At 60.7% G+C, this 115,343-nt stretch carries 98 protein-coding genes (1 of these 98 running past the window's edge); 54 read left to right on the forward strand and 44 right to left on the reverse strand.

Annotation, left to right across the window (positions count from 1 at the left end; all coding sequences use genetic code 11):
• Positions 1-142: 142 nt before the first annotated feature.
• Genes cysG through QF045_RS18245 form a run of 6 tightly spaced genes read right to left on the reverse strand, consistent with a single transcriptional unit; the run spans position 143 to position 7,645 of the window.
• A complete protein-coding gene (cysG, locus tag QF045_RS18220; protein WP_306493448.1) occupies positions 143-1,537 on the reverse strand; it encodes a siroheme synthase CysG in 1,395 nt (464 codons plus the stop codon).
• Complete coding sequence (serS, locus tag QF045_RS18225) at positions 1,538-2,818, reverse strand: serine--tRNA ligase (protein ID WP_306493449.1); 1,281 nt, start codon at positions 2,816-2,818, stop codon at positions 1,538-1,540.
• 16 nt (positions 2,819-2,834) lie between these two features.
• Positions 2,835-3,209, reverse strand: a complete 375-nt coding sequence (crcB, locus tag QF045_RS18230; protein WP_306493450.1) for a fluoride efflux transporter CrcB — start codon at positions 3,207-3,209, stop codon at positions 2,835-2,837.
• Entirely contained in the window at positions 3,209-4,531 is a 1,323-nt protein-coding gene (locus tag QF045_RS18235) for a replication-associated recombination protein A (RefSeq protein ID WP_306493451.1), read from the reverse strand. The genes crcB and QF045_RS18235 overlap by 1 nt, the downstream gene beginning before the upstream one ends.
• A gap of 27 nt (positions 4,532-4,558) precedes the next feature.
• On the reverse strand, positions 4,559-5,182 hold the full coding sequence (lolA, locus tag QF045_RS18240; RefSeq protein WP_124387119.1) for an outer membrane lipoprotein chaperone LolA: 624 nt from the start codon (positions 5,180-5,182) through the stop codon (positions 4,559-4,561).
• Positions 5,183-5,236: 54 nt separating this feature from the next.
• On the reverse strand, positions 5,237-7,645 hold the full coding sequence (locus QF045_RS18245; protein ID WP_306493452.1) for a DNA translocase FtsK: 2,409 nt from the start codon (positions 7,643-7,645) through the stop codon (positions 5,237-5,239).
• A gap of 498 nt (positions 7,646-8,143) precedes the next feature.
• On the opposite strand from QF045_RS18245, the gene aat reads away from it, so the two are divergent.
• The 3 genes from aat (at position 8,144) to infA (ending at position 9,907) form a co-directional block, all read left to right on the forward strand.
• The gene (aat, locus tag QF045_RS18250) at positions 8,144-8,824 is read left to right on the forward strand and encodes a leucyl/phenylalanyl-tRNA--protein transferase (protein WP_306493453.1); all 681 of its coding nucleotides are present in this window, start codon (positions 8,144-8,146) and stop codon (positions 8,822-8,824) included.
• Between the two features lie 56 nt (positions 8,825-8,880).
• A complete protein-coding gene (locus QF045_RS18255; RefSeq protein WP_306493454.1) occupies positions 8,881-9,588 on the forward strand; it encodes an arginyltransferase in 708 nt (235 codons plus the stop codon).
• A gap of 100 nt (positions 9,589-9,688) precedes the next feature.
• Positions 9,689-9,907, forward strand: coding sequence for a translation initiation factor IF-1 (gene infA / locus QF045_RS18260; RefSeq protein ID WP_002553999.1), 219 nt, complete (start codon positions 9,689-9,691; stop codon positions 9,905-9,907).
• A gap of 244 nt (positions 9,908-10,151) precedes the next feature.
• Here the strand turns inward: infA and clpA are convergent, their stop codons facing one another.
• Positions 10,152-12,422 carry an ATP-dependent Clp protease ATP-binding subunit ClpA gene (gene clpA, locus QF045_RS18265; RefSeq protein WP_306493455.1) on the reverse strand — a complete coding sequence of 757 codons (2,271 nt, stop codon included), beginning with the start codon at positions 12,420-12,422 and terminating at the stop codon, positions 10,152-10,154.
• Positions 12,423-12,451: 29 nt separating this feature from the next.
• The gene (clpS, locus tag QF045_RS18270; protein WP_005789091.1) at positions 12,452-12,820 is read right to left on the reverse strand and encodes an ATP-dependent Clp protease adapter ClpS; all 369 of its coding nucleotides are present in this window, start codon (positions 12,818-12,820) and stop codon (positions 12,452-12,454) included.
• 218 nt (positions 12,821-13,038) lie between these two features.
• Here clpS and cspD point away from each other — a divergent pair, with 218 nt between their 5' ends.
• Positions 13,039-13,329 (forward strand): cold shock domain-containing protein CspD, encoded by a 291-nt coding sequence (cspD, locus tag QF045_RS18275; protein ID WP_306493456.1) that lies wholly within the window; start codon positions 13,039-13,041, stop codon positions 13,327-13,329.
• 78 nt (positions 13,330-13,407) lie between these two features.
• Here cspD and icd read toward each other — a convergent pair whose 3' ends face one another.
• Complete coding sequence (gene icd, locus QF045_RS18280; RefSeq protein WP_306493457.1) at positions 13,408-14,664, reverse strand: NADP-dependent isocitrate dehydrogenase; 1,257 nt, start codon at positions 14,662-14,664, stop codon at positions 13,408-13,410.
• A gap of 494 nt (positions 14,665-15,158) precedes the next feature.
• Between icd and QF045_RS18285 the strand changes: the two genes are divergently transcribed.
• On the forward strand, positions 15,159-17,384 hold the full coding sequence (locus QF045_RS18285) for an NADP-dependent isocitrate dehydrogenase (protein ID WP_306493458.1): 2,226 nt from the start codon (positions 15,159-15,161) through the stop codon (positions 17,382-17,384).
• A gap of 57 nt (positions 17,385-17,441) precedes the next feature.
• Here QF045_RS18285 and QF045_RS18290 read toward each other — a convergent pair whose 3' ends face one another.
• Entirely contained in the window at positions 17,442-18,314 is an 873-nt protein-coding gene (locus QF045_RS18290) for a LysR family transcriptional regulator (protein ID WP_306493459.1), read from the reverse strand.
• A 72-nt stretch (positions 18,315-18,386) separates the two neighbouring features.
• Positions 18,387-19,283 (reverse strand): DMT family transporter, encoded by an 897-nt coding sequence (locus QF045_RS18295; RefSeq protein ID WP_306493460.1) that lies wholly within the window; start codon positions 19,281-19,283, stop codon positions 18,387-18,389.
• Positions 19,284-19,539: 256 nt separating this feature from the next.
• On the opposite strand from QF045_RS18295, the gene QF045_RS18300 reads away from it, so the two are divergent.
• The 23 genes from QF045_RS18300 (at position 19,540) to QF045_RS18410 (ending at position 44,218) form a co-directional block, all read left to right on the forward strand.
• Positions 19,540-19,986, forward strand: coding sequence for an NUDIX hydrolase (locus QF045_RS18300; protein ID WP_306493461.1), 447 nt, complete (start codon positions 19,540-19,542; stop codon positions 19,984-19,986).
• A gap of 59 nt (positions 19,987-20,045) precedes the next feature.
• Positions 20,046-21,170 carry a tRNA 2-thiouridine(34) synthase MnmA gene (gene mnmA / locus QF045_RS18305; protein ID WP_306493462.1) on the forward strand — a complete coding sequence of 375 codons (1,125 nt, stop codon included), beginning with the start codon at positions 20,046-20,048 and terminating at the stop codon, positions 21,168-21,170.
• Positions 21,167-21,790 (forward strand): high frequency lysogenization protein HflD, encoded by a 624-nt coding sequence (gene hflD, locus QF045_RS18310; protein WP_016969254.1) that lies wholly within the window; start codon positions 21,167-21,169, stop codon positions 21,788-21,790. Before mnmA ends, hflD begins: the two co-directional genes overlap by 4 nt.
• Before the next feature lie 124 nt (positions 21,791-21,914).
• The gene (purB, locus tag QF045_RS18315; RefSeq protein ID WP_306493463.1) at positions 21,915-23,285 is read left to right on the forward strand and encodes an adenylosuccinate lyase; all 1,371 of its coding nucleotides are present in this window, start codon (positions 21,915-21,917) and stop codon (positions 23,283-23,285) included.
• A gap of 84 nt (positions 23,286-23,369) precedes the next feature.
• Positions 23,370-24,536: a cupin domain-containing protein gene (locus QF045_RS18320; protein ID WP_306493464.1), complete on the forward strand. Its 1,167-nt coding sequence runs from the start codon at positions 23,370-23,372 to the stop codon at positions 24,534-24,536.
• Positions 24,529-24,951, forward strand: a complete 423-nt coding sequence (locus tag QF045_RS18325) for a GNAT family N-acetyltransferase (protein WP_306493465.1) — start codon at positions 24,529-24,531, stop codon at positions 24,949-24,951. Before QF045_RS18320 ends, QF045_RS18325 begins: the two co-directional genes overlap by 8 nt.
• Before the next feature lie 230 nt (positions 24,952-25,181).
• Complete coding sequence (locus tag QF045_RS18330; RefSeq protein ID WP_306493466.1) at positions 25,182-25,919, forward strand: secretin N-terminal domain-containing protein; 738 nt, start codon at positions 25,182-25,184, stop codon at positions 25,917-25,919.
• Positions 25,920-26,415: 496 nt separating this feature from the next.
• On the forward strand, positions 26,416-27,741 hold the full coding sequence (gene aceA, locus QF045_RS18335) for an isocitrate lyase (RefSeq protein WP_003174717.1): 1,326 nt from the start codon (positions 26,416-26,418) through the stop codon (positions 27,739-27,741).
• Positions 27,742-28,383: 642 nt separating this feature from the next.
• Entirely contained in the window at positions 28,384-28,797 is a 414-nt protein-coding gene (locus QF045_RS18340; protein WP_003192109.1) for an NADH-quinone oxidoreductase subunit A, read from the forward strand.
• Positions 28,798-28,807: 10 nt separating this feature from the next.
• Positions 28,808-29,482 carry an NADH-quinone oxidoreductase subunit B family protein gene (locus QF045_RS18345; protein WP_003219572.1) on the forward strand — a complete coding sequence of 225 codons (675 nt, stop codon included), beginning with the start codon at positions 28,808-28,810 and terminating at the stop codon, positions 29,480-29,482.
• Between the two features lie 72 nt (positions 29,483-29,554).
• Positions 29,555-31,339: an NADH-quinone oxidoreductase subunit C/D gene (gene nuoC, locus QF045_RS18350; RefSeq protein ID WP_306493467.1), complete on the forward strand. Its 1,785-nt coding sequence runs from the start codon at positions 29,555-29,557 to the stop codon at positions 31,337-31,339.
• Between the two features lie 2 nt (positions 31,340-31,341).
• The gene (gene nuoE / locus QF045_RS18355) at positions 31,342-31,839 is read left to right on the forward strand and encodes an NADH-quinone oxidoreductase subunit NuoE (RefSeq protein ID WP_003232080.1); all 498 of its coding nucleotides are present in this window, start codon (positions 31,342-31,344) and stop codon (positions 31,837-31,839) included.
• A complete protein-coding gene (nuoF, locus tag QF045_RS18360) occupies positions 31,836-33,194 on the forward strand; it encodes an NADH-quinone oxidoreductase subunit NuoF (RefSeq protein WP_306493468.1) in 1,359 nt (452 codons plus the stop codon). Before nuoE ends, nuoF begins: the two co-directional genes overlap by 4 nt.
• 136 nt (positions 33,195-33,330) lie before the next feature.
• Positions 33,331-36,045 (forward strand): NADH-quinone oxidoreductase subunit NuoG, encoded by a 2,715-nt coding sequence (gene nuoG / locus QF045_RS18365; RefSeq protein ID WP_306493469.1) that lies wholly within the window; start codon positions 33,331-33,333, stop codon positions 36,043-36,045.
• Positions 36,042-37,049, forward strand: a complete 1,008-nt coding sequence (nuoH, locus tag QF045_RS18370; RefSeq protein WP_003174724.1) for an NADH-quinone oxidoreductase subunit NuoH — start codon at positions 36,042-36,044, stop codon at positions 37,047-37,049. Before nuoG ends, nuoH begins: the two co-directional genes overlap by 4 nt.
• A gap of 11 nt (positions 37,050-37,060) precedes the next feature.
• Positions 37,061-37,609 carry an NADH-quinone oxidoreductase subunit NuoI gene (gene nuoI, locus QF045_RS18375; protein WP_003174725.1) on the forward strand — a complete coding sequence of 183 codons (549 nt, stop codon included), beginning with the start codon at positions 37,061-37,063 and terminating at the stop codon, positions 37,607-37,609.
• Between the two features lie 9 nt (positions 37,610-37,618).
• On the forward strand, positions 37,619-38,122 hold the full coding sequence (gene nuoJ, locus QF045_RS18380) for an NADH-quinone oxidoreductase subunit J (protein ID WP_124387136.1): 504 nt from the start codon (positions 37,619-37,621) through the stop codon (positions 38,120-38,122).
• 2 nt (positions 38,123-38,124) lie between these two features.
• Positions 38,125-38,433: an NADH-quinone oxidoreductase subunit NuoK gene (gene nuoK / locus QF045_RS18385; protein ID WP_003219560.1), complete on the forward strand. Its 309-nt coding sequence runs from the start codon at positions 38,125-38,127 to the stop codon at positions 38,431-38,433.
• Positions 38,430-40,283: an NADH-quinone oxidoreductase subunit L gene (gene nuoL, locus QF045_RS18390; protein ID WP_306493470.1), complete on the forward strand. Its 1,854-nt coding sequence runs from the start codon at positions 38,430-38,432 to the stop codon at positions 40,281-40,283. The genes nuoK and nuoL overlap by 4 nt, the downstream gene beginning before the upstream one ends.
• Positions 40,284-40,322: 39 nt before the next feature.
• Positions 40,323-41,855: an NADH-quinone oxidoreductase subunit M gene (gene nuoM, locus QF045_RS18395; RefSeq protein WP_306493471.1), complete on the forward strand. Its 1,533-nt coding sequence runs from the start codon at positions 40,323-40,325 to the stop codon at positions 41,853-41,855.
• 7 nt (positions 41,856-41,862) lie between these two features.
• The gene (gene nuoN / locus QF045_RS18400) at positions 41,863-43,326 is read left to right on the forward strand and encodes an NADH-quinone oxidoreductase subunit NuoN (protein WP_124367423.1); all 1,464 of its coding nucleotides are present in this window, start codon (positions 41,863-41,865) and stop codon (positions 43,324-43,326) included.
• A 237-nt stretch (positions 43,327-43,563) separates the two neighbouring features.
• A complete protein-coding gene (locus QF045_RS18405; RefSeq protein ID WP_306493472.1) occupies positions 43,564-43,914 on the forward strand; it encodes a toxin in 351 nt (116 codons plus the stop codon).
• A complete protein-coding gene (locus QF045_RS18410; RefSeq protein ID WP_306493473.1) occupies positions 43,904-44,218 on the forward strand; it encodes a DNA-binding transcriptional regulator in 315 nt (104 codons plus the stop codon). The genes QF045_RS18405 and QF045_RS18410 overlap by 11 nt, the downstream gene beginning before the upstream one ends.
• 53 nt (positions 44,219-44,271) lie before the next feature.
• Here QF045_RS18410 and QF045_RS18415 read toward each other — a convergent pair whose 3' ends face one another.
• Both QF045_RS18415 and QF045_RS18420 read right to left on the reverse strand, forming a co-directional pair.
• Positions 44,272-45,024, reverse strand: coding sequence for an outer membrane beta-barrel protein (locus QF045_RS18415; RefSeq protein WP_306493474.1), 753 nt, complete (start codon positions 45,022-45,024; stop codon positions 44,272-44,274).
• A gap of 126 nt (positions 45,025-45,150) precedes the next feature.
• A complete protein-coding gene (locus QF045_RS18420) occupies positions 45,151-45,984 on the reverse strand; it encodes an arylamine N-acetyltransferase (protein ID WP_306493475.1) in 834 nt (277 codons plus the stop codon).
• 120 nt (positions 45,985-46,104) lie between these two features.
• Here QF045_RS18420 and QF045_RS18425 point away from each other — a divergent pair, with 120 nt between their 5' ends.
• A complete protein-coding gene (locus tag QF045_RS18425; protein WP_306493476.1) occupies positions 46,105-46,341 on the forward strand; it encodes a DUF6555 family protein in 237 nt (78 codons plus the stop codon).
• A gap of 30 nt (positions 46,342-46,371) precedes the next feature.
• Here QF045_RS18425 and QF045_RS18430 read toward each other — a convergent pair whose 3' ends face one another.
• A complete protein-coding gene (locus QF045_RS18430; RefSeq protein ID WP_306493477.1) occupies positions 46,372-46,566 on the reverse strand; it encodes a DUF6021 family protein in 195 nt (64 codons plus the stop codon).
• Positions 46,567-46,580: 14 nt separating this feature from the next.
• Positions 46,581-46,760, reverse strand: coding sequence for a hypothetical protein (locus QF045_RS18435; protein ID WP_124388995.1), 180 nt, complete (start codon positions 46,758-46,760; stop codon positions 46,581-46,583).
• Between the two features lie 113 nt (positions 46,761-46,873).
• On the opposite strand from QF045_RS18435, the gene QF045_RS18440 reads away from it, so the two are divergent.
• Both QF045_RS18440 and QF045_RS18445 read left to right on the forward strand, forming a co-directional pair.
• Positions 46,874-47,395 (forward strand): DUF3087 family protein, encoded by a 522-nt coding sequence (locus tag QF045_RS18440; RefSeq protein WP_306494919.1) that lies wholly within the window; start codon positions 46,874-46,876, stop codon positions 47,393-47,395.
• Between the two features lie 145 nt (positions 47,396-47,540).
• Positions 47,541-48,254 carry a carbonic anhydrase gene (locus tag QF045_RS18445; RefSeq protein WP_306493478.1) on the forward strand — a complete coding sequence of 238 codons (714 nt, stop codon included), beginning with the start codon at positions 47,541-47,543 and terminating at the stop codon, positions 48,252-48,254.
• Between the two features lie 53 nt (positions 48,255-48,307).
• On the opposite strand, the gene QF045_RS18450 is transcribed toward QF045_RS18445, so the two are convergent.
• On the reverse strand, positions 48,308-49,183 hold the full coding sequence (locus QF045_RS18450; RefSeq protein WP_306493479.1) for a Dyp-type peroxidase: 876 nt from the start codon (positions 49,181-49,183) through the stop codon (positions 48,308-48,310).
• Between the two features lie 138 nt (positions 49,184-49,321).
• Between QF045_RS18450 and QF045_RS18455 the strand changes: the two genes are divergently transcribed.
• From QF045_RS18455 to QF045_RS27790, 3 genes are all read left to right on the forward strand, one after another.
• Positions 49,322-50,938: an NADP-dependent glyceraldehyde-3-phosphate dehydrogenase gene (locus QF045_RS18455; protein WP_306493480.1), complete on the forward strand. Its 1,617-nt coding sequence runs from the start codon at positions 49,322-49,324 to the stop codon at positions 50,936-50,938.
• Positions 50,939-50,961: 23 nt separating this feature from the next.
• Positions 50,962-52,023: an FUSC family protein gene (locus QF045_RS18460; protein WP_306494920.1), complete on the forward strand. Its 1,062-nt coding sequence runs from the start codon at positions 50,962-50,964 to the stop codon at positions 52,021-52,023.
• A 170-nt stretch (positions 52,024-52,193) separates the two neighbouring features.
• Positions 52,194-52,466 (forward strand): chitin binding peritrophin-A domain-containing protein, encoded by a 273-nt coding sequence (locus QF045_RS27790; RefSeq protein ID WP_373424489.1) that lies wholly within the window; start codon positions 52,194-52,196, stop codon positions 52,464-52,466.
• A gap of 136 nt (positions 52,467-52,602) precedes the next feature.
• On the opposite strand, the gene QF045_RS18465 is transcribed toward QF045_RS27790, so the two are convergent.
• From QF045_RS18465 to QF045_RS18480, 4 genes are all read right to left on the reverse strand, one after another.
• The gene (locus QF045_RS18465; protein WP_306493481.1) at positions 52,603-56,988 is read right to left on the reverse strand and encodes a hypothetical protein; all 4,386 of its coding nucleotides are present in this window, start codon (positions 56,986-56,988) and stop codon (positions 52,603-52,605) included.
• 374 nt (positions 56,989-57,362) lie between these two features.
• The gene (locus QF045_RS18470; RefSeq protein WP_306493482.1) at positions 57,363-60,872 is read right to left on the reverse strand and encodes a hypothetical protein; all 3,510 of its coding nucleotides are present in this window, start codon (positions 60,870-60,872) and stop codon (positions 57,363-57,365) included.
• Positions 60,873-61,071: 199 nt separating this feature from the next.
• Complete coding sequence (locus QF045_RS18475) at positions 61,072-61,245, reverse strand: hypothetical protein (RefSeq protein ID WP_306493483.1); 174 nt, start codon at positions 61,243-61,245, stop codon at positions 61,072-61,074.
• Between the two features lie 31 nt (positions 61,246-61,276).
• Positions 61,277-62,008: a TetR/AcrR family transcriptional regulator gene (locus tag QF045_RS18480; RefSeq protein ID WP_306493484.1), complete on the reverse strand. Its 732-nt coding sequence runs from the start codon at positions 62,006-62,008 to the stop codon at positions 61,277-61,279.
• Between the two features lie 356 nt (positions 62,009-62,364).
• Between QF045_RS18480 and QF045_RS18485 the strand changes: the two genes are divergently transcribed.
• The 4 genes from QF045_RS18485 to QF045_RS18500 are packed head-to-tail and all read left to right on the forward strand — an operon-like array spanning position 62,365 to position 66,976.
• Entirely contained in the window at positions 62,365-63,072 is a 708-nt protein-coding gene (locus tag QF045_RS18485) for an ABC transporter ATP-binding protein (protein WP_306493485.1), read from the forward strand.
• On the forward strand, positions 63,069-64,268 hold the full coding sequence (locus QF045_RS18490; RefSeq protein WP_306493486.1) for an ABC transporter permease: 1,200 nt from the start codon (positions 63,069-63,071) through the stop codon (positions 64,266-64,268). Before QF045_RS18485 ends, QF045_RS18490 begins: the two co-directional genes overlap by 4 nt.
• Positions 64,261-65,739: a TolC family protein gene (locus QF045_RS18495; protein WP_306493487.1), complete on the forward strand. Its 1,479-nt coding sequence runs from the start codon at positions 64,261-64,263 to the stop codon at positions 65,737-65,739. Before QF045_RS18490 ends, QF045_RS18495 begins: the two co-directional genes overlap by 8 nt.
• A complete protein-coding gene (locus QF045_RS18500) occupies positions 65,729-66,976 on the forward strand; it encodes an efflux RND transporter periplasmic adaptor subunit (protein ID WP_306493488.1) in 1,248 nt (415 codons plus the stop codon). The genes QF045_RS18495 and QF045_RS18500 overlap by 11 nt, the downstream gene beginning before the upstream one ends.
• Before the next feature lie 103 nt (positions 66,977-67,079).
• Here QF045_RS18500 and QF045_RS18505 read toward each other — a convergent pair whose 3' ends face one another.
• The 11 genes from QF045_RS18505 to QF045_RS18555 all read right to left on the reverse strand — a co-directional run bounded on the left by QF045_RS18505 (position 67,080) and on the right by QF045_RS18555 (position 77,985).
• The gene (locus QF045_RS18505; protein WP_306493489.1) at positions 67,080-68,474 is read right to left on the reverse strand and encodes an FAD/NAD(P)-binding protein; all 1,395 of its coding nucleotides are present in this window, start codon (positions 68,472-68,474) and stop codon (positions 67,080-67,082) included.
• Between the two features lie 12 nt (positions 68,475-68,486).
• Positions 68,487-69,254: an ABC transporter ATP-binding protein gene (locus tag QF045_RS18510; protein WP_306493490.1), complete on the reverse strand. Its 768-nt coding sequence runs from the start codon at positions 69,252-69,254 to the stop codon at positions 68,487-68,489.
• 3 nt (positions 69,255-69,257) lie between these two features.
• Positions 69,258-70,598, reverse strand: a complete 1,341-nt coding sequence (locus tag QF045_RS18515) for an ABC transporter substrate-binding protein (protein WP_306493491.1) — start codon at positions 70,596-70,598, stop codon at positions 69,258-69,260.
• A 25-nt stretch (positions 70,599-70,623) separates the two neighbouring features.
• On the reverse strand, positions 70,624-71,673 hold the full coding sequence (locus QF045_RS18520) for a branched-chain amino acid ABC transporter permease (RefSeq protein ID WP_306493492.1): 1,050 nt from the start codon (positions 71,671-71,673) through the stop codon (positions 70,624-70,626).
• 4 nt (positions 71,674-71,677) lie between these two features.
• Positions 71,678-72,559, reverse strand: a complete 882-nt coding sequence (locus QF045_RS18525) for a branched-chain amino acid ABC transporter permease (protein WP_306493493.1) — start codon at positions 72,557-72,559, stop codon at positions 71,678-71,680.
• A 10-nt stretch (positions 72,560-72,569) separates the two neighbouring features.
• Complete coding sequence (locus QF045_RS18530; RefSeq protein WP_306493494.1) at positions 72,570-73,343, reverse strand: ABC transporter ATP-binding protein; 774 nt, start codon at positions 73,341-73,343, stop codon at positions 72,570-72,572.
• On the reverse strand, positions 73,340-74,188 hold the full coding sequence (locus QF045_RS18535) for an acyl-CoA synthetase (protein WP_306493495.1): 849 nt from the start codon (positions 74,186-74,188) through the stop codon (positions 73,340-73,342). The genes QF045_RS18530 and QF045_RS18535 overlap by 4 nt, the downstream gene beginning before the upstream one ends.
• 107 nt (positions 74,189-74,295) lie before the next feature.
• The gene (locus QF045_RS18540) at positions 74,296-75,732 is read right to left on the reverse strand and encodes an LLM class flavin-dependent oxidoreductase (RefSeq protein ID WP_306493496.1); all 1,437 of its coding nucleotides are present in this window, start codon (positions 75,730-75,732) and stop codon (positions 74,296-74,298) included.
• On the reverse strand, positions 75,732-76,058 hold the full coding sequence (locus QF045_RS18545) for an acyl-CoA dehydrogenase (protein ID WP_306493497.1): 327 nt from the start codon (positions 76,056-76,058) through the stop codon (positions 75,732-75,734). The genes QF045_RS18540 and QF045_RS18545 overlap by 1 nt, the downstream gene beginning before the upstream one ends.
• 11 nt (positions 76,059-76,069) lie before the next feature.
• Positions 76,070-77,266 carry an SfnB family sulfur acquisition oxidoreductase gene (locus QF045_RS18550; RefSeq protein ID WP_306493498.1) on the reverse strand — a complete coding sequence of 399 codons (1,197 nt, stop codon included), beginning with the start codon at positions 77,264-77,266 and terminating at the stop codon, positions 76,070-76,072.
• 155 nt (positions 77,267-77,421) lie between these two features.
• Entirely contained in the window at positions 77,422-77,985 is a 564-nt protein-coding gene (locus QF045_RS18555; protein ID WP_306493499.1) for a helix-turn-helix domain-containing protein, read from the reverse strand.
• Between the two features lie 92 nt (positions 77,986-78,077).
• On the opposite strand from QF045_RS18555, the gene QF045_RS18560 reads away from it, so the two are divergent.
• The 7 genes from QF045_RS18560 to QF045_RS18590 all read left to right on the forward strand — a co-directional run bounded on the left by QF045_RS18560 (position 78,078) and on the right by QF045_RS18590 (position 85,694).
• On the forward strand, positions 78,078-79,007 hold the full coding sequence (locus tag QF045_RS18560) for a DMT family transporter (protein ID WP_306493501.1): 930 nt from the start codon (positions 78,078-78,080) through the stop codon (positions 79,005-79,007).
• Between the two features lie 167 nt (positions 79,008-79,174).
• The gene (locus QF045_RS18565; RefSeq protein ID WP_306493502.1) at positions 79,175-82,099 is read left to right on the forward strand and encodes a monovalent cation/H+ antiporter subunit A; all 2,925 of its coding nucleotides are present in this window, start codon (positions 79,175-79,177) and stop codon (positions 82,097-82,099) included.
• Entirely contained in the window at positions 82,099-84,123 is a 2,025-nt protein-coding gene (locus QF045_RS18570; RefSeq protein WP_306493503.1) for a monovalent cation/H+ antiporter subunit D, read from the forward strand. The genes QF045_RS18565 and QF045_RS18570 overlap by 1 nt, the downstream gene beginning before the upstream one ends.
• The gene (locus QF045_RS18575; RefSeq protein WP_306493504.1) at positions 84,120-84,608 is read left to right on the forward strand and encodes a Na+/H+ antiporter subunit E; all 489 of its coding nucleotides are present in this window, start codon (positions 84,120-84,122) and stop codon (positions 84,606-84,608) included. The genes QF045_RS18570 and QF045_RS18575 overlap by 4 nt, the downstream gene beginning before the upstream one ends.
• The gene (locus tag QF045_RS18580; RefSeq protein ID WP_306493505.1) at positions 84,605-84,883 is read left to right on the forward strand and encodes a K+/H+ antiporter subunit F; all 279 of its coding nucleotides are present in this window, start codon (positions 84,605-84,607) and stop codon (positions 84,881-84,883) included. Before QF045_RS18575 ends, QF045_RS18580 begins: the two co-directional genes overlap by 4 nt.
• Positions 84,880-85,218: a Na+/H+ antiporter subunit G gene (locus tag QF045_RS18585; RefSeq protein WP_306493506.1), complete on the forward strand. Its 339-nt coding sequence runs from the start codon at positions 84,880-84,882 to the stop codon at positions 85,216-85,218. The genes QF045_RS18580 and QF045_RS18585 overlap by 4 nt, the downstream gene beginning before the upstream one ends.
• A 146-nt stretch (positions 85,219-85,364) precedes the next feature.
• On the forward strand, positions 85,365-85,694 hold the full coding sequence (locus QF045_RS18590) for a helix-turn-helix domain-containing protein (RefSeq protein WP_306493507.1): 330 nt from the start codon (positions 85,365-85,367) through the stop codon (positions 85,692-85,694).
• Here QF045_RS18590 and QF045_RS18595 read toward each other — a convergent pair.
• From QF045_RS18595 to QF045_RS18605, 3 genes are all read right to left on the reverse strand, one after another.
• Positions 85,691-86,473, reverse strand: a complete 783-nt coding sequence (locus QF045_RS18595; RefSeq protein ID WP_306493508.1) for an SDR family oxidoreductase — start codon at positions 86,471-86,473, stop codon at positions 85,691-85,693. The genes QF045_RS18590 and QF045_RS18595 overlap by 4 nt on opposite strands.
• Before the next feature lie 191 nt (positions 86,474-86,664).
• Positions 86,665-88,053: a cysteine--tRNA ligase gene (cysS, locus tag QF045_RS18600; protein ID WP_306493509.1), complete on the reverse strand. Its 1,389-nt coding sequence runs from the start codon at positions 88,051-88,053 to the stop codon at positions 86,665-86,667.
• 18 nt (positions 88,054-88,071) lie between these two features.
• Complete coding sequence (locus QF045_RS18605) at positions 88,072-89,772, reverse strand: glutamine--tRNA ligase/YqeY domain fusion protein (protein WP_306493510.1); 1,701 nt, start codon at positions 89,770-89,772, stop codon at positions 88,072-88,074.
• A gap of 239 nt (positions 89,773-90,011) precedes the next feature.
• Between QF045_RS18605 and QF045_RS18610 the strand changes: the two genes are divergently transcribed.
• Positions 90,012-90,518, forward strand: coding sequence for a peptidylprolyl isomerase (locus tag QF045_RS18610; protein WP_065877469.1), 507 nt, complete (start codon positions 90,012-90,014; stop codon positions 90,516-90,518).
• Positions 90,515-91,264, forward strand: a complete 750-nt coding sequence (gene lpxH, locus QF045_RS18615) for a UDP-2,3-diacylglucosamine diphosphatase (RefSeq protein ID WP_306493511.1) — start codon at positions 90,515-90,517, stop codon at positions 91,262-91,264. The genes QF045_RS18610 and lpxH overlap by 4 nt, the downstream gene beginning before the upstream one ends.
• A 154-nt stretch (positions 91,265-91,418) precedes the next feature.
• On the opposite strand, the gene QF045_RS18620 is transcribed toward lpxH, so the two are convergent.
• The 7 genes from QF045_RS18620 to QF045_RS18650 form a co-directional block, all read right to left on the reverse strand.
• On the reverse strand, positions 91,419-92,948 hold the full coding sequence (locus QF045_RS18620) for a DHA2 family efflux MFS transporter permease subunit (RefSeq protein ID WP_306493512.1): 1,530 nt from the start codon (positions 92,946-92,948) through the stop codon (positions 91,419-91,421).
• Positions 92,948-94,147 carry an efflux RND transporter periplasmic adaptor subunit gene (locus tag QF045_RS18625; protein WP_306493513.1) on the reverse strand — a complete coding sequence of 400 codons (1,200 nt, stop codon included), beginning with the start codon at positions 94,145-94,147 and terminating at the stop codon, positions 92,948-92,950. The genes QF045_RS18620 and QF045_RS18625 overlap by 1 nt, the downstream gene beginning before the upstream one ends.
• Before the next feature lie 15 nt (positions 94,148-94,162).
• Positions 94,163-95,614, reverse strand: a complete 1,452-nt coding sequence (locus QF045_RS18630) for an efflux transporter outer membrane subunit (RefSeq protein WP_306493514.1) — start codon at positions 95,612-95,614, stop codon at positions 94,163-94,165.
• Complete coding sequence (locus QF045_RS18635; protein ID WP_306493515.1) at positions 95,614-96,084, reverse strand: MarR family winged helix-turn-helix transcriptional regulator; 471 nt, start codon at positions 96,082-96,084, stop codon at positions 95,614-95,616. Before QF045_RS18635 ends, QF045_RS18630 begins: the two co-directional genes overlap by 1 nt.
• 235 nt (positions 96,085-96,319) lie before the next feature.
• On the reverse strand, positions 96,320-100,003 hold the full coding sequence (locus QF045_RS18640; protein ID WP_306493516.1) for a translocation/assembly module TamB domain-containing protein: 3,684 nt from the start codon (positions 100,001-100,003) through the stop codon (positions 96,320-96,322).
• A complete protein-coding gene (locus QF045_RS18645; protein ID WP_306493517.1) occupies positions 100,003-101,730 on the reverse strand; it encodes an autotransporter assembly complex family protein in 1,728 nt (575 codons plus the stop codon). The genes QF045_RS18640 and QF045_RS18645 overlap by 1 nt, the downstream gene beginning before the upstream one ends.
• A 64-nt stretch (positions 101,731-101,794) precedes the next feature.
• Positions 101,795-102,445 carry an N-acetyltransferase gene (locus QF045_RS18650; RefSeq protein ID WP_306493518.1) on the reverse strand — a complete coding sequence of 217 codons (651 nt, stop codon included), beginning with the start codon at positions 102,443-102,445 and terminating at the stop codon, positions 101,795-101,797.
• A 169-nt stretch (positions 102,446-102,614) separates the two neighbouring features.
• Between QF045_RS18650 and xthA the strand changes: the two genes are divergently transcribed.
• Positions 102,615-103,427 (forward strand): exodeoxyribonuclease III, encoded by an 813-nt coding sequence (gene xthA, locus QF045_RS18655; RefSeq protein WP_306493519.1) that lies wholly within the window; start codon positions 102,615-102,617, stop codon positions 103,425-103,427.
• Between the two features lie 126 nt (positions 103,428-103,553).
• The gene (locus tag QF045_RS18660) at positions 103,554-104,885 is read left to right on the forward strand and encodes a substrate-binding domain-containing protein (protein ID WP_373424490.1); all 1,332 of its coding nucleotides are present in this window, start codon (positions 103,554-103,556) and stop codon (positions 104,883-104,885) included.
• A gap of 84 nt (positions 104,886-104,969) precedes the next feature.
• Here QF045_RS18660 and QF045_RS18665 read toward each other — a convergent pair whose 3' ends face one another.
• Positions 104,970-106,118, reverse strand: a complete 1,149-nt coding sequence (locus QF045_RS18665; RefSeq protein WP_373424452.1) for an integrase core domain-containing protein — start codon at positions 106,116-106,118, stop codon at positions 104,970-104,972.
• Between the two features lie 167 nt (positions 106,119-106,285).
• Positions 106,286-107,515, reverse strand: coding sequence for an acyl-CoA dehydrogenase (locus QF045_RS18670; protein ID WP_306493522.1), 1,230 nt, complete (start codon positions 107,513-107,515; stop codon positions 106,286-106,288).
• 151 nt (positions 107,516-107,666) lie between these two features.
• Between QF045_RS18670 and QF045_RS18675 the strand changes: the two genes are divergently transcribed.
• From QF045_RS18675 to QF045_RS18685, 3 genes are all read left to right on the forward strand, one after another.
• On the forward strand, positions 107,667-108,602 hold the full coding sequence (locus QF045_RS18675; protein WP_306493523.1) for a LysR family transcriptional regulator: 936 nt from the start codon (positions 107,667-107,669) through the stop codon (positions 108,600-108,602).
• A gap of 114 nt (positions 108,603-108,716) precedes the next feature.
• Positions 108,717-109,109 carry a MerR family DNA-binding transcriptional regulator gene (locus QF045_RS18680; RefSeq protein ID WP_003174785.1) on the forward strand — a complete coding sequence of 131 codons (393 nt, stop codon included), beginning with the start codon at positions 108,717-108,719 and terminating at the stop codon, positions 109,107-109,109.
• A gap of 15 nt (positions 109,110-109,124) precedes the next feature.
• A complete protein-coding gene (locus QF045_RS18685) occupies positions 109,125-110,024 on the forward strand; it encodes a hydroxymethylglutaryl-CoA lyase (protein WP_306493524.1) in 900 nt (299 codons plus the stop codon).
• A 746-nt stretch (positions 110,025-110,770) separates the two neighbouring features.
• Here the strand turns inward: QF045_RS18685 and QF045_RS18690 are convergent.
• A complete protein-coding gene (locus tag QF045_RS18690) occupies positions 110,771-112,402 on the reverse strand; it encodes an AMP-binding protein (protein WP_306493525.1) in 1,632 nt (543 codons plus the stop codon).
• A gap of 150 nt (positions 112,403-112,552) precedes the next feature.
• Between QF045_RS18690 and QF045_RS18695 the strand changes: the two genes are divergently transcribed.
• Both QF045_RS18695 and QF045_RS18700 read left to right on the forward strand, forming a co-directional pair.
• Positions 112,553-113,716 (forward strand): isovaleryl-CoA dehydrogenase, encoded by a 1,164-nt coding sequence (locus QF045_RS18695; RefSeq protein ID WP_306493526.1) that lies wholly within the window; start codon positions 112,553-112,555, stop codon positions 113,714-113,716.
• Positions 113,717-113,821: 105 nt separating this feature from the next.
• Positions 113,822-115,343: the 5' portion of a carboxyl transferase domain-containing protein gene (locus tag QF045_RS18700; protein WP_306493527.1), read on the forward strand. It continues 83 nt past the right edge of the window; only the first 1,522 of its 1,605 coding nucleotides appear in the window; its start codon is at positions 113,822-113,824; the stop codon falls past the right edge of the window.

The raw sequence follows: 115,343 nt of genomic DNA on the forward strand, positions 1-115,343 counted from the left end.
TCGGGAGCAAGCCCCCTCCCACATTGGAATGCGTTCCAAATGTGGGAGGGGGCTTGAGCTAATGCCAGTCAGTCAAGGCAACCGCGTGCCTGTGCTGCTTTTTGACTGCCTGGCATTAGGGCTTGCCCCGATGCTTGTGTTCTCAGACTTGGGACTGAGCCCCTTCGAACCACTTGAGCTTTTCGCGCAACACCACCACTTCACCCACGATCACCAGCGTCGGCGCGTGCACTTCATGCTCCGCCACCATGCGCGGCAAGTCCGCCAGGGTGCCGGTGAACACACGCTGGTTGGAGGTGGTGCCCTGCTGAATCAAGGCCGCCGGCGTGTCCGCCGAGCGCCCGTGCTTGATCAGCTGTTCGCAGATGATCGGCAAGCCAATCAAGCCCATGTAGAACACCAGGGTCTGCGACGGTCCCACCAGGTCCTGCCAGGGCAAGTCTGATGTGCCGTTCTTCAGGTGCCCCGTGATGAAGCGCACCGACTGCGCATAGTCGCGGTGCGTCAGCGGAATGCCCGCGTACGCCGCGCAACCACTGGCTGCCGTGATGCCCGGTACCACCTGGAACGGAATGCCGTGGGCCGCCAATTCTTCGATTTCTTCGCCGCCACGCCCGAAAATGAACGGGTCGCCGCCCTTGAGGCGCAGCACGCGCTTGCCCTGCTTGGCCAGGTCCACCAATTGCTGGTTGATCTGGTCCTGGGGCACGGCGTGCTCGGCGCGTCGTTTGCCGACATACACCCGCTCGGCATCGCGACGGCACAGGTCCAGAATCGCCGGGGCGACCAGACGGTCATACAGCACCACGTCGGCTTGCTGCATCAGGCGCAAGGCGCGGAAGGTCAGCAGGTCAGGATCGCCCGGGCCTGCGCCCACCAGGTACACCTCTCCCGGTGCGTAAGGCGGAGCGCCATTGACCTTTTCGATCAACAGGCGCTCAGCCTCATCGCCCTGCCCGGCCAATTGGCGGTCGGCAATCGGGCCCTGGAACACCTCTTCCCAGAATGCCCGACGCTGCTGGACGTCCGGGTACAAGCCTTTGACCTGGGCACGAAAACGCGCCGCCAACCCGGCCAACTGGCCATAGGTGGACGGGATCCAGGTTTCCAGCTTGGCCCGGATCAAGCGCGCCAACACCGGCGCATCGCCGCCACTGGACACCGCGATCACCAACGGCGAACGGTCGACGATCGCCGGGAAGATCACGCTGCATAAGGCCGGCGCATCCACCACGTTGACCGGCACGCAGCGACGCTTGGCATCACTGGACACTTGCGCGTTCAGTGGCTCGTCGTCGGTTGCCGCGATGATCAGCACGCAACCGTCGAGGTCCGCCTCCTGATAACCGCGCAACGTCAGCTCCCCGCCACTGCCCAGCACCAATTCACGCAACTGGTCTTCGATCTGGGGAGCAACCACCCGCAGCAACGCACCGGCATCGGCCAGCAGCCGGGATTTGCGCAAGGCAATCTCCCCACCGCCGACGACCAACACACGACTGCCGCGCAGGTTATGAAACAGCGGCAGAAATTCCATTTAGCGAATGACCTCAACGCCCGCCATGTACGGCTTGAGCACCTCAGGTACGCGGATAGAACCGTCAGCCTGCTGGTAGTTTTCCAGCACTGCCACCAGCGTACGGCCTACCGCCAGGCCCGAACCGTTGAGGGTGTGCACCAGTTCCGGCTTGCCGGTTTCCGGGTTGCGGAAACGCGCTTGCATGCGGCGGGCCTGGAAATCGCCGCAGTTGGAGCACGACGAAATCTCGCGGTACTTGTCCTGGCTCGGCACCCACACTTCGAGGTCGTAGGTTTTCACGGCGCTGAAACCCATGTCGCCGGTGCACAGCGCCAATACGCGATACGGCAGCTCGAGCAGTTGCAGGACGCGTTCGGCGTTGGCGGTCAGACCTTCCAGCGCTTCCATCGACTGGGAAGGCTCGACCACCTGGACCATCTCCACCTTGTCGAACTGGTGCTGGCGGATCATGCCGCGGGTGTCGCGACCCGATGCGCCGGCTTCACTGCGGAAGCACGGGCTGTGGGCGACAAACTTGAGCGGCAGTTGCTTGGCATCGAGGATTTCGCCAGCGACGATGTTGGTCAGCGACACTTCAGCGGTCGGGATCAGGTACAGGTCGGCTTCGCCGTCGCGGCTGATCTTGAACAGGTCTTCTTCGAATTTCGGCAGCTGGCTGGTGCCCATCAGCGCCGGCGCTTGCACCAGGTACGGGGTGTAGGCCTCTTCGTAACCGTGCTCGGCGGTGTGCAGGTTGATCATGAACTGCGCCAGGGCGCGATGCATGCGGGCGATCGGGCCACGCAGCAAGGCAAAACGCGCGCCGGACATTTTCGCCGCGGTTTCGAAATCCAGGCCGCCGGTCAGTTCGCCCAGGGCGACGTGGTCCTTGATCTCGAAGTCGAAGGCTTTTGGCGTACCCCAGCGGCGCACTTCAACGTTGCCGTCTTCGTCCTCGCCCACCGGCACGGATTCGTGCGGCAGGTTGGGGATGCCCAGCAGGATCGAGTCCAGCTCCGACTGGATCTTGTCCAGCTCGGCTTTACCGTCGGACAACTCGGTGCCCATGCGCTCGACGTCCGCCATCAACGGCGCGATGTCTTCGCCGCGCTGCTTGGCCTGACCGATGGACTTGGAACGCGCATTACGCTCAGCCTGCAGTGCTTCGGTGCGGGTCTGGACAGTCTTGCGCTGTTCTTCCAGCGCTTCGATGCGTGCAACATCCAAGGCAAAGCCACGGGATGCCAGGCGGTCCGCTACGTCCTGAAGGTTGCTACGTAACAGTTTGGAATCGAGCATGTCGGTCTCTCGTTTATCAAAGTTTGGTCAAGGATAGGCCGGCCCAAGTCGCGAGCAGCCCGCCGAATACGCTGATGCCCAGGTACCCGAAGGCCGTCAGGGCCTGCCCGCTTTCCAGCAGGCGCAGCGTATCCAGTGAAAAGGATGAAAAGGTCGTCAGACCGCCTACAAAGCCGACAATCAAGCCGGCACGAATTTCAATCGGCACTTCCGGGCGCAACAGGAACCAGCCGTACAAGAGACCGATAATCAAACAGCCCACCAGGTTGACCGCCAAGGTCGCCGCATAGAAATGCTTCGGCCAATGGGCGCTGACCCAGGTACTGGTGGCGAAACGCAATAATGTACCAGCGATGCCGGCGATGGACACGGCAAGAATCGTCTTGAGCACTACTTTCTCCGCTGCCTTGGGCTGAGACGGTCCAACTGGGCCAGATGGTTGAGCTTTTCGCCGATCTTAAGCTCCAGGCCGCGAGGCACTGGCTGATAGAGCGGCAACGGCTCCAGATCATCGGGGAAGTAATCTTCGCCGGCCGCGTAAGCGTCCGGCTCATCATGGGCATAACGGTATTCATCACCGTAACCCAGCTGTTTCATCAACTTGGTCGGCGCGTTGCGCAAGTGCATCGGCACTTCGAGGGAACCGTGCTCGGCTGCAGCGCGCAGTGCCGACTTGAAGCCCATGTACACCGCGTTGCTTTTGGGCGCGCAGGCCAGGTAGGTAATGGCCTGGGCCACCGCCAACTCGCCTTCCGGGCTGCCGAGGCGCTCCTGCACGTCCCAGGCGGCCAGGCACAGGCTCAAGGCGCGCGGGTCGGCATTGCCAATGTCTTCGCTGGCCATGCGCACGACCCGACGCGCCAGGTACAACGGGTCGCAACCGCCGTCGATCATGCGCGCAAACCAGTACAGCGCGCCGTCCGGGTTGGAACCGCGTACGGATTTGTGCAGCGCCGAAATCTGGTCATAGAACGCCTCGCCGCCTTTATCGAAACGCCGGCGCGTATCACCCAGCAGGCTTTGCAGCAGATCGACGCCGATTTCGCCGCCATCTTCGGCAAGGTCCGAGGCGTTCTCCAACAGGTTCAGAAACCGCCGGCCATCGCCGTCAGCGGCGGTGAGCAGGATCTTGAAGCCCTCCTCGCTCACGCTCAGCTGGCGCTTGCCCAGCCCCTTGTCTTCGCTCAAGGCGCGCTGCAACAGCTTCTGCATCGCCGCTTCGTCGAGGCTCTTGAGCACGTACACGCGAGCCCGCGAAAGCAGCGCGTTATTCAATTCGAACGAAGGGTTTTCGGTGGTGGCGCCGATAAAGATCAAGGTGCCGTCTTCGACGTACGGCAGGAACGCGTCCTGCTGCGACTTGTTGAAGCGATGCACTTCGTCGACGAACAGGATGGTGCGCTTGCCGTACTGCCCGGCTTGCTGCTTGGCGATTTCCACCGCCTGGCGGATCTCCTTGACCCCGGCCAGTACCGCGGACACCGTTTCGAAGTGTGCATCCGAGACCTTTGCCAGCAGCCGCGCCAGCGTGGTTTTACCCACTCCCGGCGGCCCCCAGAAAATCATCGAGTGCAGCGCACCCTGCTCCAAGGCTTCACGCAAGGGCTTGCCGCGAGCGAGCAGGTGTTCCTGACCGACGTACTCATCCAGGTTGGTCGAGCGCAGGCGCGCGGCCAGTGGCTGGGCAATCGGGTCACTTCGAAACAGGTCCATGGGCAGCGTTTGAAACCTCTGGGGAGTTTATTCCTGGATCACGTCGGCACCCTTGGGGATGTCGAACTTGAACTTGGAGGCGGGCACCGGCTGGTTGGCCTTGACCCCGGAGAACAGGATATCGGTGCGCTGGCCGACGCTGTCGATCAGGCGCATGTTGTTGATCACGCCGTTGCCAAATGACAGTTGCAGGCTGTCAAACAGCGTGTCCTTGGACTTGGGCTTCAGGGTGAATTCGATCACGTTGCTGGTTTGCTTGGAGGTGATGTCGAAGCTGTCGTTGATCTTCGATACATCGCCCGACAGCAGCAGCGCCGGTGTCTGGTTCAGACGTGGGTCGAGCTTCTTGATGGTCGCCTGTTCCAGGTCCGGGTCCCACAAGGTGACTTTCTGGCCGTCGGAAACGATGGTCTGCTCAGCCTTGCCTTCGGTGTGCCAGTAGAACAGGCCAGGACGCTGCACGGCCATTTCGCCTGCGGTTTCCTGCAACTGGGTGCCACCGGCGTCCAGGGTCAGCTGGGAAAAGCGCGCCGTCAGGGTCTGGGACTTGTCCAGCAGGTTCTTCAGGCTGGCCACGGAAGCCGGGTCAGCGTGGGCCGAAACGGCGGTCAGGGCCAGTGCCGGCAACAACAGCATGCGGATAATGCGCATGGGAGTCCTCATTGAATGGTCAGGGCGCGCCGCGTGCTGCCACGCGGCGCGGGATCAGTCGCGCATCTGCCCGGGGGCGATGATTTCACGCGAGCCGTTGGTGTTCATTGCGGTGACGACGCCAGCGTTTTCCATGGCTTCGATCATGCGGGCGGCGCGGTTGTAGCCGATCTTCAGCTTGCGTTGCACGGCAGAAATCGAGGCACGGCGGCTTTCCAGCACGAACGCCACGGCTTCGTCGTACAGCGCGTCGGTTTCGGCGTCATCGTCACCGCCCCCGCTGCCGCCATCAAAGCCGCTGCCGGCCTCTTCGACGCCGGCGAGAATGTCGTCGTTATATTCCGGCGCGCCACGCAGTTTCCAGGCTTCCACCACGCGGTGCACTTCATCGTCGGAAACGAAAGCACCGTGGACACGGATCGGCAGGCTGGTGCCGGGAGGCATGTAGAGCATGTCACCGTGGCCCAGCAGTTGCTCGGCGCCGCCCTGGTCGATGATGGTCCGCGAGTCGATCTTGCTCGATACCTGGAACGCCATACGCGTCGGGATGTTGGCCTTGATCAGGCCGGTGATCACGTCCACCGAAGGCCGCTGTGTCGCGAGGATCAGGTGGATCCCGGCCGCACGTGCCTTCTGGGCGATTCGCGCGATCAGCTCTTCGACCTTCTTGCCGACGATCATCATCATGTCGGCGAATTCGTCGACCACCACCACGATGGTCGGCAACTTGGTCAGCAGCGGCGCTTCGTCGTGAATGCTTTCGCGCTTGTACAGCGGGTCGGTCAGCGGGGTGCCGGCGTCCTGGGCTTCCTTGACCTTGGCATTGAAGCCGGACAGGTTACGCACGCCCATCTTCGCCATCAGCTTGTAGCGACGTTCCATCTCGGCGACGCTCCAGCGCAGGGCGTTGGCGGCGTCCTTCATGTCGGTCACCACCGGGCACAGCAGGTGCGGAATGCCTTCGTAGATCGACAGCTCAAGCATTTTCGGGTCGATCATGATCAGCTTGGCGTCATCCGGACCCGACTTGAACAGGATCGACAGGATCATCGCGTTCACACCCACCGACTTACCGGAACCGGTGGTACCGGCCACCAGCAAGTGCGGCATCTTCGCCAGGTCAGTGATCACCGGCTTGCCGCCGATGTCATGGCCGAGGGCCAGGGTGACCGGCGATTTGAAGTTGTCGTATTCCGGGGTCGACAGCACCTCGGAGAACCGCACGATCTGGCGGTCTTCGTTGGGAATCTCGATACCCACGGTGGTCTTGCCGGGGATCACTTCCACTACGCGCACGCTGGTCACAGCCAGGGAACGGGCCAGGTCCTTGGCCAGGTTGGAAATACGGCTGACCTTGACGCCGGCGGCCGGCTGGATCTCGTAACGGGTAATCACCGGGCCTGGGTGAATCGAGTCCACCGACACTTCGACGCCGAACTCCTTGAGCTTGATTTCCAGCAGGTGGCCAACGGCCGCCAGGGATTCCGGCGAGTAGTTGAGCTGTTTCTTTTCCGCCGGGTCGAGAATCGAGATCGGCGGCAAGGTGCCTTCTACGGCGCTGTCGATGAACAGCGGGGCCTGTTTCTCTTTCTGCACGCGATGGCTTGGCTCCGGCGCCTTGGGCGGCGCGGGGGCGATCACTGGCGGCACCTGCTTCTCGCGGTCCGACATGTGCTTGCTCAGAGCCTGTTCGCGCTCAATGAGGCGTTCCTTGACCTTGGCCTGCTCGCGTCGGTCCGGCGTGCTTGGGGCCACAACCTCGTTGACGCGGGTGTCCACTTCGCGCAATTGCGCAACCATCTGCTTGCGCTCGACACGCGCAGACCACCAGCGGTTAGCGGCACCCTGGAACAATTCGAGCAGGTCGAGGGTGATCTTGCCCGTCACGTCCATCACCTTGAACCATGACAGGTCGGTGAATACCGTGAGACCGAACAGAAACAGCGCGATGAACATCAGCGTGCTGCCTTGGATATTCAGGGTGCGACGCGCCAGATCGCCCAGGCTTTCGCCCAGCGCCCCGCCCGCACCCGCCGGCAGGCCGGTGGGTGCATGGAAATGGATATGCGCCAGGGCCGCGCCGGACAACACCAGAAATACCAGCCCGATCAGGCGCCAGGAGAACAGCCAGCCGCTCCACTGCCACGGCTCATGACGCTGGCGGAAGATCTGCCAGGTCTTGATCGCCAGCAACAGCGGAAAGATGTAAGCGAAATAACCGAGAATCATGAACAGGATATCGGCGCTGTACGAACCCACAGGGCCACCGAAATTCTGCACATCGTCGATTTTGCTGTTATGGCTCCAGCCGGGATCGTCCTTGCCATAGGTGAGCAAGGCCATCATCAGGAACAGGCACAGCGCGCCGATAGCGATCAGCGCGCCTTCCTTGAGTCGATAATGCAGGTGCTGACGCCAGGCCGGCACGACTGCTGCTTTGGGTGTTGCGGCGGATTTCTTCAAAACGGGTCTTTTCCTGCGCCTTTTAGCGCGTCCATCTGTTGAATGACTGCACACGACTGCTCTATCCCGAGCAGGTGAAAAATGACGAATGTTACTGAATCTACTTTTAACACCGTGCAACCCATAGGCGAAACGGCGATAACGCCACAATCGCCGCATTGTACGGGTTTGCGTGCGCGATGCCACGCACTTGCCCATCACGCGGCAAGCTCAACCTTCCAAGGCGTTGCAGCACGGTCAATTTGAGCATGCATTGTCTTTGCTGACAAAGGCTTATGCGCTGTATTTGCCAATCCAGACAAGCTTGGCAATTGGCCTGCATTCGCCAGCCCCGTTTACGACCGCGCCTTATGCACAGAGTTGCAGAAACACCCTTACACGTTAATCCAGGCCGAGAACCTGTTCGGGCTGGCCCCGTGGCGCTGTGTCGACAATAATCATACCTTGGGGCAGGCGCCCGACCTGCCACTCCCCTCCCCTTCCGTAAGCCTGGATGCCATGCTGACCTGGTTGCAACGCGACACCCTGACTTTTCCGCCACTGGCCAAGGCCATGCGCGAACCCAACGGCCTGCTTGCCGCCGGCGGCGACCTCTCGGCCGAACGGCTGATCCAGGCCTATCGCCACGGCTGCTTTCCCTGGTTTTCCGAAGGCCAACCGATCCTCTGGTGGTCGCCGGATCCACGTACGGTGATATTTCCCGACGAGCTGCACGTCTCACGCAGCCTTGGCAAACTATTGCGCCAACAGCGTTACAGCGTGACCTTCGATCAGGATTTCGCCGCGGTTATTCGAGCCTGCGCCGCGCCTCGCGCCTATGCCGATGGCACCTGGATCACCGAAGGCATTCAGAGCGCCTACCTGGAGCTGCACCAGCGCGGTTACGCCCACTCCGTTGAGGTGTGGGACCAGGGCGAACTGGTCGGGGGCCTGTACGGTCTGGCAATGGGCCAATTGTTTTTTGGCGAGTCCATGTTCAGCCGCGCCGACAACGCCTCCAAATTCGGCTTTGCCACGCTGACCCGGCAATTGCAGGCCTGGGGCTTCGTGCTGATCGACTGCCAGATGCCCAACGACCACTTGCATAGCCTGGGCGCACGCGCCATACCGCGCAGTGAGTTCGCGCAGTTCCTGCACAATCATCTGGACCAGCCCAGCTCTGGGCCGTGGGTTTCTTAGGCGACATCCGCGTACCTGGCTTACACTTATTTCAAAGCTTATCCCGAGGGTTGATCATGACCGAGCTGGCACGCTTGAAGTTCTATGCCACTCAAGCCCACTCTTGCAGCTATCTGCCCGACGAGCAGGCGACCACGCTGTTCCTCGACCCCAGCCAGCCGATGGACGTGCACGTGTACGCCGACCTATCCGAGATGGGCTTCCGGCGCAGCGGCGATCATCTGTACCGCCCCCACTGCCAGAACTGCAACGCGTGCGTGCCAGCGCGCATTCCCGTGGCGCAGTTTTTACCGGACCGCAACCAGAAGCGCATTCTCAAGCGCAACGCCGACCTGACGGTGAATGCGGTCAAGCCGCAATACAGCGAAGAATATTTCGATCTTTATCAACGCTACATCGAACAACGCCACGCCGACGGCGATATGTTCCCACCCAGCCGCGATCAGTTTTCGACGTTCCTGGTGCGTGACCTGCCTTTTTCGCGCTTTTACGAATTCCGCCTCGACGGACGGCTGGTGGCGGTGGCGGTGACCGACCTGCTGCCCAATGGCCTGTCGGCGGTGTACACCTTCTACGAACCTGCTGAAGAACGCCGCAGCCTGGGGCGCTTTGCGATTCTCTGGCAAATAGGCGAAGCGCTGCGCCTGGAACTGGAGGCGGTGTACCTCGGATACTGGATCAAGAACTGCAAAAAGATGAACTACAAGACCCAATATCGGCCCATTGAGCTGCTGATTAATCAAAGATGGGTCACGCTTAACTAGAACCCCTTGGCTTGAACACCCTTTTTCGGGCACAATGCACGCCGCTTTTGCCTGGCGCAGTTGCACCGGGCCATTCACTGGATACCGAGGGCTTTACTGCATGTCGAAAGAAGACAGCTTCGAAATGGAAGGCACTGTCGTCGACACCCTGCCCAACACCATGTTTCGTGTGGAGTTGGAAAATGGGCACGTCGTAACCGCGCATATCTCCGGCAAGATGCGCAAGAACTACATTCGTATTCTTACCGGTGACAAAGTGCGCGTCGAGCTGACGCCCTATGACTTGAGCAAAGGGCGCATCACTTACCGCGCTCGCTAAGCAAGTCAATACAAAACGCCCGGTTATGCCGGGCGTTTTTGTGTGTGCAGTATTTGTCATCCACACACAACCAAATGTGGGAGGGGGCTTGCTCCCGATTGCGATGGGTCAGCCCGTACATGGGTGACTGATACACCGCTATCGGGGGCAAGCCCCCTCCCACATTGGACTTTCATTAATTTGGCAACGGCGTTTCAGGCAGCAAAAAGGCGCCTTTCGGCGCCTTTTTGTCATTGCAGAACGATCAGGCCATTTCAGCCGTGGTTTCGAACTCGAAGGTCAGCTCGCCGTCCTTCAGATCGATGTGCACCACGCCACCATGGTCGGAGAGCTCGCCAAACAGGATCTCTTCGGCCAACGGCCGCTTGATCTTGTCCTGGATCAGGCGCGCCATCGGGCGGGCGCCCATTGCCGCGTCGTAGCCACCTTCGGCAATCCAGCTGCGTGCCGCTTCCGTCACATCCAGCTGCACGCGCTTGTCTTCCAACTGCGCTTGAAGCTCGGTGAGGAACTTGTCCACCACACTTTTGATGACCTCATGGCTGAGGCGACCAAACTGGATAATGGTGTCCAGACGGTTGCGGAACTCCGGCGTGAAGCTCTTCTTGATCACTTCCATCGCATCGGAAGAGTGATCCTGATGGGTAAAGCCGATCGACGCCCGCGCAGCGGTTTCAGCGCCGGCGTTGGTGGTCATGATCACGATCACGTTGCGGAAGTCCGCCTTGCGCCCGTTGTTGTCGGTCAGGGTGCCGTGGTCCATCACCTGCAGCAGCAGGTTGAAGACTTCCGGGTGCGCCTTTTCGATTTCATCGAGCAGCAACACGCAATGCGGCTGCTTGGTGATCGCCTCGGTCAACAGACCGCCCTGGTCGAAGCCGACATAGCCTGGAGGTGCACCGATCAGGCGCGACACGGTGTGGCGCTCCATGTATTCGGACATGTCGAAGCGAACCAGCTCGATCCCCATGGCCTTGGCCAGCTGCCGCGCCGCTTCGGTTTTGCCGACACCGGTCGGGCCGGCAAACAGGAACGAACCCACCGGCTTATCTGGCGACTTGAGGCCCGCACGCGACAACTTGATCGCGGTGGACAACGAGTCGATGGCCGCATCCTGACCAAACACAGTCAGCTTGAGATCACGCTCCAGGTTACGCAGCAGCTCCTTGTCGGAACTGGTGACGTGTTTCGGCGGAATCCGCGCAATTTTCGCCACGATGTCCTCGACCTGCGGCACGTCGATGCGCTTCACACGTTTCTCGACCGGCTGCAGGCGCTGGTAGGCACCCGCCTCGTCGATCACATCAATCGCCTTGTCCGGCATATGCCGGTCATTGATGTAGCGCGATGCCAGTTCAGCAGCCGAACGCAGCGCCTCATCGGTGTACTCGATGCCGTGGTGCGCCTCGAAACGCCCCTTGAGCCCGCGCAGGATGCCAATGGTGTCTTCAACCGAAGGTTCGGACACGTCGACTTTCTGGAAGCGACGCGCCAGGGCACGGTCTTTTTCGAAAATCCCACGGAATTCCTGGAACGTGGTCGAGCCAATGCAGCGGATATCACCCGACGACAGCAGCGGCTTGAGCAAGTTGGACGCATCCATTACCCCACCGGATGCGGCACCGGCACCAATGATGGTGTGGATCTCGTCGATGAACAGGATCGCCTGCGGGCGTTTTTTCAGCTCGCCGAGCAACGCCTTGAAGCGCTTCTCGAAGTCGCCACGGTACTTGGTCCCGGCGAGCAACGCGCCCAGGTCCAGGGAGTAGACGACGCTGTTGGCCAGCAGGTCGGGCACCTGATTGTCGACGATACGCTTGGCCAGGCCCTCGGCGATCGCGGTTTTGCCCACGCCCGCCTCACCCACCAGCAACGGGTTGTTCTTGCGACGACGCGCGAGGATCTGCGCTACGCGCTCAACCTCAAGCTCACGCCCCACCAGCGGATCGATCCGCCCCTGGCGCGCCAGCTCGTTGAGGTTGCTGGCATAGGCATCCAGCGGGTTGCTTGAAGAAGAAGACTCACCGCCCTCGTCGTCCTGCATATCCTGCTCACCCTCGGAATGATCGCCGTGCCCAGGCACCTTGGAGATACCGTGGGCGATGTAGTTAACGACATCGATACGGGCAACGCTCTGCTGCTTGAGCAGAAACACGGCCTGGCTTTCCTGTTCGCTGAATATTGCCACCAGCACGTTGGCGCCCGTGACTTCACGCTTACCGGAGCTCTGTACGTGGAATACAGCACGCTGCAATACCCGCTGGAAGCCCAGGGTTGGCTGGGTCTCGCGGTCCTCGTCATGCACGGGGATCAGTGGCGTGGTGGAGTCGATAAACTCCTGCAGGTCATGCTTGAGTTTGTCGAGGTTGGCGCCGCACGCACGTAGAACGGTGGCGGCAGCTTCGTTATCCAAAAGTGCCAGCAGCAGGTGCTCGACGGTCATGAATTCATGACGCTTCGAACGAGCCTCCTTGAAGGCAAGATTGAGGGTGACTTCGAGCTCGCGGTTTAACATAGCTTCACCTCATACCCAAGTGGTCGGCGTTAACCGTCCTTCTCGATTTCACAGAGTAGCGGATGCTGGCTTTCCCTGGCGTACTGGTTGACCTGCATGGCCTTTGTCTCGGCGATGTCGCGGGTAAACACTCCACATACTGCCCGTCCTTCTGTGTGAACGGCCAGCATTACCTTGGTCGCCAACTCGCGGTTCAGGTTAAAAAACACCTCGAGCACTTCGACGACGAAATCCATCGGTGTGTAGTCATCATTGAACAAAACCACCTTGTACATCGGCGGCGCCTGTAAAGCAGGCTTGGCCTCCTGAACAGCAATGCCTGCAGAACCGTCGTCGTCATGTTCCTGATCCGGGCGATCCTGATTGAATGTTAGTCGAATCTGGCTATTTGCATGCATGGAAAGAAAGGTTCGTCAGTGGTTCAAATACAGTGGTGGGGGCGAGCTGTCAGAATTTCAACTCTGACCCTATGGTCGCCTTGACTATCGGCGAATCGGTGTTACAACCAATAGAGCCCACAGTGGGTAAAAAAGGTCCGCGCAGTCAACCTTATTTATTCGGGTTAGGACGGATAGACAGGATGATACTCCAGTGATGGAGTCTGGTGCAGAGGGATATGGGAATGGCTAGTGGTAAGGTCAAGTGGTTCAACAATGCCAAGGGTTACGGCTTCATTATCGAAGACGGCAAGGATGAAGACCTTTTTGCGCATTACTCAGCAATTGCGATGGAAGGCTACAAAACGCTGAAGGCGGGTCAGCAGGTGTCCTTTAATGTTATTCAAGGGCCCAAGGGCATGCTTGTGACGGATATCAAGCCCGTCACGGCTTCCAAGACCACCGAGGACACAAGAATCAGCGAAGACAATCCAATCAAGGCGCAAAGAACGCCCACGCAGACTGCGTAACAGTCTACTGCGCCAGCTCCGAGCGGTAAAAAAGCCGGCCATACTGTTGAATCAGGATGGCCGGCTTTTTATGGCTGATTACATATGCTTGATCAGCGCATCACCAAAGCCCGACGATGACACCAGTGTCGCCCCATCCATCAGGCGTTCGAAGTCATAGGTCACGGTCTTCGCCGAAATGGCGCCGTTGGTGCCCTTGATGATCAGGTCAGCCGCCTCGACCCAGCCCATGTGCCGCAGCATCATTTCCGCCGACAGGATCAACGAGCCCGGGTTGACCTGGTCCTTGCCCGCATACTTGGGCGCCGTACCGTGGGTGGCTTCGAACATGGCCACGGTGTCGGACAGGTTGGCGCCTGGGGCGATACCGATGCCACCCACTTCCGCCGCCAGGGCATCAGACAAATAGTCACCGTTGAGGTTAAGCGTCGCAATCACGTCATATTCAGCCGGACGCAGCAGGATCTGCTGGAGCATGGCATCGGCAATCGCATCCTTGACCACCACGTTCTTGCCGGTCTTCGGGTTCTTGAACTGCATCCACGGCCCGCCATCGAGCAGGGTCGCACCGAACTCCTCGGCCGCCACTTCGTAGGCCCATTCCTTGAACGCGCCCTCGGTGAACTTCATGATGTTGCCTTTGTGCACGATCGTCAGCGAGTCGCGGTCGTTATCCACCACATACTGCAGCGCCTTGCGCGCCAGACGCTGGGTGCCTTCCTTGGAAACCGGCTTCACGCCGATCCCGCAGTCCTGGTCGAAACGGATCTTGGTAACGCCCATTTCCTCCTTGAGAAACTTGATCACTTTGATCGCCTCAGGCGAACCGGCCTTCCATTCGATGCCGGCGTAAATGTCCTCGGAGTTCTCGCGGAAAATGGTCATGTCCACATCGCCCGGTTTCTTGACCGGGCTGGGCACGCCTTCGAACCAGCGCACCGGACGCAGACACACATACAGGTCCAGTTGCTGACGCAGGGCCACGTTCAGCGAACGGATGCCGCCGCCGACCGGGGTGGTCAGCGGGCCCTTGATGGACACTACATAATCTTTGACCGCATCCAGGGTTTCCTGGGGCAGCCAGGTGTCCTGGTCGTAGACTTGAGTCGCCTTCTCGCCGGCGTAAACCTCCATCCACGAGATCTTGCGCTTGCCGCCGTAGGCCTTTTCAACAGCGGCGTCGACCACCTTGATCATCACCGGGCTGATGTCGACACCAATACCGTCACCTTCGATATAAGGGATGATCGGTTGGTCAGGAACATTGAGAGAATGGTCTGCATTGACGGTGATTTTGTCGCCGACTGCCGGAACCTGAATCTTCTTGTATCCCATGCTGAACTCCATCTATGGATTGAACATCTGGCTGCGTTCGAGCCTACTCCAGATAAATGGCGACTGAAACCTTGCGCCATGCTCATTTGCATCGAAAACAGCATAATTTGTCGCCTACAAGCCTGAAACCAAAGGGAAAACCGCCAATCTTGAGCACAACGTGCGACATAGCGCGCACCCGAGCCACCTGCGACCTTTAGACCAATGGACGACACACCTTTTGTATGAAGGCTCAGCGTAAGCATAGCGACCTATGTATAATGCCGCCGCTGACCCAAGAGTCACGACGGTTGACCGCTCTAGACAGTAGCCTTCAGCCAGAAAGCAGGACTATTACAATAGTCCAAACGCTTGACGCTCGACTGATGCAACCCAACATCACCGCGAAGAAACCTCGACATTTCGCTCATGGATGACTTTGAACGAACGCGCTCCACCCGGCGCATCTCGAGTTTCTGCGCACGCTTTCAGCAAAGAAGAGAGTTAATCCGAATATGCCCACCCGCTCGAAGATCATCTATACCTTCACCGACGAAGCCCCAGCCCTCGCCACCTATTCACTGCTGCCTATCGTAGAGGCCTTCACCGCTTCCGCTGATATTGCCGTGGAAACCCGCGATATTTCTCTCGCCGGGCGCATCCTCGCAAGCTTCCCCGAGCAACTGGGCGCCAAGGCCATCCCGGACCACCTCGCCGAACTGGGCGACCTGGCCGTTACGCCTGAAGCCAACATCATCAAGCTGCCGAACATCAGCGCCTCGACCCCGCAGCTGCAAGCCGCGATCAAGGAGCTGCAGGCCCAGGGCTACGCCCTGCCGGATTACCCGGAAACCGTAACCACCGACGCGGAAAAAGAAACCCGTGCCCGTTACGACAAGGTCAAGGGCAGCGCCGTGAACCCGGTACTGCGCGAAGGCAACTCCGACCGTCGCGCGCCGCTGTCGGTCAAGAACTACGCACGCAAGCACCCGCACAAGATGGGCGCCTGGGCCGCCGACTCCAAGTCGCACATTGCCCACATGAGCAACGGCGACTTCTACGGCAGCGAAAAAGCCGTACAGATCGAAGCCGCTGACGCTGTCAAAATCGAGCTGATCGCCCAAGACGGCAGCGCCACCGTCCTGAAAGAAAAGACCTCCGTACAGGCCGGCGAGATCATCGACACCGCCGTACTGAGCAAGAAGGCCCTGCGCGCATTCATCGCCGCCGAAATCGAAGACGCCAAGAAACAAGGCGTGCTGCTGTCGGTTCACTTGAAAGCCACCATGATGAAGGTCTCCGACCCGATCATGTTCGGCCAGATCGTTGCCGAGTTCTATAAAGACGCCCTGGCCAAGCACGCTACCGTGCTGGAACAGATCGGCTTCAACCTGAACAACGGCATCGGCGACCTGTACGCCCGCATCAAGGCGCTGCCAGCTGACCAGCAGGCGCAGATCGAAGCAGACATCCAGGCCGTTTACGCCGCTCGCCCTGCCCTGGCGATGGTCAACTCCGACAAAGGCATCACCAACCTGCACGTGCCGAGCGACGTCATCGTCGACGCCTCGATGCCGGCCATGATCCGTGACTCCGGCAAGATGTGGGGCACCGACGGCCAACTGCACGACACCAAGGCGGTGATCCCGGATCGCTGCTACGCCACCATTTATCAGGCGGTCATCGAAGACTGCAAGGCCAATGGCGCCTTCGACCCGACCACCATGGGCAGCGTGCCAAACGTTGGCCTGATGGCGAAGAAAGCCGAAGAGTACGGCTCGCACGACAAGACTTTCCAGATCAAGGCTGACGGCGTGGTCCGCGTCACCGACAGCAAGGGCAACCTGCTGATGGAACAGAAAGTCGAAGCCGGCGACATCTTCCGCATGTGCCAGACCAAAGACGCGCCGATCCAGGATTGGGTCAAGCTCGCCGTCAATCGCGCCCGCGCCAGCGACACCCCGGCCATCTTCTGGCTGGACCCTAAGCGCGCACACGATGGCGTCGTGGTCGAGAAAGTTCAGGCCTACCTGAAAGACCACAACACCGAAGGCCTGGACATCCGCATCATGGCCCCGGTCGACGCGATGAAGTTCACCCTGGAACGCACCCGCAAGGGCCTGGACACCATCTCGGTGACCGGCAACGTACTGCGCGACTACCTGACCGACCTGTTCCCGATCATGGAACTGGGCACCAGCGCCAAGATGCTGTCGATCGTACCGCTGATGAACGGCGGCGGCCTGTTCGAAACCGGCGCCGGCGGTTCGGCACCGAAACACGTGCAGCAGCTGCTGGAAGAAAACTTCCTGCGCTGGGACTCCCTGGGCGAGTTCCTGGCCCTGGCCGCGTCCCTCGAGCACCTGGGCGTGACGTACAACAACCCGAAAGCCCTGGTACTGTCCAAGACCCTGGACCAGGCCACCGGCCAGTTCCTGGACAACAACAAGTCGCCATCGCGCAAAGTCGGCAACATCGACAACCGCGGCAGCCACTTCTACCTGGCGCTGTACTGGGCCCAAGCCCTGGCCGCCCAGAGCGAAGACACCGCACTGCAAGCGCAGTTCGGCGAACTGGCCAAGACCCTGGCCGAGAACGAAGCAACCATCGTTGCCGAGCTCAACGCCGTACAGGGCCAGCCAGTGGACATCGGCGGCTACTACGCGCCGAACCCAGAGCTGACCAGCAAGGCCATGCGCCCTAGCAATACGCTCAATGCGGCGATTGCCAAGTTGAAGTAAGGTTGTAAGGATGCATCACAAACCCCGGCCACGTGCCGGGGTTTGTGCTTTCAGGGTTTATACAACGCCGTATTCCTGGCGCCACGCGGCCTCGATAATCGCCAACAACTGCGGCTTGTACCAAGGCTCCCACCCCGCCCTCTGCTTGAGCTCGACCCCAAACCCCGGCAGCGCCGGCAAATGCGCGAGCGCTTCGACGTTTTTCAAGCCCGGCACCTGGGCAAACCATGGCAAAAGTGCCACACCGACTCCCGCCTGGACCGCTGAACGCAGCGACATCAAGTCTTCAGACTCATACACACAGCGCCACTTGATGCCGCTCTCCTCCAAACGCCGAATCGCCAGGCTTCGGAACACGCAGGGCGCCTTGAACAGGGCCAGCGAAACTTCCTGCCCCTCCACGGGGGCTGCTGCACACTCGCCACCCAGCCACATCAACGAAAGTGCATGCAAAGGCACGCCAGCGACTTTTGGCAATTCATCGATCATCAGGCCAATATCGATTCGTCCTTCACTGAACGCCTCCGCGAGCAACATGGAACGCGCCACCTTGACCACAATTCGCACTGAAGGTAGCTCGAGTGCCACAGCAGGAATCACGCGCTGCAGGATTTCCTCGCTGAAATATTCCGGAATACCCAGCGTCACGGACTCTTGAGCGCGGCTGACATCAAACAGGCTCCCCACCTTGTCGTTAACGCTGACCATTTGCTGGGCATAGCCGGTCAGGCGCTCTCCTTCCAGGGTGAGCAGCACCTGCCGATTGTCGCGGGCAAACAGCTCGACACCCAGCAAATCCTCAAGCCGTCGAATTTGCTGGCTGATTGCCGGCTGGGTCAGGCTCAACGCTTGCGAGGCGCGGGTGAAACTGCCCAGTTCTGCGACCTTGAGAAAACTGCGCAGCGACTGGATATCAAGATTGACTCTCATGACACACCCATATGAGTGAGTAAATATTTCCAGCCATTAGTGCAAGGCACCCGCTCTATCTGTCAAGGCCGCCTACTTGGCACGCCCATGATTCATCCAACAAACGCCTACCCCCGAAACAACAAACCCGACAATCGCAACCACGCTCGGCACCTCACCCAACAGCAACGACGCCATGACCTGCGTGACCGCCGGAATCACATGAAACAAGTTCGTCGCCTTACTCGCCTCCCCTCGCCGAATCATCAAATACAGCAGCGTCAGCGCACCCACGGAGTTCATCAGCGTGACCCAGGCCAGCGACACTGCGAAGGGTGCCCACTCGGTCACCTGCATCGTTTCGGTGGTGTAGGCCAAGAGCAACATGACCAGTGACGCGGTGACCATCTGTATGAAACAACCCACCCATAGGTTCACCCCGCCAAGAAAGCGCTTCTGATAGAGCGTGCCAAGCGTGATACCCAATAGCCCCAAGCCCACCGCGCCGTAACCGCCAACTGACGCCTCAGAGCCAAAAAAGCTGCTGGCCACAACGATGGCCACACCGCCCACGCCCAGGATCGAGCCCGGCAAGTCGCGCCAGCTCAATTGCTCGCCCAAAAAGAAGTAGGCGCCAATCACGACGAATACAGGCATCAGCCCGACAATCAGCGCAGCTTGCCCAGCCGGGACGCCCTGACTTATTCCGGTGTAGAGGCCACCAAATTGCAGCGCCTGCAACAGCAAACCCACGGCTACCGCGTGAAGGTAGGGTGTAAGCCGCCTGGGCCATTGGGCCTTGATGGCGAGCGCCACTCCCAGGAACACCAGGGCAGCCAAGGCAAACCGATAGAACGTCATGGTAAAGGGCTCGCCATAACGCATACCGAACGCACCGCCGATGTAGCCGGAACTCCATAGCAGGATGAACGCAATGGGCAGTGGCGAGGTAAGGCGTACTTCGTAAGTTTTATCGGCCATTGGGGTCATGGATCTCTCCAAGTTGAGGGTCTGGAGAGATAAGCTGCGCCCTGCGCTCAAATCGGTACAATCATGAAATGTCAGATCTACCATGCAGAATGCTTATGCATCATCGCTGACAAAACCGAATCCAAATGTGGGAGGGGGCTTGCTCCCGATGGCGCAGTGTCAGACTTCAATGTACTGGCTGACACCCTGCTATCGGGCCACACTGGCGGTAATCCTGCTCGAAGAACGCGCTATATCCTGAATCAAGAGGCTTTCCATGACCTGGCTCCCCCACATCACCGTCGCTACCATCGTCGAAGACAATGGCCGTTTCCTGATGGTCGAGGAACTCAAGGGCGGCCGCGCCGTGCTCAACCAACCGGCCGGCCACCTTGATCCGGACGAAACCCTCACCGAAGCCGCCGTGCGCGAAACCCTTGAAGAAACCGGCTGGGACGTCGAAGCCACCGGCATCGTCGGCATCTACCTGTACACCGCCCCGAGCAACGGCGTGACCTATCAAAGAGTCTGCTTTATCGCCAAAGCCCTGAAACACCACCCAGACTACCCACTCGACGAAGGCATCCTGCGCGCCCGTTGGCTGACCCGCGACGAATTGATGGCCTTGCGCGACGACTGGCGCAGCGAACTGATCATCCGCTGCATCGATGATTATCTGGCCGGTCAGCGCCACAGTCTGGAATTGATCCGCCCTTCTCTTTAGCCTTGCGGGCCCAGGCCTGCTAGAATCGCGTCCTTTTTCAAGACACCCGTTGAAACCCTATGCGTGATCCAGCCCCTTCTGACACACAAAAGAAGCGCGTCATCGTCGGCATGTCCGGCGGCGTGGATTCTTCCGTTTCCGCCGTTCTGCTCATGGAGCAGGGTTATGAGGTGGAAGGCCTGTTCATGAAGAACTGGGAAGAAGACGATGGAACGGAATATTGCACCGCCATGGACGACCTCGCGGACGCCCAGGCGGTCTGCGACAAGATCGGCATCAAGCTGCACACCGCCAACTTCGCCGCCGAATACTGGGACAACGTGTTCGAGCACTTCCTGGCCGAATACAAGGCCGGCCGCACGCCGAACCCGGACATCCTGTGTAACCGCGAGATCAAGTTCAAGGCGTTCCTCGACTACGCGATGATGCTCGGCGCCGACCTGATTGCCACCGGCCACTATGTGCGCCGCCGCGATATCGATGGTCGCACCGAACTGCTCAAGGGCCTGGACCCGAACAAGGACCAGAGCTACTTCCTGCACGCCGTAGGCGGCGAACAGATCGCCAAGACCCTGTTCCCAGTGGGCGAACTGGAAAAGCCCGAAGTGCGCAGGATCGCCGAGCAACACGGCCTGGCCACCGCCAAGAAGAAGGATTCCACCGGGATCTGCTTTATCGGCGAGCGCCGCTTCAGCGACTTCCTCAAGCAATACCTGCCGGCACAACCGGGCGAGATCAAGACCACCGAAGGTGAAGTGATCGGCCGTCACCACGGCCTGATGTACCACACCATCGGCCAGCGCCAGGGCCTCGGGATCGGTGGCTTGAAAGACGCCGGCGAAGAGCCGTGGTACGTGCTGGTCAAGGATCTGGAAAACAACGTGCTGGTCGTCGGCCAGGGCAACGAGCACCCGCTGCTGTTCTCCGGCGCCCTGCTCGCTTCGGAAATCTATTGGGTCAACCCGATCGACCTGAGCACCCCGCGCCGCCTGACCGCCAAAGTGCGCTATCGCCAGAGCGACCAGGCCTGCACCCTGGAAAAAACCGCTACCGGCTACCGTGCCACCTTCGATGACCCGCAGCGCGCAGTCACCCCTGGCCAATCCGTGGTGTTCTATGACGGCGAAGTCTGCCTGGGTGGCGGCGTGATTGAAGTGGCGCAAGCCTGGAGCAACGCGGCATGAGCCCGACCCAGGAGCAGTTGACCGCGCTGGGCGGGGTTTTCCTTGCCGCAGTGCTGGTGGACAAGATCGCCAAGACCGGCCAGGTCACCGAGGCGGGCTTGACCTGCATGCTCGGCAGCCTGTTGATCCGCGACCCCAAGGACACCCTTGAAGTCTACGGTGGCGACGACCTGGCGCTGCGTGAAGGTTACCGTGCGCTGATCGGCGCCCTGGAACGCGACCCGAGTACGTTGCAGCGCGAACCCTTGCGCTACGCCCTATCCATGCTCGGCCTTGAGCGCCAACTGGCCAAGCGCGAGGACATGCTCGAGACCATCGGCAAACGCCTGCCGCAGATCCAGTCCCAGGTGGAACACTTCGGCCCGGCCCACGAGAACGTGATCGCCGCCTGCGGCGCGCTGTACCAGGACACCTTGAGCACCTTGCGCCAGCGTATCCAAGTGCATGGCGACATGCGCAACCTGCAGCAACCGAACAACGCGTCGAAAATCCGCGCGCTGCTCTTGGCGGGGATTCGTTCGGCGCGGTTGTGGCGCCAACTGGGTGGCCACCGCTGGCAGTTGGTGATCAGCCGACGCAAATTGCTCAAAGAGCTTTACCCGTTGATGCGCAACGAATAAGTCGTATCAGCAGACCATTTCAAGCCGTTACGCGTAATACGCCGGTCAGTTGGCGACGGACCGGCGGATATTTTCATGTATGATACGCGCCCCATTTCGTTGCCCGACTGTCCGAGAACACCCCATGCAGCTTTCTTCGCTCACTGCGGTTTCCCCTGTTGACGGCCGCTACGCCGGCAAAACCCAGGCCCTGCGCCCAATTTTCAGCGAGTACGGCCTGATCCGTGCCCGTGTCCTGGTTGAAGTGCGCTGGCTCCAGCGCCTGGCCGCTCACCCTGCCATCAGCGAAGTGCCGGCGTTTTCCGCCCAAGCCAACGCTGTGCTCAACACCCTGGCGGAAAACTTCTCCCTGGAGCACGCCGAGCGTGTGAAAGAGATCGAGCGCACCACCAACCACGACGTCAAAGCCATCGAATACCTGCTCAAGGAACAAGCGGCCAAGCTGCCGGAACTGGCCCAGGTCAGCGAGTTCATCCACTTTGCCTGCACCAGCGAGGACATCAACAACCTGTCCCACGCCCTGATGCTGCGCGAAGGCCGTGATGACGTGATGCTGCCACTGATGCGCCAGACCGCCGACGCCATTCGTGAGCTGGCCATCCGTTTCGCCGCCGTGCCGATGCTGTCGCGCACCCATGGCCAGCCGGCATCGCCGACCACCCTGGGTAAAGAACTGGCCAACGTGGTGTACCGCCTGGAGCGCCAGATCGCTCAAGTCGCCGCCGTGCCATTGCTGGGCAAGATCAACGGCGCGGTAGGCAACTACAACGCTCACCTGTCGGCCTACCCCGAGGTCGACTGGGAAGCCAACGCGCGCGCCTTCATCGAAGACGAGCTGGGCCTGGGCTTCAACCCCTACACCACGCAGATCGAACCTCACGACTACATCGCCGAGCTGTTCGACGCGATCGCGCGCTTCAACACCATCCTGATCGACTTCGATCGCGATATCTGGGGCTACATCTCCCTGGGCTACTTCAAGCAGCGCACCATTGCCGGTGAAATCGGTTCGTCGACCATGCCGCACAAGGTCAACCCGATCGACTTCGAAAACTCCGAAGGCAACCTCGGCATCGCCAATGCGCTGTTCCAGCACCTGGCCAGCAAACTGCCGATCTCGCGCTGGCAGCGCGACCTGACCGACTCCACCGTACTGCGCAACCTCGGCGTGGGCTTTGCCCACAGCGTGATCGCGTACGAAGCCAGCCTCAAAGGCATCAGCAAGCTGGAGCTCAACGAGCAGAAAATTGCCGCTGACCTGGACGCCTGCTGGGAAGTTCTGGCCGAGCCGATCCAGACCGTAATGCGCCGCTACAACATCGAAAACCCGTACGAGAAGCTGAAAGAATTGACGCGCGGCAAGGGGATTACCTCCGACGCACTGCAAACTTTCATCGACGGCCTGGACATGCCAGCCGCTGCCAAGGCCGAGCTGAAACTGCTCACCCCGGCCAACTACATCGGCAACGCCGTCCAGCAAGCCAAACGCATCTGATCAGCGCACGACCCTTTAAGACGCCCGGCCGCGCCGGGCGTTTTTATTCCTGTCTTAAAAGTGCTTTTTTTCAATAGGTTACACATGAATCCTGATATTCCTCTTCAACTTCTGGGCGGCATCACGGCACGCGAATTTTTGCGCGATTATTGGCAGAAAAAGCCACTGCTGATCCGCCAGGCCATCCCTGATTTCGAAAGCCCGATCGACGCCGACGAACTGGCCGGCCTGGCCCTGGAAGAAGAAGTCGAGTCGCGCCTGGTGATCGAACACGGCGAACGTCCGTGGGAGCTGCGTCGCGGCCCGTTCGCCGAAGACGCCTTCAGCACCCTGCCCGAGCGTGAGTGGACCCTGCTGGTGCAGGCGGTCGACCAGTTCGTGCCGGAAGTTGCCGAATTGCTCGAGCACTTCCGCTTCCTGCCGAGCTGGCGCATCGACGACGTGATGATCAGCTTCGCCGCGCCGGGTGGCAGCGTCGGTCCGCACTTCGACAACTACGACGTATTTCTGCTGCAGGCCCAGGGCAAGCGCAACTGGAAGATCGGCCAGATGTGCAGTTCTGAAAGTGCGCTGCTGCAGCACGCCGACCTGCGCATCCTCGCCGAATTCGAAGAAAGCGCGGAGTGGGTGCTCGAGCCGGGCGACATGCTGTACCTGCCGCCGCGCCTGGCGCATTTCGGCATTGCCGAAGACGACTGCATGACCTACTCGGTAGGCTTCCGCGCCCCGAGCGCGGCCGAAGTGCTGACCCACTTCACCGACTTCCTCAGCCAGTACCTGACCGACGAAGAGCGCTACACCGACGCCGACGCCCAGCCGGTCAGCGACCCGCACCAGATCCAGAGCGATGCACTGGACCGCCTCAAGAGCCTGTTGGCCGAGCACATGAGCGACGAGCGCATGCTGCTGACCTGGTTCGGCCAGTTCATGACCGAACCGCGCTACCCGGAGCTGGTGGCGGGCGAAGAGGTGGGCGAGGAGGATTTCATCAGCAGCCTGCAAGACGGCGCGATCCTGGTGCGCAACCCAAGCGCGCGCCTGGCCTGGTCGGAAGTGGACGACGACGTACTGCTGTTCGCCAGCGGCCAGAGCCGTTACCTGCCGGGCAAACTGCGCGAACTGCTGAAGCTGGTGTGCTCGGCAGACGCCCTGCACAGCGAAAACCTCGGCGTTTGGCTGGCCGACGAAGACGGTCGCGACCTGCTGTGCGAATTGGTCAAGCAAGGCAGCCTGGGGTTTGCGGATGAATAAGATTCACGTAAGTGTCGCGGACTGGCGAAAGGATATCGACGAGATTCGGCGCATTCGTGAAGCGGTATTTATCGCTGAACAATCGGTTCCACCGGAGCTGGAGTGGGATGCGGACGACGCCGGCGCCATGCATTTCCTGGCATTCGAAGGCGACTTTCCGATTGGCACGGCTCGTTTGTTGCCCAGTGGCGAGATCGGGCGCGTATCGGTGCTCAAGGACTGGCGCGGGCTGAAGGTCGGCGACAAGCTGATGGAAGCAGTGATTGGCCAGGCTGAGCAACGCGGCCAGACCAAGCAGTTTCTCAGTGCGCAGGTGTACGCGGCGCCATTTTATGAGCGACTTGGCTTCAAGATCGTCAGCGAGGAATTCCTGGAAGTCGGGATTCCCCATGTCGATATGGTGCGTGAGGGCTGATTCCAGACCGCGTCGCCACCATCGGGGGCAAGCCCCCTCCCACACTTGACCGCATTCCAAAGGATGTATTCGGTCAAAATGTGGGAGGGGGCTTGCCCCCGATGACTATTTCAGCAACACCCAAAATGCCCTGCCATGCCAGGGCATTTTGCCGTCTACGATTCAACTTGCGCGCTGCCAAGCCGACAAACTGGCACTATCACGCCAAATGAATTGCAGAGATCACGGACATGTCCCTACGCACCCTGCTCACCGCTCTCATCCTGACCGCGAGCGTCTCGGCCATGGCCGACACCCAGGTCGTCAACCTGAGCAACCGCACCAGCGCCGACCTGCTGCCGGTCGCACAGAATTTCATCGGCAAGGACGGCACCGTCAGCGCCTATGGCAACCAATTGATCGTCAACGCCGAACCGGGCAAGATCGAGGCGTTGCGCGCGCTGCTTGGCCAATTGGACACGCCCGCCAAGCGTTTGCTGATCACCGTCGACACCAATGAAAACAATCAGCAGAACAGCGGCGACAGCCAGACCCGCATCATCAGCTACGGCACCACCAGCCGCGACGGCGGTATCCAGCAGATCCAGGCCAGTGAAGGCGTACCCGCGCTGATTCAGGTCGGCCAAAGCGTACCGCTGACCACCACCCAGCAGGACAGTTACGGGCGCCTGCAGAACCAGACCCAGTATCGCAACGTCACCCAGGGCTTTTACGTGACCGCCAGCGTCACCGGCGAGACCGTTCACCTCGCCATCAGTACCAACCGTGACCGCATGAGCCAGGAACGTCCCGATGTAGTGAACGTACAAAGTACCGACACAAGCGTCAGCGGTCGCCTGGGCGAGTGGATCACGCTGGCTGGCATCAACCGTGAAACCCAAGCCGACAAATCCTCTACAACCCGCAGCTACTCTACTCAGGGCCGTGACGACCTGACGGTGCGGGTCAAAGTCGACACGCTGAACTGAAGCACCGAAAACTGACTGGCGAGTCGTATTAGACCAAAGATGTAGTGCTTTAAAAAAAGCACTACAAAACGTTTGACGAGCCAAAAAAGCATGGGCATGATGGCCTCGCTCCCGCTAATCAGGGGCCCTGGCAAGGGCCTTCGGATCGCCGCTCTAAACTACCCACCTGAGCCGATTCGTGTCTGTACCGCCCACAAGGTGTGTTTGACGTTGGTTGCGACTGGAACGAAGTTGTCCCGAGGGACGGAAGCTAACCAGGTAACCCGGCTACACACTGATGGATCGTACGAAGGCCCACGATGCCCGAAGACCGTTCGCAGTTTGCCCTTACCTGCTCAATTCCGCCTTTGAGCCAATCGTTCATCCCGTCGCCCTCCCCGCCAAACCCGGCTTGACCGCCTGAGCTTCTGGTCAGCGAGCAGCCATAACCACGTACTGACTACGCGGCTGGCAAATGGAATTTTCCACCTAGACCTATGCGACGAGGTTTTTCCCCATGGCACTGACACGCGAACAGCAAATTGCAGCCCTTGAAAAAGACTGGGCTGAAAACCCACGCTGGAAAGGCGTGACCCGCGCTTATTCCGCTGCTGACGTCGTCCGCCTGCGTGGCTCGGTCCAGCCTGAGCACACCTTTGCAAAACTCGGCGCCGAGAAGCTGTGGAACCTGGTCACCCAAGGTGCCAAGCCGTCCTTTCGCCCCGACAAAGATTTCGTCAACTGCATGGGCGCCCTTACTGGCGGCCAGGCAGTGCAACAGGTAAAAGCCGGTATCCAGGCGATCTACCTGTCCGGCTGGCAAGTGGCAGCGGACAACAACTCCGCTGAATCCATGTACCCCGACCAATCGCTGTACCCGGTGGACTCCGTACCGACCGTGGTCAAGCGCATCAACAACTCGTTCCGCCGTGCCGACCAGATCCAGTGGAAAGCCGGCAAGAACCCGGGCGATGAAGGCTACATCGATTACTTCGCGCCTATCGTGGCGGACGCTGAAGCTGGTTTCGGTGGCGTACTCAACGCCTATGAGCTGATGAAAAGCATGATCGAGGCTGGCGCTGCGGGCGTGCACTTCGAAGACCAACTGGCTTCGGTGAAAAAATGTGGCCACATGGGCGGCAAGGTTCTGGTGCCCACTCAGGAAGCCGTACAGAAGCTGACCGCTGCCCGTCTGGCCGCTGACGTTGCCGGCACGCCGACCATCATCCTGGCGCGCACCGATGCCAACGCCGCCGACCTGCTGACCTCGGACTGCGACCCTTACGACCAGCCGTTCGTGACCGGCGAGCGTACACAGGAAGGTTTCTACAAAGTGCGCGCCGGTCTTGACCAGGCGATCGCCCGCGGCTTGGCCTATGCGCCGTACGCCGATCTGATCTGGTGCGAAACCGCCAAGCCGGACCTGGACGAAGCCCGCCGCTTCGCCGAAGCGATCAAAAAGGAATACCCGGACCAACTGCTGTCCTACAACTGCTCGCCTTCCTTCAACTGGAAGAAGAACCTGGACGACGCGACCATCGCCAAGTTTCAGCGCGAATTGTCTGCCATGGGCTACAAGCACCAGTTCATTACCCTGGCTGGCATTCACAACATGTGGCACAGCATGTTCAACCTGGCGCACGACTACGCCCGCAACGACATGACCGCCTACGTGAAGCTGCAGGAGCAGGAGTTCGCTGACGCCGCCAAAGGCTACACCTTCGTGGCTCACCAGCAGGAAGTGGGCACTGGTTACTTCGACGACATGACCACCGTAATCCAGGGTGGCACCTCGTCCGTCACCGCGCTGACCGGCTCGACCGAAGAAGAGCAGTTCCACTAAGCACCGCGTACACGGCCATTGCGGCCCCAGGGAAGACCTAACCGCAGTGCCGCATCACAATCACGCCCCGACTGGTTCGGGGCGTTTTTTATTTCAGCAATACAAAAAAGCAAATGTGGGAGGGGGCTCGCCCCCGATTGCGGTATATCAGTCAGCTTATTTGGAGCTGACCCACCGCTATCGGGAGCAAGCCCCCTCCCACACCAGAATGCATGCAGCCCTGGGATTTTTTGCGCAAAAGATTGATCCAGAGCGGTATCCGCACAGGTCCGATCGGTTAAAAGAACCGCTGCAGCAACTAAACAGCATTCAACCAAGTAACGGTAACTTCCCCGCCACATGAGAAACATTCGCTTAAAACCTGCGCAAACAATATTCATTATCATTTGGCGCGCAGAAACTTCGTTACAGCTAAAACAAAACACATTTGATGAAAAGCCCCCTAATGCCCACTACGCAAGGGCTTGAGCCCCACAAAGGTGCACTATGTGCTTATTCCACCGAATAATTTCGCCACAGGAATTTTACTTGCCCGGTGTTTAGCCATAAAATCACCGCGATTGATTGCAGTGCGACATATCGTCACTGCATCGTTACTTTTTCGAGCTCAGAGACCTTTGCTCTCTGTTAAGGATTTCCAGCATGACCGACGCGACAGGACTCATGGCCCACAACTGGGGCTTTGCCATTTTCCTTCTCGGTGTTGTAGGCCTTTGCGCCTTCATGCTTGGCGTCTCCAGCCTTCTCGGGTCAAAAGCCTGGGGCCGCAGCAAAAACGAACCGTTCGAGTCCGGCATGCTACCTACAGGTGGCGCCCGCTTGCGGCTCTCAGCCAAATTCTATCTGGTCGCGATGCTCTTCGTGATCTTCGATATCGAAGCCCTCTTTCTCTTTGCCTGGTCTGTGTCCGTTCGCGAAAGCGGCTGGACCGGATTCGTCGAAGCCCTCGTTTTCATAGCAATTCTGTTGGCAGGCCTTGTCTACCTATTTCGAGTGGGCGCCCTTGACTGGGCTCCGGAAGCTCGTCGTAAGCGGCAAGCGAAGCTGAAACAATGAGGCTTTGGCGATGCAATACAATCTCACCAGGATCGACCCGGATGCTCCTAACGAGCAGTACCCCATCGGCGAACGAGAAACCGTTTCCGACCCGTTAGAAGACCAAGTCCACAAAAACATCTACATGGGCAAGCTCGAAGACGTGCTGAGTGGCGCGGTCAACTGGGGGCGTAAAAACTCCCTGTGGCCGTACAACTTCGGTCTGTCGTGCTGCTACGTGGAAATGACCACCGCCTTCACGGCGCCCCACGACATCGCGCGCTTTGGCGCCGAAGTTATCCGGGCATCACCGCGCCAGGCGGATTTCATGGTTATCGCCGGTACGTGCTTCATCAAGATGGCGCCGATCATTCAGCGTCTCTATGAGCAAATGCTCGAACCGAAATGGGTTATCTCCATGGGTTCGTGCGCCAACTCCGGTGGCATGTACGACATCTACTCGGTCGTTCAAGGGGTGGACAAGTTCCTGCCCGTGGACGTCTACGTGCCTGGCTGCCCGCCCCGCCCCGAAGCATTCCTGCAAGGCTTGATGCTGCTGCAGGAATCGATTGGCAAGGAGCGTCGCCCACTTTCCTGGGTGGTCGGTGATCAAGGCGTGTATCGCGCCGAGATGCCGTCCCAAAAGGAACAGCGCCGCGAACAGCGTATTCAGGTCACCAACCTGCGCAGCCCCGACGAAGTCTGATCCAGCCCGCTTCTTTAAATAGAACGAAAACCTGGCTTCATTCTTTACGTTGACCGAAAGCGATAAAAAACCATGACTACAGGCAGTGCTCTACGCATCCCGCCTTATAAGGCAGACGACCAGGATGTGGTCGTCGAACTCAATAACCGTTTTGGCCCTGACGCCTTCACCGCCCAGGCCACACGCACCGGCATGCCGGTGCTGTGGGTGGCGCGTGCCAGGCTTGTCGAAGTCCTGACCTTCCTGCGCAACCTGCCCAAGCCGTACGTCATGCTCTATGACCTGCATGGCGTGGACGAGCGTCTGCGCACCAAGCGTCAAGGCCTGCCGAGCGGCGCCGATTTCACCGTGTTCTATCACCTGATGTCGCTTGAACGTAACAGCGACGTGATGCTCAAGGTCGCGCTGTCCGAGGGCGACCTGAGCGTGCCGAGCGTGACCGGTATCTGGCCGAACGCCAACTGGTACGAACGCGAAGTCTGGGACATGTTCGGTATCGACTTCCCCGGCCACCCGCACCTGTCGCGCATCATGATGCCGCCGACCTGGGAAGGTCACCCGCTGCGCAAGGACTTCCCTGCCCGCGCCACCGAATTCGACCCGTTCACCCTCAACCTGGCCAAGCAGCAGCTCGAAGAAGAGTCTGCGCGCTTCCGCCCGGAAGACTGGGGCATGAAGCGTTCCGGCACCAACGAGGACTACATGTTCCTCAACCTGGGCCCGAACCACCCTTCGGCTCACGGTGCGTTCCGTATCATCCTGCAACTGGACGGCGAAGAAATCGTCGACTGCGTTCCGGACATCGGCTACCACCACCGTGGTGCCGAGAAGATGGGCGAGCGCCAGTCCTGGCACAGCTATATCCCGTACACCGACCGTATCGACTACCTCGGCGGCGTGATGAACAACCTGCCGTACGTGCTCTCGGTCGAGATGCTGGCCGGCATCACGGTACCCGACCGCGTCGACACCATCCGCATCATGATGGCCGAGTTCTTCCGGATCACCAGCCACCTGCTGTTCCTGGGTACGTACATCCAGGACGTCGGCGCCATGACCCCGGTGTTCTTCACCTTCACCGACCGTCAACGCGCCTACAAGGTCATCGAAGCCATCACCGGCTTCCGTCTGCACCCAGCCTGGTACCGCATTGGCGGCGTGGCCCACGACCTGCCCAATGGCTGGGAGCGCCTGGTCAAGGAATTCATCGACTGGATGCCCAAGCGTCTGGACGAATACCAAAAGGCCGCGCTGGATAACAGCATCCTCAAGGGCCGTACCATCGGCGTGGCCCAGTACAACACCAAAGAGGCCCTGGAATGGGGCGTCACCGGTGCCGGCCTGCGTTCCACCGGGCTCGATTTCGACCTGCGCAAAGCGCGCCCATACTCCGGCTACCAGAACTTCGAGTTCGAAATTCCGACAGCCGTGAATGGCGATGCCTACGACCGTTGCATCGTGCGCGTCGAAGAAATGCGCCAGAGCCTGAAGATCATCGAGCAGTGCATGCGCAACATGCCGGCAGGTCCGTACAAGGCGGATCACCCGCTGACCACGCCGCCGCCCAAAGAGCGCACGCTGCAGCACATCGAAACCCTGATCACGCACTTCCTGCAGGTTTCGTGGGGCCCGGTCATGCCGGCCAACGAGTCCTTCCAGATGATTGAAGCGACCAAGGGCATCAACAGTTATTACCTGACGAGCGATGGCGGCACCATGAGCTACCGCACCCGGATTCGCACCCCAAGCTTCCCGCACTTGCAGCAGATCCCTTCGGTGATCAAAGGCGAGATGGTCGCGGACTTGATTGCGTACCTGGGTAGTATCGATTTCGTTATGGCCGACGTGGACCGCTAAGCATGAACAGCACGCTTATCCAGACAGACCGTTTCACCTTGAGTGAAACCGAGCGCTCGGCCATCGAGCACGAGCTGCACCACTACGAAGACCCGCGCGCGGCGTCGATCGAAGCCTTGAAGATCGTGCAGAAGGAACGCGGCTGGGTGCCGGACGGCGCCCTCTACGCCATCGGCGAGATCCTTGGCATCCCGGCCAGCGACGTTGAAGGCGTGGCGACGTTCTACAGCCAGATCTTCCGTCAACCGGTCGGCCGCCACATCATTCGCGTGTGCGACAGCATGGTCTGCTACATCGGTGGCCACGAATCCGTGGTCAGCGAGATCCAGGCCAAGCTGGGCATCGGCCTGGGCCAGACCACCGCAGACGGCCGCTTCACGCTGCTGCCAGTGTGCTGCCTGGGCAACTGCGACAAGGCGCCGGCGTTGATGATCGACGACGACACATTCGGTGACGTACAGCCTGCTGGCGTGACCCAATTGCTCGAGGGCTACCCATGACCCTGACTTCCTTCGGCCCGGCCAACCTGATCAAGCGTTCGGCCGAGACCCACCCGCTGACCTGGCGCCTGCGTGACGACGGCGAGCCTGTGTGGCTCGACGAGTACCAGGCCAAGAACGGCTACGCCGCCGCGCGCAAGGCCTTCGCCGACATGGCCCAGGACGACATCGTCCAGACCGTGAAAGACGCCGGCCTCAAGGGCCGCGGCGGCGCAGGCTTCCCCACGGGCGTGAAGTGGGGCCTGATGCCCAAAGACGAATCCATCAATATCCGCTACCTGCTGTGCAACGCGGATGAAATGGAGCCCAACACCTGGAAAGACCGCATGCTGATGGAGCAACTGCCCCATCTGCTGATCGAAGGCATGCTGATCAGCGCCCGCGCGCTGAAAACCTACCGTGGCTACATCTTCCTGCGTGGCGAATACACCACCGCCGCCAAGCACCTCAACCGTGCCGTGGCTGAAGCCAAGGCGGCAGGCTTGTTGGGCAAGAACATCCTGGGTTCGGGTTTCGACTTCGAACTGTTCGTGCACACCGGCGCCGGGCGTTACATCTGCGGTGAAGAAACCGCACTGATCAACTCTCTCGAAGGCCGCCGCGCCAACCCGCGCTCCAAGCCGCCCTTCCCCGCCGCCGTGGGCGTGTGGGGCAAGCCGACGTGCGTGAACAACGTCGAGACCCTGTGCAACGTGCCGGCGATCATCGCCGACGGCGTGGACTGGTACAAATCCCTGGCCCGCGAAGGCAGTGAAGACATGGGCACCAAGCTCATGGGCTTCTCCGGCAAGGTCAAGAACCCTGGCCTGTGGGAGCTGCCGTTCGGCGTGACCGCGCGCGAGCTGTTCGAGGACTACGCCGGCGGCATGCGCGACGGCTACACCCTCAAGGCCTGGCAGCCAGGCGGCGCCGGCACCGGCTTCCTGCTGCCCGAGCACCTGGACGCGCAGATGTATGCCGGCGGTATCGGCAAGGTGGGCACCCGGATGGGTACTGGCCTGGCGATGGCGGTGGACAACACGGTGAACATGGTCTCGCTGCTGCGCAACATGGAGCAGTTCTTCGCCCGCGAATCCTGCGGCTTCTGCACCCCTTGCCGTGACGGTCTGCCATGGAGCGTCAAGCTGCTGATGGCCCTGGAAAATGGCGAAGGCCGCGAGGGCGACATCGAAACCCTGCTGGGCCTGGTCGGCTTCCTCGGCCCAGGCAAGACCTTCTGTGCGCACGCACCGGGCGCCGTGGAACCATTGGGCAGCGCAATCAAATACTTCCGCCCTGAATTCGAGGCCGGCATCGCGCCAAACCGCGCGGGCGAACTGACTCAGGTGGTATCACCGACCATGGTCGGTGCGTAGAGCTTAAAGAAGCGAAGGGTTCGTGCCTTTCGCTTTTCTCATGTGCGGACGCCTTGATGGCTGTGTAGATGCACATGAATAACAAGATTCCATTAGCCACGCCCGCTGACAACGGGCCAACGAAGAACTTTGAACCATGGCCACTATCCACGTAGACGGCAAAGCGCTCGAAGTCGATGGGGCGGACAACCTGTTACAGGCATGTCTGTCACTCGGCCTCGACATCCCGTATTTCTGCTGGCACCCCGCGCTCGGTAGCGTCGGTGCCTGTCGCCAGTGTGCGGTCAAGCAGTACACCGACGAGAACGACACCCGTGGTCGTATCGTCATGTCCTGCATGACCCCAGCCACCGACAACACCTGGATCTCCATCGACGATGATGAATCCAAGGCGTTCCGCGCCAGTGTCGTCGAATGGCTGATGACCAACCACCCCCACGACTGCCCGGTCTGTGAGGAAGGCGGTCACTGCCACCTGCAAGACATGACGGTGATGACCGGCCACAACGAGCGCCGCTATCGCTTCACCAAGCGTACCCACCAGAACCAGGACCTCGGCCCGTTCATCTCCCACGAAATGAACCGCTGCATCGCCTGCTACCGTTGCGTGCGTTTCTATAAGGACTACGCCGGCGGCACCGACCTGGGCGTATTCGGCGCCCACGACAACGTGTACTTCGGTCGCGTTGAAGACGGCGTGCTCGAAAGCGAATTCTCCGGCAACCTCACCGAGGTCTGCCCGACCGGTGTGTTCACCGACAAGACCCACTCCGAGCGCTACAACCGTAAGTGGGACATGCAATTCGCGCCGAGCATCTGCCATGGCTGCTCCAGCGGTTGTAACATCTCGCCGGGCGAGCGCTACGGTGAACTGCGTCGTATCGAAAACCGCTTCAACGGTTCGGTCAACCAGTACTTCCTGTGCGACCGTGGCCGTTTCGGCTATGGCTACGTCAACCGCGAAGACCGTCCACGCCAGCCGCTGCTGGCCGATGGCGCCAAGCTGAGCCTGGACGCCGCGCTGGACAAGGCCGCCGACCTGCTGCGTGGCCGTAACATCGTCGGTATCGGTTCGCCGCGCGCCAGCCTCGAAAGCAACTTCGCGTTGCGTGAGCTGGTCGGCGCCGAGCACTTCTACTGCGGTATCGAAGCCGGCGAGCTGGAACGTATCCGCCTGGTCCTGCAAGTGCTGAACGACAGCCCGCTGCCAGTGCCGAACATGCGCGACATCGAAGACCACGATGCGATCTTCGTGCTCGGTGAAGACCTGACCCAGACCGCCGCGCGTATCGCGCTGTCGCTGCGTCAGTCGGTCAAAGGCAAGGCCGAGGAAATGGCCGATGCCATGCGCGTCCAGCCCTGGCTCGACGCCGCGGTGAAAAACATCGGCCAGCACGCGCTGAACCCGCTGTTTATCGCTTCCCTGGCTGAAACTAAGCTCGACGACATCGCCGAAGAATGCGTCCACGCCGCACCGGACGACCTGGCGCGCATCGGCTTCGCCGTGGCCCACGCCCTCGACGCCAGCGCGCCTGCCGTTGACGGCCTGGACACTGAAGCCGTGGCACTGGCCCAGCGCATCGCCGACGCCCTGCTGGCCGCCAAGCGCCCGCTGATCATCGCCGGTACCTCGCTGGGTTCCAAGGCGCTGATCGAAGCCGCCGCCAACATCGCCAAGGCCCTGAAGCTGCGCGACAAGAACGGCTCCATCAGCCTGGTCGTACCGGAAGCCAACAGCCTTGGCCTGGCCATGCTCGGTGGCGAGTCCGTGGACGCGGCCTTGCAAGCGGTGACCGACGGCCACGCCGACGCCATCGTGGTCCTGGAAAACGACCTGTACACCCGCACCGCTGCGGCCAAGGTTGACGCTGCACTCAACGCCGCCAAGGTGCTGATCGTGGCCGATCACCAGAAGACCGCCACCAGCGAGCGTGCGCACCTGGTACTGCCAGCCGCTACCTTCGCCGAAGGCGACGGTACCCTGGTCAGCCAGGAAGGCCGCGCCCAGCGCTTCTTCCAGGTGTTCGATCCGAAATACATGGACGCCAGCATCCTGGTTCACGAAGGCTGGCGCTGGCTGCATGCCCTGCGCGCGACCCTGCTGAACCAGCCGATCGACTGGACCCAGCTGGACCACGTCACCGCCGCGACCGCCGCCAGCGCACCGCAGTTGGCGCGCATCGTCGATGCCGCGCCGTCCGCCGCGTTCCGCATCAAGGGGCTGAAACTGGCCCGTGAGCCGCTGCGTTACTCCGGTCGTACCGCCATGCGCGCCAACATCAGCGTGCACGAACCGCGTACCCCGCAAGACGCCGACACCGCGTTCGCCTTCTCCATGGAAGGTTACTCGGGTTCGGTCGAGCCACGTCAGCAGGTGCCATTCGCCTGGTCGCCGGGCTGGAACTCGCCGCAGGCCTGGAACAAGTTCCAGGACGAAGTCGGTGGTCACATCCGCGCTGGCGACCCAGGCACCCGCCTGATCGAAAGCACCGGTGATTCGCTGAACTGGTTCGCCGCCGTACCGCGTCCGTTCAACCCGGCGCCGGGTACCTGGCAGGTCGTGCCGTTTTTCCACCTGTTCGGCAGCGAAGAGAACTCTTCCAAGGCCGCGCCGGTTCAAGAACGCATTCCAGCCGCCTACGTGGCCCTGGCCAAGTCCGAAGCCGACCGCCTGGGCGTCAACGACGGTGCCCTGCTCAGCCTGAACGTGGCCGGCCAGACCTTGCGTCTGCCGCTGCGCATCAACGAAGAGCTGGGTGCCGGCCTGGTTGCACTGCCTAAAGGCATCGCCGGTATTCCTCCAGCGATCTTTGGCCAAACCGTTGACGGTCTGCAGGAGGCAGCGCAATGACCTGGTTCACCCCTGAAGTGATCGACGTGATCATCTCGGTCGTCAAGGCCATCGTGATCCTGTTGGCCGTGGTCGTTGCGGGCGCTTTGCTCAGCTTCGTCGAACGTCGCCTGCTGGGCTGGTGGCAGGACCGTTACGGTCCGAACCGCGTTGGCCCGTTCGGCATGTTCCAGATCGCCGCCGACATGCTCAAGATGTTCTTCAAGGAAGACTGGACCCCGCCGTTTGCCGACAAGGTGATCTTCACCCTGGCACCGGTGGTGGCCATGAGCGCCTTGCTGATCGCCTTCGCGATCATCCCGATCACCCCGACCTGGGGCGTGGCGGACCTGAACATCGGCCTGCTGTTCTTCTTCGCCATGGCGGGTCTGTCGGTGTATGCGGTGCTGTTCGCCGGTTGGTCGAGCAACAACAAGTTCGCCCTGCTGGGCAGCTTGCGGGCCTCGGCGCAAACCGTATCCTATGAAGTATTCATGGGGTTGGCACTGATGGGCATCGTGGTGCAGGTTGGCTCGTTCAACATGCGCGATATCGTCGAGTACCAGGCACAGAACCTGTGGTTCATCATTCCGCAGTTCTTTGGCTTCTGCACCTTCTTCATCGCTGGCGTAGCCGTGACTCACCGTCACCCCTTCGACCAGCCGGAAGCGGAGCAGGAACTGGCCGACGGTTACCACATTGAATATGCCGGCATGAAGTGGGGCATGTTCTTTGTCGGTGAGTACATCGGCATCATCTTGATCTCGGCCCTGCTGGTGACGCTGTTCTTTGGCGGCTGGCACGGTCCGTTTGGCATCCTGCCGCAGTTGGCCTTCTTCTGGTTCTTCCTGAAGACCGCGTTCTTCATCATGCTGTTCATCCTGCTGCGCGCCTCGATTCCGCGCCCGCGCTATGACCAGGTGATGGATTTCAGCTGGAGATTCTGCCTGCCGCTGACCCTGATCAATTTGCTGGTGACGGCCGCCGTCGTGTTGTTGAACACGCCAGCAGCCGCGGTTCAGTGAGGATTTGACCCATGTTCAAATATATTGGCGACATCGTTAAGGGTACCGGTACCCAGTTGCGAAGCCTGGTGATGGTGTTCGGTCACGGCTTTCGCAAACGCGACACCCTGCAATACCCGGAAGAAGCGGTGTACCTGCCGCCGCGCTATCGTGGCCGCATCGTACTCACCCGTGACCCCGATGGTGAAGAGCGTTGCGTAGCCTGCAACCTGTGCGCCGTGGCGTGCCCGGTGGGTTGCATCTCCCTGCAGAAAGCTGAAACCGAAGACGGTCGCTGGTACCCGGACTTCTTCCGTATCAACTTCTCGCGCTGCATTTTCTGCGGCCTCTGCGAGGAAGCTTGCCCGACCACCGCGATCCAGCTCACGCCGGATTTCGAGATGGCCGAGTTCAAACGTCAGGACCTGGTGTACGAGAAAGAAGATCTGCTGATCTCTGGTCCCGGTAAAAACCCTGATTACAACTTCTATCGTGTTGCAGGTATGGCCGTTGCCGGTAAGCCCAAGGGCGCCGCACAAAACGAAGCCGAGCCGATCAACGTGAAGAGCTTGCTGCCTTAAGGAAGAAAGATGGAATTCGCTTTCTATTTCGCATCGGGTATCGCGGTTGTGTCCACGCTTCGCGTGATCACCAACACCAACCCTGTGCACGCCCTGCTCTACCTGATCATTTCGCTGATCGCCGTGGCCATGACCTTTTTCGCACTCGGCGCACCGTTCGCCGGTGTGCTGGAAGTGATCGCCTACGCCGGCGCCATCATGGTGCTGTTCGTGTTTGTGGTGATGATGCTCAACCTGGGGCCGGCCTCGGTCGCCCAGGAACGCGTCTGGCTCAAGCCCGGCATCTGGCTTGGCCCGGTTGTGCTGGCAGCGTTGCTGCTGGCTGAACTGCTGTATGTGCTGTTCGCTCACCAGAGCGGCCAGGCCATCGGCCACACCACCGTCGATGCGAAAGCCGTGGGCGTCAGCCTGTTCGGCCCGTACCTGCTGGTGGTCGAACTGGCTTCGATGCTGCTGCTCGCCGCAGCCATCACCGCCTTCCACTTGGGCCGCAACGAAGCCAAGGAGCAATGACGATGCCTGCTATCCCTTTGGAGCATGGTCTGGCGGTCGCCGGCATCCTGTTCTGCCTTGGCCTGGTCGGCCTGATGGTTCGCCGTAACATTCTGTTCGTGTTGATGAGCCTGGAAATCATGATGAACGCAGCGGCATTGGCGTTCATCGTGGCGGGTAGCCGTTGGGGCCAGCCGGATGGACAAGTCATGTTCATCCTGGTGATCAGCCTGGCAGCCGCCGAGGCCAGTATCGGCCTGGCGATCCTGCTGCAACTGTATCGTCGCTTCCACACGCTTGATATCGACGCTGCCAGTGAGATGCGCGGATGAACATGATCTTTCTGACTTTCGTATTTCCCCTGATCGGTTTCCTGCTGCTGTCGTTCTCTCGTGGACGCTGGTCGGAAAACCTCTCGGCCCTGATCGGCGTGGGCTCCATTGGCCTGTCGGCCATCGTCGCCGCCTACGTCATCTGGCAATTCAACGTGGCGCCGCCGGAAGGCGGTCACTACACCCTGGTGCTGTGGCAGTGGATGTCGGTGGAAGGCTTCAAGCCCAACTTCGCCCTCTACGTCGATGGCCTGTCGATCACCATGCTCGGCGTGGTGGTGGGTGTAGGCTTTCTGATCCACCTGTTCGCCTCCTGGTACATGCGCGGTGAAGCCGGTTACTCGCGCTTTTTCTCGTACACCAACCTGTTTATCGCCAGCATGCTGTTCCTGGTGCTCGGCGATAACCTGTTGTTCCTGTACTTCGGCTGGGAAGGCGTGGGCCTGTGCTCGTACCTGTTGATCGGTTTCTACTACAGCAACCGCAACAACGGTAACGCGGCACTCAAGGCGTTCATCGTTACCCGTATCGGCGACGTGTTCATGGCCATCGGCCTGTTCATCCTGTTCCAACAGGTGGGCACGCTGAACATCCAGGAACTGTTGGTGCTGGCACCGCAGAAATTCCAGGTCGGCGACTTCTGGATCACCCTGGCGACCCTGATGCTGCTGGGCGGCGCCGTGGGTAAATCCGCGCAACTGCCGCTGCAAACCTGGCTGGCGGATGCAATGGCCGGCCCTACTCCGGTGTCGGCACTGATCCACGCCGCGACCATGGTGACCGCCGGCGTCTACCTGATCGCGCGTACCCACGGCCTGTTCACCCTGGCGCCGGACATCCTGCACCTGGTAGGCATCGTCGGTGGCGTGACCCTGGTACTGGCCGGCTTCGCCGCGCTGGTGCAGACCGACATCAAGCGTATCCTCGCCTACTCGACCATGAGCCAGATCGGCTACATGTTCCTGGCCCTGGGCGTTGGCGCCTGGGACGCGGCGATCTTCCACCTGATGACCCACGCCTTCTTCAAGGCCCTGCTGTTCCTCGCCTCCGGTGCAGTGATCGTTGCCTGCCACCACGAGCAGAACATCTTCAAGATGGGTGGCCTGTGGAAGAAACTGCCGTTGGCCTACGCCAGCTTCATCGTCGGTGGTGCCGCGCTCGCCGCGCTGCCGCTGGTGACCGCCGGTTTCTACTCCAAGGACGAAATCCTCTGGGAAGCCTTTGCCAGCGGTAACCAGAACCTGCTGTACGCAGGCCTGGTGGGTGCGTTCATGACCTCGCTGTACACCTTCCGCCTGATCTTCATCACCTTCCACGGTGAAGCCAAGACCGAAGCGCACGCCGGCCACGGTATCTCGCACTGGTTGCCACTGTCGGTGCTGATCATCCTGTCGACCTTCATCGGCGCCCTGATCACTCCGCCACTGGCCGGTGTACTGCCGGAGAGCGTCGGCCATGCCGGCGGCGACGCCAAACACAGCCTGGAAATCGCCTCGGGTGCCATCGCCATTGCCGGTATTCTGCTGGCGGCCCTGTTGTTCCTCGGCAAGCGTCGCTTCGTGACCGCCGTGGCCAACAGCGGTATTGGCCGCTTCCTGTCGGCCTGGTGGTTCGCCGCCTGGGGCTTCGACTGGATCTACGACAAACTGTTCGTCAAGCCTTACCTTGCGATCAGCCATGTACTGCGCAAAGACCCGCTGGACCAGACCATCGGTTTGATCCCACGTGCAGCCAAGGGCGGTCACACCGCACTGAGCCGTAGCGAGACAGGGCAATTGCGTTGGTATGCAGCTTCCATGGCGGCCGGTGCCGTGCTGGTGATCGGCGCCATCGTAGTGGTAGCGGTCTGATATGAACTTTGCGAACTTGCGAAAGGAAACGAGCCTGTCATGATTCTGCCCTGGCTAATCCTGATCCCCTTTATCGGCGGCCTGCTCTGCTGGATGGGTGAACGCTTCGGCGCCACCCTCCCCCGCTGGATTGCGTTGCTGACCATGTCCCTGGAACTCGCGCTCGGCCTCTGGCTGTGGGCCCATGGCGACTATTCATTCGCGCCGGCTCCGGGTGTCGATCCAACCTTCGCGCTTGAATTCAAGCACGTGTGGATCCAGCGCTTCGGCATTAACGTGCACCTGGCCCTCGACGGCCTGTCGCTGTTGATGATCCTGCTGACCGGCCTGCTGGGTATCCTCTCGGTACTCTGCTCCTGGAAAGAGATCCAGCGTCACGTGGGCTTCTTCCACCTGAACCTGATGTGGATCCTGGGCGGTGTGGTCGGCGTGTTCCTTGCGCTGGACCTGTTCATGTTCTTCTTCTTCTGGGAAATGATGCTGGTGCCGATGTACTTCCTCATCGCGCTCTGGGGTCACAGTTCTTCGGACGGCAAGAAAACCCGGATCTACGCGGCGACCAAGTTCTTCATCTTCACCCAGGCTTCCGGCCTGATCATGTTGGTGGCGATCCTGGGCCTGGTACTGGTCAACTTCAACTACACCGGCGTGATTACCTTCAACTACGCCGACCTGTTGAAAACCAAGATGTCCCTGACCACCGAGTACATCCTGATGCTGGGCTTCTTCATCGCCTTCGCGGTGAAGCTGCCGGTGGTGCCGTTCCACTCCTGGTTGCCGGATGCCCACGCCCAGGCGCCAACCGCCGGTTCCGTGGACCTGGCCGGTATCCTGCTGAAAACCGCTGCCTACGGCCTGCTGCGTTTCGCCCTGCCGCTGTTCCCGAATGCCTCGGCCGAGTTCGCGCCGATTGCGATGACCCTGGGTCTGATCGGGATCTTCTACGGTGCGTTCCTGGCGTTCGCACAAACCGACATCAAGCGTCTGATCGCCTTCTCGTCCGTTTCCCACATGGGTTTCGTACTGATCGGCATCTACTCCGGCAGCCAGTTGGCGCTGCAGGGCGCGGTGATCCAGATGTTGGCCCACGGTGTCTCGGCCGCTGCCCTGTTTATCCTGAGTGGCCAGCTGTATGAGCGCCTGCACACCCGTGACATGCGTGAAATGGGTGGCGTGTGGTCGCGCATCGCTTACCTGCCGGCAATCAGCCTGTTCTTCGCCGCTGCCTCCCTGGGCTTGCCGGGTACCGGTAACTTCATCGGCGAGTTCCTGATCCTGATGGGTGCCTTCGTGCAGACGCCATGGATCAGCGCCATTGCCACCTCCGGCCTGGTGTTCGGTTCGGTCTACTCGTTGATCATGATCCACCGCGCCTACTTCGGCCCGGCCAAGTCCGACACCGTCCTGCAAGGGATGGATGCGCGCGAACTGATCATGGTGCTCGGCCTGGCGGTACTGCTGATCTACATCGGCGTGTACCCGCAGCCGTTCCTGGACACTTCCGCCGCCACGATGCATGGCGTGCAGCAGTGGTTCGGCACCGCCTTCTCTCAACTCGCTTCGGCCCGGTAAGAGCGCTATGGAATTCACGATCCAACACTTTATCGCGCTTGCGCCGCTGCTGATCACCAGCCTCACCATCGTGGTGGTGATGCTGGCGATCGCCTGGCGCCGCAATCACTCGCAAACGTTCCTGCTGTCCTGTGCCGGCTTGAACCTGGCCCTGCTGTCGATCATCCCGGCCCTCAAGGTCGCGCCACTGGCGGTTACGCCGTTGATGATGGTCGATGACTTCGCGCTGCTGTACATCGCGCTGATCCTGGTCGCGACCCTGGCTTGCGTCACCCTCGCCCACGCCTACCTCGGCGAAGGCGGCACCGGCTATCCGGGCAACAAGGAAGAGCTGTACCTGCTGATTCTGCTGGCTGCGGCTGGTGGTATCGTGCTGGTCAGCGCACAGCACCTGGCGGGCCTGTTCATCGGCCTGGAACTGTTGTCGATCCCGACCTACGGCCTGGTGGCCTATGCCTTCTTCAACAAGCGGTCCCTGGAAGCCGGCATCAAGTACATGGTGCTGTCGGCCGCCGGTTCCGCGTTCCTGCTGTTCGGTATGGCCCTGCTCTACGCCGAAGCCGGCAGCCTGAGCTTCACCGGTATCGGCCACGCCCTGGCCGCCACCAATAGCCCTGCGCCAATCGCCCAATTGGGCCTGGCAATGATGCTGATCGGCCTGGCGTTCAAGCTTTCCCTGGTGCCTTTCCACCTGTGGACCCCGGACGTGTACGAAGGCGCCCCGGCGCCGGTGGCCGCGTTCCTGGCCACGGCATCGAAAGTGGCGGTGTTCGCGGTGATGGTGCGGTTGTTCCAGATCTCGCCTGCCGCCAATACCGGTGTGCTGAGCAACGTGCTGACTGTGATCGCCATTGCGTCGATCCTGTTCGGCAACCTGCTGGCCCTGACCCAGAACAACCTCAAGCGTCTGCTGGGTTACTCGTCCATCGCTCACTTCGGCTACCTGCTGATCGCCCTGGTGGCGAGCAAAGGCCTGGCCGTTGAAGCCATCGGCGTGTACCTGGTCACCTACGTGATCACCAGCCTCGGCGCGTTCGGGGTGATCACCCTGATGTCCTCGCCGTACAAAGGCCGTGACGCCGACGCCCTGTACGAATACCGCGGCCTGTTCTGGCGCCGTCCGTACCTGACCGCCGTACTCACCGTGATGATGCTGTCCCTGGCCGGTATCCCGCTGACGGCCGGCTTTATCGGCAAGTTCTACATCGTCGCCACCGGCGTCGAAGCTCACCAATGGTGGCTGGTCGCGTCGCTGGTACTGGGCAGCGCCATCGGCGTGTTCTACTACCTGCGCGTGATGGTCACCCTGTACCTGATCGAGCCAAACCTGCGCCGTGTGGATGCCGAGTTGCATTGGGAACAGAAGGCAGGCGGCGTAATGCTGCTGGCCATCGCCCTGCTCGCGTTCTTCCTGGGCGTGTACCCACAACCGTTGCTGACGCTGGTGCAGCACGCGGTGCTGGGGGTTTGATCGCTTAAGTTGATGCAGTAAACAAAACGGCGCCTTCGGGCGCCGTTTTGCGTTTCCAAGGCTTGGTTCTTGCCCTTCCCTGCTCGCTGACTTTTCCTCCTTGGCCTGCCGCTTCGTCTGGCATCTACCCGCCGGAAGCGGCCTTAAGGTGGTTGCGTTTTAAGAAAGTTCCCACAGCAAGGTCACTTGACCCGTTGCGGGTGGGCCACCAAACTATACGCAGGCTACGTACAGAACATGGATGCTCTATTTATCGAACTGCCGGCATTCGAACGGCATCGCAGGGACTATCTGAGTGACGAGCTTTTCCAGGGTTTTCAACAAGAACTGATGAAAAACCCGGAAGCGGGAGATGTGATCGAAGGAACGGGAGGGTTACGCAAGGTTCGCTTCGTCGATGAGCGACGAAACAAAGGCAAGCGCGGTGGCCTGCGGGTCATTTACTACTGGTGGTCAGGCGACACGCAATTCTGGTTATTCACCTTGTATGGCAAACACGAACAGAGCGACCTGACACCCCAACACAAGAAAGCCCTTAAACACATGCTGGACAGGGAAATCAAAGCGAGAGCACATAATGAAACGTGAAATCTTTTCCGAACTGGTCGAGGGCTTCGACGCCCTGGCGGACGAACGTCAGGGCAAGATCACCCTGCGCACCCACAAGGTCCACCTCAACAAACTGGCGCCACTGACTGCCGACGAAGTGATTGCAGTACGTCAGCAACTCAATCTTTCGAGGTCGGTATTTGCCATGTATCTGCGTACCAACACCCGCACCCTGGAGAATTGGGAGCAAGGACGAGCAAAACCCAACGCCCAGGCCGTCACCCTGATCCGCTTGGTGGCGCGCTTTCCGGAAACCGTGGCGCAACTCGCTGCATTAAGCTGAGAGATGCCCGATAGGAAATGTGGGGGTTGGCCCCCCACATCCTGGGCAGTGCCTTAGAACGCGATACCGACCTTGAAGCCGTATTCATCACGCTTGAGCTTGGTGTTTTCAGCGACATAAGAGTCGTCATCAAGCTTGTATTCGGTGCGAGTGTAGTAAAGGCCCGCCATCACCGGCATGTTGCCCTTCTGGTTCATCAGCAGGCTCACTTCGGCGTACGGGTTGGTGCGGTCCTTGAGATCCACGCTGTCGCTGCCGATGCCGTCTACCTTGAGCTTGGCGCGGCCATCGATGGTGTGACGGGCACCGGCTTCAACGCGCAGGGTCATGTCATCGAACTGGTGGTTATAACCCAGGGCCGCCTTGGCGAACGGCGACTTGTTGGTGAGCTTCATGTCATAGCCATTGGTGTCCGGCTCGTAACGGGTCCAGGTGTAGCCACCGCCGACGATCACGTCGACGAAGTTGCGCGCATCCAGCGCGGCGCGCCAGCCGAGGTCGAGATCGGCCTGGCCTTCCTTGAGCTTGTTATCGCTTTTCTCGCCGTACTTGGCTTCGATACCGGCCTGGTAGATGAAGCCCGATTCGGCGGTGAGCTTGTTGCCGAAGTTGTAGAACAGCCCCGCCTCGGGCATGTGGTCCTTGTCGCTTTCGCTACCGCCTTCGAGTTTGAAGTCGTTATAGCTGCCCAGGATACCGAAGGTGGAAATAGGGTCGGTGGACGGTGCAGCGAACACCACGGTTGGCGCCGCTACCAGGGCCAACAACGAAGTGCTCTTGAGGAATTTTCCGAATAGTTTGGACATCGTTTTACATCTCCATTTTTTGAGTGGGCAAAGTATTCAGGAACCGGTTCGAACCTTGGCGTTTGCAAAAAGTTCGAACGGATTTGCACCAAAACAGAGAAAAAACGGTTCAGCGAAGGCTCTAGGTCAATACTCTTGGCTTTGGGCCAGGACCAAGCCTTCAAGTGCCGCATGTAACTGCGGATGATCCGGTAGGCGAATGGCAAAGGTGTCGCGCAGCAACGCCAACATTTGGTCGGCGCTTTCGATCGCGCGCTTTTCGCTGGGCCGATCCAGATAATGAGTCGCATAGTGGGCGTTGGCCAGGGTATGGCGCTTACCCGGGGCCAATAGCGCCGCTTTCAGTTGCCCCACGAACGGTGAGTGGGGGTTCGTAGAGACGTACCAGTTGCCGACTTCATAATCGATGTCGGTTTGCAGCTGCAGATCGAACACGTACAAGCCGCGCCACGCCTGGGCGACCTGGGCCCAGAGCGTGTAGTGACCCTCCTTCAATGTCAGCCGGTAGGGTTCATGGGCGGTGGCTTGGGGCGCGTCGCTGTCCAGCCGCAATGGGCTGCTGGGCACCATGCCGCCAAAGCCGACATCGCTGATGTAACGCACGCTATCCAGGGTCACCAGGCTCAGGCGGTGGGTGCGCGCGGTGCGTGCATCCGGCGGGCCGCCCATGACCACCCATCCGGTGATACCACGCGCGTCAAACCCCAGCTCCAGCAACAGCGCGAGGAACAGCTGGTTCAATTCGTAGCAATAACCTCCGCGCCCATCGAGCAATACTTTTTGCTCGACACTGGGCAGGTCGATCGGCACCGGCATCCGCAGCAGGGTCGACAGGCTTTCAAAGGCAAAGGTGCACACATGGCGCAGTTGCAGGTCGCGCAAGGTTTGCAGCGTGGGCGGCGGCGGCGCGTCGTAGCCAAGGCGTTGCAGGTACACGCGGCTATGGGTGAGCGAGGTCATGGCGCGCTCCTTCGGCGCAGTACGAAGGCAACACTATGCCGTGGACCGGCGCGAATTGTCATTTTGAATGAACCTTTGGCCGCGCCTGCCTATCCATCTATAACAAGACAGGGAGGCAACATGAGTACCGCTAAAATCTACACCATCCACTATCAGCTGCACGGTAAACCCAAGTCTTTTGTGGTGCGCGCCGATGTGATGAACAGTACCGAGGCCTGGCACTGGGCAGCCGTCGATGCCGACATTGCGCACGTCAGCCGCATTGGTCGCGTGGGGCACGAGCAGGTGAAAAAGACCACCCGGCCCTGGGCGGAAAAGTTCGGCATTACTGACGTCAGCTGGAACCCACCAAAATAAACACAGCCCCGCATCCGTGCGGGGCCTAGTTCATTTCTTCAAGTCGCCCAGCGGATCGTAAGGCGGCTTTTTTTCCGACTGCTTTTGCTTGTCCAGCGGTGCGATGGCCGGGCCGATGGGGTCGACCTGCGGGTCGGCCACGTCGGGCGAGTCGGGATCGAACCCCAACTCTTCCTTGCCGCTGGCATGTTCATCGGAACGCGGGCCATTCGGGGAACTACTCATAAACACCTCCTTGCTTACAGCGGACGGGCTTTGTCGTGGAGATTTTCCAGGTCTTGTTCGACCCGCTCCACGTCGTCGTTGTCCTGACGCTCCGCCGGATCGTTAGGGCGCAGTGCATCGTTATCGCGCTCCTCTTCACCGGGGGTGCGATTGGGATCGGGCGTGCCAGGCGGCGGTTGCTTGTGTTCGGACATGATCGTGACCTCATGGAGACTTCACGGATTTAGAGGAACCACCGGTGGCCATCGTTCAACTTGATTGCTTCAAGCATGAGAAGATGCCTCCCCGCTCCGGAGACCTGACCCGCATGTTCGAGCTCAAACCCTGTGATCCCGCCGTCTACCGGCAGCAGACCCGCCGCAGCACGTTGATCATCGCCGTGGTGTTCCTGGCCCTGGCCATGTTGTTGTCGAGCCTGGCGGTGATGCTGTTCGGTGAACCGGGCGGCGACAACTTTCGCTTCAATGTCGGCGGTGTGTTTGCCGGGGTGTTGATCACCGTCGCCCTGGTGCGTGGCCCCTTCTGGACTCAGCCGTGGATGGCAGCGGCGGTATACGGCTGGCAGCTCAAGCGCAGCCTGATGAGCGTGACCAATGTGATGCACAAGGTCAGCGAGCGGGTGCAGGCCAACGACCCGGCAGCCATCAAGCTGTTGCGCTTCTACCACCTGGGGCTGACGCAGATGCACGCTCTGGACGCCAATTCCAGCGCGCAGGCGCAATTGGCCGGTGAGATAGACGCCCATAGGGCGAAAATGCAGGCACTGGGCATCGATATCGCACAAACCCGGTTGGATCCGGCCTGGCTGGACAGTCTGAAAAGTGCATAAGGCCGGACGACGTCTGGGCTAAAAAAAATAACTTACTGAAAAAAAGAAAATTCTTACATCCTTTCAAGGCGATCATTCCCACGCTAGGCACCTTCTTTTCTAAACGCGCCTGAGAACCTTGCCTATGTGCGATCGCCACCCCTCTATGAAAGACCGACGAAACTTCCTGCAGCTGGCTGCCGTCAGTGCAGGCGCAACCCTGCTTGCCGGCGCAATGCCCTCCCTGGCGCACGCAGCCCCGACGCCCGCGGGTCTGCCCAAGCCCGCCAACGACCTCAGCCCACAGCTTGCCTTTCAGCGACTGATGGACGGCAACCAGCGTTACGCCGACGGCGTGACCAAGCGTCATGACTTTATGAGCGAACGCGAAGTGTTGGTGGGCGGGCAAAATCCGTTTGTCGCGGTGTTAAGTTGCGCCGATTCGCGGATCGCTCCCGAGTACGCTTTCGACACCGCCCGCGGTGACCTCTTCGCGGTTCGGGTCGCGGGCAATTTCGTCACCGATAGCGGGCTTGCAAGCCTCGAATATGCCGTGGCCGTATTGGGCACTCCCTTGATCATGGTATTGGGGCACGACCAGTGCGGCGCCGTCGCGGCGGGGGTCAAGGCCGTCAAGGATAACGCCCGGTTTCCCGGCAAGATTCAGGGCTTGGCCGACACCTTCAAACCCTCGGTGAACAAGGTATTGAAAGCGCCCGGCGATCTGCTGGAAAATGCCATCGCACAAAATGTCACCGACACCATGGCGCGACTGATGGCTGAATCAAGCCTGCTGGCCGATGCGGTCGCGGCGGGAACACTGTTGATCGTCGGCGGCGTGTACAAGCTGCACAGCGGCAAGGTGAAAGTGCTCGGTTAGGCTCTCTGCAAAAGCGAGCAAGGCAATGACCGTTCAAGGCAAACCCCGCCTTTTCAGCGCTGCGGCGCTTCAAAAACCAAGCCCAGGTCCAGGCGCCCGTCCTTAAGCGGCGGGCACCAGTAATAGCCTCCCGTCAACGGTGTGCTGATGCGATACAAGCCATCGACAATCCCATCTTCCAACCCGCTCATGCGCCGCAACTGCGCCTCGAACGCGTCGAAGGAGTGCCCGAATGCCAGAAACATCAGCCCCGCCTGACCGTTTTCGGCCCAGGGCATTGAACGACGCACCACGAAGGCTTCGGGGGTGAAGCTTTCCTGGGCGGTGCGCTTGGTGTGGGCAAATTCGGGGGCGTCATCGATTTCTTCGTTGTCGCCATGCCGACGACCGATGATGTGGTCACGCTCCTGGGCAGGTAACGCGGCGAAACCGTCAAGATCGTGCTGCCATTGCTGGATAGCAGCGAAGCTGGCGCCGCTGTCGGTCAGCGCGGCTTCCACGGCGGCATCGTCGTGGGGGTTTTCGGTGCCGTCTTCGTAGTCGGTCAGGTCGAATCCGGTCTTGTAGCGAAAACCTTCGGTCATCTGTACCAGGCGCAACGCCGGCGCCAGCGCTTTTTCAAACGAGCGGCTACGCAGCAGCAATTCACCACGGTCCACACCATGCAGCCATACCCACAACGCCTGCTGGGTCGACGGGTTGTGTGCGCCCGTGCCGCTGACCGCAGGGAAGGCCCGCAACCCAGCGATGTCGGCACCCAGCGCCTTTACCAGCGGCTCACCGAAACCGACCACCGCCGCTGAATCCGTCAGTTGCACCAGCGCGTCCAGCGCAGCGGGCAAGGCGCCCGGGGACTCAATGGCAAAAAACAGATGGCGTGCCTGCAACGGCACCGGTGCGGCAAGAATGCCCGGCTGGTACTGACTCATGTGAACTCCTTCAAGAAAGCCGCGCAGTTTATCCCGAAGCGCCCGCAATGCGCAGTGCAAAGCGCGCAAGCCTTGCCACAGAGCCCGTGTATGGGTGACTCTCTAGTCATGTTTTGCAACTATTCCAGGGGTAGCGACATGACCACCAGTAACCTGCTCGCCCAGCTGTTTCCCACCTCCACCGCCGATATTCCCGAGGCCTTTCGCCTGGGCGAGCCGATTGAACAGCGTGATTACCTGGTCGACGGCCAGTTGCGGGTGTGGAATGGCCCATTAGCGCGTATTCAAAGCCCGGTGCAAGTTGGCGACGAACGCGTACACATCGGCAGCACACCGCTGCTCGACGCCGAGACCGCCCTCACCGCCCTCGACGCCGCCGTGCGCGCGTACGACAGGGGTCAGGGCGAATGGCCGACCATGCGAGTGGCTGACCGCATCCTGCATGTGGAAGCCTTCCTGCGGCGCATGCGCGAACAGCGCGAGGGGGTGGTCAAGCTGCTGATGTGGGAGATCGGCAAGAACCTCAAGGACTCGCAGAAAGAGTTCGACCGCACCTGTGATTACATCACCGACACCATCAACGCCCTCAAGGAACTCGACCGGCGCAGCAGCCGTTTCGAGCTGGAGCAGGACACCCTGGGGCAAATCCGCCGCGTGCCGATGGGCGTGGCGCTGTGCATGGGCCCGTACAACTATCCACTGAACGAGACCTTCACCACGCTGATCCCGGCGCTGATCATGGGTAACACCGTGGTCTTCAAGCCGGCCAAGCTTGGCGTGCTGCTGATTCGCCCGCTGCTGGAAGCGTTCCGCGACAGTTTCCCGGCCGGGGTGATCAACGTGATCTACGGCAGCGGGCGCGAAACCGTCAGCGCGCTGATGGCCAGCGGCAAGATCGATATCTTTGCGTTTATCGGCACCAACAAGGCTGCCAGCGACCTTAAGAAACTCCATCCAAAACCACACCGCCTGCGCGCCGCATTGGGCCTGGACGCGAAAAACCCCGGCATCGTGCTGCCCGAGGTCGACCTCGACAATGCGGTCAGCGAAGCGCTCACCGGCTCGTTGTCGTTCAATGGCCAGCGTTGCACCGCGTTGAAAATCCTCTTCGTCCATGAGGATGTGGTCGCCAGTTTTATCGAGAAATTCAACCGCAAGCTCGCCACGCTCAAACCCGGCATGCCGTGGGAGGACGGTGTCGCGCTGACGCCGCTGCCCGAAGTAGGCAAGGTGGACTACCTCAACGGGCTGGTGGCCGATGCCGCTCAACACGGCGCCAAGGTGGTGAATGAACACGGCGGTGAAAGCCGCGGTTCGTTCTTCTACCCGGCGGTGCTGTACCCGGTGAACCCGCAGATGCGCGTGTACCACGAGGAGCAGTTCGGCCCGGTGGTGCCGATCGTGCCTTACCGGGACCTGGAAAAAGTAATCGACTACGTGCTGGACTCGGACTTCGGTCAGCAATTGAGCCTGTTCGGCACCAACGCCGTGGAAATCGGACGGCTGGTGGACACCTTCGCCAACCAGGTCGGCCGGATCAATATCAATGCCCAGTGCCAACGCGGGCCAGATACCTTCCCCTTCAACGGGCGTAAGAACTCGGCCGAGGGTACGTTGTCGGTACATGACGCCCTGCGCGTGTTCTCGATCCGCACCTTGGTGGCGACCAAGTTCCAGGAGAGCAATAAAGCGTTGATCAGCGAGATTCTGCGCAACCGCGACTCCAGCTTCTTGACCACCGATTACATTTTCTAAAGGACGGTTCGCCGTTGATTAACGTGCACTTGCCTGTATTTGCCCGGCGCCTGCTGCGGCCCCTGCTCGACCCGTACCGCCGCTTTCGCCACGCCAAGCTGATCCACGCCGCGCGCGTGTCGGTCGGTTTGCTGGCGACGATCCTGCTGACCACCGGCCTCAATCTGCCCCATGGAGAATGGGCTTCGGTGACCATGCTGATCGTGATCGGTGGCTTGCAGCACCACGGCAACATCGGCAAGAAAGCCGTGGAACGCGCCTACGGCACCTTGATCGGCGCCAGCGTCGGTTTGCTGCTGGTGGTGCAACAGGCGTACTTTGGCCTGCCGCTGCTGACCTATCTGTTGATGTCGGTGGTGTGCGGGTTCTTTTCCTATCACGCCATCGGCAAAGGCGGTTACATCGCGCTGCTGTCGGCGATCACGGTGTTTATCGTGGCGGGCCACGGCGACAACCCGATCTCGGATGGCTTATGGCGCACGGTCGATATTCTGATCGGCATCGCGCTGGCCCTGGCGTTTTCCTTCGCCCTGCCGCTGTACGCGGTGTACTCGTGGCGCTACAACCTGGCCAGTGCGTTACGCGATTGCGCGCAAATCTATAGTCGGATCATCAAGGGTCAATCGGTAACTGACGATGAACACCTCAAGCTGCTCAACCGCTTGAACGCGGCGATGCTGCAACTGCGCTCGCTGATGCCGTCGGTGTCCAAGGAAGTGCGGATCTCCATGACCGAACTGGACGCGATCCAGCGGCACTTGCGCATGTGCATCAGCACTCTGGAGATTTTGGGCAATACCCGCCCGGATCCTCGGGATGAGCAAGCGATGGCACAGATGCAGGAGGTGTTGAAGGTTGAGCACCGGCAGATTCGGGTGCAGTTGGTGGGGATGGCGCGGGCGTTGAAATCGGGGGTGACGCAGCGGTTGGAGAGGCCGGGTAGTGCTGCGTCGAACGTCAGAATGCTGGATACACCGGTACATAACGGATTGGATGGCTACCGATTGTTGACGTTGCAATTGGCCGCGAATGTAGAAGTGATGCGCAGCAGATTGGCCAAAAGTGCCGGGCGTTGGAAAATTTGATAGCACATCGATCAACGATCGGTGGGTGGCCTACCTTCCATCCGAGAACCCGGCCTACCTGTTAGTTATGACAGTAGACAATAAAATCTTTTAATAGCCAAATATTCGGGCATCTCCCTCTAAAGGATAACGCCATGCGCTCACTTAATGTTAGACACCTAAAAAACAACATGCCGAAATTCGTATTTCTCATTGGACTTGCGGTGTTGACCAGCGCTTGCACCACGCAGGACGAACAGTGGACTTACCCTGAGCCCCAGGGAACAAATGACCCATCAATACCGCCCGACCCCCCCTGTTCAGTAAACGGTTATTTTGCGAGCAATACGCCGGGGAAATACTATCACTGCATTTATAATACCGCTCACGGACGATGGCTGAAAACCATTTTCACATGCCCTAATGGAAAAATATTTAATAACGCCACTCAAAAATGCGAATGAAGTTTAATTATAATTCCGCGCATTAAATTAACTTTCGCCACTCCAGTGGCGAAAGTTTCAATACGATTCGAATATCCTGCCTCCGTCGCCCCCAGGAATACCCGAAATGCGGATATTCCCAGGACCGCGCATTAACTCAAAACATTACCATCGTCAAACGGTTGCCCAGTTCCGACATGCTGGCTTCGCCGCCGTTGTATATACTTTTCCCCCATCTGGCAAGAAATCCGGAACTGTCGGTTGACCAGAATAAGTTGTGGGCCTGCCCTTGCCAGCGGCCTGAACCGCCATGCTGAGCATAGATCCCCCTCAACTCATTCAGACTCGGCAATCTTCCCCCACGACTGGCCGCCTGCTTCAAGCACTCCTTATATCCGCCGCCGCCGCCGTAGTCGCGGAAAAACGCCACGTTTCTTACCTGTACGTCATAACCCAAGGTGGTACCCTGAGCATCACGACAGGTAATGCGCGTACTGCCGTTATTTCGAATAACTACTGCGCCAGTGCTGTCTACTACCGCACAGGCAGGGTTGCTTGACGCATAGGTATAAGGTTCGCGCCCACCACTGGCACGATGCTGAAACGTATCCAGATTGTGTTGAGGTCGGAAGGCTGGATTGGTACCCAGGCCCGCCCACAAATACAAACGCTGATCGCGCACCACCGTTGTCGTGTTAAAGCTGAACGGCACGGTACGGTCCACGGTAAAGGATCGGGTTGTGGATTCAAGATTGTCATACAGCGCCCGGACTTTGAACGAATAGGTTCGCTGCGCCAAGTTACTCCTGATCAATGACCACTCGCCTGTCAGATTGACAGGCAACACTACCGATGGGCTACCGTCTTCATATAACTGCACTTTAAGACGAGGCGTTGCGACACCTCTGAGCGTCACCTGAGTATCAAAGGTCGTTCCGTTATGGGTAACTTCGCCCTTTGAGTCAAAGACAGCAATAGTGGGGGTCACACTGTTGAGGATAGTCATTGAATATTGGGCCGAGATCGGTAAGTCCCCATAGAGCGCCCTAGCGGTAAAACGACGAAGTCCCTGGGACAGCCCCGTCAACCGCAATTGCCAGACACCGTTATTGTCAGCCCTAGCTGTTCCCTTGCGGACAGAGCCGTCAAAGATATCCACATCACGACCGGGCGCAGCGGTGCCGCTGAGCGTCACGGCAACGGCCACAGTATAGCCACCATCCACGATCAGATTATCTCGGTCATCGCGTGCATAAATGATCACAGGACGCTCCGTCACATCAGAAACGCTGTAGACCTCCTGCTGAAAATCGATGACCTCACGGTCAAACGCCGGGCTGGATGCCAGTGAGACTCTGAACACAGTGGTCAAGGTGCTGCCGTGTTTCAGGTCTTTGAAATAACTCGCTGGAACAGCGGCCTCAAAGAAACCATTCGTCACCCATTGCTGCGTCACAACATCACTTTCAAGAGCCCAGACTTGATAGTTGTGAGGTTGCCCATCAGCCCGGGTGCCCTTAAGTTTCAGGTAGACCGGTTGATGCGCGGCAATGAACGGCCATGTAGAGGCACGCACCATCGCCCCACTGATCACACGACTCAGTTCCAGGACCTTGGTAACGGGATCGGCTTGATTGATGATCACCGGAGGCCGGTGGGCGGCTGTCAGGGGTGTCAGCATGACAGTCACCACGCCCGATGGAATACTGTCTCCGGCTCCCGTTGCCACGTGGTATTGAACGGTGAAACGGGTGGTGCCATTCCCGATATTGGCGGCTATCACGCTGGCAGGCACGGCGAACGCTACACTTCCATCGACCTCGCCCGGCAATGTGATTGTGAACGACCCTGCCCCCTCGGTCCCCTCCAATACCAATGTGATCTGATGCTGGGTTGACATAGGGGTATAGGCGACGATGATTTGCCCGCCATTCTGTGCATTCAGCGAATCCAGCGTTACCAGAGAGTCGGAGCCCACTGCATAGACCACCGTGGGATAGGGCAATTCTTGCGGTAACTCCTGAATCAAGTAATTTCGGACACCGAATAACACCGCTGACTCCCGATCCGGGTTCCGTCCGAAGTTGGCATAAAACAAAATACTCAGGTCCGACCCATCCAGCAGATCAAGTAACTTGTCCACCGGGGCCGCGACAGAAACACCGTTGGTGGCTACTTCCTCGCCCACCAGATTGCCGTCATAACGGGCCTCGAAGTAGCTTGACCCGTCCCTGAAAGTCCCCATGTACTCAAGCCACATGTATTGCAAGGCATGCACGAATGGCCAGGTATTCATGCGCGTGCGCTCGAGACCATCGAGTTTGAATAGCTCCAGCACCTGATTTTCACCGGCAATATCCAATATGGGCGTCGGCAAATGCACGATGGGCAGTAAAAGAAGTGACAAGACCGGCGACGGCGTTTCACGCCCTCCGCGCAGCACATCGTATTGCACTGAAACATCACGTCCGAGGCGATGGATATTGACCCCTACCACCTCGGCAGGTACTAGAAATTCGACACGCCCCTGAGAGTTACCGTTTTTTATTTCACTGAAGCTGCCGATGCCCGGCAGGCCTTTCCATCGCGCCCGAATCTGATCGGTTGGGAGCATCCGCAGGTAGCTGACCACGATAGTTGCCCCGGCGGTTACCGCTTCAGGTGCAAGCTCATCAGGGTTTCGCGAAGCCTCCCACACTTCCGGCCTGAGCAATTCGCCCAGTCCTGGTCCCACCGTCACGCGCAGTATTGCGGAACGTAATATCGGGCTCCCCTCGCGCTCGATGAAATAGCTCAGGCGAATCTCACCGGAGAGGTTTTTATCGACATACGTCCTGTCAACATCAAACTCCAGGGGACGGCCCGCCGTTCCGCTATTAAGGGTGATCTCCCCCCCTGTGCTGCCGCCGGTTCCTGAGCCTATCCAAGTCCAGGTGACTTTATCGCCAACCAGTGTCATGACATAAGGCAAAGTGACCGTCGCCCGCCCAATCAGCACCGCAGGGTCCAGGTTGTCATGTTCATCGGTCATGGCGATCAGCGGTGCAAGAAGATCAGGAAAGACAGTGCCAAATTGCACGGGTAAGCGAACGGATTCACGAACGGCGGACGGTTCAGTGATACCGGGTTTGCCATCATCCACGCGGTAGTAAACGCTGACGTTGCTTCGGCCGACGAAAGGCTCGTACTCCGCGTCGGTCACGATCCGAAAGCGCGTTGGCGGCGGCGGTGGACCGGCGAGACGATTCTGCTCAAACGCGTCGACCTGACCGGTTTCATCCTCAATCACCAACGTCACGTTGTAGCTGGCGTCATAAGGTTCGTAATCGGGGAACTCCACCCTGATGAACGGTTCCTGCGGATCAATCACGCCGCCCTGGGACTGCACAACGCGCACGGGTGGCAGGTTCGAGGCAGTGCCCGTCACCGTGAGCCTCAGTTGACGGGAACGCCCAATATCGTTACCCAAAGGGAACTGGAGTGAGTAGGTAATATTGGTAGAGCTGTTAAGCAGCTCTTCGACAAAAGCCTTATCGACGCTAATAAAAGTTGAACGGCCAATACGTGCATCGACGGGGGGGAGTTCCCGTGTCGGTGAAAATGTCACAACGATTTGAGTGTCCACGGGGGTGCGGGTGCCGTCGGGAAGGAATTGGGGAGTGAAAACCTCAATCTCGAAGGGCCCGGCGCCTTGGGTATCAAGGTCCACATCCGCATAATCCACGCCGTTTATCAGGAAGTAGGGCCGCTCGAGCAAAGCCGGATCCAGGTCACTCTTGAGGTGGGTCGATTGTGACCAGGGGTAGGTCGGCCCGGAACCGTTGTTCACCTCATCAAATACCCTGAAGCGAATTGCCAGAAGCCCACTTCCCGCCTCAAGGATGACGTGCGGCGGAACGAAGACCTCAATCGGTTTGTTTCCGTTCAAATGGTCGTCATCCAATTTCAACTCGACCATTGGTGACTTTTGATCCCATTCAAGAACAACTTTGTCTCGTATACGTATGTTCGGATATGGCTTGATCGTACAAATCACCCCCTGGTTAGCCCGGTCCGTGGTCAGCTCGGCATCGGGCCCCTGCAGATCCAAAGGAAGGCTGAACTTAAGTTCGGTGTGATAGGGCACGCCGGGGTCGGTATCAACCCCCCCCGGCCGGTCGGTTCGGATAAACCAGGTTTGCACGATCGATGTGTCGACATCGCCGCCACCCGCCCGCCTGACGACGCCATAACAAGGCCGGGTAAAATCTGTGGGTATCTCATCCAGAATTTGCAGATAAAAGCGGGGTTGGTTCAATTGCCCCGCTAACACCTCTCCCATTGCAATAGGCACAACGTCGCCCATGTAAAACTCGAATATATCGCCCACGCTCGTCATTGGCCAACGTTCGAAAATCACATAAAGGCCGTGTGCCAACTGGTTAATACCCGCCCCCACATCAGCGCCGACCACCGTTCGGATTGCGTTATTAATATAGGGTGGTTCCAGACCTGCCCGGACATTACCCTGTGTGCAGATAAGTGTATTAATTTCGCCGGACATTGGAGTGCTCCTTTTAGTGACGACGCCAAAAAGGACGCCGGACAAGGGAATCAGACGCCTGCCATAGAACGGCGTCTAGCTGTTACAGTTGACAGTAACGACGAGCGGCATATCTGGATGGCTATGACGCATAACGATACCCAGCCTCACCTGCTAATAAAAAACACGCCTAGACGGGGAGCACAACTGAGCCCCCATCCAGATTTCTTCTCGTGCGCTATTACCCAGACCTGGATATTTGCCTCACCCGAATCGACGATATCTGCGTTCGTGCACTTTCAAAACTAATAAGAAACAGCACGCCTGTAGTGTTGGAAACAAGGGGCGACTGTGTTGTGTTTGTCCAGTTGCCACTCACCACTGCATCAAAGTATTTACACAGAGGACACATTGGCATAAACGTAGTTTCGGGACGACGGCGCACTAACGCGATACCTGATGGTCACTTCGTAGTCGCCAGGCCCTGCATTGGCAAATCTCTTTTGACACCCCATGTAGGCATTATGATCGGTAAAAATGTAAAACTCAGAACCCGAGTGCGCGACCGAAATTGCCACCGACGGGTGTATAGCGCTCCACCCTTGCAAGTCATAGCTATTGAAGTCATTCGTCTCATCCAGTAACCCAGGCCGCACGGTAAAATGCGCCACAGGAAAAGTGATAGCTGCGGACTCCAACGCACTGCCGTTGTAAGTCACTTTGCAGGTCAGCGTTACCGCGCTGTTGTACTTCAAGGCTTGCAACCACAACCGCGATACCGGAACATTCAACAAGCCATTGGCCTGTTCGGCAGCGGTAAGGACATGATTACTCAATACGTAAAGCGGCTCGGCATCCTCGCTCGTGCAGATCAGCCATACCCTTTGCGCGTAAGTGCCTGCAGCGCTTAATGGCCACTTACTGATACCAGCGAGTGCGTTGCCTGTGAACTGGACAAGATCCAGTACGCCGCCGGCGAAACCATTAAGCGTGGGCGCAGGTAAATGGGCTGAGGAAATAGTGCCCACGTTGACCGTCTGGATGTATGACTCGATGGTGGTGTTATTTCGTACAATCGAGTACCTTGACTGCACTTGGCTTTTCACACTCCGGGCCAGGACCTCCGTGCTGATAGGGAAAACTACCGTCCCCCCGACCAGACCGTTTTTTGGAGCGATATAAGGTGTCACTCCATCTTGCTGGACCCACTGCAGCGTGATCATATCGGTTGGATTCATAGGCGCATAAGAGACTTTAACTTCCCGATTGTGCTCAATGGATAAAGGGTCTACCGATATCACCGAACCTACCCCATCAGCACCTACAAGGGTCGGATGCGGCAAAGTACCCGGCAGCGCCTGAACAAGGTATTCCTTGACCTCCATCGTCACGGCATTACCTTCATTGAAACTGCGGTCAAAAGACGCCCTGACCGTGATCGTCAATATCGAGTCATCCCTCAGGGCTTTAAGCTTGTCGACGGGAGCCGGGGGCGAAAGCCCGACGACCTCTCCCAGGCGGTCTGCGGTATAGGTGCGATCGGAGAACAGGTTTCCATCGGCAAAAACACCTCTGTACTCCATCCATACCCGCTGCTCACGATGACTGAATAGCCACGGAGCGGTTCGGGTGCGTGCTGTATTGACCAGGTTAAAGAGTTCCAGTATCGGAACGTTGCCAATTCCGTCTATCAACGGCACCGGTTTGACAGTCAGCGTTAACAACCTCAGGTCGAGCACTTGCGAAGGTATCTCCCGACTACCCCGGAGCAGGAAGAACTGCACTTCGATGTTACGCCCCGACGGGGCAATATTTGCGCCGATAACCTCCGCTGGCACGGTGAAGTCAAGCGTCTTGCTTACATCGCCGTTCTTAGTGTCATCGTAAGTACCAATATCCACTACCCCCCGCCACTCAACTCGGATCCGGTCCGCAGGTACCATTTCCTCAAACGCCACGCGAATGGTTGCGCCTTCGACTGCCTCTTCCGGCGCGAGTTGATCAGGATTTTTTGTGGCTTCAAGTACCTCAGGGGCCACCAGAGTCCCCATTGCCTTACCGACACTCACTACCAATTCATGGGAGTAAAGCGTAGCGCTGTCGTCACGTTCCAGGTAGTAACGCAGACGTATCTCGCCATCGTTGTTATTTTCTACAAACGTCTTGTCTACATCGTATATCAGGGGCCTGCCGGCCGTTCCTCCATTCAGCGTGAATGAGCCTGCCGTGCTACCGCCGGGGCCTCCCGTGCCTGTCCAGCTCCACGTCACTTTGTCACCTGGAATGGTCTGGGAATAAGGCAAGGTCACTTTCACACTGCCGAAGACAGTGTCTGGATCAATATTGCCATTTTCATCCACAGGGTCTATTTCAGCCGGTGGCAGCTGTGGCACACGCTCTCCAAAGCTTACTGTCAACGGTTCTGACTCGCGGACCGCCAGTGTCCCGACATCCGTTACTTCTATCTCGCCATCATCGACTCGGTAGAAGACTTTCACATTTCCCAAGCCAATGAAGGGTTCAAAATCCTCGCGCAGTATGGTGCGTGGTTGCGGCGGCGGATCGCCCGCCAATCGGGTTTGCTCAAAGGACACCACACCGCCACCTGCTGCGATGGCCTCCAAACGCAAGGTAACGTTGTAGTCACGGCCATAAGGCACATAGTCGGGAAATTGAACGGTAATGAAGAGCGCCTCAGGGTCGATCAAACCACCTTCATTTTGCACAATGGTGACGGGAGGCATAACCGAGACGACGCCAAAAATCGTCACGGTCACGCGGCGGGAGCTAGCCAGAACGGTCCCCAGGGGAAACTGTAACTCATGGGAAACCCTCAACGTCCCATTAATGAGTTCCTTGAGTACGGCACTGCTTACATCCGTATAGGCGGAGCGTTCGATTAGAGCGGCAAACGCCGGTAATCGCAGCTCCAACAAGGTACCATCAGCACGGACCCCACTCAGCTTCACGATAATCTGGGTTCCCGGAGGAGTCGTTCTGCCATCGGGCAAGTTGCGGGGTGTAACAACTTCAACTTCAAAGCGCCCTGAGCCTTGAGTATCGAAGTTGACATCAAAAATATCTTTGCGATCGTGCAGGAAATAGGGCCTTGAAAGTAGCCCGGCCTGAAGATCACTTTCGAGGTGAACCGCTTGCGACCATCGGCGGTCCGGACCTGAGCGATTGAGCACCTCATCGAACAGGCCAAACCGGATGGTTACATTGCCACTGGCGCTCATTAAAACAATTTCCGGAGGGAAAAAAATTTCAATAGGTTTGGCGCCGCTCACATGATCATCATCCAACCGGAGGTTGACCACTCGCCCGTCCCAGAAACCCTCCACCGTATCGCGCACTCGCATATTGGGGTATGGCTCGATAGTGCAAAGCACTCCCAGTGCGGCCCGATCAGGATCCAGTATCGCCCCGGGCGCTGCCAGGTCAGGGGGCAAACTGAGCTTCAAGGCAGGGTGGAACATCTCGTGGCCCATGTCCGAACCGCCAGGGCGATTAACCTTGATAAACCAGGTAACTTCAGCCGAACCCTCGGATGTACCGGACCCTGAACGCCTGACAACGCTGAAACAAGGAAATGAAAAACCTTCAGGTACATGCTCTTGAGCGATCGCCAGTTCATAGTAAGGCCTATACTCGTGTCCTGGTAACACCGAGGCCGATGCCATGGGAAATCGTGGATCGCCCATATAAAACTCATAAATATCAAACGCCTCCACAACGCTCCATCGCGGGATATTCACATACATGAAGTTCTCGGTATGACGAATCCCTCCGCCTACTTCAGCACCCAAAACATTCAATACGCCTTGGTTCAAATATGGCGGTTCAAGGGTAAGGCTGGCTGAAGATACAGGGTTGAGGGCAGGAAGATTGGGTTCTGAAGACATGGCAAGTACTCCTGGCATGGTGACTCGGGCACGAACGCCGAATGAGGAAATCACACACCCGCAAGGAGGAAGCGTCTAGCTGTTAGGATTGACAGTGGCGACGAACGGCTGAAATCCCACTCGTGGAAATTTCCGGCTCCTCACTTTTTCTTACATTTTTTTCACGCTTTATTCACATCCGCGAACGTAAGGTAAAGCCTCATCCGTTACAAACGTTGCATATCAAGCCCGCCGCCCCAGCGGGCTTTTTTTTGCCCGCTTTTTGCGCTGGAAAACGCCCCGCCTTTGTAGGAGCGAGCTTGCTCGCGAAGAACGTAATGACGGCGCGACTCACCAGAATGCCCGCGTTATCGTTGACGTTTTTCGCGAGCAAGCTCGCTCCTACAGGGGTTTGGGGATTGGGGTCAGCGTGTGGCCTGTTCGCGAATGGCGCGCTGGGTCTCCAGCACTTTGGCCAAGGCTGTTTCGGCCTCCGCGCTTTGCTGTGGTACTCGAATGGCCGCCGACACCAGGGTGATCAGCTTGGCCATCACCTCGGCATCCGTGGCCGGGCGGCCCAGGCTCATGGAATTCATCAGCAAGCGCAACTCGGTGCCCGCCATCACCCCGGAAATCGCCTTGAGCGCAAACTGCAGGCGAACGCCCAATTCATTGCGCGGCAAATCCGGCAGCGCCAGGGCAAAGGCTTCGAAAAAGCGCTGGAACACCGGTTGGTAATGCACCTTCAGGTATTCCTGGATAAACGGCGAGGTGTCGCTGTACACACGACCGAGAAACCGGATGAATGAACGCCCTTCCCCACTGGCTGGGTCACTGCGCTCCAGACCCATGGCCGGGGCAAACAGTACGCCCAGCAGCGTATCGCAATCGAGCGGGCCGCTGGCTTCGGCCTCGCAGCGCGCCAGCAGCTCCAGGCGCTGCTCATTGAGCGGTTCGAGGCGCTGCATCAGCAGGGTTTTCATCAGGGAATCCTTGTCCCCGAAGTGATAGTTCACCGCAGCCAGGTTGACCTGGGCGCGCTCGGTAATCTGCCGTAATAAAACCGCGTCATATCCGTACTTGATGAAGAGAGCCTCTGTCGCATCCAGCAGTCGAGTCTTGGTGATGTTTGGAGCGCTGAGTTTCTTCGCGACCATAAGGGTTCCACGGGTGGGAAATATTGTTTAAAAAAATTATTTGATTTTTTATACCGGGGCCTTCGTTCGAAAGCAAGCAATGACACGGTGGCATAGTCTTGAAAGCCTTTGGCTACAGCAACATCGAAGGCCGCCAACACTGGTTTTCGCGCCCCGCAAAGTCTGGGCACACAGTATTTCAACGCATCAAACCGCTCTAAATCCACCGCTGGCGAAGCCGTTTGAACGCGGTTACTATTCAAACAATTTTTTAAAAACAAGAAATAAAACCAGTCCGTAACGGGCACCGGCAGCCCCCCAAGTTGTTACAAAGATTTACAGGGCAGCCCAGCACCGTCGAGACTGCAGGCGTAGTCATGATGACAGAGACCCCCACGCACCACAGCTTGGTTTCCCTGCAGGGCATCGGCAAAAGCTATCAGCTTGCCGGGCAACGCCTGTCCATTCTGAATGATGTGTGCCTGTCGATTGCCAGCGGCGACAGTTGCGGCATCCTCGGCGCATCCGGCTCCGGCAAAAGCACCCTGCTCAATATCCTCGGCCTGCTGGATTTGCCCGACTGTGGCCAGTACCACTTTGCCGGCCACGACATTTTCAACGCCACGCCCGACGAACTGGCGGCGCTGCGCAACCAGCAGATCGGTTTCGTGTTCCAGAGTTTCAACCTGTTGCCGCGCCTCAGCGCCCTCGACAACGTTGCACTGCCCCTGAGCTATCGCGGCGTGTCTCGTCACGAATCGGTGGAGCAGGCCTTGCGCATGCTTGAGCAGGTCGGCCTGGCCGAGCGTGCCCACCATCGCCCCGCCGACCTTTCCGGTGGCCAGCGCCAACGGGTCGCCATTGCCCGTGCATTGGTCGGCAAGCCCTCGGTGATCCTCGCCGACGAGCCCACCGGCAACCTCGACAGCAGCACCGCACAGGACATCATGAACCTGTTGCTGGCGCTCAATCGCGAGCAACAGGTGACGCTGATCATCGTCACCCACGACGCGCAGATCGCCGAGCGGCTGGAGCGCAAGATCCTGGTGCGCAACGGCGTCGTGCACGAGGACCTGCGCCCATGAGCCTGCGGGTCGAGCAGAGCCTGAGCCAACTGCTGCATGAAGCGTTCATCAGCCTGCGCACCCTGGGCAAACGCTCGGTGCTGGCCCTGCTGGGCATCGTGATCGGCAGTTCGTCAGTGGTGGCGCTGATCAATATCGGCCATAACGCCGCAACCGACGCCGCGATGATATTCAAGGACATGGGCACCGACACCCTGGTCGTCCAGTTCCCGCCCAAAGGCACCAGCAACGTCCCGATGCGTACCCAGCTCGACCTGGGCTCGGTGCGCCAGGGCGTGCCAGGCATTGCCCATATCGGCGCGCTCAGCTTGTTCAGCGGGCCCATTGTGTTCCATGGCCGCACCGCCAATGCAAACTTCGTCGGCAGCACCTCGGATGTGCAGGCCGCCATGCGCCTGGTGGTGCGCGAGGGGCGATTGCTGTCAGCCTTCGATGCCAGCGAAACGTATGGAGTGATCGGCGACCAGGTCGCCCAGGCCCTCGGCGCACCCGGCGATCCGCTCAAACTGGGTGATCGCGTGCGCATCAACGACTACCTGTTCCTGATCGTCGGCATCCTGCATAACCAGCCCCGGGCCATGCTGATGCCGGTGCAGGCCAATGAATCGCTGTTCATGCCTGCCGAGGGCATGCGGCGCATCTTCGCCAGCCCGCAGATCAACAACGTGATCATCCGGGCCCAGCCTGGGCAAGACATGGAACGCGTGGCCCGGGACGCCGCCGCTGCATTGCAACCGCAACTGACCGAGCACAATGTCGACATCACCGTGCCCCAGCAGATGATCGATGGCATGACCCGCCAAAGCCGCACCTTCGCCTATCTGCTGCTGGCCCTCGGCGCGATTTCGCTGATAGGCGGCGGTGTCGGGGTGATGAATGTGATGCTGATGAACGTTTCGCAGCGTCGCCGCGAAATCGGCATTCGCATGGCCCTGGGCGCGCGCCAGCGGGATATCCGCAACCTGTTCCTGCTCGAAGCCGTCACCCTGACCGCCGTCGGCGCGCTGTGCGGCGCGGTAGTGGGCATGACCGCCGCCTGGTTCTACGCGTGGCTGTCGGGCTGGGCCTTTTCCCTGGCGGTGGCCGCCCTGCCCCTGGGCGTCGGCAGCACGTTGCTGGTGGGGCTGTTCTTTGGCATCTACCCGGCGGTCTCGGCCTCACGCCTGCAACCGGTGGAGGCCCTGCGCGATGAATAGATGGCTACTGCTGCTGGCGCTGATCGGCCTGCCCGCCATGGCGGCTGACGTGGTCGTCAAGCCTTCGGCGCCGAGCACCACCCGCAGCGGCTATGACCGGGGCGTATCGCTGAACGCCCAGGCGACAACGTTGACCCTGGGCGACGCGGTGTACCTGGGCCTGCGCAACAACCCGGCGATCCGCAGCGCTTACCTGCAGCGCGTGGCGCAAAAGTTCGACCTGCGGGTCGCCGAAGACGTGTTCAACCCCAAGCTCACCCTCAACAGTTACTACCGCGGCACCCGAGGCTCCCAGGACAGCGCGCGCAACGCCAACCTGGCACCGTCCACCAGCCTGCTCGGCGAGTACGGCACCCGTCTGAGCATGGCCTGGACCCAGCAACTGAACAACGCCAACCGCGCCGGCCGTTACCGCAGCGACGGGCTTGACCTGGCCGTCATCCAGCCGCTGATGCGCGGCGCCGGCTGGGACGCCACCACGGCGCCGCTGCGCCTGTCGCGCCTGGCGGAACAGGCCAACCGCCTCAACCTCAAAGCCACCGTGGCGCAGACCATCAGCCAGATCATCGCGACCTACCGCGAGTTACTGCGGGCCCAGGAGCAACAAGTGATCGTGCAGGAAGCGCTCAAGCGTTCCACTACGCTGCTGGAGGTGAACAGGGCATTGATCAGCGCCGGACGCATGGCCGAGTTCGAGATCGTGCAGACCGAGGCCGATATCGCCACCCAGCAGTTGGGCGTGGAGGAAGCGCAGAACCAACTGGATACCAGTCGCCTTGCCCTCCTGCGCCTGCTGGCACTGGACCTGTCCACGCCGATTCGCGCCACCGAAGCCCTGGAGGCCCGGCCCATGGAAATCGACAGGCGCCAGGCGTTCAACCTGGCGCAAACCCAGCAACCGGAATACCTCGCCGCCCTGCTGGGCAGCCAGCAAGCCGACCTGAACCTGGTGATCGCCAAAGACTCCGGGCGTTGGCAAGTGGACCTGGTGGCCGGTGCAAACCAGGTGCGCGATGCCTTTGACAGCGACAACGGCCGTACCAATAACCGTACCTGGGACAGCTACGCCGGGGTACAGGTGCAGATCCCCATCGGTGACATCAGCACGCGCCAGGCCGAAATTCGCGCGCGGGTGAATGTCGAGGACCAGGAGATCCGCATCACCGACGCCCGCCAGGAGCTGGAACGCAACGTCAACGAAGTGGTGCGCGACCTCGGCACCCGCTGGCGCCAATACGAAATCTCCCAGCGTGCCGTGGAGCTGTCGCGGCGCAAGATCGAGATCGAACGGGAAAAACTCAGCGCCGGGCGCTCCACCAACTTTCAGGTGCTGAGCTTCGAGACTGACCTGCGCAACGCCGAAAACGCGCGGCTCAATGCGCTGATCGCTTATTTGAACGCTCAGACCCAGCTGGACTTGACGCTGGGCATGACCCTGGAAAGCTGGGAAATCGCCCTCAATGACTACTAATCGCAAACGCCTGCTGGGTGCTCTGTTGATCGTGCTGGTGGCTGGCGCGGGGCTGGCCTTACGCAGCCCGGCTGAAGGCCCGGCCAGCGCCGGTGAACACTGGCTGGCGGTGAAGCCCGACCCGCTGGTGCACCAGATCGGCCTGGTGGGCAAGATCGAGCCCGACACCACCGTCACGCTCACCGCGCCATTCGACGGCAATGTACTGGCCAACCTGGTCGAACAAGGCCAGCGCGTCGAGGCCGGCCAGGTGCTGCTGCGCATGGACCCGGCCACGCTCGAAGTGCAACTGCGCGAGGCCCTCTCGGCCCAGCTCAAGGCCCGGCGCACCGTGCAGGAAATGCAGGACTGGGACAGCAGCGCCGCCGTCAGCCGGGCCCGGCGCAGCCTGCGCACCGCAGAAATGAGCGCCGGTAACACCCAGCGCAAACTCACCGAAAGCGAAAACCTGTTCAAGCGCGGCATCATCCCGCGCAACGAGCTCGATGACCTCAAGCAACAGACCCAGCAGCAACAGCTGGACCTGGCAGCGGCGCGCAGTGAACTGCAACAGGCGCTGGACCAGGGCAAGGGCGAATACCGGCAGATCGCCGATATGGAGCTGACCAACGCCACGGTGAAATATGACGCGCTGCACACGCTGCTCGAGGGCAAGGAAGTCAAGGCGCCCTTCTCCGGCATCGTGGTACCCGCGCCCGGCAACAGCACCTCCTCCGCTGGCGGCGGCAACAACAACGTACCGGTCCAGGCCGGCAGCAAGGTCAGCCAGGGCCAGGTGCTGTTCGGCCTGGCCAATATCGAACGCTTGAAAATCGTCGCCAAGGTCTCTGAGCTGGACATCAACCAACTGCATCAAGGCCAGGCCGTGGAAGTCATGGGAGACGGGTTCGACGGTGAGCGGCTGACGGGGTCGGTCAGCGTCGTCAGTGGCCTGGCCATCGCCAACGACAGCCAGGGCAGCGCGCAATTTCCAGTAACGTTGGCAATCCCCACACTCACCGCGCAGCAGTTGCAGCGTGTGCGGCTGGGGATGAGCGCGCGGTTGACCATTGTGACGTACAGCAATGCGCAGGCGATCGTGGTACCGAGCGAGGCGATCCGGGCCGACAGTACCGTCGAGTACCGGGCGGCGATGGACCAGCCGGTGGAGCGGGTGAAGGTGACGACCGGGCAATCGACGCCGCAGGGCGTCGAGGTGTTCGGCCTCAAGCCCGGATTTGTAAAAACCTCAAGATAAATGAAAACCCAATTGTGGGAGGGAGCTTGCTCCCGATAGCGGTGGGTCAGTTAAAGCATGTGTGACTGATTCGCCGCTATCGGGAGCAAGCCCCCTCCCACATTTAGATTTGTGTCAGTTTCAAAGCCAGTGCCTTGGCCTGAATCGCCACATCCGTGACGGCGGTACTCTCCCACCACATCCCGCGCAACGGCGGGCCCATGGCGAACAGCCGCTCACTCACCTGGCCTTGGGCATCTCGCACGGCGCCAGAGGCATCCGCTGCAATCCCCAGCGCCAACGGCCCAGGCTGGATCAACCCACGTTTGAGCAATTGCTGCGGCAACGGCCGGGCCACGCGGCGCCAGTCGTATTCGATGCCGCTGGAGTTGATCAGCGCCGTGCCGGACACTTGGCTGAGGGTCTGCTCGCCGCGATAGCGCAAGCCAATCGTCACGCCGCTGGCCGAAGGCACCAAGCCCTTGAACGACGCCGCGCGAATCCGCAAGCGCCCTTGTGCATGCAAGCGTTCCACCAACTGCGCACTCAACGGCGGCGAACGGTGGTGGTGGCTTTCCCACCACGGCCGCACATGCCGCACGAACTGGCGTTTCTCGCGCTCGCTGGCCTGGCTCCACAACCTGGCGATGTGCACACGGACCGTGTCCAGCGGCGCCTGCCAATCGACGTCCTGGTCCAGCGCGATACGGCATTGACGCCGCACTTCACGCACCAGTTGCCGAGGGCTGCGCAGCGCGGGATCAGCGCCAAGAAAGTCGTCCCAGCTTGGCGGCTGGCGGCGCACATGGGGCAACAGACCGTGGCGCGAGAACACCTCGATCGGCCCACGATGCCCGGCTTGTTCCAGGGACACCACGGCATCCACCATGGTCAGCCCGGAGCCGATGATCAGCACAGTCGAATGCGGGTCGAGCCGGGTCATGGCCTGTACGTCCCACGGGTCCAGCGCCGCAGCGTTCAGGCCGCTGGATTCGGTCTGCGGCGTGCGGGCCGCCGGGAACATGCCGGTGGCCAATACCGCAAAGGCGCCCCGCAGGCGCTCGCCGGTATCCAGGGACACCAGGGTGCCGGCTGTATCGACCTGCACATCGACCACCTCTGCACGAACATGCTCGACCGTGGAAGCCGACAGCGCCTTGGCCTCGGCCAGGCGCTGCTGTGCGTACAGACCAAAAATCCCGCGTGGCGGAAACAGTTCGCTGATGGGCACCGGCTGCTGCGCCGATTCCGGCCAGCCCCCGGCGCCGATGTAGTCGGTGAGCCATTGGGTCAGGTCATCGGCGTTGTCCGGGTCGACACTCATGCGCGCCGCATTGCCGTTCAAGGTGTGGCCCAGCTCGACCGCGCTGTAGGCCTCGCCACGCCCCAGTTCCGCACGCGGTTCAATTATCAAGATGCGCCGCCGGCCTGGCAGGCGCAGCAGTTGCACCGCCAGCATCGTGCCGCTCAGGCCGCCGCCGACGATCAGTACATCAGCGTTGCGGATGGATTCACTCATGCACGTTGGTCCTTAGCGCTTACCCAGATAGATGTCATGCAAATCACCGCGCGCCAACAACTCGGCGGCACTGCCACTCAGCACCACCCGCCCAGTATCCAGCACGTAGCCTTGGGACGCATAGGTGAGCGCGACGTTGATATTCTGTTCGGCGATCAAAAAGCTCACCTGTTGCTCGCGGTTGAGCTGCGCGATGATCGCGAAAATTTCCTGCACGATCATCGGTGCCAACCCCATCGACGGCTCGTCGAGCAGCACCAGGGCCGGCCGGGTCATCAACGCCCGGCCAATGGCGACCATTTGCTGTTCGCCGCCGGAAGTCAGCCCGGCACGGGTGTGGCGCTTGGTCTTGAGCCTGGGGAACCAGGTGTAGATGCGCTCCAGATCGTGGGCCATGTCCTTGCGACTCAAGCGCCGTACAAAGCCGCCGCTGCGCAGGTTGTCTTCGACGGTGAGCTGGCCGAACACATGCCGGCCTTCCAGCACATGCACCATGCCCTGGCGCACGCGCTGGCTGGGGTCTACGCCGGCCAGGTCGTGGCCGGCGTATTCGATCAGGCCACGGCTGACTTCGGCGCGCTCGGCGCGCACCAGCCCGGAAATGGCTTTGAGCGTGGTGCTCTTGCCGGCGCCATTGGCGCCGAGCAGCGCCACGATTGCGCCTTTGGGCACACTCAGCGACACCCCGGCCACCGCCAGGATCGCACCGTCATAGATCACCTCGATGTCGTCGACCTTCAGCAACGACTGGCGCCCTGGCTGCGTGGCAGGTTGGCTCATGGTTTATTCATCCCCGGTGCAGGTGCGTGGCGTCAGGTGTTTTTCCTTGGCGAACGCGGCGGACTTTTCATCGATCAGCGGGCGCAGCAGCGCACGGTCGGCGGCGATCCAGTCGCTGATCAGCGCCCAGTTGGCGCCGTCCCACTGCTGCACCCGCGCCGAGCCGCCGCCTTCGTGGTCGCGGCAAGACAGCTTGAGGTTCTGCATCAGGCCCAGGTAGCCCATGTCCTTGAGCCGCGCATCGTCGATGTTCAAGTGCTCCAGGCCCCAGCGGCCTTCTTCGCCATTGAGCGGGCGCTTGCCGAATTTGGCCTGGGCGGTACGGATCGCTTCCACCGCCACGGCAGCGTTCACCAGGCCTGAGTTGTAGTAAACGCTGCCGAAGTTTTTCAGGTCCTTGAGGTCACTGTGGCCCTTGTCGAGCACGTACTGCTTGAGGCGTTTGTGGATCTCGAAGTCGCTGCCCGCCGGGTAGGGCGTGAGCGCCAGGTAGCCCTTGGCGGCGGCACCGGCGGGTAATACGTCTTCGCTGGAGCTGGCCCAGATATCGCCGATGATATGGTCCACCGGGAAGCCGAAGCGCGCCGCCGTCTTCACCGCCACCGGGGTGGACACGCCCCAGGTGCGCAGGAAGACCCAGTCCGGATTGGCCTGGCGTACCTGGCGCCATTGCGCCGATTGCTCGTTGCCGGGGTCGGCCACCGGAATCTGGATATTTTCAAAGCCGTACTTTTCGGCCAGCAGCTTCAGCGGGCCGAGGGTTTCGCGACCGTAGGCCGAGTCGTGATAAACCGTGGCGATTTTCTTGCCCTTGAGTTTGTCGAAACCGCCTTCGCGCTCGGCGATGTAGTTCACCAGGGTCGAGGCTTCACTGTAGAAGGTCAGCATCACCGGGAAGTTGTACGGAAACACCGTACCGTCGGTGGCTTCGGTGCGACCGTAACCAAGGGTGATGAGCGGGATCTTGTCCACTTCGGCTCTTTCGCTGAGTGCGTAGGCAGCCGGTGCGCCATTGGGTTGGTACACCGCGACCGGCGCGCCATCCAGGCCGTTCTTGAAGCGCTCGTAGCACTCGATGCCCTTCTCTGCCGTCCATTCGGTCTCGCACTCCTGCCACACCAGCTTCACGCCATTGATGCCGCCTTCGACCTCATTGATATAGCGCAGGTAGTCGATCATCCCGGCCCATACCTGCACGCCGCTGGAGGCGTAGGCGCCAACACGGTAGGTGGCCAGGGGAATGAATTGCTGGTCGGGCGAGGCGATGGCCTGGGGCACAACGCCGGCCAGGGCCGCCAGTGCGAACGCAGTACCGACCAGGGAACGTTTCAAGGATGCACGCATGGAGATTCTCTTGAGGGAAGGAAGGTTAGAAGCGCAGCGGCCACTGCCGCAGACGGTCACGCAGGTTGTGCAACAGGCGAATCAAACCCTCGGGTTCCTTGATCAGGAACACGATGATCAATGCGCCAAAAATGATTTTCTGCAGGTTCTGCAGCTGCCCCGCATCCACCGCGCCGCCGAACAGCGCCTGCCCGGCGTGGCTGAGCAGGATCGGCAGCAGACTGATAAACGCCGCGCCGACGAAGTTGCCGGCAATGCTGCCCATGCCACCGATAATGATGATGAACAGGATCTGGAATGAGCGGTTGATATCAAAGCTGCTGGCGCTGGCCGTGCCCAGGTAAGCGAAGGCCCACAGCGCGCCGGCGATGCCCAGGTAGAACGAGCTGATCGCAAACGCCAGGCGCTTGTAGCGCACCACGGGGATGCCGACCACGGCGGCGGCGGTGTCCATGTCGCGGATCGCCATCCAGTTGCGCCCGACCTGGCTGCGCACCAGGTTGACGGCGGTCCAGGTCAATAGCAGCACCGTGACCAGAGTCAGCCAGTAGCGGCCCAGCGGGGTGTTGAGGTCGTGACCCAACAGTGTCAGTTGCGGCGCGGAAATGGTTCCGGAAGAGCCATAGTTGTAGAACCAGGGGAATTTGACGAACAGCCACTCGAGGAAAAACTGCGCCGCCAACGTGGTGACCATCAGGTAGAAACCCTTGATCCGCGAGCTGGGCAGGCCGAACAACAGGCCCACCAACGCGCTGATAACCCCACCACCGAGCAGCGCCACCGGCAAGCCCAACTCCGGCAGGCGCAGCAGGAAACCGTAGGTAGCAAAGGCCCCCACCGCCATGAAGCCTGCCGCGCCGACCGACGTCTGCCCGGCGTAACCGGTGAGCAGGTTCAGGCCCAAGCCGGCCAGTGACAGCACCAAAAATGGAATCAGGATCGCATTGAGCCAATAATCATCGCCCCACAGCGGTACCGCGATAAACGCCAGCGCCAGCCAGGCGACCAGGCCCCAGGGCACACGCCGGGTGGTCAGCAGCAGCGGCGCAGTGTGGTGTGCAACAGAGGTCGACATGGTTTCAGACTCGCTCGATGGCGCGCTCGCCAAACAGGCCGGCGGGACGGATATACAGGAAGGCCAGGGCCAATACATAGGCGAACCACGGCGTGATGCCGCCGCCGATCAACGGGCCGATATACACCTCGGCGAGGTTCTCCGCCGCGCCCACGACCAGCCCGCCGACAATGGCCCCGCCAATCGAGGTGAAACCACCGATGATCAACACCGGCAAGGCCTTGAGCACCACCAGTGACAGCGAGAACTGCACACCCTGGCGCGCGCCCCACAACAGCCCCGCTACCAGCCCGACGATCCCGGCCACTGCCCAGACGATCTGCCAGATCCGGTTGAGGTTGATGCCGATGGACAGCGCCGCCGTGGTGTCATCCGCCACCGCACGCAGCGACACGCCAATACGGGTCTTGTTGAACAGCAGCGCGAGTACCGTCACCAGCACCACGGCGGCGGCCGCGGCGATCAGGTCGAACTGGCTGAGCATCAGCGGCCCGATAAACAGCGGCACATCATCGATGCCCAGGTCCAGCGCACGCACCTGCGAGCCCATCAAGCCCTGCGCCAAGCCCTCGATAATGAAGGACAGGCCAAGGGTGGCCATGAACAGGGTGATCTGCGAACGGTTCACCAGCGGCCGCAACACCAGGCGCTCGATGAGCAAGGCGCCGACGATCATCACGATCACCGTCAGCAGCAACGCCAGGGCAAACGGCACGCCCTGGTCATGCAGGCTGACGAACGTCAGCGCGGCAAACAGCAGCATCGCGCCCTGGGCAAAATTGAACACGCCGCTGGCCTTGTAGATCAGCACAAAACCGATGGCGACCAGAGAATACATGGTGCCGGCGAGCAGGCCGCCGAGCAGGGTTTCGAAGAAGAAGGTCATGCTTGAATACTCATGGTTGCGCCACGCCCAGGTAGGCCGCGATCACCTCGGGATTGGCTTGCACCTCGGCCGGCGAACCGTCGCCGACCTTGCGCCCGTAATCGAGCACCACCACATGGTCGGACAAACCCATGACCACGCCCATGTCGTGCTCGATCAACACCACGGTGGTGCCCAGGTCGCGATTTACGTCGGCGACGAAGCGCGCCATTTCCTGTTTTTCCTCGGCGTTCATCCCGGCCATGGGTTCGTCCAGCAACAACAGACTGGGCCCGGCGATCAACGCCCGTCCCAGTTCCACGCGCTTTTGCAGGCCATAGGACAGGTTGCCCACCAGCACCTCACGATGGGCCTGCAACTCGAGGAATTCGAGGATGCCCTGGGCGCGTTCGCGAAACGCGGCGGCCTCTCGACGTGCGCGGGGCAAGCCGAGGGCCTGTTCGATGAAAGTGCTGCGCATATGCCGCGACAGGCCGGTGAGAATGTTGTCCAGCACGCTCATTTTCTTGAACAGCGCATTGTTCTGGAACGTGCGACCAATGCCTCGGCGAGCGGCGCCCAGCGGGTCGATACGATCAAAGTGCTGCGCCTGGAACACGATCTCCCCGGCATCGAAGCGGTACACACCATTGAGCACATTGAGCAGCGAGCTTTTGCCGGCGCCGTTAGGGCCGATCAACGCGCAGATCTCACCGCGCCGCACCTCGAACGACAACGCATTGATCGCCTTGACGCCCTTGAACGACAGCGAGATGTCCCGCACCTGAAGGATGGCTTGGCTCATGCGCTTTTCCGTTTGAATTCGGCAAGCCACGTCGGCTCAGCAGTGGATTTGAGCGGCTGCCAGATATAGGCCAGACGCTGAAAGCCCAGCAATCTGCGCACACGATTTTTCAGCAATCGGCGCAGGCCGCTTTGTGGATGGGCGATGGCCCAGTCACACAGGCGTCGGCGCCAGGTGCCATGAGGGGCAAGGCGGCTTTCGATGTCGCCGGCCAGGCGCTGCAAACCTTCAGGCGACAGCAGCAGACCGGTGGGGGCGACTTCGCCGCGATCACGCCGCGCCGAGGCCGGGCTTTCCGGGAAGGCCAGGCCGTGGCCGCTGTTGAGCCATTGCTGCAGCACAACCGCAAGGCCACCTTGCCAATGGGTGCCCTCCTCGCTCCACAGCGTGGTTTCGCCGCTGGGATGCCACCAACGGCTGATGTGCTGCGCGGGGTCCACGGGGCCGAGCAACTGGGCGAATCCCAGGCGCTGGGTAAACTCCCAGTCGGGCTGGCGGCCGTGCACGTAGGCGTGGCTGGGACGAATGCGCCATAACTGTTGCTGCAAGACTTGAGGCGCCAGGCTGTCGGGCAGCGTCAGCACCTGCCCGCCCACCGACTCGGCCGCCAGCGCCAGCAACAGCAGGTTCGGCTCAAACGCGCCGCTGAGCGCCAGCCGCGACTGCTCGTTGTAGCCTAGCTGGCGTAAACCGTCAGCCAGGCGTTCAACGTCGCGCAACACATCGATCCAGCGCCAGGCATGCCATTGCCCCTGGCGCTTGTGGCGCAAGGCGATGTGCAGCGGCGTGAGTTGTGCCCAGTGGTGCAGGCGTTCCAGGGCGGCTTGGGGGGCGGGCACGCTCATAGGGGTGATGCTCCTATTTTGTGGTGGGCGTGCGGTGGTCCGCTGGCGGGGCTATATCAGGCAACGAATATCACTGTGGGAGGGGGCTTGCTCCCGATAGCGGTGTGTCAGGCACCGATCAACTGCTGACCCTCCGCTATCGGGGGCAAGCCCCCTCCCACAGGGGTTTTGTGTGAACCAGATAGGTCGCGGTAGCCGGAGCCGGGGTGACTGGCGCCCAACCTCGGCCCGTCGCCAAACAGCTTCTCACGCAAGGTACCCTGGGCGTATTCGGTCTTGTACACCCCACGCTTCTGCAACTCCGGCACCAGCCACTCCACCGCGTCGATAAAGGTTTCGTGAGTCAGCGCATAGGCCAGGTTGAAGCCGTCCACATCGGTTTCCTCCACCCATTCCTGCAGCAAATCCGCCACCGTCTCCGGGCCGCCGACAAACAACGGGCCAAAACCACCGATGCCGACCCAGTCGGCCAGCGCGTTCGGCGTCCAGACCTTGTTCGGGTCCGCCGTGGAGAAGGCTTCCACCGCCGACTGAATCGCGTTGGTGTGTACATGCTTGAGCGGCTCATCCGGCTTGAACTGGCTGAAATCGATACCGGTCCAGCCGGAGATCAGCGCCATCGCGCCTTCGTAGCTGACATAGGATTTGTATTCATCGAACTTGGCCTTGGCCTGCGCATCGGTCTCGGCGACGATGACTGTCTGCAGGTTGAAGATCAGGATTTTGCGCGGGTCACGCCCCGCCTCGGCTGCGCGCCGACGTATGTCGGCCACGGTCTTTTTCAGCAGGACCTTGGACGGCGCGGCGACGAACACACACTCGGCCTGTTCGGCGGCGAACTGCTTGCCACGGCTGGAGGCCCCTGCCTGGTACAGCACCGGCGTACGCTGCGGTGAGGGTTCGCACAGGTGAATGCCGGGCACCTGAAAGTGTTTGCCCACATGGCGAATCTCGTGGATCTTGCTGGGGTCGCTGAAAATCCGGCGTTCGCGGTCACGCAACACCGCGCCCTCTTCCCAGCTGCCTTCCCAGAGTTTGTAGCAAACTTCCAGGTATTCCTCGGCGTAGTCGTAACGTGCGTCGTGTTCGGTCTGGGCCTTCTGGCCGAGGTTCTTGGCGCCGCTTTCCAGGTAGGACGTGACGATATTCCAACCGACACGGCCCTTGGTCAGGTGGTCCAGGGTGGAAAGCCTGCGCGCGAACGGATACGGATGTTCGAACGACAGCGACGCCGTCAGGCCAAACCCCAGGTGCTCGGTGACCATGGCCATCGGCGCGATCAGCGACAACGGATCATTGACCGGCACTTGCGCCGCCTGGCGGATCGCCGCATCGCCGTTGCCGTTGTACACGTCGTAGATACCCAGCACATCGGCGATGAACAGCCCGTCGAACTTGCCGCGCTCGAGGATTCTGGCCAGGTCGGTCCAGTATTCCAGGTCCTTGTATTGCCAGGAACGGTCCCGCGGGTGCGCCCAGAGCCCCGGAGATTGGTGGCCGACGCAGTTCATGTCGAAGGCATTCAAGCGGATTTGGCGGGACATCACAGCACTCCGTTGAGGTGGTAGTTGCCAACGACCTGGTATTTCCAGCGCAACGGGTCATCGAGCGACGACGGCAACGCGGTGCGTTGGCCGGTCAGTTCGAATTCAGCATCGCTGGCGGCGATCAAGGCTTGGGCCGCAGCGATCTGGGCTTCGGTGGTGGCGACCGGGCTGGGGTCGGTTTCGGCACGCTCGAACAGCGCGGCGGCCACGTCGACACGAATTTGCAGATCGCCGAAGCGGCTGATCACATACGGGTCATCGCTGCGCTCGACAAAGCGGCGGGTGGTTTCCAGCAGTTGGCGTGCCTGGTTCAGTGCAGTCATTGGGAGTGTCCTCAGTTCCAGGCGTGGCGCGCGGGTTTCACGCCGTTGAGCACGAAGTTGCCGATCAGGTGGTACTTCCAGCGAGCCGGGTCATGCAACGTGTGGGTGCGGGCGTTACGCCAGAAACGGTCGAGGTTGTGCTTGCCCGTGACCGAGCGCGTGCCGGCCAGTTCGAAGAGTTTGCTGCTGGCGAGCAAGGCCGTTTCGGCGGACAGCACCTTGGCCTGGGCAACGATCAGCGAGGCATTGGCGACAGTGTCTTCAGTCGGTTCGGCGAGGGCCAGGTCGATCGCTCTGCCGGCCTTGGCGAGAATCGCTTCGGTGCCGTGCACGCGCCACTCCAGGTCGCCGATAGCGGCGATGGTGAAAGGGTCTTGCCAGCCATGCTCCTGCTGGCTATCAATCCAGGGCCGCGCTTGGCGCGCATGGAGCTTGGCCTGCTCAAGGGCACCGAGGGCAATGCCGGTGTCGACCGCCGCCTGAATAATCTGCGAAATCGGGCCGTTGGCGGTGGGTTGATCAAACGCCTGGTGCGCGGGAATCACCGCACTCGAGGGTACGGTCACACCGTCAAGGGTCACGCCACCACTGGCAGTCGTGCGTTGGCCGAAGCCGTCCCAGCTGTCAACCACAGTGAGGCCGGGGGCATCGCGCTCGACAAAGGCAATCAACGCCTGACCGTGTTCGTTATTGCCGACGGTCGGCACGATATGGGCGAACAGCGCCCCGGTGCAGTAGAACTTCTCGCCGTCAATGCGGGCTACGTCGCCCTCCACGCGAATCTGGGTGTCGAAGGTGCCGGCGTTTTTGCTCTTGGCTTCGGAAAAAGCGTTGCCGAAGCGATAGCCCGCCAACACCTTGCCGAAGTAGTGGCGTTTTTGCTCCTCGGTGGCGGTTTGCAAGAGGATATCCACCACGCCGAGGTGGTTCTGCGGGATTTGCCCCAGTGAAGGATCAGCGGCGGAGATCAACTTGATCACCTCGGCCACGGTCACATAGGACACCTCGGCGCCGCCGTAGGCCTTGGGAATGGTGATGCCCCACAGGCCGCTGGCGGAAAACTCGTCGAGCTCGGTAATGGGCAGGCGTCGCTCACGGTCGCGCTCACTCGCCTCAACGGCGAAACGGGCGGCCAGGCGCGTGGCAACTTCGATTGCCTGCGCATCCGAGCGAATGATGTGAGCAGGGTGTTGAGGGTGGGCTGACATGGGCCGACTTCCAGGCTGCTAAGGAATAACAGAGCCTTTGCAGAAGTCGTGCCCAAAACAAATTATTATTTAAATCAAATACTTATGCATTACCGAAAGTTCCGTGGAGACTGTCATACCAGCAAAGTGTCCATCCGCTGTTGCCGAGCGAACAGTTAGATCACCACGTTGCGTACAAAGCGCACTGTCACGTCGCCATCATTGCGATAGCCGTGCACATGAAGGCTGGCAAACATATAGAACTCACCGGCGGCGACGCGCTTTTCCTCATCCCCCACCAACAGCGTGAGGCAACCTTCGAACACGAACAGCTGCACACTCCAGCCGTCCGGGTCGGGGTCGGGGCTGTAGCGGTCGCCCGGTGCCAGGTGCATCTCCCACAGCTCGACTTCGCGCCGCGCAGTGGCCTTGGCCAGCAACACCGCTTTGCTACCGGGAATATCACCGGCCCAGGCCAGTTCGTTGATGCGACTGTGGTCGCCTGCATCCGGCGCCTGGATCAAATCGCTGAAGGCGACATCCAACGCTTCCGCGACGCGGTCGAGGGTCGACAGGCTGACGTTCTTCTCGCCGGCCTCAATGGCCACCAGCATGCGCCGGCTGACCCCGGACTTTTCCGAAAGCGCGGTCTGGCTCAGGTCGGCGGCATGGCGCAGGCGACGCACGTTCTGGCTGACGTGTTGCAGGACCGAAGCCCGTTGTGGATTTTCTTTGTGCACTATATTGCTCAATGGGTAGGTGTGCGCAGTATACTGCCCAGCGTGCGGCGCATTGTGCGGTCCGTGCCCTTCCCTTGCAAGACCGAGCCGCCATGACCGCCCCGAACTCCCCTTCGCGTTTCAATCGTTTGAGCAAAGCCGAATGCATCCTGGTCGTCATCACCATGATCTGGGGCGGCACCTTCTTGCTGGTGCACCATGCCATGACCGTCAGCGGGCCGATGTTTTTCGTGGGCCTGCGCTTTGCGGCGGCAGCCATTGTGGTCGGCTTTTTTTCCCTGCGCACCCTGCGCGACCTGACCTTTCTGGAGTTGAAGGCCGGGGTGTTCATCGGCGTGGCGATCATGTTCGGCTACGGCCTGCAGACTATTGGCCTGCAGACGATTCTGAGCAGCCAGTCGGCGTTCATCACTGCGCTCTATGTGCCGTTCGTGCCGTTGTTGCAGTGGCTGGTGCTGGGCCGACGCCCAGGGTTGATGCCGAGCCTCGGCATCATGCTGGCGTTTGCCGGGTTGATGCTGCTGACTGGCCCGACCGGTGCGTCGCTGAATTTCAGCCCCGGTGAAATCGCTACGCTGATCAGCGCCGTGGCGATTGCCGCCGAAATTATTATGATCAGCGCCTTTGCCGGGCAGGTGGACGTGCGGCGCGTAACCGTGGTGCAACTGGCCACGGCGTCGCTGCTGTCGTTCCTGATGGTGGTGCCGATGGGTGAGGCCTTGCCGGGTTTTTCGTGGCTGCTGCTATTTAGTGCGGTCGGCCTGGGCTTGACCAGCGCGGTGATCCAGGTGGCGATGAATTGGGCCCAGCAGAGTGTGTCGCCGACCCGCGCCACCTTGATCTATGCCGGTGAGCCCGTGTGGGCTGGCGTGGTGGGGCGACTGGCCGGCGAGCGATTCCCGCCGATTGCGATGGTGGGGGCCGCGTTGATCGTGCTGGCGGTGATTGTGAGTGAGATGAAGAGAAGCAGCTCGAAAGTGATCGATGCCAAGGTCGAAGTTGAACCGGAAAGTCAGCGGTGATGTTTTGAGCTGCAAGCTGCAAGAAATACGCGATCGGCTATTCTATTGCAGCTTGCCGCTTGTAGCTGCTTTCTACTGCATCTGTAGGATTCTGCCACATCTTGCCGTTTGGTGATCGAGAAAGCGGCACGTATGATGCATCCCAAACTCCCGCAGATTAGAAGCCTATGTCCCTGATAGTTCTACTGCTTCTGCCATTCATTGGCAGCTGTCTGGCGGCCTTGCTGCCGCACAACGCACGTAACACCGAATCGTTGCTGGCTGGTTTGGTGGCCTTGGTCGGCACCGTACAAGTCGCCCTGCTTTACCCCCAGATCGCCCACGGTGGCGTCATCCGTGAAGAATTCATGTGGTTGCCCAGCCTCGGCCTGAATTTCGTGCTGCGCATGGATGGCTTCGCCTGGCTGTTCTCGATGCTGGTGCTGGGCATCGGCACACTGGTGTCGCTGTACGCGCGTTACTACATGTCGCCGGACGACCCGGTGCCGCGTTTCTTTGCGTTTTTCCTGGCCTTCATGGGCGCCATGCTCGGCCTGGTGATTTCCGGCAACCTGGTGCAGATCGTATTTTTCTGGGAACTGACCAGCCTGTTCTCGTTCCTGCTGATCGGTTACTGGCACCACCGCGCCGATGCCAGGCGCGGCGCCTACATGGCGTTGATGGTCACCGGCGCGGGCGGCTTGTGCCTGCTGGCTGGGGTGATGTTGCTCGGGCATATCGTCGGCAGCTATGACCTGGACCAGGTGCTGGCGGCCGGTGATCAAATCCGCGCGCACTCGCTGTACCCAGTGATGCTGGCCCTGGTGCTGCTCGGCGCCTTGAGCAAAAGCGCGCAGTTCCCGTTCCATTTCTGGCTGCCCCACGCCATGGCGGCGCCCACGCCAGTTTCGGCCTATCTGCACTCGGCCACGATGGTGAAGGCCGGCGTGTTCCTGCTGGCCCGCCTGTGGCCGTCATTGTCCGGCAGCGAAGAATGGTTCTGGATCGTCGGCGGCGCCGGCGCCATTACCCTCCTCCTCGGCGCCTACTGCGCCATGTTTCAGAACGATCTCAAGGGCCTGCTGGCCTACTCCACCATCAGTCACCTCGGGCTGATCACCTTGCTGCTGGGCCTCAACAGCCCGCTGGCTGCCGTCGCGGCCGTGTTCCATATCCTCAACCACGCCACGTTCAAGGCCTCGCTGTTCATGGCGGCGGGCATCATCGACCACGAAAGCGGCACGCGGGACATCCGCAAGCTCAGTGGGTTGGTGCGCCTGATCCCGTTTACCGCGACCCTGGCGATGGTGGCCAGTGCCTCGATGGCCGGCGTGCCGTTGCTCAATGGTTTCTTGTCCAAAGAGATGTTCTTCGCCGAAACGGTATTTATCTCGGCGACAAAATGGGTGGAAATCACGCTGCCGGTGATCGCGACCATCGCCGGTACCTTCAGCGTGGCTTACGCCTTGCGATTTACCGTGGACGTGTTCTTCGGCCCGCCGGCCACCGACCTGCCTCACACCCCCCACGAACCCCCGCGCTGGATGCGTGCGCCGGTTGAACTGCTGGTGTTCACCTGCCTGCTGGTGGGCATCTTTCCTGCGCAGATGGTCGGTTCGATCCTCGCCGCCGCCGCGTTGCCGGTGGTGGGCGGCGTGCTGCCCGAGTACAGCCTGGCGATCTGGCACGGCTGGAATGCACCGCTGATCATGAGCCTGGTGGCCATGTGCGGCGGCGTGGTGCTGTACCTGATGTTGCGCAAGCAACTCAAGCGCGGCCGCTTCGCCTACCCGCCGCTGATCGGCTACTTCAATGGCAAGCGCGGCTTCGAGCGCTGCCTGGTGCTGATGATGCGCGGCGTGCGCCGCATCGAGAAGCGCATCAGCACCAAGCGCCTGCAGACCCAGCTGTTCCTGCTGGTGATCGTGGCGGTGATCGGCGCCATGATCCCCATGCTCAACAGTGGCCTGAGCTGGGGCGACCGGCCGAAGATCCCCGGTTCCATCGTGTTCGTCACCCTGTGGCTGCTGGCGATTGCCTGCGCGCTGGGCGCCGCCTGGCAGGCCAAGTACCACCGGCTGGCAGCCCTGACCATGGTCAGCGTGTGCGGCCTGATGACCTGCGTTACCTTCGTGTGGTTCTCGGCGCCGGACCTGGCGCTGACGCAACTGGTGGTGGAAGTAGTGACCACCGTGCTGATCCTGCTCGGCCTGCGCTGGTTGCCACGCCGGATCGAAGAGGTCTCGCCGCTGCCCAGCTCGCTGCGCAAGGCGCGCGTCCGGCGCCTGCGCGACTTCCTGCTGTCCACCGTGGTGGGCGGCGGCATGGCGCTGCTGTCTTACGCGATGCTGACCCGCCAGACGCCCAACGATATCTCCTCGTTCTACCTCAGCCGCGCACTGCCCGAAGGCGGCGGCAGCAATGTGGTGAACGTGATGCTGGTGGACTTCCGCGGCTTCGACACCCTCGGCGAAATCACCGTGCTCGGCGCGGTGGCGCTGACGGTATACGCACTGCTGCGGCGCTTCCGTCCGTCGAAGGAAAGCATGGAGTTGCCGCCCCAGCAGCGTCAACTCGCGCCCGATGTGGCCACCGACCTGGTCAACCCACGCCAGGCCAGCGACACCGCCCTGGGCTACATGATGGTGCCGGCGGTGCTGGTGCGCCTGCTGTTGCCGATAGCGCTGGTGGTGTCGCTCTACCTGTTCATGCGTGGGCACAATCAACCGGGCGGCGGCTTTGTCGCGGGGCTGGTGATGTCGGTGGCGTTTATCCTGCAATACATGGTGGCCGGCACGCAGTGGGTCGAGGCGCAGATGAGCCTGCGGCCGATGCGCTGGATGGGCTTCGGCCTGTTGTCGGCGACCCTCACCGGGCTTGGCGCGTTGTTCGTCGGGTACCCGTTCCTCACCACCCACACCTGGCACCTGAGCCTGCCGGTGCTGGGCGATATCCATATCGCCAGCGCCTTGTTCTTCGACGTCGGCGTGTACGCCATGGTCGTCGGCTCGACCCTGCTGATGCTCACCGCCCTCGGCCACCAGTCGGTGCGAGCGCACAAACCGAGCAACCAGCCCAAACCCGTCGCCAACCCACAAGGAGCTGCCGCCTGATGGAAGAAGTCATCGCAATTGCCATTGGGGTGCTGGCAGCCTCCGGCGTCTGGTTGATCCTGCGGCCACGGACGTTCCAGGTGGTGATGGGCCTGTGCCTGTTGTCCTACGGGGTCAACCTGTTCATTTTCAGCATGGGTAGCCTGTTTATCGGCAAAGAGCCGATCATCAAGGACGGCGTGCCACAGGACCTGCTCAATTACACCGACCCCCTGCCCCAGGCGCTGGTGCTCACGGCCATCGTGATCAGCTTCGCCATGACCGCGGTTGTTCCTGGTGGTGTTGCTGGCCTCCCGAGGCCTGACCGGCACCGACCATGTGGATGGCCGGGAGCCCAAGCAATGAATTGGGTCAATCAACTGATCGTCGCGCCGATCCTGCTGCCCTTGCTGACTGCAGCGCTGATGCTGATGCTCGGCGAAAAACGCCGCCCGCTGAAGGCAAAAATCAACCTGGTCTCGAGCATGCTCGGGTTGGGCGTCGCCGTTCTGCTGTTGTACTGGACGCAAAAAGGCGGCCCCGGCTCGATTGGCGTGTACCTGCCGGGCAACTGGCAAGTGCCGTTCGGTATCGTGCTGGTGGTGGATCAACTGTCGGCGCTGATGCTGGTGCTGACCGGGATCATCGGCGTCAGCGCGCTGCTGTTCGCCATGGCCCGCTGGGACCGTGCCGGCACCAGCTTCCACGCGCTGTTCCAGGTGCAGATGATGGGCCTGTACGGGGCCTTCCTCACCGCCGACCTGTTCAACCTGTTCGTGTTCTTCGAAGTGCTGCTGGCGGCGTCCTACGGCTTGATGCTGCACGGCTCCGGCCGCGCACGGGTGTCGTCAGGGCTGCATTACATCGCGATCAACCTGCTGGCATCGTCGCTGTTCCTGATCGGCGCGGCGATGATCTACGGGGTGACCGGCACGCTGAACTTCGCTGACCTGGCGCTGAAAATCCCATTGGTGCCGGAGGCCGATCGCGGCCTGCTGCACGCCGGCGCGGCGATCCTGGCCACCGCGTTCCTGGCCAAGGCCGGCATGTGGCCACTGAACTTCTGGCTGGCGCCTGCCTACTCCTCGGCCAGCGCGCCGGTGGCGGCGATGTTCGCGATCATGACCAAGGTCGGCGTGTACACCGTGCTGCGCTTGTGGACGTTGCTGTTCTCCGGCCAGGCTGGCGCTTCGGCGTTGTTTGGCGGTGACTGGCTGGTGTACGGCGGCATGGCGACCATTGTGTGCGCAGCGCTGGCAATGCTCGCGGCGCAGCGCCTGGAACGCATGGCCAGCCTGAGCATCCTGGTCTCGGCCGGGATCCTGTTGTCGTCCGTGGGGTTTGCCCAGCCGAGCCTGACGGCCGGGGCACTGTTTTATCTGGTCAGCTCCACTTTGGCGCTGAGCGCGTTGTTCCTGCTGGCTGAACTGATCGAACGCTCGCGCTCGGCCAATGACCTGCCGCTGGACGAAGAGATCGACGCGCTGCCCAAGGCCATGGAATCCCTGCATCCACGGCCCGGCGTCAACCTCGACGATGAGCAGAAAGCCGTGGTCGGCCAGGTGATCCCTTGGACCATGGCGTTTCTGGGCTTGAGCTTTGTCGCCTGCGCCTTGCTGATTATCGGTATGCCGCCGCTGTCCGGGTTTATCGGCAAGCTCAGCTTGTTGAGCGCGCTGGTCAACCCGCTGGGCCTGGGCAATGCGGTGGATGAACCCATTCGCCCGGCGGCGTGGGGCCTGGTGGCGCTGCTGATCCTGTCTGGCCTGGCCTCGCTGATTGCATTCGCACGGCTCGGCATCCAGCGCTTCTGGACCCCCGAAGAGCGCCCATCGCCGTTGCTGCGCCGCTACGAGTGCGTGCCCATCTTCTTCCTGCTGGGCTTGAGCATCCTGCTGACCTTCAAGGCCGAGCCGCTGATGCGCTATACCCAGGCCACCGCCGTCAGCCTGAACAACCCGGAACGCTACGTGATGGCGGTGCTGGCCACGCGCCCGGTGCCGAGCCCTGAAGCCCAGGCTGCCGCGCTGGAGGTGCAACCATGAAGCAACTGCTCCCTGCACCGTGGCTGTCCCTGGCGCTCTGGATGCTGTGGCTGGTGCTGAACCTGTCGGTCAGCCCCGGCAACCTGCTGCTTGGCGCGCTGCTGGGTTTTCTGGCGCCGCTGATGATGGCGCCACTGCGCCCGCAACCGATCAGCCTGCGTCGTCCCGGGGTGGTGCTGCGCCTGTTCCTGCTGGTGGGCCGCGACGTCATCGTTTCCAACCTGCAAGTGGCCTGGGGCGTGCTGACCTGCGGCACACGAGCGCCGCGTTCGCGCTTTATCAAGATTCCCTTGGACCTGCGCAGCCCCAATGGCCTCGCGGCGCTGTCGATGATCACCACGGTGATTCCCGGCACCATCTGGTCCGAACTGGCGCTGGACCGCAGCGTCCTGCTCTTGCACGTGTTCGACCTGGACGAGGAAGCGTCCTTTATCGAGCACTTCAAGGCCACCTACGAGCGGCCCCTGATGGAGATCTTCGAATGAGCGCCCTGCTCGCCAATGCGATCCTGCTCAGCCTGTTCCTGTTTTCCGTGGCCATGGTGCTGACCCTGATCCGCCTGTTCAAAGGCCCGTCAGCTCAGGACCGGGTACTGGCACTGGACTACCTGTACATCCTGGCCATGCTGATGATGCTGGTGCTGGGCATCCGGTATGCCAGTGACACCTACTTTGAAGCAGCGCTGCTGATTGCGCTGTTTGGCTTCGTGGGCTCGTTTGCCCTGGCCAAATTCCTGTTGCGTGGCGAGGTGATCGAATGATGCCGTTATGGATGGAAATTGTCGTTGCGGCATTGCTGGTACTCAGCAGTGTGTTCGCGTTGATCGGAGCAATTGGACTGCTGAGGATGAAAGACTTCTTCCAGCGCATGCACCCGCCGGCGCTGGCCTCGACGATTGGCGCCTGGTGCGTGGCGTTGGCCTCGATCATCTATTTTTCGGTGCTCAAGTCCGGGCCAGTGTTGCACGGCTGGTTGATACCGATTCTGTTGTCAATCACGGTGCCGGTGACCACGCTGCTATTGGCCCGGACCGCGCTGTTCCGCAAGCGCATGGCCGGCGACGATGTACCCGCCGAAGTCAGCAGCCGCCGCTGATTAAAGATCGACACGGTTAAAAATGTGGGAGGGGGCTTGCTCCCGATAGCGGTGGTTCAGCCAGTTCATCTGTAACTGGCCCACCGCAATCGGGAGCAAGCCCCCTCCCACATTTGAAGCTGTTGCAAATATCCAGGAGCTACGCAATGAGCGAAACCCACACCCCCGCCACCGCCGCGGCTGCCGTCGAAACCACCCTCGACTGGCTCGGCGGCCGCTGGAAACTGATCATCCTGTTTCATCTGTTCGGCGGCCAGGTGCAGCGTTATTCGGACCTTGAGCGGCTGATACCGGATATCTCGCAGAAAATGCTCGCCCAACAACTGCGCCAGCTTGAAGCTGATGGCCTGGTGCACCGCACGGTCTACCCGGTGGTGCCGCCCAAAGTGGAATACCGCATGACCGAGTGGGGCCAGAGCCTGTGCCCGGTGTTGGATGGCCTGCTCAAATGGCAGGCCGCCAAGCCGGTAATCTAGACGGTGGGCACGGTGCCGCCGTCGATCACGTATTCGGTCCCGCTGATCGAAGCGGCGCGCGGCGACACCAGAAAGGCGATCAAATCCGCCACCTCCCGGGGCTTGGCCGGCCGACCCAGCGGAATGCCGCCCAGCGCCTGCATGATGATCTGCTTGCCGCCCTCGTAATCCGTTCCCGCTTGCTGCGCCAAGCGCTCTGCAAGCGCCACCGCCGCGTCCGTCTCCACCCAGCCCGGCGATACACGCACTACGCGCACACCTTTTGGCGTCACCTCCTTGGACAGGCTCTTGCTGTAGGTCGCCAACGCTGCCTTTGCGGCGGCATACGCCGTGGTCGATTCCGGCAACGGCAATTCGCGCTGGATGGACGTGACATGAATAATCACCCCTGCCCCACGCTCGATCATCCCCGGCAACAGCGCTCGATCCACCCGCACCGCCGCCATCAGGTTCTGGCCCAGCGCACTTGCCCACTGCTCATCATCCAGCACGGCAAAACCACCGCCTGGCGCGCTGGAACCACCGAGCACATTGACGATGATATCCACACCGCCAAAGCGATCTTGCACCGCCTCGGTGGCACTCGCACAACCGGCGGCAGTGCCGAGGTCGGCGGCGATGAAATGCACGCCTTCAGGTGTCAAATCCGCCGCCGAACGCGCGACCGAAATCACTTGCACGCCTTGTTCCTGCAACGCGCCAACCACCGCAGCGCCGATGCCCTTGGTGCCTCCGGTAACGAGTGCACGAAGGCCTTCCAGTTCTAGATCAAAGCTCATGAAACCGACTCCTGGGTAAATGAAGACCGCAGGATAGGAACGGGACGCAGAGGGCCACAAGAACGCACGAAAAGGTAATGGGCTCACTGAAAAGTAAGTATCTGGATTCAGGGGGCGCGCCGAAGTCAGCAGCCGTGAAAAAAAATTGTGGGAGGGGCTTGCCCCCTCCCACATTTGTATCGGGTTACCAATCAGGCCTGGTCAGCCAGCCGCCAGGTCGTCCCGCCCTTGCCGTCTTCCAGCACAACGCCCATTGCGGTCAGTTGGTCACGGATACGGTCGGATTCGGCCCAGTCCTTGTTGGCCCGAGCGGTCAAGCGCGCCTGGATCAGCGCATCGACTTGCGCCGCATCCACGCGCCCTTCAGCGCCGGCTTGCAGGAAGTCATCAGCCTCCATCTGCAACACGCCCAGCACGCTCGCCAGTTCTTTCAGACGAGCCGCCAGACCCGCTGCCGCCTCGACATCGGTCTCGCGCAAGCGGTTGATCTCACGCACCATCTCGAACAGTACCGCGCAGGCTTCGGGGGTACCGAAGTCGTCGTTCATCACTTCGGTGAAGCGGGCCACGAAGGCTTCGCCTCCAGCCGGTGCCACGCAGGGCAGGCCTTTCAACGCATGGTAGAAACGCTCCAGGGCGCCCTTGGCGTCCTTGAGGTTGTCTTCCGAGTAGTTGATGGCGCTGCGGTAATGGCTGGACACCAGCAAGTAACGCACAACCTCCGGGTGGTACTTGGCCAGCACGTCGCGGATGGTGAAGAAGTTGTTCAAGGACTTGGACATCTTCTCGCCATTGATGCGGATCATGCCGCAGTGCATCCAGGCGTTGGCGTAGGTCTTGCCGGTGGCGGCTTCGCTCTGGGCGATTTCGTTCTCGTGGTGCGGGAACTCCAGGTCGCTGCCGCCGCCATGAATGTCGAACGTCTCGCCCAGGCAGCAGGTGGACATCACCGAGCATTCGATGTGCCAGCCCGGACGCCCGGCGCCCCATGGCGACTCCCAGCTTGGCTCGCCAGGCTTGGTGGCTTTCCACAGGACAAAGTCGAGCGGATCCTGCTTGGCTTCGTCGACTTCGATGCGCGCGCCGATGCGCAGGTCTTCGATCTTCTTGCGCGACAGTTTGCCGTAGCCCATGAACTTGGCGACGCGGTAGTACACGTCGCCATTACCTGGCGCGTAGGCGTAGCCCTTGTCGATCAAGGTCTGGATCATCGCGTGCATGCCAGGGATGTGGTCCGTGGCACGCGGTTCCATGTCTGGCTTGAGGATATTGAGGCGCGCCTCGTCCTCGTGCATCGCGGCGATCATGCGCTCGGTCAGCGCGTCGAACGACTCGCCGTTTTCGTTGGCGCGGTTGATGATCTTGTCGTCGATGTCGGTGATGTTGCGCACATAGGTCAGGTCATAGCCGCTGAACCGCAACCAGCGGGTCACCAGGTCAAAGGCAACCATGCTGCGGCCATGGCCGATGTGGCAGTAGTCGTACACGGTCATGCCGCACACGTACATGCGCACCTTGTTGCCATCGAGCGGCTTGAAGACTTCTTTGGTCTTGCTGAGTGTGTTGTAGATCGTTAGCACAACGGCTTCCTTAGAGAATCACTGGCCCCACGAATCACGCAAGGTCACGGTACGGTTGAATACCGGATGACCAGGTTTGGAGTCCTTGATATCCGCGCAGAAGTAACCTTCGCGCTCGAACTGGAAACGGTCTTCCGGCTGTGCGTCGCCAAGCGATGGCTCGGCACGACAACCCGTGAGTACTTGCAGGGAGTCTGGGTTGATGTTGTCGAGGAAGCTTGCGCTGTCTTCGGCCTTCTCAGGGTTGGGCGAGCGGAACAGACGATCGTACAGGCGCACTTCGCATTCGATGCTGGCGGCGGCCGGTACCCAGTGCACCACGCCCTTGACCTTGCGGCCTTCGGGGTTTTTGCCCAGGGTGTCCGGGTCGTAGGAGCAGCGCAGTTCGACGATGTTGCCATCGGCGTCCTTGATCGCTTCGTCGGCGCGGATCACGTAGCTGCCGCGCAGGCGTACTTCGCCGTTCGGTTCCAGGCGCTTGTAGCCTTTTGGCGGCTCTTCCATGAAGTCATCGCGGTCGATGTAGATTTCACGGGCGAACGGCAGCTTGCGCACGCCGAGTTCTTCTTTCTGCGGATGACGCGGCAGTTCGAGGTTTTCGACCTGGTCTTGCGGGTAGTTGGTGATCACGACTTTCAATGGACGCAGCACGCACATGGCACGCGGCGCGTTTGCGTCGAGGTCCTGGCGGATGCTGAATTCGAGCATGCCGAAGTCGACCACGCCGTCGGAACGGTTGGTGCCGACCATGTCGCAGAAGTTACGGATCGACGCCGGGGTGTAGCCGCGACGGCGGAAGCCCGACAGGGTCGACATGCGCGGATCGTCCCAGCCATGCACGTGCTTCTCATCCACCAGTTGCTTGAGCTTGCGCTTGCTGGTGATGGTGTAGTTCAGGTTCAGGCGGCTGAACTCGTACTGGCGCGGCTGTGCCGGCACCGGCAGGTTGCTCAGGAACCACTCGTACAGCGGGCGATGGCTCTCGAACTCCAGGGTGCAGATGGAGTGAGTGATGCCTTCGATGGCGTCCGACTGACCGTGGGTGAAGTCGTAGTTGGGGTAGATGCACCACTTGTCACCGGTCTGGTGGTGGTGGGCATGGCGGATGCGGTACATGATCGGGTCGCGCAGGTTCATGTTCGGCGAGGCCATGTCGATCTTGGCGCGCAGCACGCGGGCGCCATCCGGGAACTCACCGGCGCGCATGCGGGCGAACCAGTCGAGGTTCTCTTCTACCGAACGGTCGCGGAACGGGCTGTTCTTGCCCGGCTCGGTCAAGGTGCCGCGGTATTCCCGGGCCTGTTCCGGGCTCAGGTCGTCGACATAGGCCTTGCCGGCCTTGATCAGCTCGACGGCCCAGTCGTGCAACTGGTCGAAGTATTGCGAGGCATAGCGCACTTCACCGGACCATTCGAAGCCCAGCCACTTCACGTCGCTTTCGATGGCATCGATGTATTCCTGGTCTTCCTTGGCCGGGTTGGTGTCGTCGAAACGCAGGTGCGTGACGCCACCGAACTCCTGGGCCAGCCCGAAGTTCACACAGATCGACTTGGCGTGACCGATGTGCAGGTAGCCGTTGGGCTCTGGCGGGAAACGGGTGACGATCTGCGTGTGCTTGCCCGATTCGAGGTCCGCCTGGATGATCGGGCGCAGGAAATTGACCGGGACGGCAGGTCCGGCCTTGGAATTCGAGGTAGGGTCGACAGTGGGCTTGCTCATAGGATCCTTGAACAGACAGGTTCGTGGCCGGTTGGGGCCAGACAAAACAAAGGCGATATCATAGCTGATGCTGTCAAGGCGCTGACAGCGGTTGAGGTGCTTTTAACGCACCAGTGGTAAAAAACCACCTCGAAATTCCTGCGCGGCACGCTAAACTGCGCGCCTTGGCCGACGTTTAGCCAGACAGGTAAGGCGCCCAGGCGCTCAAACCCACGAATTCCCTGAAAAGAGTAGTGAACATGACTCAAGTCAAACTGACCACCAACCACGGTGACATCGTCATCGAGCTGAACGCCGAGAAAGCGCCGATCACCGTCGCCAACTTCATCGAGTACGTCAAAGCCGGCCACTACGAAAACACCGTTTTCCACCGTGTCATCGGCAACTTCATGATCCAGGGCGGCGGTTTCGAGCCAGGCATGAAAGAGAAGAAAGACAAGCGTCCAAGCATCCAGAACGAAGCGGACAACGGCCTTTCCAACGACAAGTACACCGTCGCCATGGCCCGTACCATGGAGCCGCATTCGGCCTCCGCGCAGTTCTTCATCAACGTTGCCGACAACGCCTTCCTGAACCACAGCGGCAAGAACGTGCAGGGTTGGGGCTACGCCGTGTTCGGTAAAGTCACCGCTGGCACCGACGTTGTCGACAAGATCAAAGGCGTGTCCACCACGTCCAAGGCCGGTCACCAGGATGTTCCCGCAGAAGACGTGATCGTCGAGAAAGCCGAGATCATCGAAGCGTGATATTGCTGATTTCAGACTTGCATCTGGAAGAGGAGCGCCCGGACATCACCCGGGCGTTTCTGGATCTGCTCCACGGCCGCGCCCGTGGCGCCCAGGCGTTGTATATTCTAGGGGACTTCTTTGAAGCCTGGATTGGCGACGATGGGATGACACCGTTCCAGCGTTCCATCTGTGCAGCGCTGCGCGAACTGAGCGACAGCGGCACCCCGATTTTCATCATGCACGGCAACCGCGATTTCCTGATCGGCAAGGCGTTCTGCAAAGCTGCAAGCGCAACCTTGCTCAAGGACCCGAGTGTCGTGCAGCTCGCCGGCGAACCCGTGCTGCTGATGCACGGCGACAGCCTCTGCACCCGCGACCTTGGCTATATGAAGCTGCGGCGCATCCTGCGTAACCCGATTGTGCTGTTTATCCTGAGGCATCTGCCGTTGCGCACCCGCCACAAACTGGCGCGCAAGTTGCGCAGCGAAAGCAGTGCCCAGGTACGCATGAAGGCCAACGACATAGTCGACGTCACGCCGGAAGAAGTACCACGGGTGATGCAGCAATTTGGCGTGCGCACCCTGGTCCACGGCCACACCCACCGCCCTGCCATCCACAAACTGCAGATTGGCGACCAGGCGGCCAAGCGCATTGTACTGGGGGACTGGGACAAGCAAGGGTGGGCGTTGCAGGTGGATGAGCAAGGCTTTCAGTTGGCGGCGTTTGACTTCGTCAATCCGCAGTTGGCGTTGCCTGGCGCTTGAGCCCGAACACCACTGATCCACTGTGAACAGAAATCAAAATGTGGGAGGAGGCTTGCCCCCGATGGCATTCGGTCATTTACTGATGAGTTGACTGACACACTGCTATCGGGGGCAAGCCCCCTCCCACATTTGAATGCATTTCAACTCTCGGAGATCAGTGGCCGGACGCTTCCGGCCCGGCCTTCGCCCCGAACGGCGGCTTGGCCAGCCACACCAGCAGCATCAGGCCCATGAACATCCACCCCAGCAGCGTGAAGTAATCCACGGTGGACATCATGTACGCCTGGCTGGTGAGGATCTGGTCCAGCTGCGTGTAGGCCTTCTGCCCTGCCCCACCGAGCGCCTGCAAGGCGTCGCGGGTCGCCGAGTCATAGGTAGTCATGTTCTCGCTCATGTAGGCATGGTGCTGGTCCGCCCGACGAATCCAGATCCAGGTAGTCAGCGACGCCGCAAAGCTACCGCCCAAGGTACGCAGGAAGGTCGCAAGGCCCGCCCCGTCGGCGATCTGCTGTGGCGGCAGGTCGGACATCAGGATGCTCAGGGTCGGCATGAAGAACAGCGCCACGCCGATACCCATGAACAGCTGCACCAGGGCGATGTGGGTGAAGTCCACCTCGTTGGTGAAACCGGCGCGCATGAAGCAGCTCAAGCCGATCGCCAGGAACGCCAGGCCCGCCAGCAGGCGCAGGTCGAACTTGTGCGCGTACTTGCCCACGAACGGCGACATCAGCACCGGCAGGATACCAATGGGCGCCACCGCCAGCCCGGCCCAGGTCGCGGTGTAGCCCATCTGGGTTTGCAGCCACTGCGGCAGAATCAGGTTGATACCGAAGAAGCCCGCATAACCCAGGATCAGCACGATGGTGCCGATGCGGAAGTTGCGGTAAGCAAACAGGCGCAGGTTCACCACCGGGTGCTTGTCGGTCATTTCCCAGATGACGAACACCGCGAGAGCGATCGCCGAGATCACCGCACCGATAATGATGAAGTTGGATTCGAACCAATCCAGGTCGTTGCCCTTGTCGAGGATGATCTGCAAGGCGCCGACGCCGACGATCAGGCTCAACAAGCCCACGTAGTCCATCGGTTGGTGACTGGTGACCACCGGGCGCTTCTTCAGCTGCGCACGCACCACCATCACCGCAAAGATGCCGATGGGCACGTTGATGAAGAAGATCCACGGCCAACTGTAGCTGTCGGTGATCCAGCCGCCGAGGATCGGCCCGGCAATCGGCGCCACCACCGTGACCATCGCCAGCAGCGCCAGGGCCATGCCGCGTTTGGCCGGCGGGTAGACCGCGATCAGCAGCGTCTGGGTCATCGGGTACAACGGCCCGGCAACCAGGCCCTGCAGCACGCGAAAGCCGATCAACTCGGGCATCGACGTGGAGATACCGCACAGGAACGACGCCAGCACAAACAGCAGGGTCGCCCACAGAAACAGCTTCACCTCGCCAAACCGGCGGCTCAGCCAGCCGGTGAGCGGCAAGGCAATCGCGTTGCTCACCGCAAACGAAGTGATGACCCAGGTGCCCTGCTCCGAACTCACCCCCAGGTTGCCGGAAATAGTCGGCAACGCCACGTTGGCGATGGTGGTGTCGAGCACCTGCATGAAGGTCGCCAGCGACAGCCCGATAGTGGCCATCAACAGGCTGGGTGGCGTGAACGAGGCGTTATTGCTCATCAGCGTTGCGCAGCCTTGGGAGCGGCAACGCTGTTGTCATGGATCAACTGGTTGATCATGGCATCGGCCTCGGCCAGTTGGCGGTCGTACACGTTGGTGGTGAACGATGCCTTTTGCGGCGCCTGTTGCGCCAGGACCGGGCCGCTCTGGTCGTGCAGGTCTACATTGACCACGGTGCTCAAACCGACCCGCAGCGGGTGCTTGGCCAGCTCTTCGGCGTTGATATGGATGCGCACCGGTACCCGCTGCACGATCTTGATCCAGTTGCCGGTGGCGTTCTGCGCGGGCAGCAAGGCGAACGCGCTGCCGGTGCCGGCGCCCAGGCTGTCGACGGTGCCGCTGTACTTCACGTCGCTGCCGTAGATGTCGGATTCAATATCCACCGGCTGGCCGATGCGCATGTCACGCAGCTGGGTCTCCTTGAAGTTGGCGTCGATCCACAGCTGGTCCAGCGGGATCACCGCCATCAGCGCGGTGCCCGGTTGTACGCGCTGGCCCAGTTGCACGGTGCGCTTGGCCACATAACCGGTAACCGGTGCGATCAAGGTGCTGCGGGCATTGGTCAGGTAGGCCTGGCGCAGTTGCGCGGCGGCGGCTTGCACATCCGGATGGGACGAAATCACCGTGTCATCCACCAGTGCGTTGCTGGTTTTGAGTTGCTGCTCAAGGTTGGTCAAGGCGTTCTTGGCCGCAGTCAGGCTGTCACGGGCGTGGGACAGTTCTTCCTGGGAGATCGCCCCGCCCTGGGCCAGGGTCTTGCGTCGGTTGTAGTTGTCCTGGGCCGTCTGCACATCGGCTTTCTGCGCATTGACCTGGGCTTTCATACCGTCGACGTTGCTGTACAAGCCACGGACCTGGCGCACCGTGCGGGCCAGGTTGGCCTGGGCACTTTGCAGGCCGACGGCGGCGTCGTTGGGGTCGAAGCTGACCAGCACCTGACCTTCGTGGACCAGGTCGCCATCGTCGGCGCCGATGCTGACCACGGTACCGGTGACCAGCGGGGTGATTTCCACCACGTTGCCATTGACGTAGGCGTCATCGGTGCTTTCGTTGAAGCGCCCGTAGAGCTCGTACCAGGCCCATACGCCGACGACACCCAGGATCACGATCAGCACCAGGCCGATCAGCAGGACTTTGCGTTTGCGTGGATTGTTGTCTTGGGTGTGTTCGGCTGTGTTGTTGCTGTCGGCAGTGGCCATGAAAAATACCTCAAATTATTCCGTGCGGTGGGCTGGGGTGGTCGCGGCCACGTTGTCGGCGTTGAACCCGCCACCCAGGGCCTGCATCAATTGAATCGACAGATCGATCTGCGCAGCATTCAAGGCCGCCAGCTGACGCTGGGCCTGCAGCAATTGCTGCTCGATGCTGAGCACATCCAGGTAGTTACCGATGCCGGAGCTGTAGCGCTGCACCCCGGTGTCGTAGGACTGCTGGGCGATGTCCGCGGCGTGTTGCTGGGCCTGGATCTGCCGCCCGGTGTCGCGCAGTTGCGACAGGGTGGTGCCGATATCGCCCAGGGCTTGCACCAGGGTCTTGTTGTACTGCGCCACGGCCAGGTCGTAATCGGCGTCACGGGCGTCAAGGTCGGCGCGCAGCCGCCCGCCGTCGAAGATCGGCAGCGAAATCGTCGGCGCGATGTTGAAGAAGCGACTGGCCGAGCCGAACATCGCGTCGCCCAGCAACGATTCGGCGCCGGCGCTCGCGCTCAGGTTGAGGTTGGGGTAGAAGCGGGTCTTGCTGGCGGCGATGTCCTTGCTCGCGGCTTCCACCCGCCACCGTGCGGCGACCAGGTCCGGGCGCCGGCCGAGCAATTCGGCGGGCAGCATCGACGGCACGGCGACCGCCGCGGGCTTGAGCACATTCGGGCGGGCCAATTCGTTGCCACGGTCAGGGCCTTTGCCGAGCAACACTGCGAGGGCGATTTTGGCGCTTTGCAGTTGTTTTTCCGCATCGATCAACTGCGACTGGGAGCTGGCTTCCAGGCTTTCGGTTTGCTGGTATTGGTACTCGCTGTCGATACCGGAACTCAGGCGGCGCTTGCTCAGGTCGAGCATCTGGCGGGTGCGCTTGAGGTCTTCGGCGGCCAGGTCATGCACGATATGCGCCTGACCCAGGTCGCTGTAGGCCTTGGCCACGTTGGCGGCCAGCGTCAGGCGCGCGGCCTGCTGGTCGACTTCGGCGGCGCGGGCCTGGCCGAGTGCGGCTTCCCAGGCTGCGCGTTGGCCGCCCCACAGGTCGAAGTTGTAATTGAAGCTGGCGCCGATGTTGCGCACCGTCGAATAGGCATCGCCCTCCCCACGCGGATCCTGGTCCTTGGCCAGCCGTGAACGGCTGACACCGGCGCTGGCATCCACGGTAGGCATGCGCGCGGCGTTGGCGGCATAGGCTGCGGCCTCGGCCTGATGCGCACGGGCGCTGGCCACTTGCATGTCGGGGCTGTGTTGCAGGGCTTCCTGGATCAGTCCGTCAAGCTGGGGGTCGCCGAGGCTTTTCCACCAGTCGGCGGCGGGCCATGCGGCGCTGGACAGGCTGACGCCGCTCAGGGATTTGCCGGTTTGCAAGGTGTTGGCGTCGAGGCGTTTGCCTTGGGTATCAAGGCCGCTGTAGTTGGCGCAACCGGCCAACGTCATCGCCATCAGCACCAGGCTGAATGCGCGTGTGTTCATCAATGACCTACCCGCTGGAGGGTGATGGGATCACCCGCAGCTATCAGAATTTTCTTGAGGATCCGTTCCAGGGTTTCCAACTCCCCCACCTCGAGTACACCGGCCAGTTGGTTGAGGGCCTGGGCGCCGATGTGCGGCAGCATGTCCGCCAGGCGCTGGCCGTCGGCGGTGAGTACCAACTGCACCTGGCGGCGGTCGAGTTCGGAACGCTTGCGACTGAGCAAATGCTTTTGCTCCAGACGGTCGAGCATGCGCGTCATCGAACCGCTGTCCAGCGACAGGTTGCGGCACAGCTCGGCCGGGGTATCGACGCCAAACTGGGCCATGATGATCAACACCTTGAACTGCGCGGCGGTAATGCCGTGGGGTTCCATATGGGTGTCGATGATGCGGTCCTTGAGGATCGCAGCGCGGCCCAGCAACAGGCCGAGATGGCACTTGTGGAAGTTATCCGGGGTGAAATGAGGCATCGGAAGTCACCTTATTACTGCCTAGGCAGTGAATGTGTGACGAGATATTACTGCTTAGGCAGCGAATGTCAAATGGAATAGTTAGGTTGCTTGGTAATTACCCCAAGCCTGAGTGAAACACATACCAATGTGGGAGGGGGCTTGCTCCCGATAGCGGTGGGTCAGCTACAAATAAGCTGACTGACAGACCGCCATCGGGAGCAAGCCCCCTCCCACATTTTTGACCGCGCGATGCTTAGAAATCGCGCTTGTAGAAGATATCCAGCGAACTGGCGACGCCCGTGGCCACTTCCAGGTACACCTTCTTGCTCAGCAGGTAGCGCAAGGCGATGGTGTTGGCCGGTTCGAACACCCCGACCCCGTAGCGCAGGCTGAGTTTCTCGTTGATCTTGCCGCTGGCCACCACCGCCGTGTTGTTGCCGGTGCCCTGGGTGTCCAGGTCGAAATCCTGGATCCCCAGTTTGTTGGCGATGTCCGTGGTCACCCCGGCGCTGCCCATCAGGCCCAGGCCCAGGGCGGCTTCGGCAAGCATGTTGTTGTCTTCACCGTTGTTGGTCCGCGAACGCCCCAGCACCAGGTAGGACAGCGCGTCTTCCTGGGCCATGGCAGGCTCGGAGAAGATTTGCGTGGTCGGCTGCTCGGCACTGCCGCTCAAACGAATGCCAGCGGTAACCGTGCGCGAGGATTCGGTGGTTACGCGGACCGCCTCGATATCCAGGAAGGGTTGGTCCAACGGCCCGGCGAACAACAGCCGCGCACGGCGCACATTCAGGCGTTGGCCGTAGGCACGATAACGGCCGTCGTTGAGCCACAGCTCGCCACGGGTGTCCATGTTGTCACCGATATGCACATGGCCCTGCACTTTGGCGGTGAGGCCGAAGCCGGCGAAGTTGAGCTGGTCTTCGCCCACCTCCACGTCGATATCCATGGCCATGGCCATCGGCGGCTTGCCCTCTTCGGTCTGGCTGCCGACGATGACCGTGTCATCGGACACCTTGACCGTCGATGGCGGCAGTTCGCGCACGGTGATATCGCCACGCGGGATGTGCACCTTGCCGGCGATTGCCAGCTTGTCGTCCTTGAGGCTGATCTTGAGGTCAGGCGCCACTTCCAATACGGCGTAGGGCTCCACCGTCACGGGCAGTTGCGAGCCCTTGAGGCTCAGGTCGACCACCAGCGCGCGGCCCCAGTCGATCTGCCCGCGCAGGCTGCCCTGCCCGGCCTTGCCACTGCGCCAGGCGCCATTGAGTTGCACGCTTTCGCCAGCGATCAGGGCTTGCACGTTCAGGCCTTCCAGGCTTACAGGCAGTTCGGGTCCGGAGATTTCACCGTCCACCAGGTTAACGCTGCCGTTGATCTGTGGCGCAAGCAAGCCGCCGGAAATCCGCCCGCTGCCATTGAGCTTGCCGGTGAGTTTTTCCACCATTGGCACGAACGGGCGTGCCACCGCCAGGTCCAGCCCGGTGAGGCTGAAATTGCCCGTGATCGGTTTGCTGGCCGGCAGCGGGTTGATCTGCGCCTGCAGCAGCAACTCGCCGAGCTTGCCGCCATGGAAGTTCAACTGAGTGTCGATGCGCTTGGGATTGAGGGTGGTTTCCAGCTTCAGCGTGTCGTAGGGGAAATCCAGCCACTGGCCCTTGTCCCTGACGCGCAAGTTGCCGCCACCGGCGTCCACCGACACCACGCCTTTGGGGCCGCTGGCCGGCAGATCCAGTTGCACATCGGCATTGAGCCTGCCCTGCCAGGCGAAGTCCTTGGGCAAGAACGCCGCCAGGCTGTCGAGGGGGAATTGCTTGAGGTGGTAACGCAGCTTCGGTTCGGGCATCAGGCGCTGGTCTTCGCCACACAGGCTGGCGCCACCGGACACCCAACAATGGGCGGCAAAGGTCAGCTTGCCATCGGCCAGGCGCTCGATTTTCGCCGGGGCTTGCAGCCGCCAGTCCTGGCCGCCCGCTTGCACGTCGCCACTGGCCAGGCGCCCGCGCCAGTTGCCTTGGTCGAGATTGCCGTCCAGGGCCAGGGCCAGCTTGAGCAAAGGACCTGCCAGGTCCAACTGGACCTTCTGGTTCTTGATATCACCCTGGGCACTGGCGGTGAGGGTACCGACTTGGGTCTCGCCGCTTTGGATGCCGCCGCCCTTGAGGTCGATGCGGGCGCGCTGGGCGCTGTCCAGTGTCGCGTCGAGGCTGAGGCTTTGCAGGCGATTGTCGGCCAATGCCAGTTGCTGACCCTTGAGGTCTAGCTTGCCTTGTGGCGCCTTCAGGGTGCCGGCGACATCGACGCGGCCATTGATTTGCCCGCGCAGTTGCGGCCAGAGCTGGGCCAGGCGCGCCAGCTTGATGTCGATCTGTCCGGCCAGGCGCTGCTGCAGGCTCCCGCTGCCGTTGATGCGGTTGTCGCCCAGGCGGATGTCCAGGTTGGCGAGGGTCCATTGTTCGCCCGCGCCTTCGGCCTTGGCTGCCAGCACGGCGGTTTGCCCGCGCAGGCGGCCCTTGAGGTCAAGGTCGGCGTTGAGCTTGAGTTGTTCGTTCCTGAATTCGCCTTTGCTGCGCAGCGGCCCGGCCAGGGTGCCGGGCAATTCGGCGACCCAATAGGCCGGGTTCAACGCGGTCAAATCCAACGCGGTGTCCCAGGCGATGCCGTCGGCGAACTGCACCGTCACCCGGCCTTCGGCCTTACCCTGACCGGCGGTCAGCTTGAGCTCGGGCAGGAAGATTTGCTTGAGGTCGCCACTGAACGGCGTGACTACGTTGAACTTGCCGGCCGGGCCGTCCAGATCGGCCTTGAGGTTGCCCAGGTAGTTGCCGTCCTTATAGGAAATTTCACCGTTAAAGGTGCGCAAGGCGACCTGCGGCTCATCGATCAGCGGATAGAGGCGATGCCAGGGGAAGTCCAGCCAGTCGATTCTGGCATCGGCGCTGAAGCCTTGTTGCCAGTCCAGATTGGCGCTGAGCTTGAGGCTTTGCTGGTCGCCGGCAGTCAGGTCCAGGCCGGCGATCTGCGCACCCTTGGCATCCACCTTGCCGCGCAGCAGCAGGTCCACCGGGCCTTTTTCCGCTGGCAGCAGTGCTTTACCCAGCAATTGGTAACCGTTTTTCAGGTCACCCTTGGCGCTCAGGTCCAGCTGATTGAGCCGCAAGGTATCGGGCAGATCGGCGCTGGGTTTGAAGGCATCAGCGGTGATGCGCACTTGCGCCGGCAGGTTGTCCGCCAGCGGCTGCAACTCGCCACTGAGCTTGGCCGGCAGGTAGCCGCTGCTGTCAGCGTCGAGTTTGAGTGTCTTGAGCAGGTCGCCGTCGACCTTGAGGGCAACCGTCCAGGGCGCGCCGCCCGGCGCATAAGGCAGGCTGAGTTGACCGCTGGCCGTCAAAGGCCAATTGCCGACCGGTTGCAGCAGGCCGGACAGGTCCAGCACCAGACCGTCCCGTTGCAGGTGCACCGCGTCGATCTGCAGGCCTTCGGCAGTCCAGTGCGCCGCCAGTTGCAAACCCTTGAGTTGTTCACTGCCGTTAAACAGCAACGTACCGACGCGAACCTCGCCTAATTGGATGGCAAGTGGCAGTTTCAGATCCGGCAACGCAATAGGCCCGCTGCTCTCTTCGGCACTGGGCGCAAATTGCAGACTGACTTGCTCCACGTCCAGCTTGTCGATGCACAAGGTCATTTGCAGCAAGCACGCGGGCGACCAGGCAAACGTCGGCGCATTCAGCTCTACGCGGCTACCGTCTTGTTCCCATAGCAGATGATCGGCACGCCACTGGCTGCCGAGACGCCCCTCGAAATTCTCGACGCGCAAACCCGGCACCAGGCCCAAGACCCAGCGGCTGCCAGACTGGGTAGCCACTACCGAGCACAGCGCCAGCAGCACCACGGCGAGGATGGCAATCACGACCAGCCCCGCTATTTTCAAACCACGCATCACAGCTCAGGCCCCATGGAAAAGTGCAATCGAATGCCGCCCGGGTCTTCCAGGGCATGGGCCAGGTCGAGGCGGATCGGGCCAACCGGCGAAACCCAGCGCACCCCCACACCCACACCGGTTTTCAGGCTCGGCAGTTCCAGGTTATTGAACGAGTTGCCCTGGTCGATAAAGGTCGCGATCCGCCATTTTTCGGCGATGGAGTATTGGTACTCGGCACTCAGGGCCACCATATAGCGGCCGCCGATGCGATCACCGCGGTCGTTTTCCGGCGACAGGGTCTGGTATTCATAGCCGCGCACGCTTTGGTCGCCACCGGCAAAGAAGCGCAGCGACGGCGGCACCGACTTGTAACCGTTGGTGGCACTGCCACCGAGTTGCGCGCGACCCAAAAAGCGGTGGTTATCCCACAAGGTGGTCAAGCCCTTGATCGTGGCGGTGCCGTAGAGCAGGTTGGTGTCGGAACCGAGCCCTTCCTTGGCGACCTTGCTGTCGAACATCAGGCGATAACCGTTATGTGGATCGATGCGGTTGTCGCTGCGCAGGTAGGAGTAGCTGATGCCCGGCATTACCAGGTTACTCATGCCCGAGTCATTGCCCAGTTTGTATTCTTCACGCTGATATTTGAGTGAGATAACCCGCGTCCAGCCGCTGGGCAATTTGCTGTGCCATTCGGGGCCGATCGTGAGCAACTTGCTCAAGGTGTCGGTGTTGGCCAACTCTTCATTCTGGTAACCGCCGGCGAAGCGCAATTTATCCGTGAGCGGTGGGTCGAGCGGCACGTCATACCACAGCCCAACGTTCTGCCGCGGCGCCGACAGCTCGGCTTCCCAGCCATAACTGTGGCCCTGGGGATTGACCCAGTGGCGTGTCCAGTTGGCCCGGCCCCGAGGGCCGACGTCCGTCGAGTAACCCAGACCCAGGCCCATGGTGCGTGGCTTGCGCGTGTCCAGTTGCACGGCCACCGGAATCACGTCGTTGGTCGAGGCCGTGGGGCTGGCGTCTACCCGCACGCTTTCGAAGAAGCCACTGGCCTGCAGGTTCTGGTTGAGTTCGGCGATCAATTCGGAGTCGTAGGGTGTACCGCTTTCGAAGGGCACCATGCGCTGCAGCAGTTCCTCATCAAATGGCGTATCGCCGCTGAAGCTGACCTTGCCCATGCTGTAGCGCGGGCCGCTGTCGTACACCAGCTCGATGTCGGCGACGCCCGCCTGGGGATCTACGGAGAGCGTCTGGCGCGTGAAGCGCCCGCTGAAAAACCCATAGCGCGACGCCTGATTCTGGATCAGGCGCTTGGCATCGTCGTAATGGCCGTGATTGAGCACCGCGCCGGGCTTGAGGTCGTCACTGGCCGGCACCCGAAATGCTTTGAGGCTGGCCGCCGGACCGTCGACCCGAAGAGTGACGTTACGCAAATGCACCGGCTCGCCGGGCTCGATGGTCAGGGTCAGGCGCGGGTTCTTCCCGCCCTTCACCTCGCTGGCGATCTGCGGCTGATAGAAGCCCAGCGCCTGGGCGGCTTTGCGCGCTTGTTCTTCGGCGCCGCGACTGAACCGCAGCAGCGCTTCTTCATCACGATCGCCCACCCCGCCGATGTAGCCTTCGATGTTGGCTTTCAGCGCGTCGTTTGAGGGCTTGATCCGCACGTCCAGTTCGCTTTGCGCCAGTACGCCGCAGCTTGTGAACAGCAGAATCAAGCCGCTGGTAAATCTGTCTGGAAACTTCATAGGCGCGGATGCTACACGAGCGAGAGCGGATGTTTGAACCCGGATTTGTCTGAATAAATCTGTCTCAAGCCGTTGCGGCAGTTAACGCCTGGGGATTGGGATGGAAAAACACATGTTCGAGGACGGGCCCTACGGCAATTTCACCGATTTCCTCGTAGCCCTGGCGCTTATAGAAATCCAGGTAACGGGAGTTGCCGGTGTCGAGCACCACGCCCGAGGAATGCGGGTCCTCGGCGCACCAGTTGTGGACCGCTTCGAGCAATTGCTCGCCGTAGTGCTGGCCCTGCAACTGCGGGTGAATGCCCAGCAATGGCAACACATGCACCGACTCGCTGGGCAGGCATGCCAGCACGGCCTGATGGTATTCCAGGTAACGCCGCGTACCGCGCACGCCGGTGCTCAGCCACATGCGGATCTGCCAGGCCCAGCTTTCAGTGATGCCCAGGCGCCGCTGCGGCGGGGCGATCAGGGCAATGCCGATCAAACGGTCGTTGACGAACAAGCCAATGGCCGGAAGCTTCTGGAAAAAATGCTGCTTGACCAGCTCGCGCACGGTGGCCCGTACCCGCTGCTCATAACCCGCCCGCTCGGCCTCAAAGATGTAGGCGAAGGTCGGTTCGTGACGGTAGGCCTGGTACAGCAGGGAGCGCGCTTCGCGGGAATAACCGCTATTGAGCAGGCGGATCTCGGCAACGGCTGTCGAAGTGTCAGGCATAACAGTCAATCTCCTGGACGCCACTCAACGAGGCGGCGTTCTTATGGGTACGAACCTGCGCAGCGCCAGTCGTTCCCTGACCTTAGCAGCGCATGCTTGCGGCCGCCACGCTGGCCCCCGCCCGACTTGTCGGCTAGCATCGCCCTTTTGCCAGACTGGACTGCCGACCATGAAAATCGTCTCCTTCAATATCAACGGGCTGCGCGCCCGCCCTCATCAGCTGGCGGCGCTGATTGAAAAGCATCAACCGGACGTCATCGGCCTGCAGGAAACCAAGGTCCACGATGACCAGTTCCCGTTGGCTGAAGTCCAGGCGCTGGGCTATCACGTTTATTACCATGGCCAGAAAGGCCACTACGGCGTGGCCCTGCTCTCGCGCAAAGAAGCGTTGAGCGTGCACAAAGGCTTTGCCAGCGATGAAGAAGACGCCCAGCGCCGCTTCATCTGGGGCACTTTCGCTGACGAGCACGGCAACCCGGTCACCATCATGAACGGCTACTTCCCCCAAGGCGAAAGCCGCGACCACCCGACTAAATTCCCGGCCAAGCAGCGCTTCTATGAAGACCTGCAACAGCTGCTGGAAAGCCAGTTCAGCAATGACCAGGCACTGGTGGTGATGGGCGACGTGAATATTTCCCCGCAAGACTGCGACATCGGCATCGGCGCCGACAACGCCAAACGCTGGCTGAAAACCGGCAAGTGCAGCTTCCTGCCGGAAGAGCGCGAATGGATGGCCCGCCTGAAAAACTGGGGCTTGGTGGACACCTTCCGCCACTTGAACCCTGAGGTGACCGACCGCTTCAGCTGGTTCGACTACCGCAGCCGTGGCTTTGAGGACGAGCCCAAGCGCGGGCTGCGCATCGACGTGATCATGGCCTCCACCGGGTTGGTGCCCCGGGTCAAGGATGCGGGGGTGGATTACGATCTGCGCGCCTTGGAAAAGCCGTCGGACCATGCGCCGATCTGGCTTGAGTTGAGCTGATTCACTGACCCATGTGGGAGGGGGGCAAGCCCCCTCCCACATTTTGATCTGCGGCGTGTCAGTCATATGGCTGCAATCCAACTGACTTAATCTGGCGGCACTCCCTTTGGCTGACGAAGGTGCCGGCTGATGCTGCGCGTTCTGTTACTGCTCGCCCTTTTCCCTTTCTTCGCGCTGTCCGCCCCGCTGCCCATGCCCGACCAAGGCCCGGCTTTGCGCATCCAGGGCTCCAACACCATTGGCGCGGCGTTGGGCCCGGCATTGGTCAAAGGTTTGATGGAGCGTCAGGGTGTGCAAGGCGTGCACAGCGAACGCGTTGAGGGCGCCAATGAACAGCGTGTAATCGGCAAGACCCGTCAGGGTAAAACCGTGTTTATCGACGTCGCCGCCCATGGTTCCAGCACCGGGTTTGCCGCGCTGAAAAACCACAGCGCCGACCTGGCCGCAGCGTCCCGCCCGATCAAGGACGGCGAATTGGTTGACCTCGAGTCCCTGGGTGACCTGAAAAGCGCCGGCGCCGAACATGTGATCGCTATTGACGGCTTGGCGATCATCCTTAACCCACGCAACCCGCTGAACAGCCTCAACACCGAGCAACTGGCGCAAATCTTCAATGGCGAAATCAGCACCTGGGAAATGCTGGGCGGCACTGGCGGAACCATTCATGTGTACGCGCGGGATGATCAGTCCGGCACCTATGACACCTTCAAGGAGCTGGTGCTGAATCGCCGCGGCAAACCGCTGGCAGCGTCTGCGCAGCGTTTTGAATCGAGCGAAGCGCTGTCCGACGCGGTCAGCCAGGACCCCCAGGGCATTGGTTTTATCGGCCTGCCCTACGTACGCCACGCCAAGGCAGTGGCGATTAACGATGGCGACTCGCAACCGATGTTGCCACTGAACAGCCTGATCGCCACCGAGGATTACCCACTGTCACGGCGGCTGTACTTCTACCTGCCCCCAACAGTCCATAACCCGTGGGCCAAGGCCTTGGTGGACTTCGCCCAAAGCGCCCAGGGCCAGGCGCTGGTGGCGGCCAACGGCTTTGTCGCCCAGCACGTGCAGGCAATGGACGTAGAGCCACGCGCCTCAATGCCCGAGGACTATCAGGCAATTGCGCGCAACGCCCAGCGCTTGACGGTGAATTTTCGTTTCGAGGAAGGCAGTGCCAGCCTGGACAACAAGGCGCGTCAGGATGTGCAGCGGGTGGTGGTTTATCTGAAAAGCCACGGCAAACTGCACGAGCAGGTGACGCTGGCAGGGTTCGGCGATGCCAAGAATGATCCGCAGCGCGCAGCCTTGCTGTCGAAGTTGCGGGCAATGGCCGTGCGCAGGGAACTGGTGAAAAGCGGCGTGGTGCTGCGCGATATTCGCGGGTTTGGCGCGCAGATGCCGGTGGCGGCGAATACGGCGGATGAAGGGAGGATCAAGAATCGGCGGGTGGAGGTTTGGGTGTACTGAACCTTGGGGTCTGGGGTGGCTGAAATGGCCTCATCGGGGTGTAGAACCGTAGACATCGTTTACATCTGAAACCGGGGACATCGTTTACACTTTTGAGGCCTGGACGCGCGTCATACCTCGTCCAAGCCTCCCCAAGGGATAATCACACAAGTACAAATCCCAAACATCCTCGTCAGCTTCTTTGAGCCCTATCCGTTCCCCAGATAGCGCCTCGCTAATAAATACCAACTTGCCGTTCCATTTGATCGATCCATCCTGTCTGACGCTGCGAACCTTCATTTCCGCGGGATACTCCACATCGGGCAAGCATCCTGGGTAAGGTCGGGTAGACGGTACATACAAATCTCCCGGACGTTTCATACCGAGTGCTTCATGAGGGCGTACGTAATTGAACTCATGCCTGAAGTGCTCCAGCAAAAGCTGCTGCTCGACCAAGTTTTTCCCTAAGGGCAGCTCAAGCTTCAAGCTGCGGTGCATTCGCTCATGGCGACCATTCTGCGCGGGTCTTCCGGGCATGGTGCGCTCCGGATAGATGCCGAGGCGAATCCACCAAACTGCCAGGGTGGACATTCGTGCCAGGCCAGGAGAGGCGAACGGAACCCCGTTGTCCGAACGGATAACTTCTGGCATGCCGTACTCCAGAAAAAGCCTCTCAAATGCTTGTTTTACCGGCTGGGTCTTGATCTTGGGGTGGGCCCTGCATGCCAGAATCAGCCGAGACGCGTGGTCTGTAACGGTCAGAGGGAAGCACATCTGCGCGTTAAGCATCTTGAATTGCCCTTTGTAGTCGGCGCACCACGTCTCGTTAGGTTCGTTGGCCTCTCGCATTTCTGCGTGGGAAATAGTGTGCCGACGCTTGAAGCGTCGCTTGTTGACGAGCCCGAGCCGATCAAGCCATTGGCCTGCTGTACTCGGAGAAGGCCAGGCGACTGAGGGATCTTCAAGCCGTAATAGCTCGAGGAGCTTCTTTGGCCCCCATTTATCGTGAGCCTGCTTCATCGCCATAACGCGGGCCAAGATCTCGTCGTCGGTTTTATTGGGGCTGTTGTGAGGTCGCCGGGACAGTTCGGATAAGGATTTTAAATCGCCGTTGTGCCGGGCAATCCATTTGTCGACGGTAGGCCGACTAACGTCAAAGCGACGCGCCAATTGGCTTTTGGTGTAGTTGCCAGAAAGCCAGTCGGCGACCAGTCTGATTCGTTGATTCATCGGAGACTCTTGGTTCCAGGGCATGATCAGTTACCTCCTGATCATGCGTATTAACCTGTAAACCATGTCCCCGGTTAGAAATGTAAACGATGTCCCCGGTTTGTACCGGGGCAAGCCCCCTCCCACACTTGGATTGGTGTACACCGGCAAAATGTGGGAGGGGGCTTGCCCCCGATATAGGCGACGCGGTGCTACTGCCCGCCGCGCATCAACTCTTTAGGCACATACTTGCCAATCTCGAACTTGCCGATCGCCGCACGGTGCACTTCGTCCGGGCCGTCGGCCAGGCGCAGGGTGCGTTGCATGGCGTACATGTAGGCCAGCGGAAAATCATTGGAAACGCCGGCACCGCCGTGAATCTGGATCGCGCGGTCGATCACCCTCAGCGCCACGTTCGGCGCGACCACCTTGATCTGGGCGATTTCGCTTTTCGCGACTTTATTGCCCACGGTGTCCATCATGTACGCAGCCTTCAAGGTCAGAAGCCGCGCCATATCGATTTCCATGCGCGAGTCAGCGATCTTGTCGATATTGCCGCCCAAACGCGCCAAAGGCTTGCCGAAGGCGCTGCGGCTGACCGAGCGTTTGCACATCAATTCCAATGCACGTTCGGCCATGCCGATAGAACGCATGCAGTGATGGATACGGCCCGGGCCAAGCCGGCCCTGGGCGATCTCAAACCCACGGCCTTCACCCAACAAGACGTTTTCGTACGGCACGCGCACATTGTCGAACAGCACCTCAGCATGGCCGTGGGGCGCATCGTCGTAGCCGAACACTGGCAGCGGACGCACGATTTTCACCCCAGGGGTGTCCACCGGCACCAGAATCATCGAGTGCTGCTGGTGGCGTGGCGCATCCGGGTTGCTCAGGCCCATGAAGATCAGGATCTTGCAGCGTGGATCACAGGCGCCGGAGGTCCACCACTTCTTGCCGTTGATCACCCACTCATCGCCCTGGCGTTCGGCGCGGGCGGCCATGTTGGTGGCGTCCGAGGAGGCTACGTCCGGTTCGGTCATGGCGAAGGCTGAGCGAATCTCACCGCGCAGCAGCGGTTCCAGCCAGCGTTGCTTCTGCTCTTCATTGGCGTAGCGCACCAGCACTTCCATATTGCCGGTGTCGGGGGCTGAGCAGTTGAACGGTTCCGGGCCCAGCAGCGAGCGGCCCATGATTTCGGCCAGTGGCGCGTATTCGAGGTTGCTCAGGCCGGCGCCCAGCTCGGATTCGGGCAGAAACAGGTTCCACAACCCCTCGGCTTTAGCCTTGGCTTTGAGCGCTTCCATGATGGCGGTGGGCTGCCAGCGGTCACCTTCGCTGACTTGGCGTTCGAACACCGGCTCGGCCGGATAGACGTAAGCGTCCATGAATGCGGTGACGCGTTCACGCAGTTCCTGAACCTTGGGCGAATAGGCGAAATCCATGAGCGGCTCCCTTCTCTGAGAGGTTGTTTAGGTCATGCAATCGATGCTAGAACAGCGCTGATAATTTACCTAGCCTATTCTCGGCGTGTATTAACATTCATCACCGATATATGATCGGCGTATGAATACCTAACAATAAGAGTGCAACGACATGAATCTGAGCAAGGTCGACCTGAACCTCTTTATCGTCTTCGACGCGATCTACACCGAAGCCAACCTGACCCGCGCTGGGCAGATTGTCGGCATCACCCAGCCGGCGGTGTCCAACGCCCTGGCGCGCCTGCGCGAGACCTTCAACGACCCGCTGTTCGTGCGCACTGCCCAAGGCATGGTGCCCACGCCGATGGCCCAGAACATCATCGGCCCGGTGCGCAATGCCTTGTCGCTGCTGCGGGTGTCAGTGCAGGAGAGTCGGATTTTCAATCCGCAGCAGGCGGCCAAGACCTATCGCATCAGCATGACCGACCTGACCGAAGCCGTGATTCTGCCGCCGCTGTTCCAGCGCCTGCGCCGCCTGGCGCCGACGGTGGTCATCGAGAGCTTTTTATCCAAACGCCGCGAAACCACCAAGGAGCTGGCCGCCGGTCGCCTGGATTTCGCCGTGGATGCGCCGCTCAACACCGACCCGCAAGTGCGTCACGTCAAGCTGATGGAAGACCGCTACGTGTGCGCCATGCGCAAGGGCCATCCGATGGCGGGCAAGGACAAATTCACCTTGGATGACTACCTGGCGCTGACCCATATTCATATTTCAAGCCGCCGCAACGGGCTGGGGCATGTCGACCTGGCCCTGGGCAAGATGGGCATCCAGCGCAAGATCGCCCTGCGCTCCCAGCACTATCTGATGGCCTCACAAGTGTTGCAGCAGACCGACATGGTGATGACCGTGCCCGAGCGCTTCGCCCGTCGCCATGAACTGCACTGGTTCAACTTGCCGGTCAATGATGTGCCGGCGGTGGAAACCCACCTGTACTGGCACGAAAGCACCGACCAGGACCCGGCCAACCGCTGGATGCGCGAGCAGATGATCGAGTTGTGCCAGCAGGTGACGGCCCACGAGAAAAAGCTGGATAAACAGCAGGCCTGAGGCAGCCGAGTTCCCCTGTAGGAGGGGGCTTGCCCCGATGGCCTGCGCAGCAGGCCCTTGACGTTTACGTCAACCTGCAATTAGCTTAGCGCCAAGACCTTCCTGAGCATCGCCATGAGCACCACTTACAGCATTTCCGACCTGGCCCGCGAACTCGATATCACCACCCGCGCCATTCGTTTCTATGAGGAACAAGGCCTGCTGGCCCCGGAACGCCGGGGTCAGGAGCGTATCTATTCGGCGCGGGACAAGGTCAGCCTCAAGCTGATTCTGCGCGGCAAGCGCATCGGCTTCTCCCTGGCCGAATGCCGCGAGCTGATCGAACTCTATGACCCCACCAGCGGCAACCACATCCAACTCAACAGCATGCTGGCAAAAATCGCCGAACGCCGCGAGCAGCTCGAGCAACAGTTGCTGGATATCGAACAGATGAAGCTGGAACTGGACACCGCCGAAGAGCGGTGCACCCAGGCCCTGGCACACACCATGAGCCAGGCCGGCCATTGATCAGAAGGTAACGCCATGTCCCTCCCCTCACACGTACGCCTGGTGGAAGTCGGCCCGCGCGACGGTTTGCAGAACGAAGCCCAGCCGATCAGCGTGACCGACAAGGTTCAGTTGGTGGACGCCTTGAGCGCCGCCGGCCTGAGCTATATCGAGGTCGGCAGTTTCGTATCGCCCAAATGGGTGCCGCAGATGGCAGGCTCCGCCGAGGTGTTTGCGCAGATCCAGCGCAAGCCTGGCGTGACCTATGGCGCGCTGGCGCCGAACCTGCGCGGCTTCGAAGATGCGCTGGCGGCTGGTGTCAAGGAGGTCGCGGTATTTGCGGCGGCGTCCGAGGCGTTTTCCCAACGCAATATCAACTGCTCCATCAGCGAGAGCCTGGATCGGTTTGCACCGCTGATGGCGGCGGCCCGGCAGCACGGGGTCAGCGTGCGCGGGTATGTATCCTGTGTGCTGGGTTGTCCGTATGAGGGCGACATCGCGGCGGCGCAGGTGGCGGCTGTCGCCCGCGAGCTGTACGCCATGGGCTGTTATGAAGTGTCCCTGGGCGACACGATCGGCACCGGCACGGCAGGCGCGACACGGCGGCTGTTCGAGGTGGTCGGGGCCCAGATGCCGCGCGACAGGCTCGCGGGCCACTTCCATGACACCTACGGCCAGGCAATCGCCAATATCTACGCCAGCCTGCTGGAAGGCATCCAGGTGTTCGACAGCTCTATCGCGGGCCTCGGCGGCTGCCCATACGCCAAGGGCGCCAGCGGTAACGTCGCCACCGAAGACGTGGTGTACCTGCTCAATGGGCTGGGCATCGAGACGGGTATCGACCTGGAGCGCTTGATCGGCGCGGGCCAGCAGATCAGCCAGGTGCTGGGCCGGGCAACCGGATCGCGGGTGGCGAAAGCGCGTAGCGCCAGTTGAGTAGCACAGCTGTGACAATGTGTTACCGCACACCGACACAGCGGGTAACGCGGGAACATAATCTGTCGTATTTCATGAAAGATATTTCCCACCAAAAAATCAATCCATTGATTTTAAAGGAATTTATAAAGTTGGCACGGCTTCTGCTATCTCTATGGCATAACAAGAATAAAAAGCGCCAAACCTAATAAAAATAAGACGAAACGACTCTGACATAACAAAAACAACACGGCAGAGACGCAGCTAACAGATTTTTTTGGAGAAGATGTGCTTCGCAGGGAACGGCATGCCGAAACCCGCAACCGGTTAGAGAAAAATAAAACTACCTCAGGTAGCTACCCACTGGTTGGATCATTGACGAAGAAGCAGATCAGCGTTCAAAAAAATACGTTTGCTCTTGACCCCGGATGGGGGTCGCCAAAAACAGCGGTAAAGGGTAACGGTTGCCAAAAACAACAATAGACCGCCCCTCAATAATAAAAAAAGAGCACGCAACGACACATTAAAGGGGACCTTCGGGTCCCCTTTGTGCTTTTCGTGATACGCCGGATGTACCGCCCGTAATCGCGCTCCGTGGGAACGAACGTGGCCCATTGTAGGAGCGAGCTTGCTCGCGAAAAACGTCCAGGCAACGCGTTCATTCTGAATAAACGCGCAGGCCTTGGGTTCTTCGCGAGCAAGCTCGCTCCTACAAAGGCATCAGGGCAAGCCAAAATGGCCGGCACGCTCTTCCCAGCAGGGAGCGGTCAACGAACCTGGAGCTCCTCAATGGAGATTTCGCGCATGCGAAATTTCTGGATCTTGCCCGTCACCGTCATCGGAAACGCATCCACGAACTTGAAGTACCTGGGCGTCTTGAAATGGGCGATGCGGCCCTTGCACCAGGCTTGCAGTTCCAGTTCGCTCGCCACATACCCTGGGTGAAGCTTGATCCAGGCGACAATTTCTTCACCATAGCGATCATCGGGAATGCCGATAATTTGCACATCGGCCACTGCCGGATGGGTGAAGAAAAACTCCTCAAGCTCTCGTGGATACACATTCTCACCACCGCGAATGATCATGTCCTTGTTGCGCCCGGCGATGCACACATAGCCGTGTTGATCCATGGTTGCCAGGTCGCCGGTGTGCATCCAGTCTTCCCCGTCGATGGCGTCGCGGGTGCCCTCCGGGTTGTTCCAGTAGCCGAGCATCACGCTGTAGCCGCGCGTGCACAATTCGCCTATCTCACCGCGTGGCAGCGTGTTGCCATCAGCGTCGACGATCTTGTTTTCCAGTTGCGGCTGGGTGCGCCCCACAGTGGTGACGCGGCGCTCCAGGTCGTCATCGGCGCCGGTCTGCAACGACACCGGGCTGGTTTCGGTCATGCCATAGGCAATCTGCACTTCGCTCATATGCAACTGGCCAATGACGCGGCGCATCACCTCGATCGGACAGGTCGACCCGGCCATGATCCCGGTACGCAGGCTGGATAATTCAAATTCGTCGAGACGCGGGTGATCAAGCAGCGCGATAAACATGGTCGGCACGCCGTACAGCGCCGTGGCGCGTTCTTCGGCGACGGTGGTGAGCGTGAGCAGCGGGTCGAAGCCGTCATTGGGGTAGATCATGGTGGTGCCGTGGGTGATGCAGGCCAGGTTACCCATCACCATGCCGAAGCAATGGTAAAGCGGCACCGGGATCACCAGGCGGTCCTGCGCCGTGAGGCCAAGGCTTTGCCCGACCATGTAGCCGTTATTGAGGATGTTGCGGTGGCTGAGGGTGGCGCCCTTGGGGAAGCCGGTGGTGCCGGAGGTGTACTGGATATTGACGGGCTGGTCGACGTGCAGGCTGGCTTGGCGAGCGTGCAATTGTTCAGGCGGAATCTGCGTTGCCAGGGTCAGCAAGTGCGACCAGGGCACGAATTCCGCAGGCGGGCTGGGGTCCAGACTGACAATAGCGCGCAAATCGGGCTTCAGCGCCTGCAGCATGGCGTGGTAATCGGAGGTCTTGAACGAGCCGGCACACACCAGAAACTGGCAGCCGGACTGCTTGAGCACGTACTCCAATTCACTGCTGCGATACGCCGGGTTGATATTGACCAGGATCACCCCGAGCTTGGCGCTGGCGATCTGGCTGATGCACCACTGCGCACAGTTTGGCGCCCAGATGCCGAGGCGGTCACCGACCTGCATGCCCAGGGCCATGAACGCACGGGCGTGTACGTCCACCGTCTCGGCCAGTTGTCGCCAGGTGTAGCGGCATTGCTGATGGCGCACCACCAGCGCTTCGCCATCCGGGTAGCGTGCCACCGTACGGTCAAAGGCCTGGCCAATGGTTTCGGCGAGCAAGGCCTTGTCCTGGGAGCCACGGCTGTAGCTCAGGTTCGGTTGATCCATAACGACCCCTGTTGTCTTTTTTGTAGGTTGACGTAAACGTAAACTACGATTGACAGCGCCTTAACGCAAGCTTACGTTAACGTAAAGGTGAGCGCCCTCCTCCGCGCCCCGCCCGCACAACAACAAAAGCTCACATTAAGGTGCCCGTCCATGAGTTACCCGTCCCTGAACTTCGCCCTCGGTGAAACCATCGACATGCTGCGCGACCAGGTGCAGTCCTTCGTGGCCAAGGAAATTGCACCGCGAGCGGCCCAGATCGACATCGATAACCTGTTCCCCGCCGACCTGTGGCGCAAGTTCGGCGACATGGGCCTGCTGGGTATCACCGTGCCGGAAGAGTACGGCGGTGCCGGCCTGGGTTACCTGGCGCACGTGGTGAGCATGGAAGAAATCAGCCGTGGCTCGGCCTCGGTGGCGCTGTCCTACGGCGCCCACTCCAACCTCTGCGTCAACCAGATCAACCGCAACGGCAGCCACGAACAGAAGCTCAAGTACCTGCCCAAGCTGATCAGCGGCGAGCACATCGGCGCACTGGCCATGAGCGAGCCGAATGCCGGCTCCGACGTGGTTTCGATGAAATTGCGCGCCGACAAGCAGGGTGACTTTTACGTACTCAACGGCAGCAAGACCTGGATCACCAACGGTCCCGACGCCAACACTTACGTGATCTACGCCAAGACCGACCTGGAGAAAGGCGCCCACGGCATCACCGCGTTCATTGTCGAGCGTGACTGGAAAGGCTTCAGCCGCAGCAGCAAGTTCGACAAGCTGGGCATGCGCGGCTCCAACACCTGCGAGCTGTTTTTCGATGACGTGCACGTACCGCAGGAAAACATCCTCGGCGTGCTCAACGGCGGCGTCAAAGTGCTGATGAGCGGCCTCGACTATGAGCGCGTGGTGCTCTCCGGCGGCCCCACCGGCATCATGCAGGCCTGCATGGACCTGATCGTGCCCTACATCCACGACCGCAAGCAGTTCGGCCAGAGCATCGGCGAATTCCAGCTGATCCAGGGCAAGGTCGCCGACATGTACACCCAGCTCAACGCCAGTCGCGCCTACCTCTACGCGGTGGCCCAGGCCTGCGAGCGCGGCGAAACCACGCGCAAGGACGCAGCCGGGGTGATCCTCTACAGCGCCGAGCGCGCCACGCAAATGGCCCTCGATGCGATCCAGATTCTGGGGGGCAACGGTTATATCAATGAATTCCCCGCCGGGCGCCTGCTGCGCGACGCCAAGCTGTACGAAATCGGCGCCGGCACCAGTGAGATTCGACGGATGTTGATCGGTCGCGAACTGTTTAACGAGACGAAATAAATTTCGTCAGCGGCAAGTGACAAGCTTTAAGCGGCAAGAGAACGGTGCTCTTGCTTTTAACTTGTAGCTTGTAGCTCGAAACTCAAAGCTGCTACGGAGTAGCCCATGCTTCTACACACCCAGCTCAACCCACGCTCGGCGGAGTTCAGCGCCAACAGCGCGGCGATGCGCCACCAGGTCGATGCGCTGCATACCCTGCTCGCCCAGGTACAACAAGGCGGCGGCGCCAAGGCCCAGGAACGCCACACTTCGCGCGGCAAGCTGCTGCCACGCGAGCGCATCAATCGCTTGCTCGACCCCGGTTCGCCGTTCCTCGAATTGAGCCAGTTGGCCGCCCATCAGGTGTACGGCGAAGACGTGCCGGCCGCTGGCGTGATTGCCGGCATCGGCCGCGTGGAAGGCGTGGAATGCATGATCGTCGCCAATGATGCAACGGTCAAAGGCGGTTCCTACTACCCGTTGACCGTCAAAAAGCATCTGCGCGCCCAGACCATCGCCGAACAGAACCGCCTGCCCTGCATTTATCTGGTGGACTCAGGCGGCGCCAACCTGCCGCGTCAGGATGAAGTATTCCCGGACCGCGAACACTTTGGGCGAATCTTCTTCAACCAGGCCAACATGAGCGCCCAGGGCATCCCGCAGATCGCCGTGGTGATGGGTTCGTGCACCGCTGGCGGCGCCTATGTGCCGGCCATGGCCGACGAAGCAATCATGGTGCGCCAGCAGGCGACTATCTTCCTCGCCGGCCCGCCGCTGGTGAAGGCCGCCACGGGCGAAGTGGTCAGTGCCGAAGACCTCGGGGGTGCCGATGTGCATTGCCGAATCTCCGGCGTGGCCGACCATTATGCCGACAACGATGAGCATGCCCTGGCCCTGGCCCGCCGTAGCGTGGCCAACCTCAATTGGCGCAAGCTGGGTGAGTTGCGCCAACGTCCGCCCGTGGCGCCGCTGTACAGCAGCGAAGAGCTTTACGGCGTGATCCCGGCCGATGCCAAGCAGCCGTTCGATGTGCGCGAAGTGATCGCACGGCTGGTGGACGGTTCGGTGTTCGATGAATTCAAGGCACTGTTCGGCGCCACCCTGGTCTGCGGTTTTGCGCACTTGCACGGTTATCCGGTGGCGATCCTGGCCAACAACGGCATTCTGTTCGCCGAAGCCGCGCAGAAAGGCGCGCACTTTATCGAACTGGCCTGCCAGCGCGGGATTCCGCTGCTGTTCTTGCAGAACATCACCGGCTTCATGGTCGGCCAGAAGTACGAAGCCGGCGGCATCGCCAAGCATGGCGCCAAGTTGGTCACGGCGGTGGCCTGCGCCAAGGTGCCGAAGTTCACCGTGATCATCGGCGGCAGTTTCGGTGCCGGTAACTACGGCATGTGCGGCCGCGCCTATGACCCGCGCTTCCTGTGGATGTGGCCCAACGCACGCATCGGCGTGATGGGCGCCGAACAGGCCGCGGGCGTGCTGGTGCAGGTCAAGCGTGAGCAGGCAGAGCGCGCAGGCGCAGCATTCAGTGCCAGCGATGAAGCGGCAATCAAGCAGCCGATCCTCGACCAGTATGAAACCCAGGGCCACCCCTACTATTCCAGCGCACGCTTGTGGGATGACGGCGTCATCGATCCGCTGCAGA

The organism is Pseudomonas sp. W4I3 (assembly GCF_030816195.1).
Lineage (GTDB): Bacteria > Pseudomonadota > Gammaproteobacteria > Pseudomonadales > Pseudomonadaceae > Aquipseudomonas.

Excerpts from the sequence above, each read along its gene's own strand:
- cysG (WP_306493448.1), bottom strand. The coding sequence starts at position 1,537 with ATGGAATTTCTGCCGCTGTTTCATAACCTGCGCGGCAGTCGTGTGTTG.
- serS (WP_306493449.1), bottom strand. The coding sequence starts at position 2,818 with ATGCTCGATTCCAAACTGTTACGTAGCAACCTTCAGGACGTAGCGGAC.
- QF045_RS18235 (WP_306493451.1), bottom strand. The coding sequence starts at position 4,531 with ATGGACCTGTTTCGAAGTGACCCGATTGCCCAGCCACTGGCCGCGCGC.
- lolA (WP_124387119.1), bottom strand. The coding sequence starts at position 5,182 with ATGCGCATTATCCGCATGCTGTTGTTGCCGGCACTGGCCCTGACCGCC.
- aat (WP_306493453.1), top strand. The coding sequence starts at position 8,144 with ATGCTGACCTGGTTGCAACGCGACACCCTGACTTTTCCGCCACTGGCC.
- QF045_RS18255 (WP_306493454.1), top strand. The coding sequence starts at position 8,881 with ATGACCGAGCTGGCACGCTTGAAGTTCTATGCCACTCAAGCCCACTCT.
- infA (WP_002553999.1), top strand. The coding sequence starts at position 9,689 with ATGTCGAAAGAAGACAGCTTCGAAATGGAAGGCACTGTCGTCGACACC.
- clpA (WP_306493455.1), bottom strand. The coding sequence starts at position 12,422 with ATGTTAAACCGCGAGCTCGAAGTCACCCTCAATCTTGCCTTCAAGGAG.
- clpS (WP_005789091.1), bottom strand. The coding sequence starts at position 12,820 with ATGCATGCAAATAGCCAGATTCGACTAACATTCAATCAGGATCGCCCG.
- cspD (WP_306493456.1), top strand. The coding sequence starts at position 13,039 with ATGGGAATGGCTAGTGGTAAGGTCAAGTGGTTCAACAATGCCAAGGGT.
- icd (WP_306493457.1), bottom strand. The coding sequence starts at position 14,664 with ATGGGATACAAGAAGATTCAGGTTCCGGCAGTCGGCGACAAAATCACC.
- QF045_RS18285 (WP_306493458.1), top strand. The coding sequence starts at position 15,159 with ATGCCCACCCGCTCGAAGATCATCTATACCTTCACCGACGAAGCCCCA.
- QF045_RS18290 (WP_306493459.1), bottom strand. The coding sequence starts at position 18,314 with ATGAGAGTCAATCTTGATATCCAGTCGCTGCGCAGTTTTCTCAAGGTC.
- QF045_RS18295 (WP_306493460.1), bottom strand. The coding sequence starts at position 19,283 with ATGACCCCAATGGCCGATAAAACTTACGAAGTACGCCTTACCTCGCCA.
- QF045_RS18300 (WP_306493461.1), top strand. The coding sequence starts at position 19,540 with ATGACCTGGCTCCCCCACATCACCGTCGCTACCATCGTCGAAGACAAT.
- mnmA (WP_306493462.1), top strand. The coding sequence starts at position 20,046 with ATGCGTGATCCAGCCCCTTCTGACACACAAAAGAAGCGCGTCATCGTC.
- hflD (WP_016969254.1), top strand. The coding sequence starts at position 21,167 with ATGAGCCCGACCCAGGAGCAGTTGACCGCGCTGGGCGGGGTTTTCCTT.
- purB (WP_306493463.1), top strand. The coding sequence starts at position 21,915 with ATGCAGCTTTCTTCGCTCACTGCGGTTTCCCCTGTTGACGGCCGCTAC.
- QF045_RS18320 (WP_306493464.1), top strand. The coding sequence starts at position 23,370 with ATGAATCCTGATATTCCTCTTCAACTTCTGGGCGGCATCACGGCACGC.
- QF045_RS18325 (WP_306493465.1), top strand. The coding sequence starts at position 24,529 with ATGAATAAGATTCACGTAAGTGTCGCGGACTGGCGAAAGGATATCGAC.
- QF045_RS18330 (WP_306493466.1), top strand. The coding sequence starts at position 25,182 with ATGTCCCTACGCACCCTGCTCACCGCTCTCATCCTGACCGCGAGCGTC.
- aceA (WP_003174717.1), top strand. The coding sequence starts at position 26,416 with ATGGCACTGACACGCGAACAGCAAATTGCAGCCCTTGAAAAAGACTGG.
- QF045_RS18340 (WP_003192109.1), top strand. The coding sequence starts at position 28,384 with ATGACCGACGCGACAGGACTCATGGCCCACAACTGGGGCTTTGCCATT.
- QF045_RS18345 (WP_003219572.1), top strand. The coding sequence starts at position 28,808 with ATGCAATACAATCTCACCAGGATCGACCCGGATGCTCCTAACGAGCAG.
- nuoC (WP_306493467.1), top strand. The coding sequence starts at position 29,555 with ATGACTACAGGCAGTGCTCTACGCATCCCGCCTTATAAGGCAGACGAC.
- nuoE (WP_003232080.1), top strand. The coding sequence starts at position 31,342 with ATGAACAGCACGCTTATCCAGACAGACCGTTTCACCTTGAGTGAAACC.
- nuoF (WP_306493468.1), top strand. The coding sequence starts at position 31,836 with ATGACCCTGACTTCCTTCGGCCCGGCCAACCTGATCAAGCGTTCGGCC.
- nuoG (WP_306493469.1), top strand. The coding sequence starts at position 33,331 with ATGGCCACTATCCACGTAGACGGCAAAGCGCTCGAAGTCGATGGGGCG.
- nuoH (WP_003174724.1), top strand. The coding sequence starts at position 36,042 with ATGACCTGGTTCACCCCTGAAGTGATCGACGTGATCATCTCGGTCGTC.
- nuoI (WP_003174725.1), top strand. The coding sequence starts at position 37,061 with ATGTTCAAATATATTGGCGACATCGTTAAGGGTACCGGTACCCAGTTG.
- nuoJ (WP_124387136.1), top strand. The coding sequence starts at position 37,619 with ATGGAATTCGCTTTCTATTTCGCATCGGGTATCGCGGTTGTGTCCACG.
- nuoK (WP_003219560.1), top strand. The coding sequence starts at position 38,125 with ATGCCTGCTATCCCTTTGGAGCATGGTCTGGCGGTCGCCGGCATCCTG.
- nuoL (WP_306493470.1), top strand. The coding sequence starts at position 38,430 with ATGAACATGATCTTTCTGACTTTCGTATTTCCCCTGATCGGTTTCCTG.
- nuoM (WP_306493471.1), top strand. The coding sequence starts at position 40,323 with ATGATTCTGCCCTGGCTAATCCTGATCCCCTTTATCGGCGGCCTGCTC.
- nuoN (WP_124367423.1), top strand. The coding sequence starts at position 41,863 with ATGGAATTCACGATCCAACACTTTATCGCGCTTGCGCCGCTGCTGATC.
- QF045_RS18405 (WP_306493472.1), top strand. The coding sequence starts at position 43,564 with ATGGATGCTCTATTTATCGAACTGCCGGCATTCGAACGGCATCGCAGG.
- QF045_RS18410 (WP_306493473.1), top strand. The coding sequence starts at position 43,904 with ATGAAACGTGAAATCTTTTCCGAACTGGTCGAGGGCTTCGACGCCCTG.
- QF045_RS18415 (WP_306493474.1), bottom strand. The coding sequence starts at position 45,024 with ATGTCCAAACTATTCGGAAAATTCCTCAAGAGCACTTCGTTGTTGGCC.
- QF045_RS18420 (WP_306493475.1), bottom strand. The coding sequence starts at position 45,984 with ATGACCTCGCTCACCCATAGCCGCGTGTACCTGCAACGCCTTGGCTAC.
- QF045_RS18425 (WP_306493476.1), top strand. The coding sequence starts at position 46,105 with ATGAGTACCGCTAAAATCTACACCATCCACTATCAGCTGCACGGTAAA.
- QF045_RS18430 (WP_306493477.1), bottom strand. The coding sequence starts at position 46,566 with ATGAGTAGTTCCCCGAATGGCCCGCGTTCCGATGAACATGCCAGCGGC.
- QF045_RS18435 (WP_124388995.1), bottom strand. The coding sequence starts at position 46,760 with ATGTCCGAACACAAGCAACCGCCGCCTGGCACGCCCGATCCCAATCGC.
- QF045_RS18440 (WP_306494919.1), top strand. The coding sequence starts at position 46,874 with ATGTTCGAGCTCAAACCCTGTGATCCCGCCGTCTACCGGCAGCAGACC.
- QF045_RS18445 (WP_306493478.1), top strand. The coding sequence starts at position 47,541 with ATGAAAGACCGACGAAACTTCCTGCAGCTGGCTGCCGTCAGTGCAGGC.
- QF045_RS18450 (WP_306493479.1), bottom strand. The coding sequence starts at position 49,183 with ATGAGTCAGTACCAGCCGGGCATTCTTGCCGCACCGGTGCCGTTGCAG.
- QF045_RS18455 (WP_306493480.1), top strand. The coding sequence starts at position 49,322 with ATGACCACCAGTAACCTGCTCGCCCAGCTGTTTCCCACCTCCACCGCC.
- QF045_RS27790 (WP_373424489.1), top strand. The coding sequence starts at position 52,194 with ATGCCGAAATTCGTATTTCTCATTGGACTTGCGGTGTTGACCAGCGCT.
- QF045_RS18465 (WP_306493481.1), bottom strand. The coding sequence starts at position 56,988 with ATGTCCGGCGAAATTAATACACTTATCTGCACACAGGGTAATGTCCGG.
- QF045_RS18470 (WP_306493482.1), bottom strand. The coding sequence starts at position 60,872 with ATGTCTTCAGAACCCAATCTTCCTGCCCTCAACCCTGTATCTTCAGCC.
- QF045_RS18480 (WP_306493484.1), bottom strand. The coding sequence starts at position 62,008 with ATGGTCGCGAAGAAACTCAGCGCTCCAAACATCACCAAGACTCGACTG.
- QF045_RS18485 (WP_306493485.1), top strand. The coding sequence starts at position 62,365 with ATGATGACAGAGACCCCCACGCACCACAGCTTGGTTTCCCTGCAGGGC.
- QF045_RS18490 (WP_306493486.1), top strand. The coding sequence starts at position 63,069 with ATGAGCCTGCGGGTCGAGCAGAGCCTGAGCCAACTGCTGCATGAAGCG.
- QF045_RS18495 (WP_306493487.1), top strand. The coding sequence starts at position 64,261 with ATGAATAGATGGCTACTGCTGCTGGCGCTGATCGGCCTGCCCGCCATG.
- QF045_RS18500 (WP_306493488.1), top strand. The coding sequence starts at position 65,729 with ATGACTACTAATCGCAAACGCCTGCTGGGTGCTCTGTTGATCGTGCTG.
- QF045_RS18505 (WP_306493489.1), bottom strand. The coding sequence starts at position 68,474 with ATGAGTGAATCCATCCGCAACGCTGATGTACTGATCGTCGGCGGCGGC.
- QF045_RS18510 (WP_306493490.1), bottom strand. The coding sequence starts at position 69,254 with ATGAGCCAACCTGCCACGCAGCCAGGGCGCCAGTCGTTGCTGAAGGTC.
- QF045_RS18515 (WP_306493491.1), bottom strand. The coding sequence starts at position 70,598 with ATGCGTGCATCCTTGAAACGTTCCCTGGTCGGTACTGCGTTCGCACTG.
- QF045_RS18520 (WP_306493492.1), bottom strand. The coding sequence starts at position 71,673 with ATGTCGACCTCTGTTGCACACCACACTGCGCCGCTGCTGCTGACCACC.
- QF045_RS18525 (WP_306493493.1), bottom strand. The coding sequence starts at position 72,559 with ATGACCTTCTTCTTCGAAACCCTGCTCGGCGGCCTGCTCGCCGGCACC.
- QF045_RS18530 (WP_306493494.1), bottom strand. The coding sequence starts at position 73,343 with ATGAGCCAAGCCATCCTTCAGGTGCGGGACATCTCGCTGTCGTTCAAG.
- QF045_RS18535 (WP_306493495.1), bottom strand. The coding sequence starts at position 74,188 with ATGAGCGTGCCCGCCCCCCAAGCCGCCCTGGAACGCCTGCACCACTGG.
- QF045_RS18540 (WP_306493496.1), bottom strand. The coding sequence starts at position 75,732 with ATGTCCCGCCAAATCCGCTTGAATGCCTTCGACATGAACTGCGTCGGC.
- QF045_RS18545 (WP_306493497.1), bottom strand. The coding sequence starts at position 76,058 with ATGACTGCACTGAACCAGGCACGCCAACTGCTGGAAACCACCCGCCGC.
- QF045_RS18550 (WP_306493498.1), bottom strand. The coding sequence starts at position 77,266 with ATGTCAGCCCACCCTCAACACCCTGCTCACATCATTCGCTCGGATGCG.
- QF045_RS18560 (WP_306493501.1), top strand. The coding sequence starts at position 78,078 with ATGACCGCCCCGAACTCCCCTTCGCGTTTCAATCGTTTGAGCAAAGCC.
- QF045_RS18565 (WP_306493502.1), top strand. The coding sequence starts at position 79,175 with ATGTCCCTGATAGTTCTACTGCTTCTGCCATTCATTGGCAGCTGTCTG.
- QF045_RS18570 (WP_306493503.1), top strand. The coding sequence starts at position 82,099 with ATGGAAGAAGTCATCGCAATTGCCATTGGGGTGCTGGCAGCCTCCGGC.
- QF045_RS18575 (WP_306493504.1), top strand. The coding sequence starts at position 84,120 with ATGAAGCAACTGCTCCCTGCACCGTGGCTGTCCCTGGCGCTCTGGATG.
- QF045_RS18580 (WP_306493505.1), top strand. The coding sequence starts at position 84,605 with ATGAGCGCCCTGCTCGCCAATGCGATCCTGCTCAGCCTGTTCCTGTTT.
- QF045_RS18585 (WP_306493506.1), top strand. The coding sequence starts at position 84,880 with ATGATGCCGTTATGGATGGAAATTGTCGTTGCGGCATTGCTGGTACTC.
- QF045_RS18590 (WP_306493507.1), top strand. The coding sequence starts at position 85,365 with ATGAGCGAAACCCACACCCCCGCCACCGCCGCGGCTGCCGTCGAAACC.
- QF045_RS18595 (WP_306493508.1), bottom strand. The coding sequence starts at position 86,473 with ATGAGCTTTGATCTAGAACTGGAAGGCCTTCGTGCACTCGTTACCGGA.
- QF045_RS18605 (WP_306493510.1), bottom strand. The coding sequence starts at position 89,772 with ATGAGCAAGCCCACTGTCGACCCTACCTCGAATTCCAAGGCCGGACCT.
- QF045_RS18610 (WP_065877469.1), top strand. The coding sequence starts at position 90,012 with ATGACTCAAGTCAAACTGACCACCAACCACGGTGACATCGTCATCGAG.
- QF045_RS18620 (WP_306493512.1), bottom strand. The coding sequence starts at position 92,948 with ATGAGCAATAACGCCTCGTTCACGCCACCCAGCCTGTTGATGGCCACT.
- QF045_RS18625 (WP_306493513.1), bottom strand. The coding sequence starts at position 94,147 with ATGGCCACTGCCGACAGCAACAACACAGCCGAACACACCCAAGACAAC.
- QF045_RS18630 (WP_306493514.1), bottom strand. The coding sequence starts at position 95,614 with ATGAACACACGCGCATTCAGCCTGGTGCTGATGGCGATGACGTTGGCC.
- QF045_RS18635 (WP_306493515.1), bottom strand. The coding sequence starts at position 96,084 with ATGCCTCATTTCACCCCGGATAACTTCCACAAGTGCCATCTCGGCCTG.
- QF045_RS18640 (WP_306493516.1), bottom strand. The coding sequence starts at position 100,003 with ATGCGTGGTTTGAAAATAGCGGGGCTGGTCGTGATTGCCATCCTCGCC.
- QF045_RS18645 (WP_306493517.1), bottom strand. The coding sequence starts at position 101,730 with ATGAAGTTTCCAGACAGATTTACCAGCGGCTTGATTCTGCTGTTCACA.
- QF045_RS18650 (WP_306493518.1), bottom strand. The coding sequence starts at position 102,445 with ATGCCTGACACTTCGACAGCCGTTGCCGAGATCCGCCTGCTCAATAGC.
- xthA (WP_306493519.1), top strand. The coding sequence starts at position 102,615 with ATGAAAATCGTCTCCTTCAATATCAACGGGCTGCGCGCCCGCCCTCAT.
- QF045_RS18665 (WP_373424452.1), bottom strand. The coding sequence starts at position 106,118 with ATGCCCTGGAACCAAGAGTCTCCGATGAATCAACGAATCAGACTGGTC.
- QF045_RS18670 (WP_306493522.1), bottom strand. The coding sequence starts at position 107,515 with ATGGATTTCGCCTATTCGCCCAAGGTTCAGGAACTGCGTGAACGCGTC.
- QF045_RS18675 (WP_306493523.1), top strand. The coding sequence starts at position 107,667 with ATGAATCTGAGCAAGGTCGACCTGAACCTCTTTATCGTCTTCGACGCG.
- QF045_RS18680 (WP_003174785.1), top strand. The coding sequence starts at position 108,717 with ATGAGCACCACTTACAGCATTTCCGACCTGGCCCGCGAACTCGATATC.
- QF045_RS18685 (WP_306493524.1), top strand. The coding sequence starts at position 109,125 with ATGTCCCTCCCCTCACACGTACGCCTGGTGGAAGTCGGCCCGCGCGAC.
- QF045_RS18690 (WP_306493525.1), bottom strand. The coding sequence starts at position 112,402 with ATGGATCAACCGAACCTGAGCTACAGCCGTGGCTCCCAGGACAAGGCC.
- QF045_RS18695 (WP_306493526.1), top strand. The coding sequence starts at position 112,553 with ATGAGTTACCCGTCCCTGAACTTCGCCCTCGGTGAAACCATCGACATG.